We start from the raw sequence: 115343 nt of genomic DNA on the forward strand, positions 1-115343 counted from the left end.
AAAGGCGGTACAACGCACATCGCTTTCGTGAAAGACCCTGATGGCTACATGATTGAGTTGATTCAAAACAAACAAGCGTCAGCAGGACTAGAAGGCTAACAAGCTCTTTTATTGAAACACGCTATATTGAAACACGCGATGTTTTTGCAGGCAGGTCTGAGACCTGCCTTTCTTTTATCAACAAATTACTTTACTTGATAATAATTATCGTTTAGATTTGTCCGCAACATCGATATGTGGGACACGATAATGATCAGTGAATGGGAAAAACACACACTTCTAGCCGATACTGCACTTCAACTAGATGACCCTGTTCGCAGCATTCTTCATTACCAGCAAGCCCTTAGCCTGAGTGAAGATATTAGCGAATGCGTGGAAATAGAAGCCGACGAGAGATTATTGATTTCGGTGATTTCATGCCATAACCTCGCCCAATTCTGGCGTTGGGCTGGTGATACCGAATATGAGCTCAAATATCTTCAACTGGCTTCGGAGAAAGTACTCACTCTGATTCCTCAATGCCCAAACAAAGATTGTGCAAGCTTTATTGATTCCATTGGCTGTTGCACAAAAGCACTGATTGATTTCATGAAGCGCCATCCCAACCCAGCAATCGCAAAACAAGTCGAGAAAATCGATACCGCGACCAATTGTGAAATCATTGCTAAGTTCCGCCTAAACTAAAACACATAACACATAGCACAAAGCTAAGCGGCAACGAATAAAATAAACAACGTCAAACGGATACAAAAACGCCAGAGTCAAACTCTGGCGTTTTTATTGGTTAACTTCAGTTAGACCTGAGTACGTCCCAGCGAAATTACTACGCGACGGTTTTTATCTTTACCAATTGGTGAGCCATTGTCTGCAATTGGACGACGCTTGCCGTAACCTTGCACTTGAATGCGATCTCCAGATAGCCCTAGCGACTCAAAGTAAGTACGTAATGATTCAGCACGTCGCTCCGATAAGCTTTGACTTGCGCTCTTACCATCCGTTGAATCGGTATAAGTCGCCACCAGCACCAAATCGATATCTTGATTATGACGAACATAATCAGCAATTTGCGACAAACGCTTCTTCGAGGCTTTAGTTAACTGATCGCCTTGGCGTTCATAGTGAAGAATCGTGAAGGCGATATCTTCGAAACTGTACTTCAGCAAGTTAGCAATACAGTTACTAAAAGCGTTGTATTTGCTTTGGAACAATACCGAGGACAACGCGACTTCAATACGCTGATCACGGCTCTGCCAATCTTGGTAACTAAACGTTGGGTAGCGCCCTTTTTCTAGCTCAGACAGAATGCCCCAAGCGGTTTGCCCGCCAACATAACCATCAAACTGCTTGAAGAACCTCAGGTTAGTAATACGATCGGCATTCTCACCCGGACGCCAAGGTGGTGGCATAGAAATCAAACTAACGTTACGCGTTTCCCCCATAGGGCGACGCATCTTTAGCTCAAAATCCAAGTTAATCTTTTTACTCGCACGAGACGAAAATACCGCGTCACCAAACCCAGGGATAGGATGCACAAGCTGGCATTCCAATGGCGTGTTCATCACCATTTCCCATTGTGATTGCTGCGGTGTAGCAACATAACGCTTCCCCATCGACGCAAAACTGTTCGCGCTAAGCAAAGACATCAAGATACCACTGGTTACTAGCCATTTATTCATCTAAGTACTTCTCTCAAACGGCAGTCTATTGCCGCTTACATGAATCAATTGAAAACATGCAGAACAATGCAAAAATCCCGCCAACATGGAATTTGCAAGGGGTTATAAGGAGTTACCCCCCACTTTGGCAAGTGCATAAAATGGTAAATAACATCACGAGAATAACAGGTGACCGACTACCTTGTTTTTGGTTATAACCCTTACTGGTTAACGGAGGAATAGAATTCTACATTTCTCCGAAATTGCGGTTTTTCTCATCGGTAGAATCTGCAATAATGCAGCCTTCGTCACACAAATATAAGCCAACATGACAATAGAAAATGAAGCTCTGACCCTGAAAAAACGTTTTCGTGGTTATTTTCCAGTGGTAGTTGATGTTGAGACCGCAGGTTTCAATGCTCAAACTGATGCACTTTTAGAAATCTGCGCCGTTACCCTTAGCATGGATGAAAATGGCGATTTGCATCCTGCCTCGACCATTCATTTTCATATCGAACCTTTCGAAGGCGCGAACTTAGAAAAAGAAGCCCTTGAATTCAATGGTATTCGTGACCCATTCAGCCCTTTACGTGGAGCAGTTTCAGAACAAGAAGCACTCAAAGAAATCTACAAGCTGATCCGTAAAGAACAAAAAGCGGCCGATTGTTCACGGGCCATCATGGTGGCACACAACGCTGCTTTCGACTTAAGTTTTGTTAATGCAGCTAACGAGCGCTGCAAACTAAAAAGAGTCCCTTTCCATCCATTTGCCACTTTTGATACCGCAACATTAAGTGGGCTTGCTTATGGTCAAACTGTTCTCGCTAAAGCATGTAAAGCTGCAGGGATGGAATTCGACAATCGTGAGGCACATTCTGCCCTATACGATACACAACAAACTGCAGAGTTATTCTGTGGCATCGTCAACAAATGGAAGGCCCTAGGCGGTTGGCCGCTTGTCGACGAAGAATAATAAATAAACACAACATATTAGGAAAAGTATGAATCCTGTCGTTATATCTGTGTGCGTCATGCTCGTGTTAGCATTGATGCGCGTAAACGTGGTGGTTGCCCTCACGTTTAGTGCCATCGTTGGTGGCCTTGTTGCAGGCATGAGCCTTGGGGATACGGTTGCTGCATTTGAAAGCGGTCTAGGTGGCGGTGCGACTATCGCGCTAAGCTACGCAATGCTGGGTACTTTCGCTGTTGCGATTTCTCGTTCTGGCATCACTGACCTTCTGGCAAAAAGCGTTATCAAGCGCCTAAATGGTAAAGAGAGCTCTGCGTCGACTACGGGTCTAAAATACGCAGTATTGGTTGCTCTTGTACTTGTTACCATGTCATCTCAAAACGTGATTCCGGTACATATCGCCTTCATTCCAATTTTGATTCCACCTCTTTTGGGCGTATTCGCTAAGCTGAAGCTGGACCGTCGTTTGGTTGCTTGTGTGCTTACCTTTGGTTTGATCACGCCATACATGGTTCTACCAATCGGTTTTGGTGGCATCTTCCTAAACAACATCCTATTGAAGAACTTGCATGACAATGGTCTAACAGACGTTGTGGCAAGCCAAGTACCGACAGCAATGCTGTTGCCGGGTGCAGGTATGTTGTTTGGTCTTCTAACTGCGATCTTCTTTAGCTACCGTAAACCTCGTGAATACAAAGAGACTGAGCTGACCGTTGTTCAAGAATCTGAAGAGAAGCTAAACAAAAAGCATATCGTGGTTGCAGGCTTAGGTATTCTTGCTGCGCTAAGCGTACAGCTATACACGGGCTCAATGATCATCGGTGCACTAGCAGGCTTCATGGTGTTCACTTTCGGTGGTGTTATCGCATGGAAAGAAACGCACGACGTGTTCACTAAAGGTGTACACATGATGGCAATGATTGGCTTCATCATGATTGCGGCGGCAGGTTTCGCTGCAGTAATGAAGCAAACTGGCGGTGTTGAGACGCTTGTACAATCGCTATCAACCAGCATCGGTGACAACAAGCCTCTTGCAGCACTACTAATGCTTATCGTTGGTCTGTTGGTAACAATGGGTATCGGCTCATCGTTCTCTACGATTCCAATCCTTGCAACTATCTATGTGCCGCTTTCGCTAGCATTTGGTTTCTCACCGATGGCGACAATCGCACTAGTAGGTACAGCAGCAGCTCTAGGTGACGCGGGTTCTCCTGCTTCTGACTCAACGTTAGGTCCAACATCGGGTCTAAACGCCGATGGTCAGCACGAGCACATTTGGGAAACCGTAGTACCGACATTTATCCACTACAACATCCCTCTGATCATCTTCGGTTGGATTGCTGCAATGGTGCTGTAATTGCGTCATTGAATGGATACAACTCGTTACGAAAAAGCCGCTCATTGAGGAGCGGCTTTTTGTTGTTCAGGTTTTGAAAACCGTTTCGGATTATTGCGCTGGCATGTTGTCGATAATGCGCTCGCGAATCAGCTTCAACGTGTTTTCTGTCGACACATAATCCACTTCAATCGGGAAGTAAGCGTCGTTAATTTGCAGTACCAAACTCGGGTAAGAATTTACACCAAGACTCTTAGCAAGGCTTAACTGGTCTTGGAAAACACCTTCCAGCAAAGTGCCATCCATATCGTTCTTGAACTGCTGAACGTTTAAACCAATCTCTCTAGCAAGTTGCAGATGAGTTGCTTCTTCATGAGGCGGCATCGCACGTAAGTAGTAAGCGTGTTGAATCGCCTCTAGCATCTGCTCATAAGAATCTTGGAAGCCTGCAGCGATAACGGCACGGCAAGATTGGTAAGTGCTACGTACTGGTGTGCACAACGTCCAGAAATCGTAGTTAAACTTGGTACCAAGCTGACCTTCGATTTGCTTCCAAATTTGCTCAATTTTCTGCTGCATTTCCGGTGGCATAGGCAGATTAGTATCTGGCGCGAGCCCACCCACAACATACTCAAACTGAATCACACCCGGCAGTTGCTGCTTCAATTTTTCGATGGTTGGTTTGTAGCCCCAACACCAGCTGCACATAGGATCATGTACGTAGTAAAGCTTTATATCCACTTTAATTTTTAAACCTATAAAATCAATCAGTTAAATCAAACAATTTTAAATAGTGGCGATGATGTGGCGACATATTTTTTGAAGTTCCCTAAAGTCTGGCGCTATCCAGTAAATGTTTACCATTGGAAACGGCCACGCAAGTTACGCCTCATGCTCCCCCAGAAAATGAAGGGGTTGCTGTGTTTGTTTTAAGTGTGTTGCAATCTTTAAGCTCAATTATACGTCCTAAAAAGTTTAAAAACTGTTTTATCTTAAAAAACCTTACGACAAAGATGTATGCATACATTTATCTACAAGTACGCTCTCTGAAACACCACCACTTAGCTTGAATTAAATTCATCGCGATAAACGTCAGAATAGTAACAAGATTCGATGTACCACTGATAGGACACAAAGCGCCCTCCCTCTATCCCTCACATAATCATACTTCCGACAATAGCCGACTAGTAACGACCACAGAAAAAGATTCAAAATTAAACTAAAATACAAACACTTAAAGAAATTTCGTTAGTTTTAATAGAATATAAAAACTGTGAACTACGGTACACAAAATTGGAGTCCCTAACTTTGACACCAACTCAAAAACATATGTATAAATATACATATAAATTTCGCTCTTTGTTAATTCGTGCCTAGGCAGATAAAACGCCGCAACAGAACGTTGGAAACGTGCTCCACTGCATCAGTTTTATCGACGGGGAAGCCCCACTAAAAACTAGTGGAGAGAAATATTTCCCAAACACACCCGACGTCTCGCAAACGGGCTGGGTTCGGTTTTGCTCTGAGCCGATGAAAGTGAAAGAGCATTCTCGTAAGGAGAAACAATTATGACTGATAAACTCAAACAGTTTCGTTCTTATCGCTACCTGAGAACTCAATCAAAGGTCGATAAAGCAACAAAAGAACGAACGCCACATGACATTGAACTAGAGCGAACACGTAATCACTTCAGACGGTTTCATGCTCGTGAGTTCTTAGCACTGAGGTAAATGAAATGCCGCAAAACACAGAGAACGACACAACTGGAATTTGGTTCAAGATGGACTCTGAAACCAACCGAAAGCTAGAAGAATCTGCAAAGTTCAACAAGCGAACAAAACGGCAAGAAGCAAGTTTCCGTTTAAGTGACCATCTGACTAAATTCGACCGACACATGACCCCCCGAGCTAAACCTTAGCGTTTTTTTAATCCAAAACATCCAATCTTGGGACGAAAGGAGTCTCACATGGATAACAAAGAGCTCATAGAGGGTAAGCTCACCCTCGACCAACAAACATACGATCTTCTCAACCAAGCCTCTCAACGCTCTTTTCGCTCCTTAAAAAAGGAAGCTTCCCTTCGCTTAATTGACCACGTACAACGATTTCATCACAGCCCACAAAACAAGCTTGATGAGATAGTGTTTAAAACGTCTATTAAGATCCCTATCAGGGTAAGAAAAAGCGTTGTACCTTGCCTGTATCGAGGTAAGTACAAAGTAAAAACCTTGGTTGACGAATACTCGATACGTTTAAAAGACCACTTAAAACGATACCCAACCATATCAGCAGTTGGTGTCGTACAGGAGGAAGAACATGCTCCTTGAGTTGAGCGCGTTAATCCCTCTACTCAATACCTGCCAAAGCCAAGTTGACGCAAGCATCCTCAAACGCCTCATCGATAATGAAAGCTCTCGTAATCCCTATGCTATCGCTGTAGTCGGAGCCAAACCTGTTAATCAACCCAAGACCAAACTTGAAGCCATCAAAATTGCAACCGATTTGGAAAAGCAAGGCTTTAAGTACAGCTTGGGATTGATGCAAATCTACAAAGAGAACTTTCCCGCCTATGGCATGACTATCGAAACCGCATTTGACGCTTGTAAAAGCATTGAGGTCGGAGCGGATATTTACGCTAAGTGTTACCACCGCGCAAAAGCGCAAACACCAAACAAGGCACACCAACAACTACTTGATGATGCCGCCTCTTGTTATTACTCCAATAACTTCACACGAGGCTATCAAGGTGAAGGAGAAAAAGGACTGAGCTACGTTGAGAAATTCAACCGAGCAAAGAAGCTTCCCTCCAACACCATTTCTGAATCTTACGACTCAACCATTGAGTCTTCTCAACCGTCAAAACCAACACCACCAAAGCAAGCCCATTCATGGGATGTCTTTGGTGACTTCTCTTATTAATAAGGAAATATTCAATGAACACCCTTAATTCAAACGCTCAAACATACATCAACCTTAAAGCGGCATTCATCGCCATGATGCTGATTATTGTTTGTCATCCAGCGATCGCTGCAGGAGGCTTAGATGAGGCAACGAACTGGGTAGATGAAATCGCGGATTGGGCATACAAACTCTTAGGCTCAGCCGTCTTTGTTTACAGTATCGTCATGGTCATCATGGCCTTGTTAGAGAAAAAAACATGGGGGGATGTGGGCATCAGCATCGCTAAAGCGGCAGCTGCTGGCGGTATCGTTGCAGCAGTCACTTACGCTTGGTCTATTTGGGGAAGCTAATCATGCAAGACGAAGAACGAGATCACTACGCCAGTTATAACTCACTGGCTCGCAAACCACTCATGTTTGGCATGCCTATCATCCCTCTCATTACAGGGATGTTGTTGATGCTACTGACTGGTTGGCTTGGGCTGAGTTTCTTCGGAGTAAAAGGGCTGGTTTTTCCAGCCTTTATTGCTTTAGGGCTACTGTATATCCGCATTCGTAGCGAGGAAGACAGCCGAGCCATCGATGACATGAAATGGGAAGCAAAAGGCTTCTTAACTCGCCTTCGCTGCCAGTCCAACACCATTTCATTCACTTCTATCGATAATCACCCATTCAGGAGAAAGCAACATGTCAGCGAATGGTTTAAAAACAATACCCCTGACTGACCTTCCTGCTTATGGCTACCCAATCAATCGAACCATGCTCTCTTTGGATGATTCCAAAGTCATGGCAACCATAAGCCTAAACGGAATACCTTTCGAGTCAGAATCTTACAACACGCTCAAACCTTCCTTTGAGCTCGTGAAAAACATCCTTAGCACCCTCGCCAGAAAGTACGGCAGTCAACTTGCCATTTGGACACACATCGTTAAACGTAAAGAACGCTTTGAAGCCCACTATCGCTTCGAGAGCGACTTCATGCAGCGCTTTTCTGATCGTTACTTGCAAGACTTTTCCGGTGAGGACTTTTTCAGTGTCCGGTACTACATCACCTTTGTACTCAACTACAAAGGCACACTCACCGAAGGAGAAGATGAGCTTGGTGATATTCTCAAGACGGTATCAGCCGCGTTAAAGCGTTTTGATAGCAAAACGCTTGACGTCGGTGACGATCATCGCTGTGAACACGTTGAGTTTCTTTCTTACCTACTCAACTACAACGACCAACCTAAGCCACTTACGTCAGAAAAAGTGCGCAATTATATCGGCCATAGTGATTGGCATTTCGGGCATGACTTGCTCGAAGTTCGCAACGCGAACAACGAGGCCACCAAGTTCGCCACCTTCTTCGAGCTTGATGCGCTACCAATCGCAACAGAAATGGGAATGTGGGATTTCATTTTGAGTCAACCAACTGAGTTTATTCTGACTCAGTCCATGATCTTCATGCAGCCCCTTAAAGCTCAAAAGATGATTGATAGGCAAACCAACTTCATTGAGTCCAGTGACAACGCGGAACATGAATTAGAAGAGTTGCAAGCGGCGAGAGACTATGTTGCCTCCGGCGCGGTCAGCTTTGGAGACTATCATGCATCACTGGCCGTCATTGGCGATTCGCCGGACAAAGTGATCATAGATAGCGCTGATTTAAATGGTCAGTTCCTAGCCAAAGGCACGGTCTTAAAGCGTTCGAACCTCAAGTCTCAGTTCTCATTTTTAAGCGCCCTTCCCGCGTCAAAGATGCGTATCAAACCCTCACCACGAACCATCGCTAACCTTGCCTCGACATGGTCACTGCACAACTACTCAACAGGCAAAGCAACAGGCAATCCGGTTGGTGATGGCAGCGCTATCATCCCTTTAAAAACGCTGTCTAACTCCCTATTCCACTTTAACTGCCACGCCTCGGCAATAGGCAAAAACAATACGGGAGAAAAGAGCGCAGGACACACCATGATACTCGGTGCATCTGGCTCAGGTAAAACGACACTAGAGGCCACACTTACCGGCTTTTTTACTCGCTTTGATCAGCAAATCTTTTGTATCGATTACAAACGATCTACCGAGCTGTTTATTCGAGCGTTTGGTGGTGAATACTTTTCGATTAAGGAAGGCGAAGATACAGGCATCAACCCTTTCCAATTGGAGCATTCGCCAAAACTCGTTAGCTTCTTGAACCGTCTTGTTTGCCGCTTGGCGCAAGACTCACAAGGCCACATCAGCGCTCACGATGAGCAGGAAATCAAAGATGCGATAGATAACGTGATGAACTTTGACGCACCGATGCGCGGCCTCAGTGTGATGCTGCAATCCATTCAAAATCCGGATTTGCGCATGAGGCTCAGCAAATGGTGTCGCAGTGAAAACGGCAAGCTCGCTTGGTGTTTGGACTCACCTCATAACCAGTTCAACCCGCAAGCAATGGATCGTATTGGCTTTGATTCAACTCTGCTACTAGAGAAGGATTCGAGCGGTCATGTTCATCCTGCTAGCGAGCCCGTTCTTGCCTGTTTGTTCTTCTTAAAAGAGCTCATGCAAGAGTCCGGTAAGCTACTGCAAACCATTGTGGAAGAGTTCTGGATGCCAGCGAACTTCCCTCTCACCCAAGCGGTGATGAAACGGGCGTTAAAAACCGGACGTTTAATGAATGAGTTTATGGTGCTGTCATCACAGTCACCAGAAGATGCGATTCATTGTGAAATCTTCCCTGCCATCGTCCAACAAACAGCAACCAAAGTGTACTTGCCTAACCCTGATGCAGAGTATGACGCTTACCAGCAATGCAACCTGACCCAAGGCGAGTTCGACAAACTCAAGGCGCTCGATAAACAAAGCCGAACCATGCTCATTAAGCAATCGAACACCAGTTGTTTTGCAAAGCTGGATTTAGGTGGCTTTGATGAGTTCCTACCGATTATCTCAGGCTCTACCGATGACATTGTGCTGTGTGAAACCATTCGCGCAGAGGTGGGCAATGATCCTGATTTGTGGATACCTGAACTACTGAAAAGGAGATAACCATGCTTAAACGAACCACGCTTGCCCTATGCATTGCATTGGCATTGAACGCCTCAACACAAGCATCGGGTATCCCCGTTGTTGACGTTGCGGGTATCACTCAAATGGTGGTTGATAGTGCACAGCGAGCTCAAGAGTTTACGCAGTCGATAAGCGAAGCTCGTAACCGCCTTAATCAACTCAAAAGCCAAGCGGAGCATTATAAATCGATGGTTGAAGGTCATTATGGGTTCGAAGAAATACTCAGTGACCCAAACCTAAATGATGTGATCGATCTCAGTGCATACAGTGATTTGTATGACGCGGTGGATGATATATCCGACTTACGTTCTGAATTTGACCTTTATTCCGACGACCCCGTGATACAGAGGCGCTACGATATGCAACTGAAGCAACTTCGTTTTCAGGAAATGCTTTATGAGCGCAGTACTGAACGCAATGAACGAATGAGTCATCTACTTAGTCAATTTGGCAGCGCAACAACGCCAGCGGCCAAAGAGGACTTAGCGAACAGCATCAACTTTGAAACCATGCAGATGCAAAACGAGCAACGCATGATGGATTCAATGTCAGACATGCTAGAACGTAGGAAGCAACTTGAAAACGAGCAACAACTTAACAAGCAGTACAATGCCTTTACGAATGGTGATGGCATTGCATTTTAATAAGGAATTACTGATGAAACAGCTATTACCCCTTCTATTCGTATCTGCAATTCTTACTGGTTGTGGGAATGAAACAAAAACTACCGAATATTACTCCCAACACTTAGAAGAAGCTAAAACTGTTCATAGTGAGTGTGAGAAAAGCTCGGCTACACCAACCGAGAACTGTAAAAACGCTCGAAAAGCGCTGCTTGAAAATAGTTTTGACCAATTTACAAATGGGGACGGCATTTCCTATTAAGGGGGCTCTATGTTTGACCTACTTTTCGACTTCGTTCATCAAATAACACAGCAAAATATCGCCAGCTTCGTTGGTGTATTTGCAGCCACTATCACGCCCCTAGTTGGGGCGTGCGTTGTTTTATATGCTATCTACCTTGCATTTCAGGCGCTCTATGATGCTGAGAACATGATGATAATGGAGTCGTTAAAATTCATGGCTTCATTAGCATTCTGTACTACTGTAGCGTTTAACACCTCGTGGTACTTAAACAGCATAGTTCCTATGGTGTACTACTCGGGAGATGATATTTCTAGCTCGCTACTTGGGAGTACAGGAAGCGGGAGTTTGCAGACTATGTTTGAGACCATGTTGAAGCAATTCAATGCTGTATGGGAACAAGCAAATTTTGGATTAACTGACTCGTGGTCTCGCTCTATACTTTTTCTCTTCTCAGCTTGCTTAATCTTACTAGGGTATATGCCCTTTTTACTTGTAGCTACGGCATACCTATTAATTGCCAAGGTCATGGTCAGCTTTTTACTTATACTTGGTCCACTGTTTATCATGTTCGCTTTCTTTCCCTCAACGCGAGACATGTTTAAAACATGGACTGGTCAATGCTTGAATTATGTACTTTTAACCATCGTTTACCCCTTAGCGTTCAGCATTTTCACCCAAACCATCGATTACATAGTATTTAGTGGTGAGGACAAAATGACCCTAAGTAGTATCTTCGTAATGTTTATCTTATTTGGTTGTTGCATCTTAATCTCAGTCCAAATACCTGTGTTCTGTTCATCCCTTTCAGGCGGCGTTGGTATTAACGGCTTAGTCAGCAATATGGGAATGGGAATGCGAAGCCTCAGTAACGCCGCTAAAGGTGGCGCAGGAGCAGCCAAACGCGCAGGGCAAAGCACATACAATGGTGCTAAGTCATTAGGCGATAAGTTCAAAAACCGAATTAGACCAGGCTAACACCTTCCACACACTCTCACCCTAGACACCGCGCCGCTTTACGCGGTTTTTTTGTATCTAAAAAAGGACATTTTTATGAAGACGTTCACCCTATTATTGGTGGCGTGTTTGACTGTGGGCTGCTCTAGCACTCCACCGCCGCCACCGGAGCCAAAAGGCGATATCACTCCGGTTAACCCCTCCAAAGTTAACCTTGCTGATTTGTACACCCAAGGAGACATGCAATGAGCACAACCATCGATTCTGCCTTGGAACACAATCATACCAAGGCCGAGAAAAAAACCACCGCCAAACATCAAAAGCAAGCTGATGCGTACCTCGAACAGATTAAGCAGTTCGAACAAGACCGTGTCGAAATCGCCAAGAAAAACGCGAAAACCGCATGGAAAGTCGCAACGGGCTCTGGCGTTCTCGCTTTAGTTCTCGGCATTGCGATTGTTGTGATGATGCCACTAAAAACCGTGGACTATCGATTGCTCTACATCGATCCACAAACAGGCATGACTCAAATCATTCAACCACTCGCTGACGCAAGAGAAATCACCTACGGCGAAGCGTTAGATAAGCATTGGTTAAATCGTTATGTCATTACTCGTGGCTCTTACCAATGGCAAACCGTTCAAGACGCCTTTGACTACATCAAACTCACCAGTCGTCACGATGTATTCAGCGCTTACAGCACGCAGCTACGAGCTAAGAACTCCCCTGTCGAAGTGCTCAAAGACTATAAGAAAATCCGCTTAGAAGACGTTTCCATTTCGTTCTTGCCAACCCGCCAAGACCAAATGCTCGCGCAAGTGTCCTTCACCAAAGTGGTGCTCAATAGCGACGACACACCAGACACTTCTTACCTACCGACCAAATGGAGCGCCACCGTTACCTTTGATTACCTCAAGGAAATCAAAACGGAGTCGGAGCGCCAACTCAATCCACTTGGTTTCCGAGTCACCAGTTATCAAGAAAACAGGGTGATCCAATGATGAAACAACTGATTGTCTCTTTGGCGTGTTTGATGGCGTTCTCCACTCACGCCTTAACCCTGCCAAAGCATCAAGGCAAAGACCGTCGCATCGTGTATGCAGAGTACGACCCAAGCGATGTGATTGCGATACGCACCAAAGTGGGCGTCGCCACCCTCATTCAGCTCGACAAGAATGAAACCATTGTTGGCGAGCATTCTGGCTTAGGGATGGGTGATGCCGCCGCATGGGGGTTTAACGTGCGTGGTAACAACGTGTTCTTTAAACCTCAAGCCAAGCAGCCCAATACCAACTTAACCATCGTGAGCGATTTGGGGCGCACTTACTCATTTGAACTGTTCACCAATAAACAGCCGTTCTATGTGGTGAAAATGCGTTACCCCAAACCGAAGAAAGCCAGCACAACCTCTCTCAAAGCCCCTTGTACTGATGGAAAATACAACTTCCGTTACGTGAAGTGGGGTGATGAAGAATTAGCCCCCGCTTACGCGTGGGATGATGGCCGATTCACCTGCATGAAGTTTTCTAAAAATGCCGAGCTGCCCGTAATTTACCAAATCAACGCCGACGGCAAAGAGTCGTTAGTGAACTATCACATTGAGCAAGACACCATCGTGATCCATTCGATTGCCAACGAATACCGTTTGCGCCTTGGTGAGCGTGTTTTAGGGGTGCTTTCTCACTTTGTCGAATTCGCTGGCCACAACCAAAAAGCGAGCTCGATTAAAGCCACTCGCGTCATTAAGGAGGACGAACATGAGTGATGACAACACCATCCCAAGCGCTTATGAAAGTGCCAACCTCGACCGTGGCGAGCTCACGGTGAGCGGTCGTAAAAAGAAAAACAAAGCGGTCATTGTGATCGCTTTGGTGATCCTCGCTTTGGCCGTCGTCGCAGTGGGTGTTCTGTTCGCGATTAATCAATTTCGTGAAGCGGAAGTGGAAACAAAGCCCCTACAGCCAGAAACCACTGCCGAGGTGGTTGGCGTTGAAAAAGGCACGGTCGGTAACGACAGTGCTTGGTTTGAGAAAGCCAAACGTGACCATGAAAAAGACAAGGCACAGCAAGAGCGCGCCGCACAGTGGAAGCGAGAACAAGAGCTCAAGCATGCCAAAGCGCAAGCAACGCAGCAGCAACCTGTCACCGTACCTAAAACGGGCGTTCCAGAGCCGAATATCGCAAAGCAACCTTCCACCACATCGAAGCGAGACAAGAACGCGCCACCAACTCCACAAGAGCGTCGCTTGATGGCTGGTCTTATGGTCAACGTTGAAAGTGGCAATGCCAATAGTCAAAGCACATCTGAACCCGCCTCTTATGACAACAGTTATGACGCACCAATCTTCGCGATGGGTCACGCCTCCAAGCGCAAGCAAGGAGGGTTAGACTTTTTGCTGAAACATGGCTCTATCATTCCTTGCGCACTCTACAGTCAGGTCATTTCTGACTATCAGGGCATTGTGATGTGTCGTGTTACGCAAGATGTGTACAGCGCCAATGGTAAAGCCTTATTGGTTGAGCGCGGTTCGCTGCTCACGGGCTCGCAAAATGTCCAGTTAGAAGCAGGAAAAAACCGCGTATTCACAACGTGGGCTGATATCGAGACGCCGAACGGGATTTCCATTCGTATCGATTCACTGGGTGCGGGTCGCCTCGGCGCAAGCGGTAACGAGGCTTGGGTAGACAATCACTTTAAAGAGCGTTTTGGCGGCGCAATTTTACTGTCCTTCCTCGACGATGCTTTTGGCGCACTCGCCGAAAAGGCCGCTTCATCGGATGGGGATATTACCTTTGATAGCTCAACCGAGAACGCCAGCAACATGGCAGAGAAGGCACTTGAGAGCAGCATCAATATTTCACCAACGGGTTACACCCAAATCGGTCAACGCATCAACATCATTGTTGCTCGCGACATTGATATGTCGAGCGTGTACGCCTTCGAGTAACCGCTAAATCTGGTTGGTCTGCGGGATTACATGAATGATCTATGTAAAATTTTAGACCCGACAGGCCAACCACCTTCTCACTTTCACTTCAATACAAGGCTCGCTTTTGGCTGCAATAACGGGCGTAGCGCTTGTTGAGACAAAAGGAGTAACACGCCACGCGTGGATAAAGACTTTGGAGATTGTCCATGGAAACCCCATCTGAATTTGATATCGCGCTCGCGCAGCGCCTTAACATCATCACCCCCAACGTCCTGGCTCATGCCTCACCGCAGTTCGTCAATTATTGGCTTGAGGTGCAAAAGGAAATCGAGCAACGAAGCACGTTCCATACTGCAGAGGATAGTCATGAACACCATCGATAAGGCCGCCACGGTCAATCAATTACTCAGCATGACCGGACTGCGGCACTACTTAGACTTAGAAGGGCTCACCGAGATTGCCATCAACCGACCTAACGAGGTGTGGTTTGACCGTGGTAACGGTTGGGAGCGGGACGCGCTGCCAAACTTGTCATTAAACATGTGCAGCAACCTCGCGAAAGCGTTAGCCACTTTCGCAGGGCTGACCATTCCTCTCGGTGAAGCCAACCCTGTCGCCTCGGTCATTTTCCCCGATGGCGAGCGCGGCCAAATTGCTATCCCACCCGCCACTGAAAACGGCATTGTCAGCATGACCATCCGAAAGCCTTCCCTCACTCGGTTTGCGCTGTCGAGCTACCAAGAAAGCGGTCGCTTCTCTGGCTTTAGAGAAATGGATGTAAGCCGTGTTGAATTAACACCGGTTCAAGAGCAGCTGCTCACGCTCAAACAAAATGGCAACATGGCGCAATTCTTTAGCATGGCAGTAAAGAGCAAGCTCAACATCTTGCTCGTCGGTGGTACCGGTTCGGGCAAAACCACCGTCATGAAAGCGATGGTGGACGAATACCCCATCGATAAGCGCCTCTTCACCATTGAAGATGTGCATGAGCTCGACTTACCCAACCATCCCAATCACCTTCATCTGTTTTACAAACAAGGCGGCTTAACCCCGAAACAAATCATCGAGTCATGTATGCGAATGAAGCCCGACCATGTGTTGTTGGCCGAGCTGCGCGGGGATGAGGCATGGACGTACCTTGAAATGCTCAACACCGGACACGAAGGCTCAATCACCACCATTCACGCCAACGACTGTTATTCCACACCCGCACGACTGGCGGGATTGGTGAAGCAATCCGAAGTCGGCCAAACACTCGATTATCACCACATCATGCGAACCATTCGAACCAGCATTGATGTGATTGCCTTTTTCAAACACACTCACCTCGTCGAACTCTTTTACGACCCCGTCGAGAAGAACCGACTGTTAAGCGAGGGCTAAATCATGGCGCTATCGAAAAAGAAAAAAGGAATATTGTTCGCCATGTTCCTTTTTTTTACCCTGCTGTGCTTCATTGGTGGCTTGTACGGTGGCGGCGCTGCCTATTACAAACTCACCCATATTTCGTTAGAGCACCTGACGTATTACAGCCTCTTTGACCAGTGGCAAGCCTACCACCACAACCCTGACATCAAGAAGTTCTTGGTGATTGGGGTAGCCGTAAGTATCACTATTACTTTATTTCCGACGTTGATGGCTATCGTGATAGCCATTGCCAGCCAAGAAAAAGAAGAAATCCACGGCAGTGCGAAGTTCGCGACCGATATGGACTTGGCGAACTCAGGTCTTTTCCCTGACCCGAAAGCCAAGAACAAAAAACCAAGCATCTTATTAGGCAAGATGCCAACAGGTCGCTTTAAAGGCCGTTTTATCGAGCTAGAGAGCTCGCAGTTTGTTGAAGTCCCAGCCCCAACGCGAAGCGGTAAAGGGGTTGGCATCGTTATCCCCAACTGCGTGACCTATCCTGACTCGTTAGTTTGTGTCGATATTAAGTTCGAGAACTTGGTCAAAAGCGGCGGGTTTCGTCAGCAATGCGGCCAAGACGTTTTCTTGTTTGCGCCGGATGGATATGCCATCGATGAGCAAGCGCGAGAGCGCGAAGAGCTTCGCACCCATCAATGGAATCCTTACGACTACGTTCGCAGAAGCCCCGTATTTCGAGTGAGCGATGTGCTCAATATTGCTAACAGCTTATACCCAATTTCTGGGGATAAGGGCGATATTTGGAACGAGTTGGCGGGTAAGCTATTTAAGGGGCTCAGTTGTTGGATGCTCGATACCGAGTCTATTACAGGCATCACGCCCTCTTTGCCCTACGTACTGAAACTTGGCGGCATCGAGGGCGGCCTAAGAGCGTGGATGCGCCGAGAAATCAAAAACGAATACGTCTCAGACGATGCGCGTTTTGAGTTCAATAACTGCTTATCGATGGCCGAAGACACCTATTCGAGCGTCGAAAGTAACTTACTCAGTCCATTGGCGATATTCAGCGACCGCGTCACCGCAGCTGCCGTCAGTGGCTCGGATTTTGATTTTCGCGAGCTGCGCAAAAAGCGCATGACCATCTACGTCGGTTGCCAGCCCGCCAACCTCAAAAACTTCGGAAAGCTGTTCAACTTGTTCTTCGAGCAGCTGATTTCTGAAAACACCCGCACCCTTCCTGAACATGACGACACCCTGAAATATCAGTGTTTGGGTTTGCTCGATGAGTTCACTGCCCTTGGCAGAGTCAAGCAAATCGAAAAAGCAATCAGCTACACCGCTGGTTACAACCTGCGATTTTTGACCATCTATCAAGACGAAGGCCAACTCGAAGAAGTGTATGGCCGTGAGAACGCAAAAAACATTCGTAAGAACCATGGCGTCAAGGTGGTGTACCCACCGAAAGAAGTGGACGACAACGTTCGCCGCCTCTCTGACACCTTGGGTACCAAAACGGTGAAAAAGCGCAAAGTCAGTCGCAGTACGGGCAAAGGCTCAAGCCGAACAACCAGTGAAGATGAGCTGAAACGCCCGTTGATGATGCCGCATGAAATTGTGGAGCTTGGCTTTGAAAAGCACCCTGTTGCCAAAGAGCTCGGTATCAAAACCCTGATTTTGAAAGAGAACCAACGCCCCTTCATTGCAGAGAAAATCATCTACTTTGAAGAGCCTGTGTTCGCTGAGCGAGTGAAATACTCCGAGGCGAATATCCCTGAAATCCCACGCCTTAAACTCCATTGAGGAACATCCCATGAAACACAAACTGTTTATGGCCGCTATCACAGCGGCTTTTTTATTGCCGATTCAACCCGCTTTCGCTGCAAGCGACGATGAATGCGCCATTTGGCTTTGTCTTCCGACAGGCTTTCCAAGTGGTTGCAGTGGCGCCAAGAAAGCGTTCGTAAAGCGCATTAAGAAGTTCAAGCCTCCCCTCCCAAGCTTTACGTCTTGTTTGTTTTCCGGCGATGTCCCTATTGGCACACCGTCGAATGATACCGACATGTTTGCTCGCGATGGCCGCGCCGCCTACATCCCACCACGCGTTGAATGCGTGAAGTGGGAAACAGGCAAAGACTGGAGCCGATGCAGTAAAACAGAGGTTCGACCGAGCCAAATCATTAAAGACCAGAGCTGCCATGTAAACCACAAACAAGGGACTTCAAGCCCAAAATATTGCTCACATACCATCAGCTACGTTGAGACGTTCCAAGATGGTGAGCAGTACGGGGAAACCTATTACTTCGATAACGCAGGAAACACGTACATCGAAGGCTCAACCGAACACTAGGAGGCACTATGATCGTTTATATCGCGGAGAAACCCTCCCTTGCCAAAGCCATCTTCGAAGGGTTAGGTGGCAACCCGCAAACGCAGCGAGGGGATGGGTTTTATCAACACAAAGAGCATGTCGTGACGTACTGTGTTGGACACCTTTTAGAGACTTATGATCCTGACGACTACGATGAGAAGTATGCGAAGTGGACGTTTGATGATTTGCCTATCTCGACAGTCTACCCGCCGACCCTCAAACCCATCCCAGACACTAAAAGCCAACTTCAAACCGTGCTTAACTTCATCAAGAAAGCCGACACGATTGTTCACGCTGGCGACCCTGACGACGAAGGGCAATTGTTGGTTGATGAGGTGCTTAACTACGCAGGAAACACCAAACCCGTTCAGCGCCTATTGGTCGCTGACTTGAACCTTGCTCCGGTTCAAAAAGCACTGGCGAACATGGAGCCAAACGAGAAGTACGTTCCCCTTGGTATGAGCGCTCTAGCGCGTTCTATTAGCGATAAGAGCTTTGGGTATAACCTAACGCGGGGTTGTACCTTAAAAGGTCGTGAGAAAGGCTTTCAAGGCGTGCTCAACGTAGGCCGCGTTAAAAGTGCGGTCATGGGTTTGGTGAATGAAAGAACGCTGGCAAACCAAAACCACCAAAAGAGTTTCTATTACGATATTTATGCGCAGTTTGAGTGTGGCGAAAATCGCATAAAAGCGAAGTACAACACCAAAGAGAGCGATCAGGTTGATGATAAAAAGCGTTTAATTTCAGCATCTAACGCGAGCTTCATTCAAGACTCTGTGACCAATAGACAAGGACTGGTGACATTGGTCGTCACTAAACCCGAAAAGAAGCACGCACCACAGCCATTAAACCTTTCTACGCTGCAACAGCTTTGCGCGAAAAGTTACGGCTACAGTGCTGAAAAAACGCTGAGTATTGCCCAAAGCTTGTATGAGACGCACAAGCTCTTAACCTACCCTCGAACGGACAATCGCTTTCTTTCCGACGAACACTACTATCAAAGCAGTGATATCCTCGTCGCCATCGGCGCAACCTACCCTAGCCTCACCGACTCGATTACCAATACCAATGTTGATATGACGCGCAAGCACAAGGCATTCAACACCGATAAAATCGAGGCGCACCACGCCATCATTCCGACCACAAAACACGGAAACCAAGCCAGCCTAAACAAAGAAGAGCGACAGGTTTATGAGTTGGTTTCTCGTTACTTCATCGGTTTGTTTTACCCAGAGTCCATTCGAGATAAAACCAAAGCCATGTTTGAAGTCGAAGGCTACCAGTTCAGCGCAACGCAAAGCGTACTCGTTGAACAGGGATGGGAAGTGCTGCACAGCGAAGAGAAGGAAACCCAAAGTGACCATGATGGGTTTGACTTAGCCACGCTTAAATCAAACACAGCAACCACCTGTGTCGAAAGTGAGGTTGAACAAAAGGAAACCAAGCCACCGAAATTGTTTACGGAATCAACACTGTTGGCCGCAATGACCCGCGCCGCCAGTTTCATTGATGATCCAGACCTTCGCGCCAAGCTGGAAGCTAAGGACAAAGACAGCAATGACCGAGGCAGTATCGGAACGGAGGCAACCCGCGCCAGCATCTTGAGCCAGCTTGCTGCAAACACCGAACTCATCTCGATTGGCGAAGAAAAAGGTTACAAGGAGAAGGTTTGGAGAACCACCAAGCAAGGCCAAGAGCTTTGTGCCGCGCTTCCTAACGAAATCATCAAACCCGATATCTCTGCGATATGGGCAGAGAAACAAGCCTTCGTTAAGGCGGGTGAAATGTCAGTCGAGGATTTCATTGCCGATGTAGACAGCTACATTACAGAGCGCACCAATGACCTAGACAAGAACGGCATTAACATCACTTCGAACACCGTCCCTTGCCCTAGTTGCGGTAAGCCCTTGTACAGACGCAACGGACGAAATGGTTGGTTTTGGTCATGTTCTGGTTATCCAGAATGCGATAAGGCTTACCCTGACCTACAAGGCAAACCTGACTTTAGGCCAAGGATTAAACCTGTTGTCAGTGATCACAAATGCCCGACTTGCAGCAAAGGTCTAATACGCCGCAAATCACCGAAAGGAAAAGGCAAATACTTTTGGGCGTGCTCTGGCTATCCAGACTGCACCACCACGCTCTTTGATCGCAAAGGCCGCCCTAACTATGAAAGCGCTAAAAGCAGCTAAAAGAAAGCCCCGTTGTCTATTGGCGACGGGGTTTTTTAGGGTCACACTTGATTAATATCAGCATTCTGTGGACTCGTATTGGAGTTATAAGCCAACCTGTCACATACTTACATAGTCTCATAGCGCATGTTTGCTTACTTTCTGCTTTCCATTAGCTGGGCAATTGATTTACAGGATTGTAGAAGAGTAGGTAATACGAAGGTGGCGAGACTGATTGCGAATTAACTTGTACAAGGCGTTATACCAAGAAGAAAGCTAGCCGAAGGAAATAAACATGGAAGTTCAACAACTTGCTGACATATTACTTCAATGGGGACCTGCTGGAGCAGCGGCAGTGTTAATTCTAATCGCAGAGAAAAAACTACGCAGTCGTTGGGATACTGCGAAAGGAAAAGACAGGACAATTAGTTCTTGGTTGTATGCAGGGAACTGGGTATTTATAGCTCTATTGCTAACTATTTTGTCTACGGTATGGGTTATAGATAGAAATAAAGCCACCATTACGATGTCAGGCATAGTTCAGGATTTAAGGCCTAGTTATAGAGTAAATGATCCGACTAAAGAGCTTTTTACTAAAATACAGTTAAAAAATAATTGGTTACAAGATGTTCACTGGCATTATTCTAAGACAAGACTTCCGAGTAACATAGAAATTCGCCTTGAGAATAAAAATGATTTTAATGACTATAGCATCCCTTTAGACATGGTCGATGATATTTTAGATATCCATATTATATTTAAGCGAGAAAAACTTTGGCTGAAGACTAAATCCGGTTTATACGAGTTAGAATCCGTTCACTCAGCATCAAGTGAGTTAAAGCCAACTGCATTTATAAATAAAAATAGGATACTCTTCCCTTTAATTAGCGTTGCAAATGCTAATGAATTAGTAGATATCAATTTAGTCTTTGATGCACTAGAATCCGAAGACTCTTATCTACGACAACACGCTAGCCAATATTTAGTTGAAAATATCAACTCATCGATACTAATAATCGAAAAAAAACTGTTGTCGAGCGAATCTTCAGAGGCCATGCTAATTGGCTTGGTAAGTGCTTTGGCAAGAGCATCTTCGCAAGAGTTAGTCTCAGAAAGGAAATGGGAACTCTCCGATAAAGCAGAAAGAAAAGTTTTCTCATTAATCTTTTCAGAAAATCATATTCTTGCGACACAGTCTAGACGCTACCTAATAAGAAATATAGACGAAAAATATCTAGAATTGTTAGATTACAAATGTGACTATGCTAACAACGCAATGCAACGTGATAAAGAGTACTGTTCGCACGTTGCACTCAACTTGATATACAACCTTGCTATTAAAAAATGGGGAGAATCAAGGGGGAACTCGCCTGAATCTGCAATAGAAAAAATAGAAGATGGGTTGAACATTTTAGATAATGGTTTAAACCTTGGTCAACATGCATCAAAAGAACAATCAATTCAGTTTGGTAAAATATTTTATGGTAAAGCCTTTCTAAGTCACGAGCTATCTAAAGTGCAAGACGAAAGTGATTCTAGCGATTCGATTAATAATGCCATAACTTACTTTCAGATGCTTCTCACATACATAGATGATGAACATTCTGGAGAATATGAATATCCGCATCATATACGGCAGGCAAAATGTTATATCGAAATGAGCACACAGAAATGTTTCGATGACTTTCCTCCTGAATAGCAGCATCATGAAAAATAATAAACATAGAGTGAGAAAGGTACACAATATTTTCCACAAAAATTTTAATCTTGGATTTAGGAAAAGTGGGTTAAATATATTATTTCTAGTTTCAAAAAATATGCAACTGAGGGGGGAGTATGGCTAAAGTTATTCTTTCATTAGATGGTGGTGGTATTCGCGGAGCGGCAACAACACAGTTTCTATCTCATATAGATGATAAATTGAGATCTGAAGCCAATTTATCTATTCGTGATTGTGTTGATTTTTACGCTGGTACTAGTACAGGCAGCATTATTGCACTAGCACTGTCAACTACGAACTTGTCTATGCGTGATATTAACAATCTGTATAGCTTACAAAACGCAAAAAAGATATTTACTGAGAATAAGGGGATTTTAGAGTTTGACGGACTGAACTCTCCAAAATATGAAGCGAGTGGAAAATCACAAGTTTTAAAACAGAACTTTGGTATTGCAAAGATTTCTGATGTCCCTAAAGACAAACATATCTTAGTTGTAACATATGAAGTTTCCACACGAAAGCCTGTCGTTATTAAATCTACCTCAAAAGAATTCCTTAGCCTGAAATCATATGAAGTAGCCGACGCCTCAAGCGCAGCTCCAACGTACTTCCCAACAAAAGAACTTAAAGATCTATGGCTTGTGGACGGAGGGGTAACTGCAAACAACCCGACAATGTGTGCAATCGCTGAAGCCAAACGAGTATGGGCCGATACTTCAATTAGCGATCTACGAGTTTTGTCCGTCGGAACAGGTTATCGAACAAGAAAAATCAATGGTCGAAGCTCTCAAAAATGGGGGGCAATTGGTTGGTTCTCGAAGGGTAATATACTTGATGTGTTATCAGATGAGAAGGTCGTAGCTTACCAAGCAAGAACATTGCTTGATGAAGGAAAATACATTCGCGTAAATGCTGATATGAGGAAGCAACCTGGTTTGAACAGTCCACCCGATGATGCCATGGATGACATATCTAAAGGTAACATTTCTAAGCTTCGGAAAATGGGGGATTGGTGGTTCAAACTTTATGGCGAGAATGTTGTTCAGTTTTTATTAGGACAGTACACTGGTCCATCTCTAGATCGCGTCAACCCAGAAACTGGCAAGCCAATTTAAGAGCCTTTCCTCTACCTATTACTCGCTTGCTTAAAGTAGTTAATAGATTGTTATGTTGGCAAAGCAATTTCCAAGGTTTACCCGAACTTTGGGGCGCCCCAAATAGCCCCCCATTTACTCAACGAGTTATTTTATCTTAATCATCTGTTTATCGACAGAGTCGCGATTTTGCAAGCTCGGCGGAATACATTCTATTATAACACTCTATTTCAGGCTGCGGCTTTGCCATTTAATAAGCTGCTCGACCTCATTTGCTTGCGCATCGTAATTTTTAGGTAGAGGTAGAACCCCTTCCGCTTTCTTTTGGTCTATCAAACCAAACTGCACCTCTTTAACGGTGTAGTGTTTCAAGAAAGCATCTTTCTTCACAATTTGCTCAACCGTGGATTGTTCAAAACGGTTTGGCGACTTCCCGTTTATCGTTACTTGCAGCTTACCACTGAGCTTATCCCACTGATATTCGACTTCAAACTTAGCAGGTTTAAGTACCTCTTCTTTAAGCTGCGTATTCGCAGCTTCATGAGGTATGTGCTCTTTCTGAGCTGTTGCCGCTTCACTTTTCGAGCGAGCGTTATCCATCGTTTCAACAATGACGTCACGCTTCAACTCTTCCTTGCGACGAACAAAATCCGCTTCCATCTTCTTGTCTGCAAACACAATGTTTAAGTCCTTGCTCACAGCTACGTCGATAACTTGCTCTTTAAACTCCTTCGTACCATTGATTTTCACCACCCCAAACTTTTCGGCGGCAAGCGTTAGAGCGGCTGCGGTATGGTTAATGTCAGCTTGTTTGCTGTGCATGACGATCTTTTCACCGTCATCACGAAACACCTTATCGCCCGTGTTCTTGTCAGAGAAGTCCACATAACGTTTTGTGTCATTCTTACTAGCAACTAGGTCGTTCATGGTCAACGTGATCTGCGCAGCAATCTCTCTAGCCTTCATGATGCGCTTAGCGCTCTCGACGGCGCTAAAGCTTTCGTTAGCTGAAACGATAGCATTGTCTTTTGTTTCTGGTGCACGGTGGCGCTCTAGTTCATGTAGTGCCATAGGTAACTCTCCAATGTACTCTTTACGCTGCAAGTGTTTGAGCAATCGGATGGACTCATCGAGCGGATTCTTTTTACCCCAACCTTGAGTAACGCTATTGCTGACAAACACGATGGAATTGACGGCTTGCTGCTCTTGGCGAACTCGTTGCTGTTGCGCGAGTTGCTGCCTCTGCTTGCCGTAAGTCGTCTTTAAGATTTCTTTGGTTTCATCCCAACTCAGCCCCATGTATTTCGTGCAAAAGTCACTGACGTTATAAGCTCGTGTTTCAGCTTTTATCCGCACAGAGCCATCTTTGGCCTTAAAGTGGCTGTACTGGTCTTTGACTAAACCATGAGAGTCGGAAAGGTGAGAAAGTAGGCTCTCAGCCTTTAGGTTTTGCCTGATAGTGCGAAAGCGACCGAGTTCGCATTGCTCTTGCTTATTTTCTTGGAAGGTGTCGAACAATTGCGTCACGTAGCTCTCGCTATGTTGCGCCTTGGCTTTGATGCGCCTAATGGTTGCCAGTGTCGCGTTCGGTGAAGGCTTTCGGTAAACCGAGAGTCGAACTACTCGTCGTCGAGGTTCATAACCAGTCCGTCGCAATTGAGGACTTCGACTGGTTTGCTTGACTGCCAAATGATCCGATGCATTATCATGCAATAGTTCTGTAGGACGATTTCCCCGTTTTCGTCCTGCTGTAGCCACATTGAGTTCGGACATACTTGGCAAGCCGTGGGGGATGTCGGTAAATCCTCTTGGGATGCCTCGTTCAACACCAAGCTTTCGATCACGCGCCCGTCTGCTCGTTGGAATATTCCGCTGGCTTGCTCCGGCGCCTCGTTCTGAAAGTCCGGTTCCAGTGCTTCGTTCAGAAAGTCGGGCTCCGGTGCTAAGGTTGTACTGTCGGTAATATCGTTCTCGTTGCTCATTTAAAAACTCCCCTTTTAGTTGGGTTGGCAGTGCCTTGTATTGCTCGCGCAATTTTGGGGCTGCATGGTGAATGTACTTGACCTCATGTGACTTGCTGTTGACCCACTCATTAACCAAGCGGTTCACCTGCTTTTCGCTCGGCTTTTCTCGTTTAAGTGTTCGATGCTCGATAAACTCAGGGCGAAAACAACTGTCCGTTAAGCGAACATTGCGCGATGAGCCGTGAGGTTTAATTTTGAGGTATTCGTCCGGCTTTCCGGCCTTACCTATCGATACCTCACCATGTTTCGCCAGCTCTTCTTTGAAAGCGGCCATAGTGCTGATGCTTTTGTCTTGGATAGCGTCAAACAGCTCAGACTTGAGTTTGGCGTTCGCACCTTTGAAGTTGTCGCCTTTGTAACGCGCTAACAGCTTTCCATTGTCGATATTGAATAATCTTTGATTATCTCTAGGTGATACCAAGTCATGCTTATAATTAATTTTTTCTTGGATAGCTTGAATATAACTCTCATGCGATTTGTAGAAGCCAAATGGATTTAAATTCTTATCATCGAGCAAGTTCTTTTTAGGTATGATAACGTGAACATGAGGAAAACGCTCTACTACTTCCCCTGTGCTCTTATCTTCGTAGGACTTAATTTTTGGAACATGAACTTCAGCATAAATATTAAATTCCTCGCTGACATACGCCGCCATTAACTCTGTTTTAAATTGCTTGTAAACATCTCTTATCACTTGCTCGCCAATATCTTTCTCAGCAAAACTCAAAGTGACATGAAAATAATTTTCAGGTTTGTCTGTTTTCGCCATAATTTTAATAATGGTATCGGTAATAGATAAATCCCCATCAATACAAATACGCTTATCTAATTGGTCGCGGTGCATTTCGCGATCGGACTTCATTCCATCGCGCAAATACTCTGCAATGCCATCCTTACCACCACGAACTCGAACTAACATTTATCCATGCCTTTTTCAAAAGCCGAGCGAACGCCAATCAAATCATTCATAATCTTGAGGTAGTTTCGCTCACTAACCACTTCACCACGGTAAGCTTGGTTTAGCTTCTTGGCGATTTGGTTAATGTTATTCGAGGTTTTATTGGCTAGAAAAAGCATGCGTTTTTGAGCATCAGTTTCCTCAACTGAACTGCTCACTTTCACCATGTTTTTCTCGTTTGATAAAATAACTTTTCGGAAAAGCTCAGCCTTTTTTATATCAAAGTTCTCTATAACACTTTTAAACGGCTTATATTCAGAAGGTGTTATCCTTGTTTGAATATGAATAGTGGCACTTTCTTTTTCCATAATTAAACTCGTAGAGTTTCAGGGGTTCAAGGGGATATTATCCCCTTAGCACGCGAATGTATACATTCGGCAACGTGCCTATGGAAATAAAAAAGACTCGAAATGGGTCTTTTATTTTCACACATTCACTAGTATTTTTTCACATATTAAGTTAGAACTATCACAAGGCGAGCATTTAATCATCATAGTCTAATCATACTTATATCACTGTTTTATCACAGAGAGGACTTATGTACTCAGAAGAAACGCTTAATAAGCTTATACAGGATATTAAAAATGACTTGGATAGCAAACTAATGACTACACAAGGTGTATTCTACAAGTACATTTCCAAATTGATTGCGTTTAAACGAAACGGGTTTAGTTATTCAAGAATATATGAACACGGTCAGTTCAGCATTGGTAAATCACATTTCTACAACTTACTTCATAAAGCCACGATGCAGATAATCGAAAGCAATGAAGTTCAACAACAACCATGTACGGCGAGCGAAGACATTAAGCGAAGCACGCTGAAGTCAAAACCACGAACTAACTTTTCTGATTCGGACTGGAAAGCAATTGGTATTCACAATGAATATTTAATCAGCGTCTTGCAAGAAACCGACCTCACACCAGAAGAAGTAAAAAGTTGGAACTGCCCTAACCAAATTCAACTGAGTACGCGAATCAATGAATATCGTATGCGTAAAATGAAGAGGAAATAAACATGTACTTAAATATTGCTGTCGTTAACAACTCAGGCAACGTAGGTAAATCTACCATCTGTGACATCCTGTTAAAACCAAGGCTACAAGGGGCACAGGTTGTCAAAGTCGAAACCATTAATTCAGATGGTACGAACGACGAAAAAATCTCAGCAGAGCAGTTCGAAGACGTACTTAATAAAATGGATGAACATGATTGCTCAATCATTGACGTTGGCTCTTCCAATATCGAAAACTTTCTATTGAAAATGCAGGAGTTCAAAAGCAGTCATGAAGATATTGATTACTTTTTAGTCCCTGTTACCCCATCCAACAAACAGCAAGTGGACTCTGCTACTACTATTCAAAATCTAATGACTCTTGGTATAGAGCCTGAGCGCGTTAAAGTTGTGTTCAATATGGCAAATAAAAAACTGGCCGTTACCAAAGAGTACGCAGAATTTTTAAGTGGTATACCTTCTGGCATTTCACTATCAGAATATCCTGTCGTATTCGAATCTACAGTGTTTGATTTGCTCGCAAAAATAGATCGCCCATTTTTGGACGTATTAAATGACAAAAGAGATTACCGCACATTAATTCGTCAAAGTGAATCAAAAGAAGAACGCAGCATTCTCTCTTTTGAACGTTCTGCGCATCGCCTCGTCAACGGGTTTAACGATGAATTAGACCAAGCATTTTCTGCGTTAAAGCTAATCTAAGGGAGGCAACATGAACAACCTTGCCCAAATAACTAAAGAGCTCACCCTTGATGAGCTCCACGAACTCCGAGAAGCGATCCTTGCGTTAAGTGAGGCGTTGAAGCTCGTTCCGAGCGAGTTTGACACCTCGTTTCAGAAAAAAATAAATCGCCTGCTCGATATCACCAGTGAAGTTGAACACCACAGCAGGCAATTAAGAACTGATATCGAGCATTCTCAGCAATCATTTCACAACTCATTCAAAGAAGATTTGAGAAATGAGTACGATCAACAATTGGTAGCCATCAACAAACTAATCTCGGGCAAGTTGAGTGGCTACATTCCGGTGAATAAAGGTTTCTTCTTCACTGCCTTACTCGTCAATGCTGTGTTTGTTGGCAGTCTTTTAGGAGGCGTGTTCTACCTATTAGCGTTCAAGTTGTGAGTGAACTATATGCTTAACACATATCCACAATCGGCAGGAGATATTTCCTCGCGGTCTCCTGTCCTCCTCATATGGATATGTGTTAAGCATTACCATCAGTAACCAATAAACGTCTTTTAGATAACCAATAGCATTTGAATAAATGACGATACCCGCACGATTTTAAAACCACATGAATAGAGATTTAGAAAGGGAAAGCTTTAGAATAGTCTCGGGTGCTCTTGGCTTACTGCCATTAGCTTTTCTCTAAGTAGTATTTGCAAGTGGTAGAAAGTACAAAGCCCCGAATGAACTATAAATTCAAACGAGGCCGTGTATGTATCTGACAGTACAAATACTAGCCTCTTTGCCACAAGGAGGCAACGAAAAATGCCAAAAAGTAAAACCGCCTTAGCGGGATTAACGGTAATTTGTATCACCGTATTGGTAGGACTATGGATAGTTCGAGATTCACTATGTGAAGTGCAATACAAGGATGGGAATACCAACTTTCTGGCCCGCTTCGTTGTCTACGAAACGGTGAAGTAAGCTGGACAGAGAGAGGGGTTACAGGAGCCCTTCTCTCTGATTCAGTGCTGTCTAGATGTAAGTTAAAGGGCACCCATATTTTTAAGCACACTCCCAAATGATCTCCTCGCCTCGTTCCTTTTCGTATTGCAAGTCCTCTTCATTCAAGTATCCCGTTTGCGTATCGTCCCAACGGCAAAAATACGCACCTTCTCGCTCACACCACCATTTCACTTCAATCATGCTCTATCAGGGCATCGTTACCAATGCCCTGCTCCATAGATTAGTATTCGCTTGGCAACAAGAATGTTGTCACGCTACGATCGCCTTCGGTGATGATCCAAATACGCTCACCTGCGAAGTTATAAGCTGACAGAATACGCAAACCGTGGCGCGTAGCTTCGTCGTTAGCAACCTTATCTTCGATACACAGTTCACCCCAATCGCCGTTTGTATGGCGAATTAAGCAAGGTAGTAGCAACTCATACGGCAACTCATCAAGCAGTTGACGTATGCCTTGAGTGAAAGCAATCTCACCGAGTTTAAATGCTACAGCCGTACTGGTGTGGATTTGGCGCTTATTTTCGTTTACATTATTCATATGAACCTCATTGGTTTGTGTATGAATGCCTTAGCTTTTCCGTCGCAAGTGGAGCTAAGGCGTTTTTATATCTGCCGCTAGTACGGCAGACGCTCAAACCGAAAGACCTTTTCACAAGCGGTCGATTCGTCTGTCACAACAAAGTCGCTTAGACGTTTCGCCACCTCTTCAGGATCAGCCGGAGAGAATCGGAAAATCTTCATCGCTAACCCAGCGTTGGCAAGCTCACTAGGGCGCACATCACTTCCCATCGCCACCTTAAAAGCCTCATCTTTTGAGGCAGCCTTCGACTCCAAGTTCGAGAACTTGGTCGGTTCTGATTGCTTAGTGATGGTTTCGCGGATTACGTTTGAGTCAGTCATGGCTAGGTTTCCTTATGGAGTGAATTTTCATCTTCGTCGTTGCCTGACTGTCCAACCCTCAAACATGGTTCTTCTCTGCAGGGGCGCGCAGCGTTCATATACCCTTGCAGATAAGGTTCTGGGTGAGGATGGTTACAGGAAGTTGCAAGGCGATAGGGAAAATCACTAGGAAACCAATGACTGACGAGAAGGGAGGACGCGATTTACCAGCCACTTAGCAAACATAATCGAAATGACTTTGTGACTATGGTATTGCCATAGGAATGCTTTTGCGTTGGGTGATTGTTCACAGGAACTAAGCCGAACAGAAAGAGGGATGGCACCAAGTGAGGAACGAACCTGGTGCAATTACCATTTCGTTTTGAGGCTAGTTATCGTGGGAGGAACATAGTGACGGAGTGCCGCCCAACGGAATGAACCGAGCGACAGCGGTGTGCCGCCTAGCGAGAACGCCCAATGTTTTGTGTAAATAGACTTTGTCTGTAAGAATTCAGATTAGAGAAACGAGAAACGAGAAATGAAAAAGAGATGAGTAAGACTTCAGAAAAACGCCACTACCATGAAGTAAACGGCATAGAACGAGTAGAATATCCCTGTAAATGTGGTCAAGGTTTCTATCGATATGATCCAGACGGAGAACGCTCAACTCATAACCAATTGCCACATCGATGCACCAAATGTTATGAACAAGTATTCTTTAGTATCCCCTACCCTGCACTAAGGTATAAGGGACGCATATTTGTAGATTGGGAAACAGTGAGAAAACCTAGCGATTGAAGAGTAATCGAGCATTACACTGTGATGAAGATTAAGAACGGTTCACATGGGAGGTTCTTGCTTTGTTTCATTCCAATAGACCTCCGCTAAGCTCATCTCATGCAAGTTTCGATTCTTCCTGATATTGTCTGAAATTAACTTAGGCATATAAGGAAGCGTTAGTAATGAGACCAGCTTCTCTACACTTTCACCTTCTTTTGTTAGCGCTAATTTTAAAGCCCTATACTCAATCGCAAAGGCCGAACCTTTCTTGATCGCAAAATCACAGTATTCATTTAGTTCTTTTACCCTGCTTTCCAAACGATTGCATTCACTGCTCTTCATTTCAATTGCGCGCTCATAGTTCTTCGCACGCTGAACGCTAGGCTCTAACTGTTTTAGCTCTGATTTCGCTTCAAATATTTCGCTTTTAATACCTGACAGCAATTTTTCTGCTTCTATTTTTTCTCTTACTATAGCTTCATTAACCAATTGGCTGACATCTAACAGTTCACTATCTTTTTGTTTTACTTGCTCTGTTATATTGTTCAACTGAATAGTTTTCTGCTGAATTTCTTGCACAACTTTCAGCATTCGACTCTGTTCGTCATTCCTCATCATAGTCAATTCAGACTCTAACGCTGTAACTCTTCTGGCTCGTTCTCGATTCCAGTCATCAACTAATTCCGCTTTGTAAGCGCTTAACTTTGCGGTCATTTCAGACTCAAGTGCCGCCCGAGCTTTAACGAGAGCTTCACTTTTCATGACTGCGGCAGATCTAACCTGCGATTCCAATAAAGCCTTGGTTTTTTCCAGTTCCTCGACGCTCTCTTGGAGCTCCACTAGATACTTTTCTTCATTGGTTTTAGTTACATTAATCCTTTGAATTTCTTGCTCAAACTTGGATACGGTACTGTCATGTGCTCGCTTAACCTGTTGCTCTTTTGTAGATAGCCGCTCTTCTTTCTTTTGAACAGCGGACTCCAAACGTCGCACAGCTATCAACCGCTCTTTAGTTTTCTTTTCTCTTTCTGAGGCTTCTAGCAATACAGCGCTATGGGAGTCATTAAAGTGGTGAAGTGATTGGATCTTAACTTTACACCCTTCAAGGCTGTTAAAAGTAGATGCATCCATTAAGTCAGAAACATCAATTTCTATCAGGTTTCTATGTGACTCTCTAATATCTTGAAGCTTTTCAGAGTCACAAAAATGTTTGTTTGCGATTTCTACCCAATATTTTTCTTGTCCAATATCAACGATCAGGTCAGGTCGCTTACCATCCTCCGTTTGCTCAAGCCTTACATTCTCTATACTGACAAGTGCGCAATCTTCCGCACGCACCCAAGCCCTGTCGATTGGATGTGGTAATTTCAGTGATTTAGCAAAGAATTCTTTTGCTGTGAGGTGCAATTGCGTTTCATACGCCGCAGAACAAGAATCATCAGATTTATGTGAGAAATGGTGAGCTTTGACATTCCCTTTATTAGCTATCAATGGCCTAGAGCAAGCGGCACAGATTACGTTTTCCTGTAAGCCACTGTGAACCTCTTCGATTGATACAATTTCAGTAGGTGAGTCTTTATAAACAGCTTTCGTTATATGAAAATCTAACAACTCTAAACTCCCATTTAGGCTTAAGCTAAAGAGCTTATGGTGCAGCAGACCAACTAAGCCCTAAAATCGGCTCTCATTCTAATGTTTCATTGTTTCTGACAGGTCTGATCGCAACTTAACCTTTTGATATGCAACTAAAATATACAACTATCTTCTAGATTAAAACTCAATGCTTCAAAAAAGGTAGCGAAGCTATAGAGCTCATCCCATGACACACTATCAACAATAACAAACGTCTTGTTATCAAGGTTGAACGCTATCCTAGTCGTTGATTCTTCACTATACGCGAAGTACTTCCTTAACGACTCTTCTTCCCAAAATTCCAAATTCGCATCGATAATGCCATCCAAAAAATATGGTTCATTTTTTTGTTCACTCCCATATAAGTTAAAGCCATTACATGAGAAGCCGTTTGTTTCCTTTAGGATCGAAAGGTAATCACTATCTAGCTTCAGATTGAACAGCTTTTCAACTTTTCTTTTGCATTGTTCAACATCTGCGTCATTTGCAGAAGGAACGAAAAAACCAACACCGAACATCTGATGTTCTTTTTCATTTTGGAGCTTTAGCATCTCCAACATATCTCTATCTGACATTTTCATCCCTACTTCTTGGGGTAAATAGTGCCATCAGGCACAGGCCACTGAACTTCTGCAACATTACCAACTGTGAGGTTTTTTGTCGTTTGTTTTTGATAGGTCGTTAGTGCCGCATGTTCTGGAGCTTTCCTAATCAAAACCAAGTTTGAAAAATCATTTGTACCACTATCATCTAACGGCAGTTTGTGGTGCACTTCAAAAGATGCAGGAACTCGACCAAATGAGAGTTTGTTTATTTCCTCTTGAGGTACATTTAATGCTTTTAGCTTCTTTGTCACTTCGCTGTCTTTGGAGAGTTCTATTAGGTAGTTTTTCCTAACCCCGTTGTTGAACTCTTTTCTCAGCTTGTTGAGCTCTTCTCTGCTTCTTTTTAGGTAGGAAATGTCGAGCATTTTCATATCATCAAGAGTGATATCCTTACCTTTGTATTTACCAACAAAGCTCGTTAGATCATCTGCAAATTTTCCCGGAATGGCAATTGCAGCCATTGATGCTGCACCGAGCAGTGTAGGGTTTTGGATGAAGTTTTTCCCCTCCTCTGTTAATGATTCAATATCATCAGCGAGCATTGAAGCAGGGTCTAGCTTAACCGGCTTAATCGCATCCAGTTCAGGGTTCGCCAATACCTCATCAAGATCGAAACTAGGCACTTCAACTTTTTCTTGGCGGCCAATCACTCTTTGCCGATTTGCGGCCCAACGAGCTTCATCTTCTTTTGAATAGGTCAGTTCTTCTTTACGTGCCAAACGCTGCCGTTCAGCAAGTTGTTTGAGAGTTTCTCCAAGCGTCTGTGTTTTAGGGCTTACCTCCCCCTTAACGAGTGGAGTGTAACCTCCACCGCTACTAGTCGCTATGTGCTTCTTTTCAATATCATCGTCATCCATAGATAAATACATCTCCCATAAGGCCAAGTGCCTATCATATAACCGTATTTTTATACTGGTTATACATTGAAACGCAAACCGTCACTTTCACTATAAAAAAGAACGTATTAACGAGAATCACAAACAAAAAGACGCCCCCAAAAGGACGCCTTTCTAACAAGCTTAAGTATTTCACCTAGCCGATGGTGACATTCGCTCACAGTCATCCTCAATAAACAATTTGCTACCAATCATCTGCCTCATTTCTGCCCCAAAACCTTTCTAGCACAAGAATCAGGACTCATTTCTTTTGTCATAAATCGGCCTATTTTAGGTAATGCTAAAAGTGGCTACGATACTGGTGGCTATTCAGATTGCTCTATGACAAGGACTACCTACCCAATTAATGAGTTTTTTGTCAGATAAGAAAAGGGGTTCAGAGTTATAAGTCACTAAATTATAATGCCTTATTGATAATATGCATTTTACATAGACAAATTAGTCTAACTTATTGACAGTCATTATTTGACGCTCTATATTAACCTTGTTCTAGACAAAAACGTCTTAAAGTCTGCAAGCAATAACGCTTTGCTGATTAACAGGTACAGAGTATGAGCAACGAAAACATCAACAAACAGCTTATAGAATTCCTCATTGGTTCTAGAACTGAAGCAGGTCTTTCTCAGGAAGATGTTGCAGCACGTTCTGATATCTATGGTATGGGAAGAACTCTTGATCAAAGGGCCGTTTCCCGAATTGAAAAGCAACCACTGAAAGCAGATGCGATAAAAATGGCTGGTTACCTGAACGCAATAGGTATGGAACCAAGTCGCTTCTATGAGTTCCTAAACCAAATAACTTACAAAAAGGAAGATATTTCCATGTCTATTATCACTACAACTGAAGTTGCAACAAAAGTAGCACAGGCCATAGATAAGATTACCGATACAAAATCCGCTATTGCTAAAATCGCTAAAGAGAGAAGCTACATTGATTCGATTGAACTTGGAGACAAGTTTGAAAAGTTCGAAGAGCTTCTAAAATCTCTAAATGGAAAGCCTATCATTGGTGGTTTTGGACACTATGACTCAGGCAAAACCACAATGTTCAACACGTTAACGGATGGGAAGGTACTAAAAGAAAAGTTCACTCCAGCTACCTGCGTGGTAAACCTGTTGATGCACACGGATGATCAACCATCCATAATCAATGGCCAAGTGGCAATCTTCCGTAAAGGTTTTAAGCCATACATGATTCACTCTCAAGAACTGGTCAATAAGTACCTGATAGAGCAAGGCGGTACCGATATTCTAGACCGTTTAGGCGTACACAATTATGATGAATCATTTGAGAACGAAGCGTACATCGCAATCGTGTTCATGGATGCGCCTATCCTCAAAAAAGTGTGGTTGATGGATACTCCAGGGGATCTAAACAGTGAAGATGACAGCGACACAGAAAAAGCGCTTGGTGGTGTAGAGCTAGCTGATGGTGTTGTATTCTTGTCTATGCACGCTGGTTTCTTTAAGGAAAGTGATTTGGGCTTTGCAGCAAATATCATCCGTCAGCGCCCACCAGTCGATAAAAATAATCCTCTGAAGCATCTATTATTCGTCCAATCGCACTGTCATAGCGATCTAAATGCTGATGATGTTTCTATGGTTGGTAAAGTGACGTTTAAACGCGTGAAGAAGCAGCTAGATAAGCTAATTTTCACTCATTGGATAGAAGATGGTTATATCGATGAAGCACCAGAACCTCATGAACTGACTGCTCGTACACAACCGTTCTGGCGAGAGAATGAGCTATATCGTACATCGCTTATCCGTCAAGTCGATGAGATGGCAGATTACCTGAATGAGAATCATGCTGCTATCGTAGAGCAAAATATCAAGAATATTTACTCTCAAGCAGATAAGGTTCTAGCGGTTGCTATTGAATCATTGAAAGACAAAGAGCAATCAAGTGTTGACCGTGTAAATGAGGTCAATGAACAAGATGCGCGATTTCGTAAACAGGCTTCTAAAATAAAGGCCGATTTCGAGGAACTTATTGCATCTTGTGCTGACCGTAAGAAAAAAGATCTTTCTGATATGAAGACGTTCTATCAGTACAATTCATCTGCGGAAGGTTTGGAAACGCTGATTACCGAAACTTATGATGACAAGAAAGAAGCTCAAACAGAAATTGGCAATTATTTCAGCCAGCTGATCACCTCTAAACTTGAGAGTAACCTAAAATCTAGCGGTAAAGTTGTCTCAAATGAGGTGGACGCCCTTCTGGTGCGATGGCAAAAAGCAGCTCCTAAAATGACAAAGGCTTCTATTGACTCAGAAATTGGTGGGCTTGATATCGATGTTTCTGAATTTAACTCCCGCGCAGCATTTGTTGGTGGTATGGCCGGACTAGGAAGTCTAGGTGCAATGGCACTATATGTATCTACGATTGCAAGCAACTTAGGGGCTTACATCCTAGTTGGTAAAGCTGCGGGTGTGCTTGTTTCGTTAGGACTTGCCAGTAGCGTAACCTCAGTTACATCGTTCGTGGCGGCTCTTGGTGGCCCGATCACTATCGGTATTGCCATTGCAGCTGCGATTGGATATATGGTTTATCGTTTAATGGGTAGTTCATGGCAGAAAAGCCTCGCTAAAAAGGTTGCTGAAGCAATCAAAAAGGAAAACGTTTGGGACCAAATTGAAGATTGCATTGCTAAGTTCTGGAACAATACTGAGACTGCAATTCAGGCTGGTCTAGATGAACTGGTAGAACAAACTGAAGAGTACATCAATAAGCTGAAGGAAGATGCAGCTACAGAATATGACATTGATGAATTAAAGCGTTCTGTTGAAGCTCTAGTTGAGATTCGTGACTTACTAACTGGAAAGTTTGAATCTAAGACGGCTTAATCATTACAAGAGGGGTCTGCGTTCATTGCAGGACCCTCTTTCAAGTTTAAAGGGTGCAAAACAATGGCTTTATGGTTAGCGGTTATACCATTAGCGTATGGCGCAAAAAAATTATATGACGCATATAAGGAAGATGATGCACCATCAACATCTAACTCCAGCAAATCTTATGACTCTAATGCGAAGCTGAAATCGGCAAAGAGACGCAGAACTATAGAGAGAAAAAAGGCGTTAGAGAGTTTGATTAACGCGCACCGGGAAAAGCAGTTAAGCGATTTGCAGTCTGTTGCAAGCGACATTGCAGCTGTTGTGGAAAATAGTACACCAAACTCATATATAGTGAAGCACCAAGACATTGGGGTTCAGATTCGAGAGCTCACCAAAGCTAGACGATATTTTACAGTTAAGGAAATAGGTCGGCCAAGAGTTGCAAAGACAAAAGTCAGTCTACATTCTAAAGATTCGATCATTCAAAAAGCCCTTAAACAGGCAGAAAAGGAGTATGGATTACTTGCAGGAATAGATCACTTAAAGAGCTATGATGCTAAGGAAGACCCGTACCTAAAACACCTAAAGAAGAACAAGCGTTCTATCTTAGGTTTTTAATAACGTGAAAATAAAATAAACGGCTAGTTTGAGTTATTCTCGCTAGCCGTTTTTATTTTGAGTGGAGCGTTACCTCTCCATACGTGAGCTAATCCGTTATGTTCTAATTTAGTAATGTAACTGACAAGGTTTTGTCCAAGAACTTCACAGGTTGAATTTTTACCCGTGGCACTTTCTAACTCGAAAGTGCCCCAAAACTGTTTAGCTCAAGGTTCCTGACCACTTACTCATGTCAGTTCTTGACCTACATATACTAATAACAAATTATGAGCCTAGTTGATCATTTGTGATTATACAGACATGTTTTGCAATTTATGAGTGGAAGGAAGAATAAGACTCATAAAACAGTATGTTGCTGCTATGGCGTCTGTATTTTCTGAAAATACTATAAAGCCAATGTTTGCTGAAAAGAAACTGTTAGCGGATGTTCTGTTTACCTCACTTACTAGTACAAAGAACAGTTAAGTTTATTTAGAGTGCTACAGCTAAAGAGCTAGGTGTAGGTATTGCTCCAGTTAAGCGACATTGGAATAAAGTCTTTGTAGGTGACTAAACTAAAGCGCCCATTAAGCTCGGGCGCTTTAAAGTACTAGCTGAAATTATCTACATGATATCTAAGCTAAGGATTTCGCCTGTATCATTTTCTTCATCCCAGATACATGTAACTGAAGTCTCAGAGTTGCAATCTTGACATGTGAATTCACCTGATCCTGAATATTGCGTTGTATGATTTCCTGAAGGTTCTTCCCCCTCAATATTTAGTTGTGATAGGTCAAATGGGATATTGGCTCCACAATCTTCATTAACACAAGTGATGCTTGGCATAAATTCGATTCCTGTTATGTGATTTGTTCGCAAATTGCCTTTCAGTTCTTAGTTAGCTGAAATTGAAAAATCTATATAAGTCCGAGGCGTGTCATTTCATTTGGATCGGATTTTATCGCCGAAAGATCCATATCACACCTATGAAAGTGAGCTGTGTGTTTAAAACAGTTTCCATTAGGTTTGTTAGGAGATGAGTGTGCTGCGTGGACTATTCTTACATCCTGAGGCTCGTTAAATGTTGGTTCTATCCATTCAACGTATGCATCGTCATGGCTAGTAATTGGTTGTCTACACTCATCGCAAATAATAGGTAGTCCAGTGCTTTTTAGTGACATTATTCATCTCCTTTGTATACATAGAAATCAACCGAGATACCGGCTTCTTGAAACATTTCTAGGGCGACCTGGCCACTTCTATCCCATTTTGAATCAGAATCCCCGGGCTTCAGTGCCACAACACGCTTAACCCCTGCTTGAATAATTGGTCCGGCGCATCTGGAACATATTGGCTTACCCCATACAAAAAGGGTGGCTCCTCGAGCTCTGCTACCAGCTGCAATCAGTGCATTGACTTCAGCGTGTACCACAAGATCTAGTTTTGTCTCTTTATCTTGAAGTCGCTTTACACTATCCTCGACGCCAAATGGGAAACCATTGTATCCAATAGTTATATCTCCCCCTTTTTTAGAGAAAAGAACGGCTCCAACCTTTGCATTGGGATCTTTTGACCACTCTGAGACATGCTTTGCTAATTTACAGAAGCGTATATCCCATTTAGACATGGGCATATCTGCCCAAGACCATTTGGATGGTTTACCAGTTTTGCTCAAGGATCACCTCTCCATTAGAGTCTGTATGCTTAACATATTGGCGATTGACACCTTGACGAGTTACTTCGTCTACGTGCAGAACTTTACCCACGCAATTCCCATCTGAATCTAAGACGTCATATTCATATAAGTCTTTCTCAGCCATAGAACCTTTGGTTCTATAACTAGTTCTTTTGAGCGATTGAGTAGGAGACAGCTTAAGGACATTTTTTAGTTCCATATTGCTTCCTATTATTGAATTGTTAGGTGTTTGTATGTGTGCAGTATCTATGATACTTGTTCCATTTGTTCGTGAGGAATATTAATTAAAAAGAAAGAAGTGGATAGAGGGAGTTGTGTGTTTTGTGAGCTATAACAATATGTTGTCATATCCCCATATAACGTATTGATGTCGCAATGTAGTGGATAAGTGAAATTGGTCACTACACTAGAGGTTTTGCAATACCTGAGGTAATCCTCTAAATGTTAATTTAGCAAAATCACTGACTCATTTATGTCCAAATTCGAGCTAACGATACCTCCATTTACTCATAAACTTTAATCCTTAGTCTTAAGAACGTCATAGACTTTTCGAATAGTATTAACAGCACGGCCAGTTTCCGCGCTCGCTTTCCGAAGTGATAGTCCGCTCTTATAAGCCCTCACTACATCGGGGTAATCTTCCAGTAAAGTATCTGCTTTTTTGCTTGGCCGACCCAAGCTCCGCTTATTGAGCAATTGAGAACGGCGCTGGCCGCCTCGAACCTTTCTTTGGTGATGGCGGTACGTAACAGAGCATTCGTGGCCGTTCACCTTGCGCTTACCAAGGTTTCGAATATCTTCGTTAAGTAAGTGTGGAGAAATACTTAATAGGTCACTGTATTCAGTAAGAGAACCTAGTTTATGTTGTTGTGGTTGTATCAACTTCAACAAACGCTTTTCTAGGCTTCCGAAGTGATGAAAGAACCCAAGCACCTTAATATTTTGTATGCGACCAAACTTCTCTAAATCACGGCAGATCTCCGACGTTCGTTCTTCTATGCTTCGAGTTGTCATTCCGACTTTGAGCAGCGGATAACAAACCTCATCTTGCTCCAAGCTGACCCGCAATACATACAGGTGTTGTTGCAGAACAGTCGCTAGACGAAGTCGGAAAAATTTGGTGGTTTGAGTGTCATGAGCTACATCATGTGCGATCAACTGCTTTTCCTTCGCTACAAATAACGCCTCTTGGAGCTCGGCATAATCTGGTATAGACAAGTATCGCCCAGCACGGGAATTGAGAGTGAGCAACTGTTTAGCACTCTTTGAGAGTCTTGGTCTGTCATCTCCTTCTTGAAACCCAACGAGTCCAGAAACGACCAGTTCATCGAACACAGCTCTTTGCTTCGTCGATAACCAAGTTCGACTAAAAGAACGCCATCGAGATAGCTTTTCAAGCAAAGTAATCTCTGTCTTGGAAAGGCCCATATCCACATCAAACAAAGGTAAGGCGGTCATCTGCAATATTGCTTTAGCATCAGCGCAAGTCTGGCCGTCATGAGCAAAATGATGTTCCTTTTGTGACCCTTTCTTGGCCAACAAGCCTTGCCCACAGAACGGACAACTTAAAGGGACGCGGCCAGCACTCACTTCGTGAATACTCACTAACTCGCCTTGTTTATTTACACCGTGGCTTAAAAACATAGTTCACCTGTATCACGAAAGTATCTTCAATCTAGATTAATGCTAACACTCAGAATTTCCAACATACTTTCTTGATACAGTTCTAAAATGTCGATTTCGTTCCGTCACCTTACAAAGAATGATAGCGCCAGCCTACTAAAGCAGCTTATTTGAAGATACGTAGATTTTGGGAAATATCGTGAAGTTTATAGAAATAAAAAGGCAGCCGAAGCCGCCTTTTTAAACCCAACCTCGCTCAGCAAACGAAACCGTATCCTCAAAAGACACAACAAAGTGATCGAGAACTCGCACATCAATCAATGCTAGAGCATCAATCAAGCGACGCGTAATGCGTCGATCTGCTTGGCTAGGCTCAACAACACCTGATGGGTGATTGTGGTAAAAAATGACTGCGCTTGCGTTTTCGGCTAGAGCTTTTTTGACAACTTCGCGAGGGTACACTGAAGCGGCATTAACGGTGCCAGTAAAAAGCTCCTCAGAAGAACGTACGCGATGCTGGTTATCTAGAAAAATAACCCCAAACACTTCATTCTCACGCGCAGCTAAGGAATAGCGACAAAAATTCTTCACCATCTCAGGCGAACTAAGAGCTGGCTGCTCACTAATACATAACTTTGACTTAAGAATTGCCGCAGCTTCATCTAAAGCCGCTTGTTCGTGTGCTGTGAACAAACCAGAATCCGAATAAGCGACAGAAGCCAAGCTTTGAGCTCCTTCTACAGTTTCAGTTTTGTTCTCTTGCGCTTCCAAAGAAAATGTCATCACGACATCATTTGAGAAGTGGTAAATACAGTCACAAAACCTAACACTCTGAAGCACGCCCTCTTTAATAGTCAGATAGATAACCATGCTTGAGTATTCCTTGTTATACCACGCAAAGAAATCCTCTTTTGCCATTGCAATAGGCTCATTATGGCGGAAACAATCATCCATCCCCATAGACTGAGTTTTAAGCATAACGGTATCCGCGTACGCAAGTAACCGAGCGATTTTCTTTTTGGCATTCTTGCGCAGCTTATGACCAGTAAAAGATTTTAAAAACTCATCTTTAGAGGCAGCCTTCGACTCCAAGTTCGAGAACTTGGTCGGTTCTGGTTGTTTAGTGATGGTTGAGCGGATTACGTATGAGTCAGTCATGGCTAGGTTTCCTTATGGAGTGAATTTCATCTTCGTCGTTGCCTGACTGTCCAACCCTCAAACATGGTTCTTCTCTGCAGGGGCGCGCAGCGTTTATATACCCTTGCAGATAAGTTCTGGTTGAGGATGGTTACAGGAAGCTGCAAGGCGATAGGGAAAATCACTAGGAAACCAATGACTGGTGAGAAGGGAGGACGCGATTTACCAGCCACTTAGCAAACATAATCGAAATATCGTTGTTACTATGGCACTGCCATAGGAATGCTTTTGCGTTGGGTGATTGTTCACAGGAACTAAGCCGAACAGAAAGAGGGATGGCACCAAATGAGGAACGAACCTGGTGCAAAGACCATTTTCGTCTTGAGGTTAGTTATCGTGGGAGGAGTGAAACGACGGAATGAACCGAGCGAAGCGGTGTGCCGCCCAGCGAGAACGCCCAACTTTATGAGCTAAAGAGAAAACGGGGCGAAAATCAAAAAAACTTCTTATATACAGAGCCCTATGAGCTGAACCGACAATTAAACCCGAGTATTAGCTCAGGACACCATTAATGGGTTCAAGAAAGGCGCAGTCTTGAGTCTAATCGTCTCCGCTGTGATCAACACTAATGAACTGGTGTTTAATGATGATTACGATCTGGTTGATTGGTGTGGAAGCATGGGAAGCGACCTGTTTAAGTCAATGACTGTGTTAGCAGTAAGCACTCTCGCAGTCTCGTTGACAATAGCAATGGGGATCTCGATGCCAATTGTGGCTGGTGTTTTAGTATGGGTTGGAATTGAGATGCTTATTGGTTCAATATGGGATGAATTTGAGGTTGAAGACGCTATCGTGAACGGGTTAAAAAATGCAACCAATTAAGAACAAATACCTACTACTTTTCGGCGCATTGGCCGTATCCTCACTGTACTTCATTTGGCTTTATGTCGTGATGAAAAACCTCTTCGACATAATCTACCTAAGAGCAGCACAACTAGAAGTTAGCTATAACTTTGCGACCATACCAGTGCAGCTATGGATCTTCTCCATATTCATCTTCGGTGGTTTGTTCGTTGCGAGCAACGGGAAGCTAAAGCTACCGAATAGGATTAAACACATCTACATGACTGTTATCCCAGTCGCCAGCCTCGCGATCTCTATCGGCTTGGGAGTAGTGCTGAAGCCAATGCTGATCAAACACTTGACTAACAACGACTATCAGCTAACCGAAACTATTCAAGCATCTAAACCTTGGTATTTCGATAAAGAGGTTTACGAACTAAACATTACCAATATAAGTTCCGCTCATTAAGCCTTTCTGGCTTTGAAGTTTGCAAAAACTTTTCGGGAGGGGATAGGAAGCTCTGATAGTTGCCCCTACCCGTTGTGACTTACTTCTCAGTGACAACAGGTAGGTCTGGTTTGGATGATTAGCTAGGCAACCAGCTCAATCGAGTCCGAACTAATATTTAGCTCAAGATACTCTTGTTCGTTAACAATTGCGGCTTCAATCCATACCGAAGGAATGGATTGGCAAAAATCATCGCCGCCAACTAACTCACGTGAACGTTGTAACCAGAGCTCATCTTCATTCGGATTGCACCCTTCGGCATAAACACGGCTTGCCTCTCGATTAGATAAATCATGCTTACAATCAGCCATACAATATAGGCCTTGATTGTGAACAATAAAGATTTCAGCATCAGGGTTAGAACCACGTGAATGGCGAGGTTGTAGTTTGTACTCAGAGAAAACCTTATCGCAAAGGTTTCTTACGGAAAATCGGGCGATACCCATAACTCTAACTCACAATGAATAGTAACGAATTGATAATATCACAAATGCATATTACCGGAGGTTTATGTCTTAAAAAAATGCAACAACCGTGCACAACCTCGTCAGAATCACTTAACCGCCTATCGTGCCTCCTAGGCAAGCTTAGACAAAACATGTCTAGGTCTCAGTCTAAAAGGAAACTTTCTCAAGTGACCCTATTAATATTCGGGTTGATGTCAAACCAATGATTAGAATATTTGTGCTCCTGAAGGAAAAAATAGCCATTACAAGTTATTCCATAACACCATGAGGAAAGATCCAACCGCTGCTATCCATAGTATTGGATGAGCCTTCATATGCTTTACAAAAAACATTTGATAAGCAAGCCCAACAACCAGTAAAGCCTCAAGCAAGGCCTGACCAGGAAAAATGACAAGCGCGTAAAGTATGCCATAGCCAGGAGCCTGACCGTGGACTCGGCTGTCAGCACTCATCATCATAGATTCTATATACAGCCCAAAGCATATAAACACGATGTGATTCAATATTAATAGCGCTAACAGTACTTTCATTTATCTCTCTGTTAATTGTTCCAAATGACGCCCTACTTAGTAGGGCGTTTAACACTACTCTTCAATTTTCTCAAAAGCGTACTTGTCTTTTATGTTCCGGTTAAAGTATGAGCCGTGAGATGTTGACCAATAGAATGAATCCCAAACTTGAGCGGGAACATTCTGGTAACGGTATCCACCACCATGCTTAAACCTAATATCTAACAACTCGCTAATTTCCGAATAGCCTATATGAGATATCGCCGAAGAACTAGACGGGTTCTGTTCGAAAAGAGGCATAGGATATAAGTTAGTTGTAATTGAGCTTACTCGATTAGCAATAACCGATGCCTGGCCATGTGAATGTAGGTAAGACGCAGCAAGACCGTGACCAGTTGAATCCAATAGATTTTCAACAGCATCATAGTTTGAAGGAACAGCACCGAGAAAATCTCGGACAGCAGCCATTACAATGTCGTTATTGTTAGTAAGCACACCCACTAAGTCAGGGTTATCGTGTCCGAAGTCACCGCCCACTGAACTTGCTGGGCTGGCAATTCCCATCATACCAAGCATTGGGTAATCGGAAAGCTTGATTCCATTTGGATAGGTATACGTATTCACAATCTCATTAACCAAAGCATTTGCGTAGAAGTTACCCTGTGAATGACCAATGAGCACAGTACGAGCACAGTCGCTTAACAGTGACTTCAATCTAATACTCGCGTTTTGAAAATCAACTTCCGATTCAATGGCATGTTCGGGAAGATAACTTAATATCTCAATAAGAACTGGCGTAATAATAGACACTTCTTCCGTTGATAGTTCAGTAATGAAACCACCGAGGATAGATGTTAAAACGATATATTCTGGGCCAGATTTATCAAGATCTTGGTATTTCTGCCTTGCGACCTCATAAAGTTGAGCGATGTGTCCTTCATAACGGTTATAAGAACCTTCAACCGCTCCATTTTTTCTAAACTGAGTGAGATAGCTGTCTTGAAAATCATCTAAATCTTTAACGTTTGAGGCAAATCCACTTGGAGTGGTATACATACCATTCACGTAAAAAAGCTGAAGCTTATCTACGTTACTTTCACACCAGTTACTAGCCTGTGCATTAGGTATAAGCCATAATAAAGGCAATATTGATAGTAGCTTTTTCATCTTTATTCCACCAATGTTAAATTTACACAAGGAGTATCTGACGATTTTATTCCTGAGAGGTCATTAGAAAGCGCATCAAATAGTTTATTTTCTGCATTTCTTTTCTCTAACGCTCGTTCTAAAGTATTAAAATACAACTTTGTTGGTGAATTAAAGCTGGGATCATTTTTCTTTATTTCAATAAAGCACCTATTAAGAGAAATTAAGTTTGAAAATGAATCGCTGGCATACTCTTTTGTTATAACAATATCTTCTTTCAGACTGACTTGTAGCAATGCCTTCCATTCATGGCTTGCAGATATTGCTACATTAACCATTTCTTCATCAGTGTATGATTTTCTAACGGCAAGTTCATAGTCGTCACGGACCCCATTGTCATCTGCGTCACTTCCTTCAATAGTAGAGTTACCATCTTCTGGTTTTGGTGGTTCTTTATCACCAAAATTTATATCTTTTAAATGACGCCAAGCTGATGATGTTTCTGGGTACTCATTCTTATTCCACCAACTAGCTAGATAATAGCTATCATTAATTTCAACTATCTCGCCACCAGTATAAATTACATCACTATTCCAGTCGGTTAAACTTTCCTCATCAATAAAAATCCAACCGTCCCAATTAATATTATTTTCAATCGGCTCTACACCTTTTGTCCAATGAGATGATATATATAAATTTTCATTCCATTCTACGATATCACCTGAACTGTATACTTGATTTTCATTCCACATATCATAAGCGAATATGTTTGGTGAAAGTGATATTGCAAATAACGCTGACGCAAAAATCCCTTGCATTTTCTTCATGAGCTAATCTCTTTAAAAACATTTGTATTTCTTCATCGATGGATGCATAAGTCACATCATCTATAACAAACTAATACTTATTAAGTATTCTTGTAATATCTCCACTATTGTTTAAACTGCATTCTTATTCCACTCATCTTCTGAGCAAGCAAAGGCAGGTATAAAAACAATCAAAATAAACGATACAATTACTATAAGGCCCTTTATCATAAGCTCCCTTTAAAAGTATATTTCAACGTTTTCTTTTGAAGATGAATAACTTACTTCATCAATTTTGACCTCATACTTATTAAGTATTCGAACGGTATCCCCTGAATTGTTTAAAGTTACTCCTGAATTGATTTTATGTAAGAAGGTCTGGTTGGCTTCGAGCGTCATGTGAACTACCTCATTTTTCTTAGAGGCGTCTTGAATAATAATTTTTCCATCAAAACGTTGACCCATATTTTTGATCTTGATTGTTTCATTACCTGAATCCTTACCAATGGGGTTGGGTAGCAACGATTCAATTCTCAAGTCAGGGGTATCACAAGTAGGACAATCAAAGTCTACATAGACTGGGAGATGATCTGAGGCTCGTGTATCGTCATTGCCATCAATACCGACAATATCATCAAACACTCTTGCTTCGGCAGATTGATATAACAGTGATTTTAACTCTGGAGTAACGAGGATCTGGTCATAAAGTGCTTTTTTAACGGGAGTGTCACTTGAATAGTTATCTAGGTTTTCGAGCCTAGAGCCAACGATGGCAGGGTTTACCAACTTAACGATAGAGTCCGTCTTATCAAGGCTCTTTAACCCATACGAGACGTGATCTTTTGACGCTAGCGGTTCAGTTAAGTTAACCAGAAATCCCCCTTTTTCGTTCTCAATACTCATTGGAGTATCGATACCGCTCTCCAATGTATTTAAAGAACGGTCGTCAGGAGTATCATTAAAATCACCCAACAGAGCGACATACAAAGTTGGGGCTTGATAGATAAAATCGACAAGATCTAAAGCGGCACTAGTTCTAGTGGAGTCAGTAATTGCTCGGCCATTGTATCGAGACTTGGCATGGTGGTTTAGAAGGAGAACTTCTTTCCCTTTGTATGTTACGTAGAGCTTTAATACACGCCTTTCATCTACAAAATTGGTATTTGACTTTGGAAAAGCAAAATCTAAGTCTTTATCGGCGTTCTTTGTTTGTCCTGACTCTAACCTATAAATAAGACCTTTTCTTACAGCAAAAGCTAAATTCATATCATCAGTACTGTCATCATCAATGATCACATCCCATTTATCAGCAGGAAAGAATCGTTCTAAGGCATATCTATCTCGAACCTCTTGCAAAGCGACAATATCCGCATTTAGACGTTCTACAACCATTTGATAGTTGATGACACGAGTTTTATTCATGCAAGCCGAAAGGAATTTTGAGTTATATGTCGCAATTCTTAAATTTTCGGTAGCGAGAGAAAGTGGGGAAAAAAACAAAAAGAAAAAAAATAAATATCGCATAATTACTAAGTTGTTTGATTACTTGGATAAAAATTATATGATTTCGATTATTTTGATGAAGGAAACAACAGATAAAAATAGATTGACATCTCATAATATAAACCTAGATAAATATAGTTTATTGTATTTTTTTTGAGGTGATACGCATCTATAAACAACTTATCTTCATAAATATATAATTGAGATAATTATAGATTGTGAATGATACTATTTGTGAGAAATAGGAAAGTTGTTGGTTTGATTTTTTCGTTGCAATATTTCTCTGACGCCTATATCAATCATATTACCATATGATGGAGTCCTATTTAGACGGTGGAGAAAAATGGGGATACCCAATAAATTATAGAAAGTAACTAAGGGTGAAGACACCCTTATTCTTAGAGCCTTTGAGGAGGCAAGACCTAACGTTCGGCCATTTCAATGATACTTAGAACTGCCTTGCGTGTATCTTGCTCAAGCATGCCTTTTGTATCGGCGATAATTAAGCCAGCTATATATACACCCGCAGTTCGCATTTCTTCATTAGCCTCGCTGCTAGACACACCGTCAATAACGATATCTAGAGCAGATAAAACGATGTCTTTTTCTTTATGATTTAGCATATCAACACCCTCGTGAGTCAACTGATCATGAATCACACCTTCTCTACTACCGCTTTATCACGCAGCAATGATTCAAAGGTGTTGAGTGTCTTGTTCGTCAAATCATCCTTTATCTGGACATGTAGCAAACCTAACAATAGAGCTTGCCACTTCAATAGCATCTTGCAACTAAATCAGACCCAAATGCTCCTTTCTTCCTTGTACTAATCTATTGTTGGAATGACCCGACTAGCTCTTCTGTAAATCTGACACCTCCAATCATTCATCGCCACAGTGCAAGTTTTAATGTCGTGCATCAAGATTGAGAACGAAGTTAGCTTTGAACTCCCCCTTAACTAACCATCAACAATATTCAGATAAGCCGCCCACTTCTGAGGGGAGCGAGTGAAGCCAATGACATTTCCCTTCCCACCAGTGGCAACACAAAGATCTTTCTCAGGAGCAGTTATCTGATGTACAGCATAAGGACCACTTTGCCTCAAACCTAAAAGCGATGAAACCGGAAGGATCCGAACATCTTCAGTAAGCTCAATCAATGATTGAATTTCATAGAAATAACGGCGCACAGTTTTTCGACAGAGACGAGCTGTTTTCGCAACGAGCGTGATACTAAGCGATTCCCCCTTATTTAATAGGTATCGACTGGCTTTTAGAACGCGCTTTTTAGTTTTATCACGCCTTACTTGATGTGTTCTCGCCGCAGCTAAGCTTTGCCTTTGCTTAATGTCTAGGTCACTCGGCAGATCCATCACTCCCCGCTTAACATGCGAACAAGCGTAATACTTATCCCAAGTCCATCGAGTAACACTTTTAACCACGGACTCAACTTCGCTATGCCTCAAAGGCGTCTGAGTATCAAACGAATGGTTTTTGTATGCAGCAAAGTAACTGACACGACGTTTGAAATTCTCATAGCTCCCTTCCCTACGCTCAGCTTTTACAATCGAATAGGCGTAGTGGCGAGCATACTCAAATAAAGTGCAATTACGGGAGTGAGACAGGTCATCTAAATTTGTGGGTTCACGCCAATACAAAGCCGCTTCAACTTCTACAGAGTCAGCTAACTCACCAAGCTCATAAACTTGGGAATGAAGCTCTGTTGTTTGCCACCATGGATGAAAAGGCGTCTTAGCCACTGGCCCTGAATACGCAAGATCAGCCTTGAGGCGCAAAGCCATTGCTTGATAAACAGCTTTAAGATATTGGATAGGTTTACTTCTCGCGTTGTCGCTAGTACAAACTGGAACAATCGCATAGTAAAGGTGGGCTTTGTTACTGTGCCGATTTCGGACAATGAGATTAGGAGCTGGTAACCCTTCATCTTGCCAAATGTAAGGATTGGGGATTGCTTGGTCATCATGGTCAATATCAAATACTAACCAAGAGAGCATATCTTTACGATTCACCTGCATATAAGGCCAGCGGACAGCATAATGTCTTGGTCGAACAAGCATTGCGGTTTTATTATCGCTGCATCTAGGCAGATACGGGGCTTCATCGAGCAAACGCTGAAACGAATTGCTCTTTGTTTTCAGAGGGAGCATGGCAACCTGCCTAAAGTTATTTAGTCATGGTTAGGAAGCAATTGATAACCTTCACAGGCATACACTAGCCAACACTATCAATAATCCCGACGCACACAGAGGTAACCTTCGATATTGGAATCAACTGTAGAAACAGGGGTATTATTAATGTTGAAGGGCTCAAGACTTAGAGGGGCTCTTCGCGTGAGGGCACCCTCTAATTTCTATGAGCAAGGAGACATGTCATCCTTTCGTCTCGCTTGCAAATGTCTTAAGAGCTATACCAGCTTGGTTGTGTATATCACGCCAGATCCGAATCAAGTTACTTTGACAGGCCTCCTGCCCTTCCACTTGGTTATCTCGATACTTAGCGATATTTAACGATGCTACGTTCTGAAGGTGGAGTGCTTCATCAACGTTGGAGATTGGTATCTGAACCGTTAGATAACTCATGCCCTGCCCCCCATAGCTTCTAAGCAATATTGTTCAAACTGGAACAACGCTTCATCATCGAAATGACCAAGATCTCTAAGCGCTAGCATTTCCACAAACAAGCTACGATTACTGAAATCCAAATAAGACCAATGATGAAGTTGCGGTGCGCACTTAACATTTCCTGAGCGATACCAACTGACAAATGAATGAGAGAAGAATATACGAGCGCGCTCTCCATCCATCGCGTCACGTATTTCAGCCAAAATGTCTGGTTGAGGACGATGTACCTCGGGAGGAGACAGTTTCTTTGCAATAGCCTCAAGGTATTGCAGTATTGTTTGCTGCTCTTCCATACTGCTTTGCCTAAAGCGTTTTTGTATCTGCTCTATTGACTGATTCAATAAAAATAGTTCTAAACTTTCCATACTAACCTCCAAGTCATAGCCACTAAGTGCGTATGTGAAAAACATCCAATTGAATAACTCAACCTAAAGCAGTAATAGCTTCACGAGCCGCCATTTCATGCATGGCAACCATGTTGATCAGAGGCTTATCACGAGGTTTGTCTTTAGGTTTGATGATGACGCGACCTTCGGTCACGAACTGGCGGATAGTTCCCATCGGCAGTCCAGTGATGCGAGAGTATTCTTCGTAAGTCACATAAGGACTTAGGGGTGGTATCTTGTAAGTTAACATGGTGATATCCTTATATTTATGTCTATCTTCATCGGTTGTCTCTAGCTTTGGTCGGCATGACAATCGAAACACACAAGAATTATTGATCGTCATTTGCGAACTTTCAACAAAAAATGACAGTTTAATTCGAAAATGAGAACTTAAAAGTCATGAGCATTCGTAAAATAGAACCTTTTGATTATTTAAAAGGCACTGATTTCACAGAAAATTTGAAGCGTCTTACACGATGTAAAAACTTTCAAGAAATGGCGTTCGTATATGACGTACCAAAAAGTACATTCAGTACTTGGAATACTCATAATCGAACATCTCATGAACTCATGGTCAGAGCCCATCTAGCTTTGGGGATTCCTATGGAAGAGTTGGCATTAAAACCAGAAGACCGATTAAGAGCCCGTTCTATGACAAAAAGTACTGTCGATGAAATAGAGACTACTACTTCACCTCAACACAACTCAGTACAGATCAAAAGCTATTGCTTAACCAATGGAGAGCTTTTAGATGCTGGTGAACTACCCTACGCTATCCGCAGACTTAACAGCTTTAATCTCAATAGTGACGCAACAATTGAAATTGAAACTAACGAAGCCCTGTATCTCATCGACAAAGACTCTACGAACCCTACCTCAGGCAAATATTTGATAGACATTGATGGAACTTTATCGATCAACCATATCCAGCGCTTGCCGGGCAAAAAACTAGCGGTCGTGTTTGGTGATTCGACGGTTGAAGTCTCAGAAAAAAATATAAAAGTAATTGGTCGTGTAGCGGTGGCGTTGGAGAAGAAGTAATTGGCACAAGGAAATTGGTCTGAGAAAGAGTTATCCGAAACAATTGATGCCTATCTAAAAATGCTTAATAACGATCAAGCTGGCATTCCTTATATAAAGAACAAGTACTACCAAAATCTTGCAGATAAATTTGGGCGCACACCTAAAGCTTTCGGCAGAAGAATGTCAAACATCACCCACATTATGATGTTGATGGACCTGCCCGTCCTTGCGGGCTTGGCCCCCTTAACAAATGTAGGTCCACAACAGGCCCCCATTATCGAACGCTTAATTTCCGAAAAACTCAAGCGACCGTATATCGGTGTCGGTTTAGCAGATGCGGAGATGCAATCCATAGTTAAAGCCAGAAGAATACCTAAGAAACCCACTGGTGATGAAAACCCAAACTTTGTTGAGACCACAACAAAAACATACAAACGCTCTGGTAAAGTTAAAGGTTGGGTTATTCGGCGCGCTGACGGCAACTGCGAACTATGTGGTGATGATGCGCCTTTTAAAAAAGAGGATGGCACTCCATTCTTAGAGGTGCATCATTTAACTCGCTTAAAAGATGGTGGTCCTGATATAGTGGAAAACTGTGCAGCACTCTGCCCTAACTGCCACAGAAAATTACATTATAGCTCAGGGCGACATGTCTTAACTGAAAAGCTTAGAGATAAGATCGCAGAAAAACAAAGCGGCTATTAACCGCTTATTATAGATGCTTGCCAAGATGCATTAATGCTATATATTTAGTTTCGTTGATGAGTGGAAGCCCAAAATATGCTCGATTATAAAAACCGCTCTGCAACTTCCTACCATTATTATCAAAGTTTACTTTAAGGTGATACTCGCAGTTTAAGTTTTTATGTACAGAAACATTTCCATCTAAGGTCTCTATACTAAAATCTTTCTTCAATGCCGACTTATTACTCCCTTGAACGGTACAGTCCATAGTACGACCCGAAATACCAGTTTCAGTCTTAATAATATTTAAGTCTGGCCCATAGTGTCCTTGAGAAGTTAACTTTGGAAAAGCATTATGTAGCGCTTCTAAAGTCCTTGCAAACTCGACAGAGTATAATTTGAAATTCCCCGATTTAACAGTTGCTAGAGTTGAATGAAAGTCTTTATGATAAGATATATTGCTATACATCAATTTAGCCCGTTCAGAAAAGGAGCGCTCGTTAATTGGATAGTCGCCTAGATTTTTATAATTCAACGAATATAAGGTCGACGGACAATCCACAACTAAGTCTGCATGCACGCCAGGGATCAACTTACCCTGCCCATAATAGCTAATAAACTCACCATTCCAAGCTATTCCATACCCAGAAGAGCTTATTACCACATCAGTACACGCCCCTTTCTTTTTACCCCGAGTTAACTCGTTCAACTCTTTTATCATTTCAGTATAAAGAGGGTTATTATAATTAGAAACTTCGTAAATTATATCATCAAAACTTTCCCCACCAAGATCGTACGTTAGGAAATCCTGACAGAACTCTAATTTATTGTACTTAGGAATAGCATCTATAAATGAGCCTAAGTCATCAAGTGCGGAAAGGTATTCTTTATAGGAGTTAGAACCACTAAGGTTAAAAGAATATCCCGTCACGAAAACATTATTGACGTTCACGACTGTCCCCTTCACTACTTCTTTTCTTCCTCCTCGGCATCTCCGTAATGTTCTCCCCAAGCATTATAGATCTAACGTCTAATGCTTGCTGATCGAAAAAGCCTACAGGCCAATGTGGCAACTCACCATCTTCTGATACCGATAACTCCTCGACTTTACTTTCACCATCCCCAGCAGTCACAAAAAATATTCTTGCTAGCTCGTCAGGAAACCTTTCATCTAGCCGAGTCGCGACACGAATACCATTAATAATGTGGTCACTGTGCGTTTCTAGAATTACTTGTACACCAGCTAGAGCAGTAAGCGCAATTAACCGCCCCAAATAACTTTGTCCTCTAGGATGTAAATGAGCTTCTGGATTTTCAATAATCACCAGGCCGCCAGGTCGAGCCATTACTAAAGAAAGAACTACGGGAAGAGCATAACTCAAACCAAACCCAACATTTGTTGCCCTATAAGTATGATTATCAAATACAAATTGATTCGTTGAGATATTAGCATGTGTTATGGAGTCAGATTTTACAAAAGTCCCAGGAGATATCTCTCCCATCCACGCTGTAAAGTTATCAATGACTAATCTTGATGTGATTTTATCATGTATTCTCGGGTCACCTTCGTCCAGAGATTTTGATGACTCCAACAAGTTAGTTAAGACTTGAGCTGTGTATTCACCATGGATACCCAACCAACTTTTTGAACGACGTTGATTTGAATATGGGTAATTATCGCGCGGTCCCCAACGTTCAGCACATAAAAAGTTAAAGTTGTTCTTATATTTCTCTTTAACTTCATTTGCTATTGAACTGGCTAATTCTAAATCCATTGATTCAGAAAAAGATAGTAAGTTTACACTTTTCTCACCCTCTGATAATGGGTCTCGCTCATACCCCCAAGATAAACAGTTACCATCTATTATAGCTCTAACTAGTAAGGAATCTGTATCAGCATCAATATTATGTACTTCTTTATACCCGACCAATTTAATAAAGTCGCCATCAAGTCTCAATGAGGAAGAAAAATCATTTTGTATCAGCAATAGTATTGACTGTATAACAGTACTCTTCCCAACTGAGTTATTCCCACAAAAAACCGACAAATTACTCATATTGAATGAAGCATCTTTATAACATTTAAAGTTTGTCAATTTGATATGCTCAATCATATTATTTACCAATTAATTTTTGTTAAAATTTTCCAATATAGGTTCTGGTTTAAATTGCATACCTGGGATATCGTTTATCATTTCAACGACACTTCTAAACCTATATAAAACTGTAATTCTTTTACTTGTTGAGTTAGTTATTGAATATTCTAACCCTCGGTCATTCCAGTTACGATTGTTTGATTCCCATAGAGAGGTTTTTTCATTGTTTTTAATCGCTTCAAACAAACGTTTTTTAAAGAGGCGAGCGTTATCTACATTAACCATAGTTTCTCTTTCTGCATCGGTCATCATTGCGAAAAGAGAAACTAACGTTTCGAATAACACCTTATTGATTCTACCACCAGGCTCTTTTTTATACGCGTCATCACCAAATATTAACGATAATGAATCTAGCGATGAGACTAACCTAACCATCAAAACAGAATAAATCGGATCCGCACTTTCAATTCTTGAATTTATAGGATATTTATACTTATTCAAAGTTTTCATTGCATGGCTTAAAAAGTCATCATTTGTACTATAAGTATACTTTTCGTATCCAAAAATAAGAAATGCAACAGCCCTCAATACATATTCAAGATCAAGCATCCTATTGGAACTAATACTAGCTGGAATTGCATTGAGGAATTCATCTGAATCCGCAACATATTTTAAAAATCGGTTAGTTGGCCCCTGATAAAGAGCTGACCGAATCTCCTGTGGACTCAACGTCTTCCCATAGGTATTTATCCTATGGAATATTTCTCTTATCATTGCATCACTATCATTAGACATCGGTATTAAATGCCCAAATAGTTGATACTCTCTAATTTTTCGTTGTTCTTTTCTAGGTAACTCATTAAACTTTAGTTCATTATAGTCTTTAAGACGCTTTAACCCTTTTAGTTCGTACTCCCCTCTCATATAACCGATCAATGCCGTTGTTCGCTGTAAACCATCAATAACAACCCATATATAATCTGCATCAACATCTGGATCTGTATTTTCTTTTTCAGCAAAATAAAGCACTGGTATTGGTAATCCCAAAAGTACTGACTCAATTAGACGTGATTTATCAGGAACAGGCCATACTCTATCCCCTCTCTGAAACTCTGGTTGTAAATCAATTTCATTGTACTTTACCCGATCAAACAACAAAGATACGGTTGGACTCACTTGATTGATTCTAGACATTTCAAAGTGCGTAAGAACTGAGTCATCATCAGTGCTATCATCATCATCACCAGTGTTATTGTCTTCATCTCCAGTATCGTTCTCTTGATCAGCATTATTATAGCCTTGCTCATTATTCCCATGACTATGGTTTTCGAAAGATTGGCTTTCTGATATATTTGACAAGTCCAATGTCACAATTGATTCAGATAATTTAACTTCTAGCTCTTGCAATTCACTCAATATATCTGAAATAGTTTCTACATCACCTTCACCTGGGTATTTAGTGAAGATGTTAGATAGTTTATCTTTTAATAGAACAATCTGTTTATTATGTAGAGAGTAGAATTGAGATATGTCAAAATCTCTATACCTATCAATTCTTCTCTTTAATTCTCTCGTTTCAGAGTTTGATAACTCTTTTAAGCTTCCAATATTATGAGTATTAGATTCTCTTAAATAGAGATGTTTCTTTTTCTCGTATTTAAAGTGTTCAACACATGGAAAATTGGCAAAAATTGTTTCAGGTTGATGACGACTCGAACCGGCTCCATTTAGCGCTTGCTCTACGCTAGCATAACCTTTTTGATTTAATACATTTAGAATTTTTCTTAGTTCAGAGAAAGGACGAGTACGCTTGCGTGTACTAGTAGTTTTATCGACAGTATAACGACTATTCTCACGGTCAACTTCAAGGATAACTAATGATTCATTCGAATCATTTATTGGTTGTAGATTCAAACCAATCATCTGTTCTAGATAATCTAAAACGTCTTCAAACTTCATACAAACTCGCCAACTATCAAAGTATTGATTATGTAGGCTATATTAGCATGGCTCGCCAGTAAATGTAGAGTAACATGGTTAGACGTTGTGAAACGTATAAAAAAAGGAGCTATTGAGCCCCTTTCATTTAAAGCGTTTTGAGATAAGTTCGAATAGTTTTCGCCAAAGATTCTGAAGCCAAATAAGGAACACCATTACCAATAGTTTTGAACATATCCGACAAAGTCATTGTCGGGGGCAACTGAAAGTCTTTCGGCAAGGACTGGATAGCCAAAGCTTCTGCTGCACTCAACCTTCTTGATTTATAAGGGTGTAAATGAACCTCGTTGTTACCATAGGCTGCCGTTGGTGAATACCTAAACCGATGCAATCGTTTGAAAGACTTTTTACTATCATCACCTTCTTGGATCGTTTTGAACTTGTCTGAATAAGGTTTGAAATGATGTTTACTATTCGGATGCTTACTTACTTCATTTTTCTTAAACCAATGCTCAACTGTCAGCTCACCAAACTGTGTAAGATGTTCGGGCATCTTGCGCCTAGAGTTCTCTTTGTATTCGGATACTTGAGGCCAAACTGATTTATCGAGAACTGTTGCTTTAGCGAACTTAACTTCACGCTCCCAGTGAAAGTCCTCCTCTAGTTGCTCATCAGACAACTTTGGATCAACATGCTTTCGGTGTATCCCAAACATCAAAATACGGTCTCGGTCTTGAGGAACACCAAACTCAATACAGTTAGTCAATCTATCCGTAAGAACATAATCAGCTTCTTGAAGCTTCACCTTCATCTCTTCGTAAAACGCCCTGTGTTTGACCGTTCTCCAAAGACCCTTTACGTTTTCAAACAAAAAGAAATCTGGTTGATTCTTAATGATTGAATCAATGTAAACACGGGTTAGCACACCGTTGTCGCCATCAGAGCCTTTGTTTTTACCTGCAACAGAGAAATCAGGACATGGCGGTCCACCAATGAAACCTGTCAGTGCTTCTTTTTTTGCTTTTGCTACCAGTACAGTTAAATGATCGGCCTCTTCACCTGTTACGAGATCATCTATTGAGCCATGGTAGTAACCATATTTTGGCTCAGGAATGCCCATTTGTTCTCTAGAGTACTTATATGCATCCAGAAAGGGCTTATGGAATTCGTTGATAAAGCGGACGTCAAAGCCGGAGCGTTCGAAACCCAAATCTAAAAATCCACTTCCAGAAAAAAATGAGAAAATTATTGGTCGTTGTTGAGATGACAAAAGAGAGCCTTTCTAATTGTTAGTTCTATCGGTAGGTACTACCCAACGCGCCATAATACAACATCACGGCAGGAGCTAAAATAGGATTCTACTTCAGATAGACGGTATCGCGACTTTTTCAAAGTTGCTAGATAAAATGTTGAACTATAGCTTAGCACACTTATACTGTTTTTATATACAGCATAAATACTAACAAGCTATGTCCATTAGAAATTTAAAAGACGGCAACAAAAAACCTTGGCTTTGTGAATGCTATCCACAAGGCCGAAGCGGTAAACGTATCAGAAAACGATTTGCTACCAAAGGTGAAGCCAATGCTTTCGAGCTCCACATCATGAAAGAGGTGGATGATAAACCTTGGCTTGGAGCAAAGCCAGATCACCGCCGTCTTTCTGACTTAGTTACACTTTGGTTTATGTTGCATGGCAAGAATCTAAAATCCGGTGACCATTCTCGCTTGCGTTTAGAAATCATGGTTGCCGATCTCGATAATCCAATCGCTGCTCATCTGAATTCACAACAACTGGCATTATACAGAGCCAACCGTTCGAACAAAGGGAGAGGCAAACAACACAAGGAATTGTCGATCGCATCGAGTAATACTGATTTTGGCTTGTTGAAATCGGTGTTCAACAAGTTGATAAAGCTTGGTGAGTGGAAACTACCTAATCCGGTGAACGGTATTGATGCCATCAAAAAGCCACAAACTGAATTGGCGTTCTTGTCCGATAAGGAAATTCAGCATTTATTCAAAGTAGCAAGGCAAAGCCCAGTTGGTGACGAGATAATTAAGATATACAAGATTTGTTTATCAACCGGTGCGCGTGTCAGGGAAGCGATATTTCTAAAAGGCTCCAACTTAACAAAGTACCGAATCACGTATAGCAACACCAAAGGAAAACGCAACCGAACGGTACCCATTTCGGAAGACTTATATAACCAAATTTATCAGCCAACCAATGACCGCCTTTTCACTTGCAGTTACAGAGTTGTATATAAATGGCTTAGGGTAGCATTGCCACACTTACCGGAAGGTCAAGCAACTCACGTTCTACGCCATACCTTTGCAAGTCACTTTATGTCAAATGGCGGCAACATACTTGTTCTAAAGGAAATCCTCGGTCACAAGATGATTGACCACACTATGATTTACGCCCATTTCTCACCAAGCCATTTGAGTGATGCGGTGCGCTTCAACCCTCTCGTAAACCTCAATATCTAGCCGCCACAAATGGCGACAAGATGGCGACAGTCGTCATTAAACATCGGTATTTATCGGCATTCATCAGAACGGGATATTTTTCAAACACTTGAAATAGCAAGGGATTACTAGGTTTTGCGAGGGTTATAGAAAGAATAGAACATAATAAAGCTTCAAGTTCATTCCACTAACCTAAAAAAGAAAAAGGAGCCAATGCGGCTCCTTTGTATTCTATCGCCAAATGTGAGTATTTACGAATTACTCAGCGTCACCTTCAACGCGTGCTGCCGCTTCTTTGATAAGAGGCTGAAGCTCACCTTTCTGGAACATTTCCAAAATGATGTCACAACCACCGATCAGTTCGCCTTCAACCCATAGTTGTGGGAATGTAGGCCATTGAGCGTATTTAGGTAGTTCAGCACGAATGTCTGGGTTTTGTAGGATGTCTACGTAAGCGAACTTCTCGCCACATGCCATTAGCGCTTGTGCTGCTTGAGAAGAGAAACCACAGCTAGGCAGTTTCGGTGATCCTTTCATGTACAGCAAGATTGTGTTTTCAGAGATCTGCTGTTTGATTTTATCGATAGTTTCCATCGCTTCCTCATTCATGGATGTGAACTTTAATTATTGCCACATTTTACTCAATAAACACAGAATAAAAACCATATAATTAGTAAGTCTTTATTGGTTTTATCTTAAAATATTTTCATATCGGGGTTTTAATAAAGTAAAAACTTGCTAAAATACTTTTCAAGTCAGTCGTAAAGACTACATATAAATAAAAACACTGGAAGCAATCGAAAGGTAACCCTTTCATATCTATGGAGAATTGAGCAATGGCATTTGAACTACCAGCTCTACCTTACGCGAAAGACGCACTAGAACCACACATCTCTGCAGAGACTCTAGATTTCCACCACGGTAAGCACCACAACACTTACGTTGTTAAGCTAAACGGTCTTATCCCTGGTACTGAGTTTGAAGGCAAAACACTAGAAGAGATCATCAAGACTTCAACTGGTGGCGTATTCAACAACGCAGCACAGATCTGGAACCACACGTTCTACTGGCACTGTCTAGCGCCAAACGCAGGCGGCGAACCAACAGGTGCAGTTGCTGACGCGATCAACGCAGCGTTCGGTTCTTTCGAAGAATTCAAAGCAAAATTCACTGATTCAGCAATCAACAACTTCGGTTCTTCATGGACTTGGCTAGTTAAGAAAGCTGACGGTTCTCTAGAGATCGTTAATACGTCTAACGCAGCGACTCCTCTAACAGAAGAAGGTACTACTCCACTTCTAACTGTTGACCTATGGGAACACGCTTACTACATCGATTACCGCAACGTACGTCCTGATTACATGAACGGCTTCTGGGCTCTTGTAAACTGGGACTTCGTAGCAGAGAACCTAGCGAAGTAATTTACTTCCCCCTAAGTTCAATTTAGTCATATTTAAAAGCTCGCACTATTGCGGGCTTTTTTATTGCCCCTAAAACCAGTTTATTCAATTAATCCCCCTCTTTTTCCTAAAGTTCTTTCCGTTGTTGCCGTTAAAAGTGCATCAAGCGAGGAACATCATGCAAATCCATACTTTAGACAAAGCAGCAATCATCAACGAACTTCAGTTCGGCAATGGTATTAACCATGCCGTACACGAAGGTCGTCGCGCTGATTTCTCGCTGATTCTGTCTATGTTCTCGAATGATGTTCGCGATGTGGTTCCGGTTGAAGAAGTCCAAGAAGTACTCACGAGTGATGACATTCTTCGCCAACAGTTCGGTTTATCTCAACCTCAAGCGCTTCGTTCTGATAGCAGCAGCTACGAACTTGCAGCTGAGCAAGCAAAACAGTTCCATGATGCAGGACTGCCCTCCGCAAAACTGAGCCACTACTTAAAACCAGATGCACTGACCTACCTTCCTGAAGATACTTTCAATCTACCAGAAGAGGTTTATCACAACCTATCTGGTCATGAGCGCCGTAGTTTGGGCGAACGCAACAAGCAATTGATCCCTGAAGCTGGGTTGTATAATCAACTCGTGACAGCTCAACGTCAGTACCAAATTCAAACGCAAGCTTAGAGATCAGCTTTTTCTCCAACGGCTTACATTCTCGACACGTCAGAAATGTGACGCCTTACAAATTCCAAAACAATTGTTGTTGCTCGAAAGCGTTAGTTTGAAGCTTTTCACACTGAGCTCAAATAAATTCGTCCATGCTATTAGCACAAACCACTGATGTATTCTTTAACACAAGAAATTACAGTGAAGGTGCTATGGATATCAAAGAATCAATAATTCTCGTCACGTCTGCAGGCTCTGTCTTAGGCAGGACTTGCTCTAACCACTTCGCCCATCTTGGTGCGACGTTGGTACTCTGTGACCAGAACCCTAGTGCCTTAAAGGCAAGCTACGAACAAATCAGTGCCTTCTCCGACAAGGTCTATGCGATGAATGTGTGCAGTGACAACACCACATCCATTAATCTGTTGTTTGACCAAATCGAATCACAATTAGGGGCGACTCCAGACGTTATCGTAAATTGCTGGACGAGCTCACCAATGCCGAGCTTAATGGCGCCAGAGCCAATGAGCACCTATATCGACCACCTTTCCTCGGCGGCACGATTCCTCTATACCTATGGCCAAGTGAGTGCAGAGCGCTTCCGCTCAAGAGAAAAGAAAGGCGTTATCGTCAACGTTATCTCACACGATAATCATGAAGATCTGACGGGCGTAGAAAGCATGGCAGCTTTGGTATCCGGTTTTACTCATAGCTGGGCAAAAGAACTGACACCATTCAATATTCGCGTTGGCGGTGTGATTCCTTCAGTTAATCACACCAGTGAAGATCTAGACGAAAGGCACTGGGCACAGATCCAAGATGAGTTAGTTAGAAACACAGCCTACATTGTGGCTAATGAATACTTTAGCGGCCGCGTCGTCACTACTGAAGTCTAATCCTGCCTCGACCTAAGACCACCTTTCGCCCGTAAAGCGGAATAAATTAAGAAACAAAAAAAGCCCCAGTCTCTCGACTGGGGCTTTGCTTTTTCCCGATTGTAGGTTTCGTGCTAGCGAAAACCTATCTCATAACTAACGTGTTACTTATGCGTTAGCTTTTTCTTTCTTTGCTTTCGCTGCTGGCTTAGCTACTTGGTCTGCTTTCTTCTTGATTACAGTAGTACCTTCGAAAGTTTCACCTTCAACGAATGCTTTACCGTAGTAAGAAGCCATTAGCACTTCTTTCAGCTCAGTGATTAGAGGGTAACGTGGGTTAGCACCTGTACACTGGTCATCGAACGCTTCAACAGCTAGCTCGTCTAGTTTCGCTACGAAGTCAGCTTCAGAAACACCTGCAGCTTGGATAGACATTGGGATGTCTAGGTCGCCTTTCAGCTCGTCCAACCATGCTAGTAGACGTTCAATCTTCTGAGCAGTACGGTCACCTTCTTGGCTTAGGCCTAGGTGGTCAGCAACTTCAGCGTAACGACGACGTGCTTGTGGACGGTCGTATTGAGAGAACGCAGTTTGTTTAGTTGGGTTGTCGTTCGCGTTGTAACGTACAACGTTCGAGATTAGTAGTGCGTTCGCTAGACCGTGAGGTAGGTGGAACTCAGCACCAATCTTGTGCGCCATAGAGTGACAAACACCTAGGAATGCGTTCGCAAACGCGATACCAGCGATAGTTGCCGCGTTGTGTACTTTCTCACGAGCGATTGGGTCGTTTGCACCGTTCGCGTAGCTTGAAGGTAGGTACTCTTTAAGCATCTTAAGTGCTTGTAGAGCTTGACCGTCTGAGTACTCGTTCGCAAGAACAGATACGTAAGCTTCTAGAGCGTGAGTTACTGCATCGTAACCACCGAATGCTGTTAGAGACTTAGGCATGTTCATTACTAGGTTAGCATCAACGATAGCCATGTTTGGCGTGATTTCGTAGTCAGCTAGTGGGTACTTAGCACCAGTCTTGTCGTCTGTAACAACGGCGAATGGAGTAACTTCTGAACCAGTACCTGAAGTTGTAGTGATACATACAAGCTCAGCTTTCTTACCCATTTTAGGGAACTTGTAGATACGTTTACGGATGTCCATAAAGCGCATTGCTAGTTCAGCGAAGTGAGTTTCTGGGTGCTCGTACATTACCCACATGATCTTCGCAGCATCCATTGGTGAACCACCACCTAGAGCTAGGATTACGTCAGGTTGGAAGCTCTTCATTGCTTCTGCACCTTTCTCAACAACAGATAGTGTTGGATCCGCTTCTACGTCGAAGAATGTTTGAACTTCGATGCCTTGCTCTTTAAGCAGTTTAACTACTTCGTCAGCGTAACCGTTGTTGAATAGGAAACGGTCAGTTACTAGGAATGCGCGTTTCTTACCTTCTAGGTCGCTCATTGCGATTGGAAGGCTACCACGACGGAAGTAGATAGACTTAGGTAGTTTGTGCCACAACATGTTTTCAGCTCGCTTAGCTACAGTTTTCTTGTTGATAAGGTGCTTAGGACCTACGTTCTCAGAGATAGAGTTACCACCCCAAGAACCACAACCTAGAGTTAGAGAAGGTGCTACGTTGAAGTTGTAAAGGTCACCGATACCACCGTGAGTAGTCGGGATGTTTACAAGGATACGTGCAGTCTTCATCTTGTCACCGAAGTAACGGATGCGGTCTGCGTTAACGTCTTGGTTAGTGTATAGGCCAGATGTGTGACCGATACCACCGATTTCAACCATTGTTACCGCTTGAGCAACTGCGTCTTCGAAGTCGTCAGCACGGAATAGACCTAGAGTTGGAGATAGTTTCTCGTGAGCGAACTCATCATCGTAAGAAACTTTACCTAGACCTTCACCTACAAGTACTTTTGTATCAGCAGGAACTTTAACGCCAGCCATTTCAGCGATTGCTGGAGCAGGTTGACCTACGATTTTCGCGTTTAGTGCGCCGTCGATAAGAAGTACTTTACGTACTTTATCAGCGTCAGCTTTAGATAGAACGTGAGCTTTGTGAGAAGCGAAACGCTCTTTCACTTCGTCGTATACTTCACCAACTACGATTGCAGCTTGCTCAGAAGCACATACTACGCCGTTATCGAAAGTCTTAGACATAAGGATAGAAGCAACAGCACGTTTGATGTCAGCTGTTTCATCGATAACTACAGGAACGTTACCTGCACCTACACCGATTGCTGGCTTACCAGAAGAGTAAGCTGCTTTAACCATGCCTGGACCACCAGTTGCTAGGATAAGAGCGATACCGTCGTGCTTCATAAGAGCGTTAGAAAGCTCTACAGATGGTTGGTCGATCCAACCGATGATGTCTTTTGGAGCACCCGCTGCTACTGCTGCGTCTAGAACTAGTTTAGCTGCATCGTTAGTAGAGTTCTTCGCACGTGGGTGTGGCGAGAAGATGATGCCGTTACGAGTTTTTAGAGAAATTAGAGATTTGAAGATTGCAGTAGAAGTTGGGTTAGTCGTTGGAACGATACCACAGATGATACCTACAGGCTCTGCGATAGTCATCGTGCCTAGGTTGTCATCTTCTTCCAAGATGCCACATGTTTTTTCGTCTTTGTATTTGTTGTAGATGAATTCTGAAGCGAAGTGGTTTTTGATTACCTTATCTTCAACAATACCCATTCCAGATTCAGCAACTGCTTGTTGTGCTAGTGGAATACGAGCATGGTTAGCTGCAAGAGAAGCTGCGCGGAAGATTGCATCTACTTTCTCTTGAGAAAATGTTGCGAACTCTTCTTGTGCTGCTTTAACGCGTGCTACTAGAGCATCTAGTTCAGCTAAGTTAGTTACAGGCATGGTGGATCTCCTAAAATAATAAATATTAAAAACTTTTTAGTAAGGCTATTGTCTTTCGTTTCTACTGTTTATCAGCGACTTAACTAACAACCATCTTAGTAAATTGCTTTCAGGGCTGAGTATAATATTTCAGAGTGTGAAAAAAATTGACTTGGATCAGTTCTCACAACTGAAATACCCCCAAAGTAGTGGTTTACCACAACAAAACGACTTAAATCATTGATAAACAAATAAATTAAACTTCATTTTTAATTGAGCAAAAAAGAAGCAAACGAACTAAAAACTAAAAGAAACAACAATAATCTGTAAAAAAGTTTCATTTTTAGCCAACAAAATTACATGTGGACCCTAATTTTTGTGCTACTGAGAGTATATCGAATGCGTCATATCTCTCTACAAACCACCTTTCTTTTTGTGAAAAATGTGCGAATGTTAACGTTTGTGTAAAACAGTTCAGGTTGCCACCAATCTTCTACGTAACAATTCGTTTCCAGATTGCATACATTTTCTTCAATAATTAGTTTTTCTCACAAATACTAGGCCAAATACGTTAGTTTTTTTCATTTCTTCCGACCGCACTTTTGCCTTACATTACCGCCTAAAATTACCCCCTCTCTTTTTCACTATTGTGAACGTTTACGAGTAAGCAACATGCAGACTTTAGAGTTAGCTATTTTCCTACAGTTTTTCTTAGGTTTGGTCGCAGCAGTGAACCCTGTTGGTATCATGCCTGTGTTCGTATCACTGACTGGTCATATGACACCAGAAGAGAAAAGCAAAACCGCCACGACAGCCAATGTCGCGGTTGCGGTCATTTTGATCATTTCTCTTTTGGCTGGTCAGTTGTTGCTAGATATGTTCAGCATTTCTCTGGATTCGTTCCGTGTTGCTGGCGGTTTGCTACTTCTTAGTATCGCGTTCTCGATGATGAGCGGTAAGTTGGGTGAAGATAAGCAGAACAAACAAGAGAAATCAGAATACGTTAGCCGTGAACAAATCGGCGTAGTACCGCTGGCGATGCCATTAATGGCAGGCCCAGGTGCCATCAGTTCAACCATTGTTTATGGTGCACGTTACCCAAGCGCACTTGATACCGTTGGTATTAGTGTCACCATCATGCTGTTCTGTTTCTGCTCTTGGTTGCTATTCCGTTCTGCTCCTCTGATCGTACGCTTCCTTGGCCAGACAGGTATCAACGTGATCACGCGTATTATGGGCCTGATCCTTGGCGCATTAGGTATTGAGTTCATTGCTAACGGCCTAAGAAACCTATTCCCTGGTTTAGCCTAACTTTCCCAACTTCTGGTATGATGTTGCAATCCGTTTCATTTTAACGCTGACAGTGCAACATCATGCCTCGCAAGTCTCTTAAGCATCATTTATACGTCATCATTTTCGGCACGCACACTCGTGCTGGGCGCATTTTCGATATCGCGCTGATTATTGCGATCATCACTTCTCTTGTGGTTCTCATCTTAGAGTCCTTACCATCTGTGATGACAGAATGGTCACGAGAACTGCGTTATATTGAATACACTTTTACTGCCCTATTCACAGTTGAGTACTTATTAAGGCTTTACTGTTCTCCCAAGCCTAAGTCTTACGCCACCAGCTTTTATGGTGTAGTCGATTTGTTGGCTATTTTGCCAACGTATCTGGCGATCTTCTTCCCTGGCGCATCGTTTATGGGTGTCGTGCGATTGCTGCGTGTCATGCGCATCTTCCGAATCCTAAAACTTGTACGCTACCTGCAAGATTCCAACATCTTGTTGCGATCTCTGTTAATGGCGCGTCGTAAGATTCTTATCTTCTTCAGTACTGTGGGTATTCTGGTCACCATTTTTGGAGCGCTGATCTTCGTTATTGAAGGCCCACACAATGGTTTTACGAGTATTCCGAAAAGCATCTACTGGGCGATTGTGACGATCACTACCGTGGGCTACGGTGACATGGTGCCGCAAACGCATCTCGGGAAAGCGATCGCGTCATTAACCATGTTGCTTGGTTATTCGATACTGGCGGTTCCCACTGGCATTATTACCGCAGAATTGAGTAATGAGATGAATGCACATAAAGAACTAGTAAAATGCCCGAACTGTAACCGCTCCGGCCATGATTCTGATGCGATGCATTGTAAGCATTGTGGTAGTGAGTTAGCGGATCCTGATAATCGCGTCGTGAGTGCAGACGAAGAGGATTAAAATCGGGAATCGGGAATCGGGAATCGGGAATCGGGAATCGGGAATCGGGAATCGGCGATATTTTGTCTTTCTGGGGATAGATTCTGCAACACGTTTTAGAATGTAGTTTCTTTCACTTACCTTCTAACGTAACGCTTCCGGTTATTGGAGCGCTGCATTCTGAACGCCCTTGTATTCTAACTCCACGATCAAAAAAGCCGATGACTTCACATCGGCTTCTACATAACTTTTGGCCCTCAAGAAACAAACATTTCCTATGGGTAAGGCCTATTCTCGACTTAACAACCGTCAGTGAACACTTCCACCTTGTATTCATCACCCGGCTCCATTGCCGCGGTGTACTTCACGTAGCATTGCGTATCTTCAATCGCTTTGTTGTACGCGCTTTCGTCATCAGGATCAGCGTCAATATATTCAGATCGAGTCACTATCCAAGTATCAGGATTGCTTACTGATCCATGGTTATGCGCCCCCCATACCCACTCTTTTGTAAGATCGTGATATCCAGACTCGATATCTAGGAAGTTTTCCATCCCTTCCCTTTGAACAGCCGGATAACCATATTGGACAGAGCCGTAACCTTCAACACTGTAAGACTCTTCATGTTCCATTCCTTCTACAGCAGTTTTGCCAAAAGCCATCTCCGCAGCATTATGAACGGAGCCACCTAGTCCCTTAATGACAGCTTCTCTAGCATCATGTTGAAGATTTAAAAACTTAGGTGCGGCAACAACGGCTAGAATGCCGAGAATTACGATGACAACCACTAACTCTATGAGAGTAAAACCTTTTGTATTCTGTTTCATTACCGCACTCCAATTGATTAAATTCGCGGCAACGTTATGCAACAAAAGTCAGCTTACTGTCATTGAAATATCAAAAAAGCGCCCAGTTGGGCGCTTTCAAAATAGACATCTCAGAGTTGAGACAAATTAAGCCTTTTCAGCAAGAATGATGCGTAGAGTACGACGTAGTGGCTCTGCGGCGCCCCATAGAAGTTGATCACCGACTGTGAACGCGTTTAGGAAGTCATCGCCCATCGCCATCTTACGTAGACGGCCTACTGGAATAGAAAGCGTTCCTGTTACTTTCGCTGGAGTGAGTTCTTGAGCCGTGATGTCACGGTCGTTTGGAATCACTTTAACCCAATCGTTATGCGTTGCGATGATTTCTTCAATCTCATCCATTGGTACATTTTGCTTCAGCTTGATAGTCAATGCTTGAGAGTGACAACGCATCGCACCGATACGCACACATGTGCCATCGATTGGCACTGGCGCATCTTGGAAACCAAGGATCTTGTTCGCTTCTACACCCGCTTTCCACTCTTCCTTACTCTGACCATTGTCGCGTTTAATGTCGATCCAAGGAATCAAAGAGCCAGCTAGTGGCACACCAAACTTATCTGTTGGGAATGAAGAGCTGCGCATTGTGTCGGCAACTTTCTTATCAATGTCTAGAATAGAGCTTGCTGGATTAGCCAATTCAGAGCTTACAGAATCGTTGATCACACCCATCTGAGAAATCAGCTCACGCATGTTTTGTGCACCTGCGCCAGACGCTGCTTGGTACGTCATTGCACTTGTCCACTCAACCAAACCTTTCTCGAACAGGCCACCAAGACCCATGAGCATCAAGCTAACGGTACAGTTACCACCAACAAAGGTGTTAGTGCCGCCGTGAATGCCTTGTTGAATTTGCGCTAGGTTTACAGGATCTAGAGTAATGATGGAGTCTTCTGCCATACGAAGTGTCGAAGCCGCATCGATCCAGTAACCTTTCCAACCAGCTTGACGAAGTGCTGGGTAAACTTTCTCTGTGTAACCGCCACCTTGACACGTAATCACTGCGTCAAGTTGTTTTAAACTGTCAATATCGAACGCATCTTGAAGTAGACCAGCTTCTTTACCTAGGTTTGGAGCTGGGATACCTATTTGAGACGTGCTGTAGAAAACTGGCTCGATCAGATCGAAGTCTTTCTCTTCGACCATGCGCTGCATCAGAACTGAACCGACCATGCCGCGCCAACCAACTAAACCTACTCTCATCGCATTAACTCTCCATGTATATTTTTGAAACTTTCTCCATAGTTCAATTTTCGCCACAAAATCTCAAGCCCTAATTTGCAAATAAACACAACTTTTTTAACGTTTGCCGCGAATTTTTATAATCCCAGTTATTTTCTTCTCTTTTCTTATTGATTAACCATCTAATTCCGCCCAGAAAACTGTGAACGTCACGCGATAAGGTCTTACCACTCAGTGAGAAAACAACAAGTGCAGCACATATTTTTTACATCACAAAACATTTCAAACTATTAAACTTAAAGTTTTTTAGTTATTAATTTCACAAGCAAACGTTTATGCGGACGAAAGTCAAGATAAAGCACCAAATGTTCGAAATATAATTTTTGTTAATGTATGTTAGGCGCGATTAAAACAGGGAGCGGCCTTCCTCTATTGCTCCATGAACGACAGAGGCACATATGAAGCAAGTTACAACACGTCTTCCTAGTCTGATACAGGTATTTATCTCACTAGGTTTGTTTCTTCTTTTGGCATTTTCATTTACTGCCAAACTAGACCTTCCAATTCAGCTCGCGCTGTACATTGGTTGGTTCATTATCATCCTATTGGGGTTAAGACTCGGCCATCAATACAAAGACCTAGAAAAAGCAGCATTAAACGGTATTTCTAATGGTTTGGGCGCAGTACTTATTCTTCTTGCGGTAGGTGCCTTAGTGGGTACTTGGATCTCTGGTGGTATCGTACCAACCATTATCTACTACGGTCTGAAAGCCATTCACCCTTCTATCTTCTTACTGGCGACCATGATCATTTGTTCTCTGACTGCATTGGCAACAGGTACATCTTGGGGTGCGGCGGGTACAGCAGGCATTGCTATGATGGGTATCGGTCAAGGTCTTGGTGTTCCAGCACCAATCACTGCGGGTGCGGTTCTATCGGGTTGTTACTTTGGTGACAAGATGTCTCCACTTTCAGATTCAGTGATCCTTGCGTCTTCTATGTCGAATGTAGAAGTGGTTGAGCACATCAAGGGCATGCTGCCTATCGCGCTGATCAGCTACATCATCACAGGTATCATGTTTACCGCATTTGGCTTCCACTTCGCAGGTAAAGTGGATATGAGCCAAGTGGATTCTGTTATTCAGGCAATGGAACAACAATTTTTCATCACGCCTTATTCCTTTGTCCCAGTGATCATCGTATTGGCTCTATTGGCGATGCGCATGCCTTCTTTCCCTGTGATCAGCTTCGGTTCACTACTAGGTATTATCTGGGCAGTGATGATTCAGGATGTAGACTTCCTAACGGCATTTAATACCGCTTGGGCACCATTTGCGATTTCTTCAGGCGTGGATTTCATTGACTCGATTCTAAACCGTGGTGGCATGTCTTCTATGCTGGGCTCTGTTGCTGTGATCGTATTTGGCCTAGGTTTTGGCGGCCTACTAGATAAGGTTGGCGTACTAGAAACGATTGCAAAACTGTTCGAACGACGCGTTCAAAGCGCAGGTTCACTGGCAACCAGCACAATTGGTACGGCCTTCATGGGTAACGTATTCGGTTCTGCGATGTACGTATCACTGATTCTTACTCCTAAGATCTGTGCGAAGAACTACGACCGCCTTGGCTACAAACGCAAGAACCTTTCTCGTAACGCAGAGTTTGGTGGCACGCTGACATCCGGTATGGTGCCGTGGAGTGATAACGGTATCTACATGGCGAGCATCTTGGGTGTGGCAACATTGTCGTATGCGCCGTTCATGTGGCTGAGCTTCGTGTGTATCATCGTGACCATCTTTACTTCTTACATGGGCTGGTTTGTTGATAAATGCGAACCAACGGCTCCAGCAACAGAAGAACAAACAGAAGCTGAACTAAAGCAACAAACAGCTTAAGGCTTCAGCTTTCTATAGCTAGAAACCTTCCATGAACAAAAAAGGACCGATGATTCGGTCCTTTTTTGTGTCTGCTATTTCGTGTTGTGACTTCTAAATAATTACGCCGATTTAGTGCTGGCTCTTACCGCAGAGCGCTTACCCAAGGCATAACCAAGTACGAGAGGAGCAAAGAAGATCACTAGGATAAACAGAATAAAGTAGATGATGGTGCTCTTCACAAGCTCAATCAATTTGTCCATCGCTAGATTCACCACTTCTTGTGAAACATGGTCTAGGTCCTGAGCAAACTTCTCGCGTTCGTTTGTGATGATTTGAGCAATCTCTTGGCGCTCTCTCGCCACCATCAATTCCAAAGCCTGACGCTCATCACTCAACTGAGACAAACGCTCTTCCGTTTTTTGATCAATGTCTTCCACTAGAGGCTGTAATTGAACGGCCATCTGCTCTGCCAAGTTACGCATGTATTCAGGATTGTTGTCGATAAAGTCCTTCAACGACTCAGAAGTCACCTTCAAGCTGTTTAGCGCTGCGTTGACTTGTTCAATACTTGCTGAGCTATTGAGTGCCAGCAACTGCGCTTTCCAAGTCATGATCTTAGGTGTTTGTTCTGAGACCAAACTTAAACGGTCGGATACATCACCGATTGCTTCAGGCATTGTACCAAGCGTGGTAACGGCTTCTTCCTCGCTGATTTGGTTGGCTTGCAACCATGCTCGGTAAGCCGGCGTTCTGATCATGCTTAAGTCAGCAAAAGGATACTTCTCGACAAAGTCTGCCACGAATACCTGGGTCTTTTCGTACACGTCTTTCTTCAATAGCGATTTCGCTAGTTTATCGACTTCTTTTGCCAAATGTTCAGACACTTTTTTTGCTTCGCCAGTCGCAAATAGGTCTTTGCCCGCACCTTCACTGTAGAACTGGTTCATCTGGTGAGTGAACACCCACGTATCAATCAGCGCAGCCATTGGTGAAACTTGGTAAGCAGCAGCTTGAAGCCCTTCTTCCGCATTGATTTTCCAGAGCAGAATATAGGATTGGTTTACTTTATCGCTCGGCTCATAGTTTTCTTGGAGCACATCAGCGGCTTGCTCGACTTGAGCAAAGAATTGCTGAGCATATTCACGCGTCATAATACGCATGTTCAGCTCTTGTTTGGTGAGCGGTACAGTTTGGCTGTCGATTTTCACCTCTAACAGAGAACACCCTGAAAGACTTAAAACCAAACAAGCCACCATCAATGAGGACAGTCGACGGATGGACATGAAATTACCTATGGTCAAAATGTGTAGAACAGGAACAGTGACGAACCAAGGCATCAGGTTCGCGAGCGTCCCTTAAATACCTTAATCTTTTCTATTTTAAGTCAGAGGAATATCAATCCGTTAGCACTTCTCGAATGTTTTCACTATTGAGAACTCTTTCGGCAAAAAGTGTCGTTTTCTGTAACGTATCTTCTAACTGATCCAATTTATCGTCTGAGACTTGCTCGCCTTGTTTGATTAAAGATTCGATATCCCCAGAGATATAGTGTAGCGGCATTGCACCTATACTGCCCGATACCCCTTTCAAACTGTGCGCAACACGTTGAACATGCTCCTTATCCTTCCCTTCAGCAATAAGACCTTTGAGCTTTTCGCTGTCTTCAGCATGATCTTGGATGAACACTTCCAATAACATGCGCACTGACTCTTCATCACCAGACAGCGAGTCGAGCATTTTCTCTATATCAATATAAGGCTCTTTGATGTCTAAATCTTCGCTCTCAGTCGCCATGTTTTGAGTCGGAGGCGTTGCACCATCATCCTCTTTAGGACGAGGAGGTTCTGTTTGAACCACAGATTCAGACAGAACTACCTCGTGTTTCGTTTCTGCCACATGCGCTTTTTCCAAAACAGGAGTAGATGGAAAGGCTGGCGTCTCTTCATTCTTATTTGGCGCTAACGACTCTTTCGTCACAAGCGCTGTTTTAGAGAATAGCGCCCAAGAGATTAGCGCAAGTAAGGAACCACTTACTAACGCAAGAAAAGTGATGTAAAACGTCAGTTTTTGCTCAAGGGTACTAATCACGGAAGCGAGTTGATTTGGGAACTCGGGGTTGAGCAGTTGATTAGAGAGGTGGCTACCCTGCGCATGCGCGGCTAATACGCTTGAAGTTTGGGCTAATCGACGCTGAAATGAGGCTTGTTCTTTGGATTCAAGGTTTTGTGACTCAGTAAACAGAGAATCCAACTCTTGGTATGTGTCAGCACTTGTTGCTGCGTCGCTGAACATGGCTTCCAGCACCAAAGCGCCTAGACGGTAATACATGGTGCGAAGTTGCTCTGAATTGCTGGCAGACTCGCGACTGTTGTGTAACTGATCTGCGAGAGCAACTAGCTCACTGTCGCTCCCAATAAAGGTTCTAGCGCCTTCAAGAAAACGGTCTGTGGAATAAAGCAGCTGAGTTAAATCCGGAGAACCCCACCCGGCAGAATGTTCGCTTTCAAGTTGTAAGCGAACAGCGTAAACAAGTTGGAGCTTAAGAGAGACTTGATCGACGTGTTGTGCACGATAAGGCAATTCGAAGTGGAAGATATTGCGCACCTCGTCCACTTTGCTGCTGAGTTCATCAATGGTCGAGATCGTGCGGATAGTTTGTTGCGCTTGCAGCCAAATACCCACGGCAAATGCACACCACACAGCAAACAAAAGCCAGACAGCTTTTCTAATTCCATCTTTGAATTGCAGCAATGCTTTTCCCTCGACTATTTCTTATTAATAACAAGCATATACCATGAAACACGCGCTGACTGTGCGCACTTCACATAAAAAAAGAGAGCATAATGCTCTCTTATTATCAATTAGTTACGGCTTAACTGATCTTTTAGGTTTGGTGGCGTGCCTTTGATCGTTAGCGTGTCTGTCTCTGGATCGTAGAAAATACGCTCGCCAAGTAACAAGCTATCAAAGCTGATATTCAAACCGCCACCAGCGCCAACGTACTTAGTTAGCTTGCGTACGGTAGAACGGTCACCAGGGAAAGACTCTTCCAACTCGTAGCCTTGCTCTTTGGTAAAGTCCATAAAGCTTGTGCCATCTTGGCTTGGTGGCAACTCACCAGACAGTTCAGAAATTTGTACTTCGTCGCCTGATTTGATTTGCTCGTTACAGTAGTTGTAAACCTGCTTTTTGTACTCGTTCGCTTCTTGCTTCTCAAGCTTAGAATCCGCACAAAAGTCTTCTACCGCTTGCATTAGCACTTGGTTTTGCTGCTTAGTATCTAGACCAACATCCGCTTGTAGGAAATCGAGGAAAAAGTCTGCTACTTTGCGACCAACACGGCCTTTGATGTAAGAAAGGTAACGGTTTGACTCACGGTCTGTGTCGTAACTTGAAAGATCAATGCGCGCAGCAATGTCCATCTTAGTGATGTCTAGGTAATCCGTCGCATCAATATCCAAGCCTTCAGTCACTTTTAGACTTTGGTTCATTGGCAAGATACCAATAAACAAATAGTCAGTTGCTAAGCTTTGGTACTCAGCAAAGACTAAGATACCCTCATCAGCAAATGGGTACTTAATCAGCTCTTCTTTCAAGCGATTTGCACTAATTTGTGAGAAATCATAGAAATCTCTCTCCCCTTTGCGCATTTCTTGAAGCCAAAATTGAAATTCGCTGTCTGATTGGAAAGAGCCGAAACCTTTGCCTGCTTTCGAGTGGAATACGCGATGCAGTTCCGCGACAAGGTTTTCAGTAGAGGTATCGTTTTCTAACGACGCCGGGCGAAGTTTAACAACCAGTTCGTCCTGATCGTTTTTGCACAATTGATGCAGAATAACGTTTGAAAGATGAAGGCTCATAGTGATTTTATCTTGCTACAAGGTTTAAGTTGTTGGGCATTGTAGGTTATCATAAGCCGCTTTTACTATCATTATTAGAGTCTTTATGCCGATTACATCTAAATATACTGACGAACAAGTAGAGAAAATTCTTGCTGAAGTGGGTGCTGTACTTGATAAACACGCTGCCTCTCCTGAGTTGACGCTAATGATTGCGGGAAATATCGCAACCAATGTCTTAAATCAACAAGTTGCTGCTTCACAACGCAAAGTTATTGCTGAAAAATTTGCTCAGGCACTGATGTCTTCTCTTGAAGCGCCGAAAACACATTAATAACGGATAATAGAACAAGTACATGGTAGACAGCGGAAACTCATACGGCGAACGCGTATCTCGACTAGTAGGTTGGGGTCACTGGTTTGCATTCTTCAACATCGTTGCATCGATGTTGATAGGTACACGCTATATCGTTCAATCGCCTTGGCCAGAAACCCTGATGGGGCAATTTTATCTGGCTGCATCTTGGGTTGGTCATTTTGGCTTCCTTGTTTTCGCCCTGTACTTATTAGTTCTATTCCCGCTGACGTTTGTCCTGCCATCAAGGAAACTTTTCCGCTTGGTGGCAGTGATATTCGCAACGGTTGGTCAAACCGTTTTATTGATTGATACTCAAGCGTATCAATCCATTAATTTGCACCTGAACCCTGTGGTTTGGGAGCTGTTGTTTAGCGAAGATAAAAGCGCGATCAGTTCCGATCTCCAACACCTTTTTGTGGTGATGCCGCTTATTTTCCTGGTGCAGCTTGCTCTTTCTGAGTGGGTTTGGCGCAAACAACGCAAACTTTCCCATAAACACGTTGGCCGTCCTTTAGCTGCCGTGTTCTTCTTAAGCTTTATGACCAGCCATTTGGTTTACATTTGGGCTGATGCTTACTTCTACAATCCGATTACTAGCCAACGCTCTAACTTCCCATTGTCATACCCGATGACAGCGAAAAGCTTTATGGAAAAACATGGCCTTCTTGACCGTGAAGAGTACCTAAAACGCTTAGCAGAGAACCAAGGCAACATCGATTTAGTCAGCTACCCATTAGAGAAGCTTGAATTCAATCGTCGTGGTAACAAGTTAAACGTGCTGATGATCAGCGTGAATAACCTTCGTGCGGATGCACTTAACCAGAACGAAATGCCGAACTTGTACAAGTTTGCGCAAGACAATCAAAACTTTACGAATCATTACAGCTCAAGCAATGACACTTACGGTGCATTTGGCTTGTTCTATGGCTTACCAAGCAGTTACGCGAGCAGCATCAAAGCGCAAGGCAGTGCGCCAGTATTACTAGACGTACTAAAAGATCAGGATTACAGCTTTGGTCTATTCAGCGGTAATGGTTTTGAAGATGACCTGTATTCAGAAGTTATCTTCCGAGGCTTGAATCTGGCTAATGAACTAGATGGCACACAAGCCCATACCGACAAACAGTCGATTGCAGCATGGAATACATGGCTAACTGAACAAGCGAAAAAGCCTTGGTTTAGCTACATCGAAGTTACCACTGTCGACAACTTTGAATCTGAGCCGATGGCTGCTAACGAAGAAATTCCAGCCAGCGAACGATTTAAGAAAGCTTACGAGCAGTCAGTGAAATCCGCAGATAAAACCGTTGCAGAAATTATTGCTGCTTTAGAAGCAAATGAGTTACTGGCGAACACCATCGTGGTTATTACCTCGAATCACGGCAGTGAGTTTAACGAAACCAATACCAACAGCTGGGGAGCAAACAGCAACTACAGCCGTTACCAACTCCAAGTACCTATGGTGATTCACTGGCCGGGCATGCTACCAGCTGAGTTTACGCACAGTACAAGCCACTTAGATTTGTCTGTAACGCTTTTACAAGACATGTTGGGTGTCTCTTCAAACCCTTACGATTACAGCAGTGGCCGTAACTTATTTGATGAGAGCCGTCGCCGCTGGATTCTAGCTGGTGACACGCGTGAAATCGCACTTATCACTAGCTCACAAACAACCGTTATAGACAAATTCGGTAACTATAAGCTCTATGACGACAATTATAAGCGTTTGAGAGAATCTACACCGAAGCTCCCAGTGCTAATGCAAGGGCTGACAGAACTTCAGCGCTTCTATTCAAAAAGCAATTAATTGAACAAAAGCTCTCCACTCGGGGAGCTTTTTCGTTTCTTTTCTCCACAAACAACACAAAATCGTGCAGTAAACATCCAAACGGTTCATTTTGGGGTTTACAAGATTTTCAAAGCCTTATATTATTCGCGTCAACAACGGAGAGATGGCTGAGTGGTTGAAAGCACCGGTCTTGAAAACCGGCATACGTTAATAGCGTATCTAGGGTTCAAATCCCTATCTCTCCGCCACATTTAGAAAGCTCGTTGAGAAATCAACGAGCTTTCGTCGTTTTAGCACTTGGAAAATTTCGGGATGTCTAAATCACTCCTAGTTGAGCGCAACCCCGAACTAGGCGTCCCCACACTCAGCCAAGTTCAGAAAAAGTCCGTCAAATCCTCTAGGCACTTTCCAATACGCAAGAAAAAAGCCCACTAATATTTAGTGAGCTCTCATCGTTAAGTATTGGTATGAAAGAGTTAGTTTCCTTTCGCTGCCTCAATCCTTTTATCGAGGTCTGGATGAGTACTCAACCACTCAGGCAACTCTTCATAACCTTGGTTACGGAACAACTCAAACATTTCAGCCATCGGCTTTGCGTCGCCATAAACCTTGAGCATCGCCTCTCTTGCAAATGCATCGGCTTGTATTTCGGCTTCTCTGGAGTAACCACTGGACAACACAAACACACTTGCGCCGGCAAGATTGTCCACGATGCCAGAGCTTTCACCAGTTAACAGGGCGACACCAACAGAAAGGACACTCGAATACACCAACCTCTTTAGCATGTGGCGATGATGAATATGACCAAGCTCGTGAAGAATAATACTGTCCAACTGTTGCTGATTTTTAGACAACGCAACTAATTCATCGAGCAGCACAATCTTTCCACCAGGTAAGGCAAACGCATTCGCTCCTAGCTCAGAAGATCGGAAAACAATCTCTACTTGGTAAGGCAACGCCTCTAACTGTGTTAAGTGCTGCTCTACCCTGCTTCGAATGGCTTCTTGTTCGGCTTTACTCAGCTCGCTCGGTTCCCAACGGGAATCCAAACTTTCGAGTACCTTTTCGCCAAGTACAACTGAGACACTGTCAGGAATCGCGTATGCGACTTTGTCGCTCACCCAAGGTAACGCGTAATAATATCCCCCGAGCACAACGGCAATACATGCCATCGCAGACACGACCCAAGCAAGCCAGTTCGATTCAATTTTATCAACAAAGCTCGACCTTTTATTTGCCTCCAACCACCGAGACACTTCTTCAGTATGCTCGGTAACGAAAACCCAACCATTGGGCAGCTTAAATCTGACGGGTAAATTGCCTACTGGAGCAGTAATGTCCGCATGTTGCTGATCACAGCTAAAAATATTGTCAGCAACAACCAAACTCAGCGAGTTAGCTTGAGCGACATCCAATCTGGCTTGGTGTCGCTCAGAGCTTTTTGGTGGAAACGCGGTTCCTTCAAACTGCATTAACCGATTCCAACACCGAGATCGAAGGCTTGTGCAACTTCATCAGAAATCGCTGATTTCACTTTTGAATCTTGGTCTGCTGCTTTCAGTTCGCTCATGTCTCCAACGACGACCGTCTTGTCAGCAACATAGCGAGAAGTACGAACCATTACCCATGGTCTCGCAATACTCAAGGTCACAACTTGTAATAGGAAGTTTGAGATAATCAGCCACATGTAGCCATCAACTGTATAGGTAGACTTAAAGGTAAAGTTGTTTTCTTCTTGCCCTTCTTTTTCTAGCTTCATTTTAGAGAACAAGTAGTTACGAGTTCTTGTTGCTGTGTATGCCGTCAAGCCGATGGTTAAGCCAATCATACCAAGGTACATAACTACCATTGTAATGACAGGGCTAGATTCATTCAGTGAAGCCAAGTCGCCCGTTGCTGCTTCCATTAGCCCTGAGCTCCCAACCATCACAATGACCGCTACAATCGCAAGCGCGACAGCTGTGCTAAGACCGATTGCTACGGCTTTCAGGTAGGTTTTTACAAAGAAACTGGTTTCAAGTTCGCCACTAAACTGCCAATCACCATAACGGTAGCCATTAACAAAGTAGCGTTGAACGCCAACCACAACCCAACCATAAAGTGCAGCCATAACGACGACTGAGCAAAGCCCTAAAATAACCGACGCAGCTTGTGAAACGCTTGCAACCGCCACACAGATACCAATGAAAACCATGACCGCCAGCGCAGCACCAAAGCCTCGGCCAAGTATGGTGATGTATGCATCTTTCAGTGACGAATTAAAAGAGAAGTGAACATTGCGGTAACTCGTCATTGCAGAATCAAATCGTGCGTTGCTCCATAACAACCATGGCAGGGCGACATAAAACAGAAGTAAGAGCACAAGCGCCAGTTGGGGAATGAATGAGTTTGCGATACCCCATACCAATACAATCGCCAGCGCGACTAAACGCCCCTTTAAGATTTGCATTGGCTCGGCATGATACTCAAAGTTATCACCGTCGATGTACGTGTTACCGTAGAAGTAGCGTTTTGTTCTTACTTTGGCCCAAGCAGAGTAAATTCCGAGCGTAACGATAGAAAGTAGAACATTGACAATCCAGATGCCAAAAAACTCTCCTCCTCGCCCTTTAAAAGAGATGGTATTGGAAATGCGTTGATGGTTCATATACAGTCCGAATAGTTTATTTAATTTTATGAATTTAAAGGCGTTATCCTATCTCATTCATAAATTGATAAACTTGACTGCCATAAGCAAACTAAACATTAATTATTTATAAAATACATATTAATTATGAATTCAAATTCACCGAAAAAATAGTTTAATGGTCATTTCCGCGCAAATGAAAGCACCTAAAGTGATAGAAACCACCCACTCAGTGAATTTAATCGACAATAGCTCATTATCACTAAAAAACTCAAAAACTTGAGACGTCACCTTACCAATCAAAAGGTTAGTTGCTGATTACATTTTTTATCAGGCGAATTGTAAGGTGTTTATAACTATCTAAATACCGCGAAGCCCCCTAGTATTCGCCTCGGCATAAGGCAGGAGCATCTTCTTTCTGCATTAGCTAAATCCATCCATTTGTTGTTTTAGACAACGTCAAAGGCTAGGAAAATAAAATTGGGAAAGGATTCCCAGCCCTAAATGTTCATTCGAGAACTGAGTCCATTACCTTGATTTTCAACATTCTAGATTCAGTCTTTAAAAACGAATTTAGCGGCATTTAATAACTGCATATGAATAGGCACCAAATCCGCGTGTTCACTTCGATAACCACCACCAACGACAGCCGCGACAGGAATACCTTTGTCTTTCATCAACTGCATTAAGAAACGGTCTCGCTCAAATATGCCCTCCGTCGACACGTTGAAGTAACCCAGTTCGTCGTCGACATGAATATCCACACCAGCGTCATATATCACCATGTCTGGACGATGCAAGTTAATCGCCATCTCGACGACCTCTTTAAACGTCATCAAATACGTTTCATCATTGGTATCACGACTCAAAGGGACGTCAAGATCAGAGTCTGGCTTTCTCGCCGGGAAGTTTTTATCGCAATGGAAAGACAAGGTGACAATGTCGGGTTCACTTTCACAAATCGTTGCCGTGCCATCGCCATGGTGGACATCACTATCGATGATCATCACTTTATCGACGTGTTCATGATCAAGCATGTGCTTAGCAGCAATCGCCAGATCGTTGAACAGACAAAAACCACTGCCAAAGTTTTTGTGCGCATGATGATAGCCACCGCTTAGGTGAATCGCGACGCCATGTTCTAATGCCTTTTCTGCGGTCAGTACCGTTCCGGCGGTGGATGTCAGTGTCCGTGTTATCAACGCCTCACTCCAAGGAAACCCAATTCGACGCATTTTGGCCGCAGGCATAGCTCCCGTCACCAACAAGTCGACATACTCCTCATCATGCACGCGTTTAATATCATCCGTACTTAGAGGGCTTGGTTGGAAGCATTCAATTTGCCCTCCCCAATCTTCACTCGCGAGTTTCTCCATCACAGCTTGATAAAGATAGCGATATTTCATGATCGGGTAACGGTGACCATTTGGTAGATCGAGTTGCGAGTAAATAGGGTGATAAATCAGTGGCAGCATGAGACATTCTTTTCATAAAACGTTGTGAAATAGTACCAACTCCCAGAGTTGATTAAAAAGAAATTTAATTGATAATGATTTTCAATATCAATTAAATTTCTACCTGTTATGAATAAAACCTTATATACGATACTCGGCGCTTTCTTTGGTTCTTTCTGCGCGATGTCTCTGTTCATGTCGATGATGTTAGGTGCATGGTGGTTAGTTGATTTTATCGCCCTTAGCTAACACAATGGTTCTGTTTCCACTTAACCCCATTGAATCAGACAGATAGGTGTACTCATGAGTCAGACAGTCTTTATTACTGGTGCAAATCGCGGTATCGGTTTGAGTTTAACCGAGCTCTATTTGCAACAAGGCGCTCAAGTTCACGCGACAAGCCGTAACCTAACAGAAAGTAAAGAACTACACGCATTAGCATCGCGTTATAGTACCTTGGTGCTACATGAATTGGACGTGACGGATTACCAACGAGTCGCCCAACTCGCAAGCGAACTCCCAGCAATCGAGCTGCTGATCAACAATGCTGGTTACTACGGACCTAAAGGCTATGGTTTTGGTAACACCGACATCGAAGAATGGCGACAAGTCTTCGAGATAAATACCATCGCTCCTTTGAAGCTAGTGGAAAGTTTTTATCCGCTGCTACAACAAGGCAAAGCGAAAAAAATTGCGTGTATCTCCTCTAAAGTTGGCAGCATGACGGAAAACACCTCTGGTGGTGGTTACATCTATCGCTCTTCCAAAGCAGCGCTCAACTCTGTTGTTAAAAGTTTGAGTAATGACCTAACCGATGAGGGATTCACTGTTTTGGCACTTCATCCGGGATGGGTACGTACTGAAATGGGTGGGCCAAATGCGCTTATTGACACCCAAACGTCAGCTGATGGTTTAGCAAAGGTGATTGAGCAAAGCACGCAAGAAAATTCGGGGCAGTTTATTAACTATGATGGCACCGAACTTCCTTGGTAATAGTCAACTATCAATAAGTTAACGTAAGGCGACGAAAGGTTCTTATTTTCGTCGCCCATTCTCCACTTCTCCAATCTCAATACTTAACTTGAATTTCACCATTTCCTATCCAGACTTAGTGAGGTATTAACCCCGCTAAGGAGAGTAACCATGGCAGCAGATAAAGATCTGGTGAATTTCAGTGAAGATCATGAGCTCAATTACTGCTTAAGAAGTGCAGGTAAACGTCAAACTCAAGCGAATCGCGATACGCTGATCGACTTAGGACGACAAGTAAAACAGGATTTGGGCAAACGAGTGTTAACTCAAGATGATGTCAGAGGCGCAATCGACAAGAACGATAACTTGTTCGACTAGCCATGACCTTAATATAAGAAAGCGGCACTGGATGGTGCCGCTTGATTGGAAGTAAACATGAGTTACTTAGAGGATTTACGTTTGGTGGCCGTCGTTTTTGATGCACCAGATTTGTTGTAACTGCGCTTCTTACGCTTGAATGCTGGTCGCTCTACTTTAGGAAGATGACGCAGAGATTCCGGAATCGGACCTGACTTTACCTCCCCCATCAGCCCGTCTATGCGTTGTTCTAACGCTTGCATGAAAGGTTGATATGCTTGGTTTCTTTCTGCCATTCCTTGTAATTGGTGTTCCCAATGCGCAGTCATATCCGGGTACGTCGAGTCCATTGGCAAAGCGTGGATCAAGCCACGTCCTGCTGGTGAGCTCAAAATCGATTTCCCCTGACGAGTCAGCAATTGGCGTTTGAACAAGGTATCAAGAATGCCAGCTCTCGTCGCTTCTGTGCCCAAGCCATCAGTTTCACGCAATATCTTCTTTAGCTCTTTATCTGCCACATAACGAGCGATTCCCGTCATGGCTTGAAGCAGTGTCGCTTCAGTAAAGTGCTTTGGCGGCTCTGTTTTACGATCTTTGATTTCACCTTCACGACAAGTCAGCACGGTGCCCTCAGCAAGTGGCGGCACAGCATCGATACCATCGTCTTCTTTGTCCGTTTTCCCCATCAACGCTTTCCAGCCCGGAGAAACAAGCTGGCGACCTTTAGCGATAAACGTACCACCAGCAATATCAAAGACGAGCTTCGCTTCCGCGTAAACTGCAGCTGGATAGAATTGCATTAAATATTGACGTGCAATGAGCTGATACACCTTCATCTCATTACCAGACAACGCATTCACATTCGCTTGTTTTGGTGTTGGAATGATTGCGTGGTGAGCATCGACTTTTTTGTCGTTCCACGCTTTAGACTTAATCGATAAGTCCGCACCTTGCACCGCGCTTTGTAGCTCTTTGGCATTGTTGGCAATAGCGGAAGTGACAGAACCCGCTTGTGAATAATGCTCCATCGGTAAGTAACGACAATCAGAACGTGGGTACGTGATCAGTTTGTGCTTCTCATACAACGCCTGACAAGTATCCAAAACCTGTTGGGCACTCATGCCATAGCGTTTGGCAGCATCAATCTGCAAGGCTGATAATGAATAAGGAAGTGGCGCAGACTGTTTAGTTTGCTTTTGCTCGGATTCCGTGACTTTCGCAGGCTGGTTAGCAATGCGATTCGCCACATTCTCGACGAGCTTTCGGTTAAGAACTCGACCTTCTTCATCTTGCCAAGGTTTGCATGCCTCGCTTGGCTTCCAACGAGCGCGAATATCAAACGAACCATTTTGATCTTGATAAGGGATCAATGCATGCAGAGTGAAATAGTCTTTAGGTACAAAGTTTTCGATTTCTTCGTCGCGACGTACCACCAAACCAAGTACAGGAGTTTGGACTCGCCCGACCGATAATACGCCTTGGTAGCCTGCTTTTTGGCCCAGCAAAGTATAGGCGCGAGACATGTTCATTCCGTAAAGCCAATCAGCGCGAGAACGCGCCAAAGCTGAAACAGAAAGAGGAATAAAATCGCGATTGCTGCGCATCGAGCTTAATGCACGCTTGACCGCGGGTAAGTTCAAGTCTGAAATTAGAAGTCGTTGTGTCGCTTCTTTCTTGGTTTTGGAAAGCTTACAGTAATCCAACACCTCATCCACCAACAATTGCCCCTCTCGATCCGGGTCGCCTGCATGGATAACTTCTGTCGCATCTTTAAGGAGTTTACGTATTACCGTGAGCTGTTTACTGGCACTTTTTCTCGGTCTTAGCTGCCATTGCTGAGGAATAATCGGCAAGTCAGCTATATTCCATTTTTTATAGCGTTCATCGTAGGCATCAGGCTCAACTTGCTCTAACAAGTGACCAATACACCAAGTCACGACATCACCATTACCACAACGGATAAAGCCTTGATCTTTCTTTTGAGGGTTTGGTAGTGCAGCCGCAATCGCGCGACCTAGGCTTGGTTTTTCAGCAATAAACAGACGAGACATAAGGTTTTGGAAATCATAATAATTAGGGCCACATTATCTAATGTAGCCCTAACAAATCAAGGAAAACTGTACAGATGAACAGTTATAGCGTCACTTTCTAGCTTACTGAAACTCAACAAACTGAGACAGGTCACGCTCTGGCACTTTCATTGGAGTGCAGCCTGGTGTGCCAAGATATAAGAATCCTACAATTTGATCTTCGCCTTCAAGGCCAAAAGCTTGATGTACTTCAGGATGGAACATCCACTTACCCGAGCGCCAGAAACCTTGGAAACCTTGTGCTACCGCTGCCATTTGCATCGCTTGTGCCGCGCAGCCTGCTGACAGGTATTGCTCGAATGCAGGGACTTTCTCATGTTCTGTCACCTTCGCAATCACCGTGATGACCATTGGCGCACGAAACGGGGCATTTTTTACTTTTTCAACGACCGCTTCTTCACTGTTTTCCGCTTCAGCGGCTTTAACAAGAATGTCTGACAGTTTCTTTAAGCCATCGCCTTGAGCAATCACAAAACGCCAAGGGGTTAAACCCGCGTGATCAGGCGCGCGCAGACCTGCACGAATAATATTCTCCAACGCTTTACCTTCTGGCGCAGGCTCAGACAACTTGGCAATAGAACGACGGTTGAGCAAAAGATCGAGAGCTTCCATGAGCAAGTCCTTATTTGATTGAATTATTATTTTTTACGCAGCTCACTTTAGCATAATCCAAACTTTCGAATAACAACCTGTTTTCTAGGGATTTAGAACAAAAAAAAGCTGCGCACTTGGCGCAGCGATAAAAGGTTAAGAACGAATGAAAAAACTATTTTTGAGGTTACGTTTTAGAGTTTCACAGCAAGTTTGACACCTTGACGAATGGCACGAACCGCATCAAGTTCACCCGCATGATCTGCGCCACCAATAATGTGTAGCTTCTCTCCCAGCTCATGCCACTTGTCTTCAAACGGACGAACCGATTCTTGCCCTGCACAAATCACCACTTTATCCGCTTCTAGCAGTTCTTCTTTGCCATTTACATGAATGTGTAAGCCAGCATCATCAATCTTGTCGTACGACACCCCACCGTATAGGTGCACACCACGTTTCTCTAGCGTACGTTTATGAATCCAACCTGTGGTTTTGCCCGGCCCTTTACCAACACGCCCTTTACGACGTTGAAGCACCCATACTTCTTTATCGCTAACTGCATCAGGGTAAGGATACAAACCGCCCGGTTGAGACATCTCTTTATCAATGCCCCACTCATGCAGCCAATCATCTAATGTTTGACCTACTGGCTCGGTGATCATGGTCGCCACGTCAACACCGATACCACCAGCCCCAACAATCGCAACTTTCTCACCAACAGGCGTTTTATCTCGAATCAGTGTTTGGTAGTCGATCACTTTTTCTGGGTTATCAATACCATCAATTTTTACCTTGCGAGGTTCAACACCCGATGCCATGACGACTTCATCGTATTCGGTCAGCAAGTCGTAATTGGCTTCTGTCTCTAGGTGAAGATTCACACCCGTCTCTTCAATGCGGTTCGCAAAGTAACGGATGGTTTCGCGGAACTCTTCTTTGCCCGGGATCTGCATCGCTAAACGGAACTGGCCACCAATGCGATCGTTCTTCTCAAACAGATCCACTTTGTGCCCACGTTCTGCCAGCGTCGTCGCACAAGCCAAACCAGCAGGACCGGCTCCTACTACCGCAATGTTCTTCTTCTTGAATGCCTCTTCAACAACAATCTCCGTCTCGTAACACGCTAGCGGGTTAACTAAACAACTCGCTCTTTTGCCTTTGAATACATTGTCCAAGCATGCTTGGTTACAGCCAATACACGTGTTGATCAGTTGAGATTTTTCCTGCTCTGCTTTGGCAACAAAGTAAGGGTCAGCGAGGAATGGACGCGCCATCGAAACCATATCGGCATGGCCAGAAGAAAGAATTCGCTCGGCTTCATCTGGGGTATTGATACGGTTACAAGTAATGATTGGCACTGAGACGTGAGGTTTAACTTTTTCTGTCACCCAAGTAAATGCGCCACGAGGAACCTGAGTTGCAATGGTCGGAATACGCGCTTCGTGCCAGCCGATACCAGTATTGATGATGGTGACACCGGACTCCTCTAGCGCTTTTGCCAGCTCAATCACATCTTCAAACGTACTGCCCTGCTCGACCAGATCGAGCATGGAAAGACGGAAGATAATAATGAATTTTTCACCGACCGCCTTACGCACCGCTTTAACAATCTCAACCGGGAAGCGCATACGTTTTTTATAACTGCCACCCCAGTCGTCGTAACGCATGTTGGTACGTTTACATAAAAATTGGTTAATCAAATAACCTTCAGAGCCCATCAGCTCGACACCATCATAGCCCGCTAGCTGAGCCAGCTCGGCACTATTAGCGAAAGCTTCGATGGTCTTTTTGATTTGGCGCTCGCTCATTTCGCTTGGTGCAAATTTGGCGATAGGCGCTTTCATTCCCGAAGCGCTCTGCGCGAATGGGTGCATCGCGTAGCGTCCGGCATGGAGAATTTGTAGGGCTATTTTGCCGCCGTGTTTGTGCACCGCTTCAGTCACAACCTTATGTGCTTTGGCATGTTTTGGCTTACTGAATTCTGCACTCAAAGGATGTAATCGGCCACGTAGGTTTGGAGAGAAACCGCCCGTCACGATTAGACCTACACCGCCTTTGGCACGTTCTTCATAAAACGCCGCAAGCTTTTGTAGTCCTTCTTTGTGCTCTTCTAGACCAGTGTGCATTGATCCCATCAGGACGCGGTTTCGTAGCTGTGTAAAACCTAAGTCCAATGGCTTTAACAAATTTGGGTACATGGCAGACATCACTAAACATCCATTTTTATTGTTGTGGTCTGACCACAGTACGCCGCAAAAACCAAAAAATCAAACAGGCGTTTACATTTTTGCAACACAAGTCAATCTCACGTTAAAGTATGCCAATTGTTGAATTGCCGTGATAAGCTAAAAAAATTGTTATCTTTTGAGATCTTAGAGATAAGAACCCATACTTTGTAAGATTAGGGAATGACTATCTCGTTATGGAGACAAGATGAAAAAACTCTTCAAATTTATTGGTCTGATATTCAAGGGGATATGGAAAACCATCACCTTTGTCAGACTCGCGCTGATGAATCTGATCTTCTTAGTGATGATTGCCGTCTTCTACTTTGCCTTTACATACACTGGTGAAGGTCAGCCTACCGTCGATAAAGAATCGGCACTTGTGATGAACCTATCTGGTCCTATCGTAGAACAGCGACGTTATGTCAATCCTATGGATTCGGTAGCTGGCTCTATTCTGGGTAACGAAATCCCGAAAGAGAACGTGCTGTTCGACATCGTAGATACTATCCGTTATGCGAAAGATGACCCGAAAGTGTCGGGGTTGGTTCTAGCGCTTCGCGATATGCCAGAAACTAACCTGACGAAACTTCGTTACATTGCAAAAGCACTGAATGAGTTCAAAACTTCAGGCAAGCCTGTGTACGCAGTCGGTGATTTCTACAACCAAAGCCAGTACTACCTTGCAAGTTACGCAGATAAAGTCTTCCTAGCTCCAGACGGTGGCGTATTGATTAAGGGCTACAGCTCTTACTCTATGTATTACAAAACCTTGTTAGAGAAGTTAGACGTATCGACTCACGTGTTCCGCGTGGGTACTTACAAGTCAGCAATTGAACCATTCATCCGTGACGATATGTCGGATGCAGCAAAAGAGTCAGCAACGCGCTGGATCACTCAACTTTGGAGTGCGTTCGTTGATGACGTCGCAACCAACCGCAAGATCGACGCCAAAGTACTCAATCCGACTATGGATGAATTGCTTGCAGAGATGAAATCGGTAGATGGTGACCTAGCACAACTGGCCGTAAAAATGGGCTTAGTCGACGAACTGGCTACTCGCCAAGATGTACGTAAGCTGTTTGCGAAAGAGTTTGGTAGCGATGGTAAAGACAGCTACAACGCGATTGGTTACTACGACTACCTAGCGACCATGCGCCCTAATCTCGCGCCGTCAGAAAACGACATTGCAGTGGTCGTCGCAAGCGGCACAATCATGGATGGTCAACAACCACGCGGCACTGTTGGCGGCGATACAGTTGCAAGCCTACTTCGTCAAGCACGCAATGACGACAAAGTGAAAGCTGTTGTACTTCGCGTTGATAGCCCTGGTGGTAGCGCGTTTGCCTCTGAAGTCATTCGCAATGAAGTAGAAGCGCTGAAAGAAGCAGGTAAACCTGTGGTGGTTTCAATGTCGAGCCTTGCAGCATCTGGTGGTTACTGGATCTCGATGAGTGCAGATAAGATCGTTGCTCAACCAACGACTCTGACAGGTTCAATTGGTATCTTCAGCGTAATCACGACTTTCGAGAAAGGTTTCAACAAACTTGGCATCAGCACTGACGGTGTTGGCACATCTCCATTCTCTGGTGACGGCATCACGACGGGCCTCTCTACTGGCGCTTCTGAGGCGTTCCAATTGGGTATTGAGCACGGCTACAAACGCTTTATTTCTCTGGTTGGTTCAAACCGAGATATGTCATTAGACGAAGTCGATAAAGTGGCACAAGGTCGCGTTTGGACAGGCCAAGATGCACTGTCTTTCGGTCTAGTAGACCAAATGGGTGACTTCGATGATGCTGTGAAACTGGCAGCGAAACTTGCTGAAGTTGAAAACTACGAAATCTACTGGGTTGAAGAGCCTCTTTCACCAACTGAGCAATTCATTCAAGAATTCATGAATCAGGTGAAAGTCTCTTTGGGCATCGATGCTACGAGCTTTCTTCCAAAGAGCCTTCAGCCAGTCGCGCAACAGTTTGAACAAGACGCGAGCATGATGCAAAGCTTCAACGATCCAAAAGGTCAGTACGCCTTCTGTTTGAACTGCGAAGTGCAATAGCTTTCCCAGCTTAGCCAAAAAGGGGCATCTCTGTGCGAGATGCCCCTTTTTATTAGATGTCATTTCGCTATAATCCCCGCCACTGTTCCCCCTACATGAAATAAAGTAGAACGATGACTAGAAAACACATCTACATCGCTTACACCGGTGGCACCATCGGTATGCAAAAATCGGATCACGGCTACGTGCCTGTGGCTGGCTTTATGGAAAAACAACTAGCCAGTATGCCCGAGTTCCACCGACCAGAAATGCCGGAATACACCATTCATGAGTACGAGCCTCTGATCGACTCATCTGATATGACACCGGCAGACTGGCAGCAAATCGCAGACGACATCCGTGATAACTACGATAAATACGATGGCTTTGTGATTCTGCATGGTACTGACACCATGGCATACACAGCTTCTGCTTTGTCTTTCATGTTGGAAAACCTAGGTAAGCCAGTAATCGTAACAGGCTCACAAATTCCTCTAGCTGAACTGCGCTCAGACGGCCAAGCAAACCTGCTGAATGCACTGCATATTGCGGCAAACTACCCTATCAACGAAGTGACGTTGTTCTTCAACAATCAGTTGATGCGCGGTAACCGCAGCACTAAGTCTCATGCAGACGGTTTTAATGCCTTTACTTCACCAAACCTTCCACCACTATTGGAAGCGGGTATCAACATCCAAATCAGCAACAACATTGCTGTAGGTGAGCAACCAGAAGGTGAGTTCAAAGTACATAACATCACACCTCAACCTATCGGCGTGATCACCATGTATCCGGGCATTTCGCACGAAGTCATTCGCAATACACTTCGTCAGCCAGTTAACGCAATGATTCTACTGACATTTGGTGTGGGTAATGCCCCTCAAAATCCAGAATTACTTGGTCATTTAAAAGAAGCGTCTGAGCGTGGCGTTATCGTCGTGAACCTAACTCAGTGTTTGGCTGGTAAAGTTAACATGGGTGGTTACGCAACAGGCTGTGCTTTGGCAGATTCCGGCGTAATCAGCGGTTTTGATATGACACCAGAAGCGGCATTGGCAAAACTTCACTACCTTTTGAGCCAAGATTTGTCGTACGAAGAAATCAAGCAAAAGATGCAAGAAGTGTTGCGTGGCGAAATGAGCCTGTAAACGGTTATCTTCAACATCCGAAATACGAAAAAGCCCAATTTACAAAATTGGGCTTTTTACTTTGAAAGAGGCGTGTTGTTTAGTTCAAGTTTGGGTTCACTCGAACGATGTCTTGCTCTTCTCCACTGAATTGCTTCTTCAATTCTTGCTTAGATTTAAAGCTGATTTCGCCACCAGCAGCGACCGTCATGTGCTGCGCCTCGGTGTTATGTTTTGATTGATACAACATCACAGCTTGCATACATGAGTCTCGCTGCTCTTGGGAAAGTGGTGTACCCTCAGGCCATCTTCCTGTCTCTACTGCGTAAACCAATCGCTCATAGACTTCTGGAGTTATCGCATTTAATAATTGTTCTGCGTCCATAATGTACCTTCTTATTACATTCTATTTACAGAACATAACGGTATAGAAAGCAGAGTCAAGAGCTCGAAAATGAATTGGTGTAACGGATCACAAGCAAAACCATGAAACGAACATACTGGTTACTCGCAGGCCTTGCCAGCCTGACACTAACAGGTTGCTTCGAAGGCAACGTCACCACTGAAGAATTGTGCCAAAAGAACCCACAGCTTCGTTGTGAAAACTTGAATATGGACGATGGTCAATGTCGCATACCTCGTACCAATTTGGTTTGGCATCGCTTTGAGCTACTCAAAGATCCATCAGAAGCCAATCAAGTCATCGAATACGGGTTAGTTGCTGAGTATCGCAAATGTTTAGAACTCGCGTCACAGATCACTCCGATTGATCAAAGCGCGCTAAAACGTAAAAGATTTGATGCCTTGGTGCACAGCATTGATGAGCTGGATCGTATCGTCAATAACTTAAAAGGCTCTAATGACCCAGCAACACTTTACTTCTTGTGGTCTCAAACGGGTGACGACCAAGCACGTCGTCAGTTTTTACAAATGGAAGGCAAACCAGAGCTCAATACCGCAGAAATGCAGTACGCACTCGCCACCTTCTATACCAACCGCGATCCACAAAAGACATTAACATTACTTCATAATTCGCTATCGATGTCGAACGAAGACAACTTGAAACCAGAAATTTTGAAGTCATTGGCCAGCATTAACCAAGGTCTAGGTAACAAAGAACAGGCTTACTTATGGGCCATGGTTGCAAAGCGCTATGATGTCCCGCTTGCTGACGAGCAACAATTGCAACGCATGTTTAACTTTGCCGACCCAGAGAAATATGAGCAATTAGATGATCTGGCTAAATCTATATCTAAGGCAATAGATAAAGGGAATTATTCACCAAGGATGATCCCTAGCGATTTATAAAATAAAAAACTCCCGTTCATGTCGGAAGTTTTTTATTTCTACAGTAACGGTTCAGTATTTTATTAATTGAAAGGATGAAACATTCTTTCTACCAAAACTGGCGTTATTGATCGGATTTGTTGAAAATTAACGACACCGAGTTGACACAAAAACGCTCACCCGTTGTTTGCGGTCCATCTTCAAAAACGTGACCTAAATGGCTGTCACAAGTGGCACATCGAATCTCAGTTCGGACCATTCCGTGACTCAAATCCTTGAGATAACGCACCGCAGAGTCGTTAATCGGGGCATCGAAACTCGGCCAACCACAGCCAGAGTCATACTTGTTATCGGAGATAAATAGAGGGGTGTTGCAACAGGTACAGGCATACACACCTGTCTCTTTATTATGAAGCAGTTTACCGGAGAACGGAGGCTCTGTGCCTTGCTCGCGACAGACGCGAAACTCTTCCTCAGAGAGCTGCTCGCGCCACTGTTCATCGGACTTCGTTACTTTTCTTCCGCTTTGTTCTACCAATTTCTGTTCCTTATTTCTTATTTTTGGCAATGACTTTTTTAGCAAAAAACTTGCTTCTCGTAACAGTTGTAGCACATACTTTCTCACCAGGACACCATGTGTAATTAATTTGATACGAGTTCTTATCTCGAAAGTTATATTACGCCAACTGGAATGTAGAATAACCAGTTAAAAGTTTAAAAAACGAGCATTTGCGAAGAATTGTTAAAAAAAGCGTCGCTTTTTTTTGACTTTAAACAAGTTAAGTCCGATTATCTGTTGCAGATGTTTACTGGATTTTGTAATTTTACTACCAGTTATCTTTAATCAGAAATTAAGTTGTGGAGCAACTATAATGACTATCAAAGTAGGTATTAACGGTTTTGGCCGTATCGGTCGTTTCGTATTCCGTGCAGCGCAAGAGCGCAACGACATCGAAGTTGTAGGTATTAACGACCTTATCGACGTAGATTACATGGCATACATGCTTAAGTACGACTCAACTCACGGCCGTTTCAACGGTACTGTTGAAGTTGAAGGCGGTAACCTAATCGTTAACGGTAAAACTGTACGTGTAACTGCAGAGCGCAACCCAGAAGACCTAAAATGGGACGCAATCGGTGTTGACGTAGTAGCTGAAGCAACTGGTCTTTTCCTAACTGACGAGACTGCACGTAAGCACATCACTGCTGGTGCGAAGAAAGTTGTTCTAACTGGTCCTTCAAAAGACGCTACTCCAATGTTCGTAATGGGCGTTAACCACGCTACTTACGCTGGTCAAGACATCGTTTCTAACGCTTCTTGTACTACTAACTGTCTAGCGCCTATCGCTAAAGTTCTTAACGACAAGTTCGGTATCGAATCTGGTCTTATGACTACAGTTCACGCTACTACAGCAACTCAAAAAACTGTAGACGGTCCTTCTGCTAAAGACTGGCGCGGTGGTCGTGGTGCTTCTCAAAACATCATCCCATCATCAACTGGTGCTGCTAAAGCTGTAGGCGTTGTTCTTCCTGAACTAAACGGCAAACTAACTGGTATGGCTTTCCGCGTACCAACAGCTAACGTTTCTGTAGTTGACCTAACAGTTAACCTAAAAGAAGGCGCATCTTACGAAGCTATCTGTGCAGCAATGAAAGAAGCTTCTGAAGGCGAACTAGCTGGCGTACTAGGCTACACTGAAGACCAAGTTGTTTCTCAAGACTTCATCGGTGAAGTTCAAACTTCAGTATTCGATGCTAAAGCTGGTATCGCTCTAACTGATAACTTCGTTAAAGTTGTATCTTGGTACGACAACGAAATCGGTTACTCAAACAAAGTTCTAGACCTAATCGCTCACATCTCTAAGTAATTAGACAGTTAGCAATTAGCGAATAACTTCGTTAAAGAAAAGGCGGCTCTAGAGTCGCCTTTTTTGTATCTGGAATTTGAGAGAATATAAAATCGATATAACATCTGTTCTGCAAGTATCGACAACGCTCTCCCCCAGCTATAGGAAATAACACATGGATTTAAAAACTCTCCCAGCACTCACTGTGTTATCTGACAATGTCACTATCGTTGAAGTTGATCAGGTTAAAGTCGTTCGCGTTATTCATGAGAAAGCAACGGCAGGTATCGCGCTACACGGTGGTCATGTCGTGTCGTTCACACCAGCAGGCCAAGAAGACCTAATCTGGATGAGCGAAAAAGCAATCTTTGATGGCAAAGCGGCACTTCGTGGTGGTATTCCTGTTTGTTGGCCTTGGTTTGGCCGCATCGCAGCGCCAGCTCATGGTTTTGCGCGCACAGCAGAATGGGAATTGGTTGAACATCGTGAGAACGACAACGGCGTGATCGTCGAACTTGCTCTCTTCCCAACCGAAGAAACTCACGACATCTGGCCACATATGTTTGATGCTCGTCTTGTTGTTGAAATCAGCGACGAGCTAAAGGTGACATTGAAAGTCACCAACATTGATGATGCAGAGTGGACATTCTCAGGTGCACTACACACATATCTAAACGTTGGTGATATCAAACAAGCACAAATAACAGGTATGGGACCTGAGTACATTGACAGCTTAAAAGAAGGTGAAATCTGCCAAGGCGGTGATGTCCTTCAACTAACTGATACCATCGACCGTGTTTACACTCAGCCAGAAGCGCAAATCTTGGTGAAAGACCCAGTGTTAGATCGCACGTTGAGCGTTGAAAACCAAGGCCATAACTCAGCAGTGTTGTGGAACCCTTGGGCACAAGGCGCACAAGGCATGGGGGACATGGCAGACAACGGCTACGAAACCATGATGTGTGTTGAATCGACAGTGCATGCGCCAAGTATCGAGCAAGGCAAGACGTTACAGCCAGGTGAGACACATGAACTTATCACTGTGATTTCAGCGCAATAATCCAGTTTAAAGGCCGGTTCACCCGGCCTTTTTTACATTTCCAAAGCACAACACAAGAATCACTCATGCCATACTAAGGCCAACCACAACGAGTCGAGATAATGGTGTAACGATGAAATACCGCATTTATTCAATATCGCTTCTTACGAGCTTATTGTTTGGCTGTGCCAACACTGAGGTCTCGTTACAAGCCGAAAAGAACGTCGCCGAATACAAGCAATTGTCTCCAACACGATATCAAGTCTATTGCCCCACCGGAATCTGCCGCTTCCAAGTTTCTGCGAACCAGAAAACAGCAATAAGCATTGAGATGTTCTATGCCGAAAATAAACCGTTCAAGAAGATTGAGGGGCTGACCTACGACAATCAAAATCAATATCCGACGTCGAATGTTTTTACTCTTCCCGTAAAATCAGACAACGAGAGAATATCTGTGCAAGTCATCGACTATTACAGATAACCCCACTCCGTTATCGCTTTGAATAACGAATAATCGATTCTCGATAAAGTGAAAGCAGTGTATCGCTTTTCACACCGATCCCAACGTTTTGCGCGGAGAAAGCGCTCCACTCATCGTGCATGTATTTGCGTTGATCCGTTTTCTGAATCGTCATCCCTTCGGCAGGTCCATCAGTCACTACTCGGACGGCACCACTGCGCAAAGTAAACATCTCAGGATCAATGACATACGCAATCGCAGAAGGATCATGGACATGGCAACCATCCATTCCAACCTTCTCGGAGTAAAACTTCAAATAGTAGCGGCTCACATCCCAAATGAACTGCCCTACTTCTCCTGCATCCTCTCGCAGTTGGTCTAGGTATTGCCCCGTAAAGAAGCTCTCTTCCGTAACATCCAAACCGATGATGACGACTGGCCACGAAGCCGTGAATACCTTATCGGCGGCATGAGGGTCGTCATGAATGTTTGCTTCCGCAAATGGCGTAACATTGCCTCGATGATCGTTCTCACCAAAAGCGCCGCCCATTACAACCACTTCCTTAACCAAGTTAACGATTTCTGGGTCTGCTTCCAAAGCGAGCGCAAGGTTAGTTAAAGGGCCCACGGCCACCAAGGTGATTTCTCCCGGTTCTGCTCTAACGCTGTCGATGATGAACTGATAGGCAGGCGTATCAATGGCACTTACATCCAGTGCGCTCGGCGCTTTCACATCACCAAAGCCCGCTTCACCGTGCACGACAACCGTTGCTCCAACCGGCGCTTTTACTAAAGGCTTCTCCGCACCTTTCGCAACCAAGGCTTTCATACCAAACTTCTGTTTTAGGTAAAGGGCGTTTTGCGTCGCGTTGTCTATCGTTGCATTACCATAAACGGTTGTAATGGCCATAAGGTCGATATCAGGATGGGCTTCAGCAAAAAGAATGGCCATCGCATCATCGATGCCAGGATCTGTGTCTAGGATGATTTTCTTTGTCATATCAGCTTCTATTAAACGCTTGGAAAGTCCCAACAATACCTATAAAAAACAAGGATAAACGTGACCAAAGCCGAAGGTATGAGCTTTCTTTTAGTCGCTGCTCCTCACCACTGCTTTAACCAAACAAATGAAACTTTCACCCATTAGCATCCAATTCATTGGTGGCTCAACTTACTCAACCTTATTTGGTCATTTCATTTCTGCAATAAAATCACCCAGTCAGCGGTCATTTGTTATCTAAGCTATTGGTTGCTCTTATTTTTTGACAATTAACTTAATAAATATCAAAAAAACTCGTCATATAAATCGCTAGCATGCCGATACAACATTTATAACATCTATCAATAATCAGGAAAGACACTACATGCTAGACAAATATCGGAATCAAAGTGTCGGTTTCCAGCTCAAACTGGTCATCACACTGTGTCTGCTTATTGCATTTTCAAGCATTGCTGCGCTTGTTTATCAAAACGCTTCAAACGTACTTTTAGAAAACACGCTGAAAGAACATCAATCTAAAGTGGAATCGATGGCAAAAACCATTGCAGGCCAGTTCAATGCTTATCTGCACACGGCAGAAGTTTTGGAATCAACCTTCCGTAATGGTTATTTGGCGGGTGTCTATGTCGAGAGTTACAACGTCGACTTTCAAGGTCACCAAGTACCAAACATCACCCAATACAGCGAAAGCTTGATTGGTGACACTAAGTTAGTTGACAGCTTCACTCGTGACACTGGCGCTGTTGCGACCCTGTTTGCTCCAATGGGCAACGACTTCATTCGCGTCGCTACTTCACTAAAAGATCCTCAAGGTAAAAGAGCACTTGGCACTACATTGGGGCTTAACCACCCGGGTTACCAAAAGCTTAAAAACGGCCAACCTTACTATGCGCAAATCAAACTTTATGGTGAGCGCTACATCACCTACTACGCACCTTTAAAAGACGCGAATGGTAAGGTCAACGGTATCTCATTCATTGGTTTACCTGTTGAGCGCGCGACCCAAGATCTATTCAGCTCGCTACAAAGCGTAAAATGGGGTGACACTGGTTACACCATCATTCTGGATAACGAAAAAGACAACCAAGGTCATTACCTTCTTCACCCAAAACACGAAGAGAGCGATCCACCGATTCAAGAAGTGTCTGACTACAACGGCAACAAGCCTTTCTACCAACTTTTCGAACAAGAAAGTGGCTTAATTCGCTACCCATTTGAGTACCAAGGTACCGTGGGTGAAAAGTACCTGGTTTACACTCAAGTACCAGGTTGGAACTGGAAACTCTTAGGTGGCACTTTCATCAATGAAGTCACCAAAGGTAGCCAAGCTTTACTTCAACTGATTGCGACGATTTCTCTCATTGTGGCAGCGGCCACTTTTGTGGTGCTTACTCTTGTTCTTAATCGAACGCTAAATCCACTCACTGTTTTGAATGGCTACATGAACCGTTTGGCAAAAGGTGAAGTGAGTATTGATATTCCTGCGTCAGGTAAAGCATCGAAAAACGAAATCATTAACTTGAACAACGGCGTTGCCAATATGGCGGGACAGTTGAACGAGTTGGTTGGTCAAATTCGCTCGACTAGCGACCAAGTTGAAAGTAACTCGACCAGCGTTGTGGATGATGCAAACCGTAACTTAATGCAATCCGATCTTCAGCAAGAGCAGGTAGAGCAAGTGGTAACTGCAATTGAAGAGATGGCTTCGTCTGCTCAATCTGTCGCTCAACAAGTTGAACAAATTGCCGAAAATGTTCGCTCTGCAAACACTGACAGCCAATCTGGGTTAGAAGTCGTTGAAGGCGTTTGTATTGATGTTGCACAGTTAAATGATCAACTAGACCAATCTGCGGCAGCCATCGAACAAGTGAACCGTGACAGCGAAAGCATCCAAACCGTGACGAAAATGATTGATGAGATCGCAGAGCAAACCAACCTACTGGCGCTTAACGCGGCTATTGAGGCTGCACGTGCAGGTGAACAAGGCCGCGGCTTTGCTGTAGTGGCAGACGAAGTGCGAACCCTTGCTCATCGTACTCAGACCTCAGTGAAAGATGTCGTGGAGATCATCGAGAAACTTAAAGGCTCCACCAGCAATGCCGTAAGCATGATGACGGAAAGCCAGCAAAACGCGAATAAGGTATTGGATAAAGCACAAGAAGCAGGCACCGCACTGGAAGCTATTGCTGGACAAGTTCAGTCGATTGCGTCCCAAGCTGATGCTATTGCTGCAACCTCAGAGGAACAAGCACAAGTTTCTCAAGAGATTGCCGCAAACGCACACTCTATTAGCGAATTGAACCGCGAAAGCCGCGATACCAGCGCTAAAACATCGCAAAGCGCAACCGAGCTACAGCAGCAAGCGCAAAACTTGAAACAGCAAGTGGATTTCTTCCACTAACCCTCCAATAAAACCAATGAAAGAGCCGATAATTCGGCTCTTTTTTGTTTCGCTTGCCGCATCCCTTTTTGATAGAATTTGCCGCCCTACTTCCTGTCCAGAGATCGTCATGAACTATCAATGTCCTCTATGTCACCAACCTCTTGAGCTAACAGCAAAGACGTTTAAGTGTGAAAACAACCATCAGTTTGATTTAGCAAAAGAAGGCTACGTCAACTTGATGCCAGCGCACCACAAACGCTCAAAAGATCCAGGTGATAACAAAGAGATGATGCAAGCACGTCGTCGCTTTTTAGAAGGCAATCATTACGATCCGATGCGCCAAGAAGTAGCAAGCCTATGTGCCAAATACACCGAAGGCACAAGCCATCAATTGTTGGATATTGGTTGCGGCGAAGGCTACTACACAGACCAAGTTCAGCAGTCTCTGCACTCACAAAATGAAGAAGCGACGGTGTATGGCCTAGATATTTCTAAAGTCGCCATTCGTTTCGCGTCTAAGCGCTACCCAAATTGTGATTTCAGCGTGGCATCAAGCCATCGCTTGCCGTTTGCAGAGCAATCTCTAGACGCGATTTTACGTATCTACGCTCCGTGTAAAGCAGAAGAGCTACAACGTGTGATTAAAGACAACGGTGTTGTTATCACAGTCACGCCGGCAGGCCGTCACTTGTACCAGTTCCGTGAACGTATCTACCAAGAGATACGTTTGCACAGCGAAGAGCCAGAGAACATTGAAGGGTTTGAACTGGAGCATCAACAAAAGCTCAACTACACCATGGACTTAAAAGACGGCGTCGCATTCGACCTACTGCAAATGACACCATTTGCATGGAAAGCCAGCGACGAGCTTCGCGAAGAGCTAAAGTCATCTACACTTTTCCAATGTGAGGCTGACTTTATGTTGCGCGTTTACCGTAAGAAATCGAATCAATCTGAGAATGAAGCATAAAATGTAACGCTAATTATTCTCATTAACATTGATTCATTTATCAGCCTCCATTAATATCATTCGGACATTTTTGGAGGCTTTTTAATGCGCTTTTCTACACTAAGTCTGATTTTTGCAGGCTTGCTTACTGGCTGTGCTTCAAATGCACCGACCGCTCCCAACGCCGCAACTGACGACGTAACAAGTTTCTACGACTACCAGCTTCATGCCCCTTCCGGTGAAGCCATCTCAGTCAACCAGCTAACCCCAGCCCTACAACAAGCCGACATAATTTTGATTGGTGAATGGCACACACACGCTGGTATCCACCGCTTTCAAACCGACATGCTAAAGCAGTTGTCTTCTGCTAGTCGCCCTCTTGCGCTTTCAATGGAGCAGGTCACACGCGACAAGCAAGCCATCTTAGATTCATACCTAAACGGCGAAATTGGTGAGCAATACTTTATGAAGCAAAGTAATGCTTGGCCAAACTACGAAAGTGATTACCGCCCGCTGGTTGAGTTTGCCAAGCAAGCTGATATTCCCGTGATTGCCGCAAATGCGCCGAAAAATATTGTGCGTTGCATTGGCCGCCAAGGCATCGATTACCTAGATAAGCTCGACAGCGATGAGCGCGTTTTTGTCGCAGACGAAGTCAACACAGCAAACAGCCCATACAAAGAGAAGTTCATGGCATCCATGCACCACGGCAAGCCAGAGCAGACCGAGAAGCAATACGCAGCTCAGGTTACATGGGATGAGACCATGGCAGAATCCATCGTTAAATACCTAGAGAAACATCCGGGTACTCAAGTCGTTCACGTCGCGGGCAAATTCCATACTGAAGGCGGTTTAGGGACAGCGGCTTCTATCTTGAATCGTAACCCAGATTTAAACGTTGTCGTCATTACCCCTACTGCAGACATCACCTCAGACGGTTCGGATTACCAACTAGAAGTCCTTGCGCCACCGGTGCGTTACGTACAAGACGCAAACCGCATGGCCGCGTACAAGCACCTTGCTAAGCGCAATAGCGATCTTCAATGTAAGTAATCAGAAAAATCCGACCACGCCTTTAGATAAATAGGTCTGCTTTTTGCTTTAGTTTCCGAATAGTGACAGGAAGCGGCAAAAACAGACCTATTTTTGTTCTGATTGATTCAAGAAATAACGTTTGCCGTCGATATAGATATAACTGCTTTTTACCTGCACTCATGAAGGAGTGTCGTTGTTCGAAGGGGTAACAGATGAATCCAGTAGGAAGCAATTCAGTTAATACATACGCTGCTCAACAAAACAAAGTTGAGCAAGCAAAAAAGGCAGAGCAAACTACCGACGCAGCGCCACTAAAGGTTGAACAAAACAAAGTGACGCTTTCTTCTGAAGGAAAAGCGCTGCTTGCCGCTCTACAGCAAATCGACCATGAGAGTAAAAAGGTCGAAGCGGAAAACAAAACCGTTGGCGATAAGGTTGAATCTTTTGCACATGGCGCTCTCGGTATGGACCATCCAGATACTATCGAAGAAGAGGAAGACGGCTCATACTCGGCAGGCCAATATCTTTCAGCTGCACTGACCGTTGGCGGCATTATTCTGGCTCTTGTTTAACCTCACCCGCGTTAAGCAAGAGTTTCTTTCGTTACGATAACCATCCTCATTTGAACGCGTTTTTTGCTCCAGTCCATAATGGTCGACGATTCATTATTGGACGATGGACTATGAAAAAGGCTTTTCAATCTCGCCCTTCTTCAACTCAATTTCTCCATTTTCCCATTAAGTACGGCCGATAAGTTCGCGCCCGACGAATCCCAAATTTCACAGAATTATCTCGATTATGCTGCTGCGTAAGGCGAGTTCTGTTTGCTGTTCATCATTTGTCTTTAGAAGGGCAAGAGGAGTTGCCACTCTATTCAGACAACATGGTGAGAGCAAAACTGGCCAAACTTGGTTTTGAAAAGGCTTCCATGCCCTCTTCAATCGAGTTTGCTCATCGTGACCCAAAGCCCTGCTTACGCGGTGTAGCTTTAGCTCATGACTTTCGACTCCTAAACTTAACTCAAAGCCCACTTCTGTGGGCTTTTCTTATTTCAAGGCCTGTTAACCTTTCGAGCTTATTTTGCAGCAGTTTGTAGGTTGTTTATACAAGGCGGACGTTAAGAATAGTTGGGTGTCCCATCGAACAAAATTCAACCACGAAGGAGCAACAGCCCCTAGACTTAGTGAATAGAAGTGACTTCCACATGAACCTTTTATGACGGTAGCATTTCTGCAATAAATCCTTGTTTTAATTCGAGCGCTTTTATAAATAAGGAATATACAATGAAGCACTTAGTGACCCCAATCGTAACCGCAGTAGCGGCATCCACACTTTCTTTCAGTGCGCTCTCTGCAGAAATCAAAAACGTCATCTTGATGATTGGCGATGGCATGGGCCCTCAACAAGTTGGCTTGTTAGAGACCTACGCCAATCATGCACCAAACTCTATCTACAAAGGCGAAACCACCGCACTATACAAACTGGCACAAGAAGGAGTAATCGGCTCCTCTTTGACAAACCCAGAAGACGCCATCGTTGTGGATTCTGCTTGTTCAGCAACCATGCTTGCGACTGGCATTCCGACCGCTTCTGAAGTGATTGGAATCGATAGCCAAGGCAACCACGTTGAAACAATTTTGGAAAAAGCGAAAGCAAAAGGGAAAGCAACTGGCTTGGTTTCAGACACCCGCATGACGCACGCGACACCTGCCGCTTTTGCCTCTCACCAACCTCACCGCTCGTTGGAAAACAGTATCGCCGTAGACATGCTAGAGACCGGAGTAGATGTGATGCTTTCTGGCGGCCTTCGTCATTGGATTCCTAAATCGACCAACGATAAAGGCGACACTTACAAGCAACTTGAGCACCTGACTCAAGGTGACGTCTACCTAAAATCAAAACGTAAAGATGAGCGAAACCTTCTGACAGAAGCGCAGCAACAAGGTTACAGCCTCGCGTTTAACCGCAACATGCTTGAACAAGCAAAGGGCGAAAAAGTACTGGGACTCTTTGCTTATTCCGGCATGAATGATGGCATAGCGTACAGCCACAGCAAAGACGATCCGAAACGTACCCAACCATCGTTAAAAGAAATGACCGAGAAAGCGTTGGATGTCCTCTCAAAGGATAAAGATGGCTTCTTCTTGATGGTGGAAGGCGGTCAAATTGACTGGGCAGGACACAGTAACGATGCAGGCACCATGCTGCATGAATTGATCAAGTTTGATGAAGCGGTAAATACAGTTTATGAATGGGCAAAAGGTCGCGAAGACACTCTTGTTATCGTCACTGCCGATCATGAAACTGGTTCTTTTGGATTCAGTTACTCATCAGCAGATTTACCAAAACCAGAAAAGCGCAGTGGCGAAGCATTTGCGAACCGCGATTACGCACCCAACTTCAACTTTGGCCAGTTTGATATTCTCGATGGCCTCTACAATCAAAAGCAAAGCTACTACGGCATGATCAGTGAGTTCCAGAAACTCGATGAAGCTGCACAGACGCCTGAAAAGTTGGCTGAAATTGTCAATGCGAGCAGCGACTTCTCCATCACACCAGAGCAAGCAGCGCGCGTATTAGCAAGCAAACCTAACCCTTACCGCCTCGCAAGCCACAAGTATTTGAGTGAAGAGAATGTCCCAGCGGTCAATGACTTTGACGCCTTCTTCCCATACAACGACCGTGGCAACTTGTTAGCTCGTGAGCAAGCAACCAAACAAAACACAGTCTGGGGAACAGGTACACACACGCATACTCCGGTAAACGTTTTTGCATGGGGGCCAGCTGGTACCATTCTTCCAGTTTCGAAAATCATGCATCACTCACAGCTGGGTGAATACCTGATTCAACAAATCAAATAATCCGTAATGTGCACTTACTTTCATCTTTTGGTGAAACCTTCACGCCCTCACTAGAGGGCGTTTTTTTACATAGAAACGGTTGACGCCCCGCACTCAACGTTCCAATATCTGCGGGTTATTTATAAATACGATCAATACCATGTGCGAAATATTTGCTAAGCAACCTCAGGAAAACTACCAATTTATCACCCGCTCTATCCGTATCGATGGCCATGCTACGAGCGTGAAACTAGAGTCCAGCTTTTGGCTGATCTTAGAAGAGATCGCTTCTGCACAAGAGATGACGGTGCCGAAGTTCATCAGTACAGTTTACCAAGAAGCGTTGGAGCATAATGGTGAAGTAAACAACTTTGCCTCCTTGTTGCGTTGCGCTTGTCTAACGTATGCACGCCAGCCTCAAGAGACCATGGCACAAGCGTTGAACGAACTGCATTAAACAAAACACTCACACCTCCCCCGACGTTCATTGTCGTACCTGAGTACTACCTATTGCGCGCGAAAACTGACTACTCTAAGCGCACAATTAAGGAGTACTCATGACAAAAATGATTCATACCATGATCCGCGTAAGCGATCTGGAGCGTTCTCTTAAGTTTTATCAAGGCGCACTTGAGCTAGAAATCAAAGACCAATACGTATTCGACGGCTTTTCTCTTACCTACCTAGCGAACCCAGAAACAGGGTTTGAGCTGGAACTGACGCACAATCACGACCAAAGTGAACCTTACACACACGGCACAGGTTACGGCCACCTTGCTGTAAGTGTGGAGGATATTGCGGCGACACATCGACGCCTTAACTCATTGGATATTGAAACCAGTGACATCAAAGTCTTTGACCATCAGGAAAAGCACTTAGCAACCTTCTTCTTCATTACCGACCCAGACGGCTACAAAATTGAGTTCTTGCAGCGTCAAGGTCGCTATCTCTGATAGTAACTTCTGTCCCAACAGGAACGGCCACTATCCCCTTTAATAACAACAAAGAAGCAAACACAACTATGATTCATTTAACTGCTGCATTTCACGCAAAACCTGACTGCGTATCTCAACTAAAACAAGCATTAGAAATGATGCTAGAGCCAACTCGAAATGAGACTGGCTGTGTGCGTTATCACTTGTTCCAAGACAAAAATGACCCAAGCCAATTCTTATTCCAAGAGCAGTTTGCAGACCAAGCCGCGTTTGACGAACACTGCAAAACAACGCATTTCCAGACTCTGCTGAGTGAGATTGATGGTTTACTTGCCAGTGAGCCAAAAATCACGTTCTTGGATGAGCTGTAATCTTTACTGCTAAACCGATAAAAAAGGCGCTCAAATTGAGCGCCTTTTTGTTGATTTTGGATTCAAGTAAAAGAAATTTATGCTTCTTTCTTTTCCACCATGTGCAAGTGCACATCTTGTTGTGGGAATGGAATCGAAATGCCTTCACGGTCGAAGCGCAGTTTCACTTCTCGGGTCACATCCCAGTAAACATCCCAGTAGTCATCCGTTTTAACCCAAGGACGAACAATGAAGTCAACTGAAGAAGTGTTCAGCGTATGAAGCTTGATCATTGGCTCTGGAGAACGAAGTACTGAAGGGTGAGAAGTCACGATATCTGCCAATACTTCTTCTGCTTTTAGCACGTCATCTGAGTAACCAATACCAAAAACCATATCGACACGGCGAATGCGCTCATGTGTCACGTTCTTAATCACGTCACCCCAAATCTTGCTGTTTGGCACGATGATGATTTGGTTATCGAAAGTACGGATTGTAGTGTTCACCAAGCTCATATGGCTTACCTTACCGTCTACACCACCTGCATAAACAAAGTCACCGACATCAAACGGACGGTAGATCAGTAGCATCATACCCGCAGCGAAGTTTGAGAGCGTATCTTGTAATGCGAAACCGATGATCACACCAGCAATACCGAAACCAGTCAGGATTGGAGCAAGGTTAAGGCCGATTTGAGATAGGCCAACCATGATACCGATGATCCACACGGCTTTGCCTGACATCGAGATAAAGAAGTCTTGCATCAAGTGTGACAGCTTCAAGTTCTTCGATGCCACCGTCTTGCTAACCACTTTACGCGTTAGCTTCGCCAGTGCGCGGGCAATCAGCAGGATCAGAGCAAACACAAACAACTGGAAGATGTGCTGTGGTGCGTTTTCAGCAAACCAATCCACCATTGAGTTCGACCAATGGCTCAAGATAGACAGAATTACTTTAGTGTTCAGCAAATCATGCGTGATGCTACCTGTCACCTCAAAGATCTGACGCTTGTATTCCGATGTTTCTAGGCCAACTTTATCGCCAATAGTAATCAGATTGCGTAAGCTCTCTGTCGCGATATTTAGTCGTTGTTTTAGAATCAGTTGGCTTAGCTGCAGAGACGCTTTTTCTGACTCTGGGCTAGAAGAAATTTGTGAGCCGATGATTTCACTTTGCTGATTCAAGTACTCAATCGACGCAGACAGCAAGCGCATGCGCTTATCAACGTTGTCTTTGAATGCAGCTTCCGCATCTTCATCTTGCACACCGAGTGTTTTCAGCCAGTTCAGGTTTTGCCAGCTTGATTCGTAGCTTACGTCCAAGTACTGCTGCAATTCACGATAGCTGTTGACTAAAGACAGTTTGTCTTCGTCTTTTGCAGTATTGATTTCTTCATTGAGCGTTTTGACTTTGTCATCTAGGTAAACGACCGCGCCTTCTGAATACTTCTCTTGAGTTTGAACAAGCTCAATCAGCTTCTCATGAGGAATCGACTTGTTGCTGATTGCTGTCGCAAGGCGACTGCGCAGCTCTTCATTTTTTTGGAACAGCTGCAGTTGCAAGGCATCACGCTCATCGCCACTGGCTTGTTTTAAGCTTTCAGACAAATCGATGATGTCTTGGTTGATGTTATCGATCGCTTTTTCAGCGGCAGAAACCTTTGGTACTTCTACGACCGTTTCTGTGCTTTCTGTTGCTCGAACCACAAAGGAACTCATGGTCAAAGCAAACGCCATAAATAACACCACAAATGGTGTAAAACGCACTTTTAGGGGGGATAGTAACGTCATTTTTACCTCGTAAGAGACAATCTTGATCGGGGTGACCAAGCGCCGGAATGTAAATCCTTGAAATTAGATGCTCTAAGTTTACAACACGAATCCGCAAACCGAGCAGCATTTAGTAAATTATGCGTCAAAGTTCCTACAGCGGATCCAAATTTTCTAAATCTAAATATGGAATAGCAGTTGCCACTTCTTCTGTATTCTTCGCTTAACTCAGCACAAAGTCTGTGCGACAGCCCAAACAACGAGTCACAAAATCAACGACTATAAAAATCTCTGCTACGTTTAATTGGCAGTCAAAACTGTCTTATGAACACCAATCACTACTGATAACAAGCGCAATTGTTTCAATAAGATAAGGGATTTCACATGCCTCTTCATAAAAAATCGACCGTCCGTGGCTCTATTCTCGATGACGTGTACTCATCGAAAGATCTTTCCGTTGTTATGCCCAAGTATCGTATTCCAGATGAAGAACACTCGCCGGAACATGCTTACCAAGTGGTACACGATGAGCTGATGCTCGACGGCAACTCTCGCCAGAACCTCGCTACATTTTGCCAAACTTGGGTAGAAGAAGAAGTACACAAGTTGATGGATGAGTGCATCGACAAAAACATGATCGACAAAGATGAGTACCCCCAAACGGCTGAAATCGAATCTCGTTGTGTTCACATGTTGGCAGACCTTTGGCATGCACCAGACGCTGAAAATCCGATGGGATGTTCTACGACGGGTTCCAGTGAGGCAGCCATGCTCGGCGGTATGGCTCTGAAATGGGCATGGCGTGAAAAAATGAAGAAGCAAGGCAAGCCGACTGACCGCCCTAACCTCATTTGCGGCCCCGTTCAGGTGTGCTGGCACAAGTTCGCTCGTTATTGGGATATCGAACTGCGTGAAATTCCGATGCAAGGCGATCGCCTAATCATGACGCCAGAAGAAGTGATTAAACGCTGTGATGAAAACACCATTGGTGTCGTTCCAACTCTTGGGGTGACTTTTACATGTCAGTATGAACCTGTAAAAGCCGTGCATGAGGCTTTAGATCGACTCCAAGCGGAAACGGGGTTAGACATCCCAATCCATGTCGATGGTGCAAGTGGTGCGTTCCTCGCTCCTTTCTGCGATCCAGATTTAGAATGGGATTTCCGTCTACCACGAGTGAAATCGATCAACGCTTCTGGACATAAGTTTGGTCTATCGCCGCTAGGCGTTGGGTGGGTGGTTTGGCGAGATGCGGATGCGTTGCATGAAGATCTGATCTTCAACGTTAACTATCTCGGTGGGAACATGCCAACTTTTGCCCTCAACTTCTCCCGTCCTGGTGGTCAAATCGTTGCTCAGTACTACAACTTCCTTCGTCTCGGTAAAGAGGGATACCGAAAGATCCACCAAGCCTGTTACGACACCGCTCGATATCTAGCAGAAGAGGTCGAGAAGATGGGTATGTTCAAGATTATCTACGACGGGCACGGCGGGATACCTGCACTGAGTTGGTCACTCAAAGAAGACGCGAATCCGGGCTTCAACCTCTATGATCTCTCAGATCGCATTCGATCAAGAGGTTGGCAGATCGCCGCTTACGCCATGCCAGCAGAACGCGAAGATCTGGTGATCATGCGCATTTTGGTTCGCCACGGATTTAGCCGCGACATGGCCGATCTTTTGATTGCCGATTTACAACACTGCGTCGACTTCTTTGCCAAACATCCAATTGTTAACGGCAGTGATGCAGACGAATCGAGCAACTTCAATCACGGTTAACGCTCTCACCTTACACGCAAGAGCGAGGAATATGGGTTGTACCTCGCTCTGCCACTCACTAGGTAACAGGTGACACTATGTCTTTTCTCTTTAGTTACTTGTCAGAAAACCCATTCGTTTTTCTCTTTTTATCTCTAGCCATTGGTTATCCACTTGGCCGATTGACCTTTAAAGGTGTTAGCTTAGGTACAACCGCCGGCACGTTAGTCGTTGGTGTAGCTCTAGCGTTAACTTCCTTTTCTGTTTACGGACTAAAAATTGAAGAACCGGGCTTGGTGTCAGACATCTTTTTGATGATGTTCATGTACGCCATCGGGATGAAAGTCGGACCGCAATTCTTCTCTGGGTTAGCACGGGGCGGCATCGACTTTGTGGTTATTGGACTCATTGTGGTCTTTAGCAACTTCGCGATTGTGGTGATCGGCGCAAAATTAATGGGGCTAGAACCGGGCTATGCGGCTGGCATCATTTCCGGGAGTTATACTGTGACCGCCGTAATGGGCGTTGCACAATCTGCAATAAGCTCGGGAGCCTTTACTCCTCCAGAAGGCATGAGTATTGATCATGTCAGTGCCAACATCGCCGCCGGATACGCAATCAGTTATGTGCTCTCAACCGTCTTAATCATCCTATTTATTAAGTACCTTCCTTCCCTATTTGGTATCGATCCCGTTAAAGCGGGCAAAGACGCTGAAGCAGAATACTCCACTGGAGACGACAACGAAAAATTGCCAAGTACTTTTGGCTTTTCCGATGTCGGCGTACTCCCGATTGATGTGAGAGCCTACAAAGTTTCGCACCAAGAGCTCGTCGGACGTTCAGTTCAAGAGTTGTATCAGAAGTTCCCGGATGCTGCGGTACTGAAAGTAGTTCGAGGAGACCAAGTCATTGATGCTTCTGACAATCCAACACTTGAGTTAAATGATGTGATTGGCATTCGAGGGGAATATCATGTGCTGATTGCCGAAGGCGAGGCAGACATCGGTAACGAAGTCGACGAACCAAGAGCAAGAAACGTAGATATCGAAGTGGCTGATATCCACGTAGGCAAATCCGAACATGCTGGGAAAACGGTCGCACAATTGCATGCTGAAGTGGGCTTTGGCGTTTATTTCAAAGCAATATTTCGACAAGGCCACCAGCAACCTTTATTGCCGCAAACTAAGGTCGAAGTCGGCGATGTTGTACGAATTGCAGGCTCCCAATGGTGTGTCGAGCAAACCGCCTCTAAACTCAATAGCGTTCCGATTGTAGAGAGCACGGTCACTGAAACCTTCTACCTTGCCCTCTCCCTTCTTATTGGCTATGTCTTTGGCCATTTGAGTGTCACCGTTGCTGGCATTCCATTTGCGTTAGGTACGTCAGCAGGCTGCATGTTAACGGGAATCGTCTTTTCCTTTTTGCGAACCCGTAACCCAAGCTTTGGCGGCCCGATGAGCGAAGGCGCGAGAAGCTTTTTGCAAGACATCGGTCTAAACCTATTCGTTGCGGTATTGGCGGCAACTGTAGGGCCGAAAATCTTAGCGTCATTCCAAGGCATCATCGTCATTAAGATTGCACTCTTGGGTGTGACCGCCGCACTCGTACCACCTCTGTTAGCTTGGTTATACGGCTTGTATTTCCGCAAGATGAATCCTGCGATTTTAGCCGGAGCCTGCGCTGGTGGTCGCAATAGCACGCCGGCAATGAAAGGGGCTCAAGATTCCAGCCACAGTGACATGCCCGCCATTGGCTACCCTGTACCTTATGCGCTGACCTCTGTCTTGGTGCTGATATTAGGTTACATCGCTATGGTCATCAGCTAACCCATCATGCGTTAATCCGTGACGAGTGAACAAAGAGCAGTTTTAGCGGGATGAACTATGATTGAATCGTAACAGTTCAAAACGGATAGCAGATAGCTAACACAATAATGAGTAAGGAGAAATTATGGGCTTTCTATCTTGGATTATTCTAGGTTTGATTGCAGGTGCACTGGCTAAGTGGTTGATGCCCGGTAACGACGGAGGCGGCTGGATTGCCACTATGGTGCTCGGTATCGTAGGTGCTTTTGTTGGTGGTTTCTTAGGAAGCTTTGTGGGCCTTGGCGGTGCAGACGGCGTAAACATCGGCAGTATCGTCACCGCTACTTTAGGTGCTTTCGTTATATTGTTTGTCTATAACCGTTTCTTAAAAGGTTGAGCACTTTTACTTCATCCAATAACAAACAAGCCTTTCATATTGAAAGGCTTGTTTACGTTCGGCTATGGGCGATTTGGGTGATTCAAAATGTGGTCTTCCCAGTCCACCACATCGATTTCATACACCACTTTGTTTCGTACACTTTCCCCTGCTGCGTGCATGGCAGACTTAGAGCCAGTGATTAATGGGTGCCACTCTGGTAGTGGTTGGTTTTCTGCCAACAAACGGTATGCACAAGTGTGTGGCAGCCACGTAAAATCATCAATATCTTCACGCGTCAGCTTGGTGCACTCTTCGCCTGAAGTGAAACGATTCGGGTAGTCTTTGCATGAACATGTTTTGCTGTTCAGCCAACTACACGCCACGTTGGTGTAGTAGATTTCGTCCGTATCTTCATCCATTAGCTTGTGCAAACAACATTTGCCACACCCATCACAGAGAGATTCCCATTCTTCTTCTGTCATGTTCTCTAACGATTTACTTTGCCAAAATGGAGTGCTCATACGCTTACTACTTATTTCTCGAATGGGAATGAATTGGGTGCGTTTTATACCCCTCTGACAACAAAAGTTCAAGTTTTGCCGAATTCCACCCCGTAATACGAACTATTATCAATGTTTGTTCTGTTTCATCAGCGAGGGCGATCAACATTGATATTTTTACTAATAGTGATTCCTATCCTATGGTTTTAGCTCATAGTGTGAATAAAGGAATCAATATTATGAAACTCGCAATGATCACCATTATCTCTCTTGTTTCGTTCGGAGCTGCGGCGAGTACCGATGCAGAACTTTGTCAGCAATACGGCAAGGATATCGCCTCTAATGTTCAAGAAGGTCAAGCAACGTTTCTAACAGAAATGGCCGCTCGTACCGAGGCTGGAACGTGGGGTTTAAGCATGCAAGAGTGCAACCGTTATATCCAACAGGCTAAACGCGATCAGAATTTTGAAGTCGCCGATTTACTTAATGATGAGTAAAAAGGGCTAAGTTTGTTGGTGTGAATTCACGCACGCCTCTTCCAATCTGGCGAGAAATGTCCATAATGCCCCCTTCATTTTTACGAGGGCTTTTAGATGGATTGTCGATTAGGTTGTGGGGCGTGCTGTATTGCACCGAGTATCTCTTCCCCTATTCCGGGCATGCCAAACGGCAAACCAGCAGGTGAACGTTGCATTCAACTGAATGAAGATAACCTGTGCAAGCTGTTCGGAAAACCAGAACGCCCAAAAGTTTGCCACGATTTCAAACCGTGTCCGATCGTATGTGGCAAAACTAATCAGGAAGCTTTGAGCAACATTACCGAACTAGAACAGCTCACTTAATCGTTACCCAATTCCCTTAGGTAAAGGTAAATCGTATCGCGCGAGATACCTAGGTGGTTTGCCACCATCAATACCGCATCCTTGTATTTAAAAATCCCCAAACCTTGTAAGCGTGTTACCAACTCTCGGTTGCGTTTGGAAGGTGTGATTGCCTCATTCGTCCATACTTCTGACTGAACGGTTTCGATCGTACTAATGATGGTTTCGTCGATGTTGCGTGCAAACGTTTCTGGCGAGCTCGCTCCTGTGCAACAAGGGTTCTGCTGCTGCGGCAAGATTGAGCGCAAAAAGTCCTGCATCGGCACATCCATATCCACATTGATACAAAGTAGACCGATAGGCTTGTTTTTTGGGTTACGAACGATGGTGGTAATCGAGTGCAAGGTCTTTCCGCTCGCGGTTTTAGTCAGATACGAGTCTGACACGTCCTTGCCCTCAAGTAGCTTCATTCTTGCTAAGTTGGTAATTGGAGCGCCTTCTCCACGTTCAGTAACATGGCCATTGGCAATTTTGATGATTTCTGGTGCTTCTGCATCAAGACTGTGAAGAACGACTTCAGTATGTTCACCGTACATACGAGCAATGCCATCGACGACGTTCTTCATCGAATTCAAAATATCTAAATCACTTTTGGTGAGTTTCTTAAGCTGCAATTTACTTCCCTTAGCAAAAACTTTGAGGCTAGGCCGACATGATATCGATAATAGATTTGTCAGTATACGGCATACCAAGTCTAACCATAGAGCCTACGTTTCTTATAGTTTGTTCGACTTCATCGCCTACTATACCTTGATTCTTCACACTGTGGTTACCCATCGCCATCAAATATGAGCGCACCGCCGTAGTTGAAGAAGTGCAGACTTTCATCGCACATGAGGATTTTGCGCCATCACACACCATGCCCGAACTATCACTGATAACGTTTTGAATCGCATAACATGATTGCTCAAATGCGCCACCCGCAAGGTACACCAATGCCATTGATGCAGCCGCACTGGTTACCGTGTTACCGCAGAAAGCTGACAGAGGTGGGTAGTAAGACTTGATGTATATCGCGCCTAAGTGACTCATGATCAGAGCTCGTGCTAATTGTTCTTCACTGCTTTGGAAAGCTTCCGCTGCGATAACCACAGGCACGGTAGCCGCAATGCCTTGGTTACCACTGCCAAAATTACTCATAGCTGGTAAGGTTGCTCCGCCCATGCGCGCATCTGATGCAGCAGACGTCATCATTTGGATTCTGCTCATCAGATCATTGCCAAGCAAGCCCTGCTCGATATTGCCTTTTAATGTGCGGCCGATTTCTAAACCGTAACCTCGGTCGATACCCTCTTGCGCCAAGGAGGAGTTGAGTTCCGCCGCTTGCAGAATGAACTTGATGTCATCAAATGGCGCTTGAAGGGCAAAGTCATAAATCTGCTTAATGGAGATATCAACCCCTTCGCATACTGATCCTGTCGCGACTCGCTGCTGCAAAGGGGCATCGAACGTCACCGCTCCATTGCGAGTGATCTGGATAATATTAGTGTGTCCACCACTGATGGTCACCGAGACGGTGTCTTCTCCAGCGCTCATGGTTACACTGCAAAAGATAAATTCTTGTGTATCAATGCGAGCAACACTGACTCGCTCTTCATCAATAAGTTGCTGGGCAGCAGTCACATCGTCTTGATTAATTTTAGCGAGAACTTCCAGTTCTGCGTTTGGGTCTCCCGCTAATGCGCCAACTGACGCCGCGATCTTAAGGCCAATTTTCCCAGTGCCGGGAACGTAAACCCCCATTGAGTTTTTAAATAAGTTATCTGAGACACGTACTTCAATCATGTCCGGGGTTTGGCATCCAAGCTCACGCTTTGCAACTGCTGCCGCATATGCAGCAGCAATGGGTTCTGTACATCCGAGGGCAGGTTTTACAACTTGCTTAATGATTTGGATATATTGGTTCCATTGCTGATTCATGCTTCTTCTCCGTATTACTTTTTACTAGCAATCGCTTCAACTTCAATCAAAACACCTAGCGGAAGATCTTTCACCGCAAAGCAGCTTCGTGCTGGGCAATCTTTTTGGAAAAATTCTGCATACACTTTGTTGAATTCCGCAAAGTCGCCAATGTTTGCCAAGTAACACGTCGTTTTTAGAACTGTATCTAAACTGCCGTTACCCGCTTCAAGCACATGTTTTAAGTTCGTTAGAGATTGATGACTTTGAGCAGTAATCCCTCCCTCTACTACTTTACCTGTCGCGCTATCAACTGGGAGCTGGCCAGAAGTAAAAATCAAATCCCCGTAAGTGGTTCCGTGTGAATATGGGCCAATTGCGGCAGGAGCGTGCTCTGAAGCGATCAATTCTTTCATGTTAATCCTCACATAGTTTTTAGTTTTAGTCGTAAAACTCAGCTTTCGCTTTCGTTTCAAAGCTATTCTTTCAACTATATGTGAGCAAAACAACCACCATAGATCACACAAATCGATCTAAATTCAGATTTTATTGAGTAATTTTGCCGAGATCTCAAATTTATCTGAATTTTCCACAAAAAAATTGTTGTTAATCTTTTTCTCAAATAGATTTGAGAAAAATTCATACTAACAAAGAGAAAACGACAATGAGCGTTACTGTACCTACACAAACTCTTCCAATAACTAAAGAACCACCTCACGTTAAAGCCGGAATGACAGCCACAGAATGGAAAGCGGCGACTAAGTTTGATAGCACTGACTGGGGCTGGGTTATCATGAGTATCGGCATGGCAATCGGTGCTGGTATTGTTTTTCTTCCAGTAAAAGTGGGCGTACTTGGTATATGGGTATTTCTTGCCTCTGCGGTAATTGGTTATCCAGCGATGTACTTGTTCCAACGCCTATTTATTAACACGCTTTCCACTTCTCCGAAGTGTCAAGACTATGCGGGCGTTATCTCCGGCTACCTTGGCAATAAATGGGGCGCCTTGTTAGGCGTGCTCTACTTCATCATGTTGGTGATTTGGGTATTCGTATACTCGACGGCAATCAATAATGACTCAGCCTCTTTCCTACACAGCTTTGGTATCACTGAGGGGCTGTTGTCGGAAAACCCGTTGTATGGTCTAGCATTGGTTTGCGCTTTGGTGGCGATCGCATCTCGTGGGGAAAAGATCTTATTTAAAGTCAGTACGGGCTTAGTGCTAATTAAGCTCTGTACCGTTGCCCTGTTGGGTTTCATGATGGTAGAAAAGTGGGATTTAGCTAATGTCGGTACGGTACCAACGGCTGGTGCTGGCCTAAAAGATGCGATTGAACTGCTGCCATTCACCCTTACCTCTATCTTGTTTATTCAAAGCTTGAGTCCGATGGTGATCTCTTACCGTTCGAAAGAGAAGTCTATTGAAGTTGCCCGTTTTAAAGCGATGCGCGCCATGAATATCGCTTTTGGCATTTTATTTGTGACTGTGTTTTTCTACGCGATTTCTTTCACATTGGCGATGTCTCATGAACAAGCAGTCCGTGCAGCAAACGAGAACATCTCTGCGCTAGCGATGGTAGCACAAGGCATGGACGGCACGACGCTTAAACTGCTTAGCCTGATGTTGAACATCTTTTCTGTAATGACAGCATTCTTTGGTGTTTACCTAGGCTTCCGTGATTCTTGCCAAGGCCTTGCGATGTTGGCATTGAAAAAAGTGATGCCTGAAGAGCAAATCAACAAAGATCTCGTGACGAAAGGCATCATTCTGTTCGCTATTTTGATGGCATGGGGCGCTATCGTACTCAACCTACCAGTTTTGAGCTTCACTTCGGTTTGTAGCCCTATCTTTGGTTTGATTGGCTGTTTGATTCCTGCTTACTTGGTGTATCAAGTGCCTTCTCTACATAAATACAAAGGTGCTTCACTATACCTAATCATCGCGACGGGCATCTTGTTGTGTATCTCACCATTTATTGCTTTTAGCTAACGCTTCCTCTCGCCTCGGTTATCAAAATCTATAGCGATAGCCGAGGTTTTCCTTTCAACTCATCCACCTACCCTCTCCTTACTCATTTCGTTTCATGTA

General features: G+C 43.9%; 114 protein-coding genes and 1 tRNA gene (1 of these 115 running past the window's edge). 67 read left to right on the plus strand and 48 right to left on the minus strand.

The window, feature by feature from the left end; all coding sequences use genetic code 11:
* Positions 1-99, plus strand: partial view of a lactoylglutathione lyase gene (gloA, locus tag KIT90_RS09015; RefSeq protein ID WP_020196364.1) — the 3' portion only. The gene continues 318 nt to the left of window position 1, outside the view; the window shows 99 of its 417 coding nt (coding positions 319-417); the start codon falls outside the window, past its left edge; its stop codon occupies positions 97-99.
* 150 nt (positions 100-249) lie between these two features.
* Positions 250-684, plus strand: coding sequence for a DUF2753 domain-containing protein (locus tag KIT90_RS09020; RefSeq protein ID WP_005439686.1), 435 nt, complete (start codon positions 250-252; stop codon positions 682-684).
* Positions 685-794: 110 nt separating this feature from the next.
* On the opposite strand, the gene KIT90_RS09025 is transcribed toward KIT90_RS09020, so the two are convergent.
* A complete protein-coding gene (locus KIT90_RS09025) occupies positions 795-1676 on the minus strand; it encodes an OmpA family protein (protein WP_171370640.1) in 882 nt (293 codons plus the stop codon).
* Between the two features lie 307 nt (positions 1677-1983).
* Between KIT90_RS09025 and rnt the strand changes: the two genes are divergently transcribed.
* Together rnt and KIT90_RS09035 are read left to right on the plus strand one after the other, a co-directional pair.
* Positions 1984-2628 (plus strand): ribonuclease T, encoded by a 645-nt coding sequence (gene rnt / locus KIT90_RS09030; protein ID WP_005439693.1) that lies wholly within the window; start codon positions 1984-1986, stop codon positions 2626-2628.
* Between the two features lie 28 nt (positions 2629-2656).
* Positions 2657-3982: a Na+/H+ antiporter family protein gene (locus KIT90_RS09035; RefSeq protein ID WP_005444668.1), complete on the plus strand. Its 1326-nt coding sequence runs from the start codon at positions 2657-2659 to the stop codon at positions 3980-3982.
* Positions 3983-4072: 90 nt separating this feature from the next.
* Here the strand turns inward: KIT90_RS09035 and KIT90_RS09040 are convergent, their stop codons facing one another.
* Positions 4073-4702 carry a DsbA family protein gene (locus KIT90_RS09040; protein ID WP_054824057.1) on the minus strand — a complete coding sequence of 210 codons (630 nt, stop codon included), beginning with the start codon at positions 4700-4702 and terminating at the stop codon, positions 4073-4075.
* 827 nt (positions 4703-5529) lie between these two features.
* Here KIT90_RS09040 and KIT90_RS09045 point away from each other — a divergent pair.
* From KIT90_RS09045 to KIT90_RS09145, 21 genes are all read left to right on the plus strand, one after another.
* Positions 5530-5691, plus strand: a complete 162-nt coding sequence (locus tag KIT90_RS09045) for a hypothetical protein (protein WP_005430811.1) — start codon at positions 5530-5532, stop codon at positions 5689-5691.
* Positions 5692-5741: 50 nt separating this feature from the next.
* The gene (locus KIT90_RS09050; RefSeq protein WP_230677206.1) at positions 5742-5879 is read left to right on the plus strand and encodes a TraY domain-containing protein; all 138 of its coding nucleotides are present in this window, start codon (positions 5742-5744) and stop codon (positions 5877-5879) included.
* A gap of 48 nt (positions 5880-5927) precedes the next feature.
* Positions 5928-6287 (plus strand): TraY domain-containing protein, encoded by a 360-nt coding sequence (locus KIT90_RS09055; RefSeq protein ID WP_005430748.1) that lies wholly within the window; start codon positions 5928-5930, stop codon positions 6285-6287.
* Positions 6277-6879: a lytic transglycosylase domain-containing protein gene (locus KIT90_RS09060; RefSeq protein WP_285376342.1), complete on the plus strand. Its 603-nt coding sequence runs from the start codon at positions 6277-6279 to the stop codon at positions 6877-6879. The genes KIT90_RS09055 and KIT90_RS09060 overlap by 11 nt, the downstream gene beginning before the upstream one ends.
* 14 nt (positions 6880-6893) lie before the next feature.
* Entirely contained in the window at positions 6894-7211 is a 318-nt protein-coding gene (locus tag KIT90_RS09065; RefSeq protein ID WP_285376343.1) for a conjugal transfer protein, read from the plus strand.
* 2 nt (positions 7212-7213) lie between these two features.
* Positions 7214-7585 carry a conjugal transfer protein TraD gene (locus KIT90_RS09070; RefSeq protein WP_285376345.1) on the plus strand — a complete coding sequence of 124 codons (372 nt, stop codon included), beginning with the start codon at positions 7214-7216 and terminating at the stop codon, positions 7583-7585.
* Positions 7548-9878: a conjugal transfer protein TraE gene (locus tag KIT90_RS09075; RefSeq protein WP_285376348.1), complete on the plus strand. Its 2331-nt coding sequence runs from the start codon at positions 7548-7550 to the stop codon at positions 9876-9878. Before KIT90_RS09070 ends, KIT90_RS09075 begins: the two co-directional genes overlap by 38 nt.
* Before the next feature lie 2 nt (positions 9879-9880).
* Complete coding sequence (locus KIT90_RS09080; protein WP_285376350.1) at positions 9881-10543, plus strand: type IV secretion system protein; 663 nt, start codon at positions 9881-9883, stop codon at positions 10541-10543.
* Between the two features lie 13 nt (positions 10544-10556).
* Entirely contained in the window at positions 10557-10784 is a 228-nt protein-coding gene (locus KIT90_RS09085) for an EexN family lipoprotein (protein ID WP_042605785.1), read from the plus strand.
* Between the two features lie 9 nt (positions 10785-10793).
* Positions 10794-11741, plus strand: a complete 948-nt coding sequence (locus tag KIT90_RS09090; RefSeq protein ID WP_285376353.1) for a type IV secretion system protein — start codon at positions 10794-10796, stop codon at positions 11739-11741.
* A 75-nt stretch (positions 11742-11816) separates the two neighbouring features.
* On the plus strand, positions 11817-11969 hold the full coding sequence (locus KIT90_RS09095) for a hypothetical protein (RefSeq protein ID WP_021018376.1): 153 nt from the start codon (positions 11817-11819) through the stop codon (positions 11967-11969).
* The gene (locus KIT90_RS09100; RefSeq protein WP_285376356.1) at positions 11966-12721 is read left to right on the plus strand and encodes a virB8 family protein; all 756 of its coding nucleotides are present in this window, start codon (positions 11966-11968) and stop codon (positions 12719-12721) included. The genes KIT90_RS09095 and KIT90_RS09100 overlap by 4 nt, the downstream gene beginning before the upstream one ends.
* On the plus strand, positions 12718-13485 hold the full coding sequence (locus KIT90_RS09105) for a TrbG/VirB9 family P-type conjugative transfer protein (RefSeq protein WP_285376358.1): 768 nt from the start codon (positions 12718-12720) through the stop codon (positions 13483-13485). Before KIT90_RS09100 ends, KIT90_RS09105 begins: the two co-directional genes overlap by 4 nt.
* Positions 13478-14668: a type IV secretion system protein VirB10 gene (gene virB10 / locus KIT90_RS09110; protein ID WP_285376361.1), complete on the plus strand. Its 1191-nt coding sequence runs from the start codon at positions 13478-13480 to the stop codon at positions 14666-14668. Before KIT90_RS09105 ends, virB10 begins: the two co-directional genes overlap by 8 nt.
* Positions 14669-14856: 188 nt before the next feature.
* Positions 14857-15033 (plus strand): hypothetical protein, encoded by a 177-nt coding sequence (locus KIT90_RS09115; protein ID WP_285376363.1) that lies wholly within the window; start codon positions 14857-14859, stop codon positions 15031-15033.
* Positions 15017-16033, plus strand: coding sequence for a P-type DNA transfer ATPase VirB11 (virB11, locus tag KIT90_RS09120; RefSeq protein ID WP_285376365.1), 1017 nt, complete (start codon positions 15017-15019; stop codon positions 16031-16033). The genes KIT90_RS09115 and virB11 overlap by 17 nt, the downstream gene beginning before the upstream one ends.
* A 42-nt stretch (positions 16034-16075) precedes the next feature.
* Entirely contained in the window at positions 16076-17815 is a 1740-nt protein-coding gene (locus KIT90_RS09125; protein WP_285376366.1) for a type IV secretory system conjugative DNA transfer family protein, read from the plus strand.
* Positions 17816-17825: 10 nt separating this feature from the next.
* The gene (locus KIT90_RS09130; RefSeq protein ID WP_285376367.1) at positions 17826-18362 is read left to right on the plus strand and encodes a conjugal transfer protein TraL; all 537 of its coding nucleotides are present in this window, start codon (positions 17826-17828) and stop codon (positions 18360-18362) included.
* Between the two features lie 8 nt (positions 18363-18370).
* A complete protein-coding gene (gene topB, locus KIT90_RS09135) occupies positions 18371-20575 on the plus strand; it encodes a DNA topoisomerase III (RefSeq protein ID WP_285376368.1) in 2205 nt (734 codons plus the stop codon).
* Between the two features lie 274 nt (positions 20576-20849).
* The gene (locus KIT90_RS09140; protein WP_285376370.1) at positions 20850-22253 is read left to right on the plus strand and encodes a hypothetical protein; all 1404 of its coding nucleotides are present in this window, start codon (positions 20850-20852) and stop codon (positions 22251-22253) included.
* 137 nt (positions 22254-22390) lie between these two features.
* Positions 22391-23389, plus strand: coding sequence for a patatin-like phospholipase family protein (locus KIT90_RS09145; RefSeq protein ID WP_285376371.1), 999 nt, complete (start codon positions 22391-22393; stop codon positions 23387-23389).
* 204 nt (positions 23390-23593) lie between these two features.
* Here the strand turns inward: KIT90_RS09145 and KIT90_RS09150 are convergent, their stop codons facing one another.
* Positions 23594-26311, minus strand: a complete 2718-nt coding sequence (locus KIT90_RS09150; protein WP_285376373.1) for an LPD7 domain-containing protein — start codon at positions 26309-26311, stop codon at positions 23594-23596.
* Complete coding sequence (locus tag KIT90_RS09155; RefSeq protein WP_285376375.1) at positions 26305-26658, minus strand: relaxosome NikA; 354 nt, start codon at positions 26656-26658, stop codon at positions 26305-26307. Before KIT90_RS09155 ends, KIT90_RS09150 begins: the two co-directional genes overlap by 7 nt.
* Before the next feature lie 230 nt (positions 26659-26888).
* Here KIT90_RS09155 and KIT90_RS09160 point away from each other — a divergent pair, with 230 nt between their 5' ends.
* The 4 genes from KIT90_RS09160 (at position 26889) to KIT90_RS09175 (ending at position 29018) form a co-directional block, all read left to right on the plus strand.
* Positions 26889-27365, plus strand: coding sequence for a hypothetical protein (locus KIT90_RS09160; RefSeq protein ID WP_285376378.1), 477 nt, complete (start codon positions 26889-26891; stop codon positions 27363-27365).
* 2 nt (positions 27366-27367) lie between these two features.
* Complete coding sequence (gene stbB, locus KIT90_RS09165; protein ID WP_285376380.1) at positions 27368-28066, plus strand: StbB family protein; 699 nt, start codon at positions 27368-27370, stop codon at positions 28064-28066.
* Between the two features lie 10 nt (positions 28067-28076).
* Positions 28077-28490, plus strand: coding sequence for a hypothetical protein (locus tag KIT90_RS09170; protein WP_285376382.1), 414 nt, complete (start codon positions 28077-28079; stop codon positions 28488-28490).
* Between the two features lie 369 nt (positions 28491-28859).
* Positions 28860-29018: a Hok/Gef family protein gene (locus tag KIT90_RS09175; RefSeq protein WP_038888482.1), complete on the plus strand. Its 159-nt coding sequence runs from the start codon at positions 28860-28862 to the stop codon at positions 29016-29018.
* A gap of 262 nt (positions 29019-29280) precedes the next feature.
* Here KIT90_RS09175 and KIT90_RS09180 read toward each other — a convergent pair whose 3' ends face one another.
* The 5 genes from KIT90_RS09180 to KIT90_RS09200 all read right to left on the minus strand — a co-directional run bounded on the left by KIT90_RS09180 (position 29281) and on the right by KIT90_RS09200 (position 33813).
* Positions 29281-29598, minus strand: coding sequence for a type I restriction endonuclease subunit M (locus KIT90_RS09180; protein ID WP_285376384.1), 318 nt, complete (start codon positions 29596-29598; stop codon positions 29281-29283).
* A 77-nt stretch (positions 29599-29675) separates the two neighbouring features.
* Complete coding sequence (locus KIT90_RS09185; protein ID WP_285376386.1) at positions 29676-29960, minus strand: hypothetical protein; 285 nt, start codon at positions 29958-29960, stop codon at positions 29676-29678.
* Between the two features lie 819 nt (positions 29961-30779).
* Entirely contained in the window at positions 30780-32330 is a 1551-nt protein-coding gene (locus tag KIT90_RS09190) for a competence protein CoiA family protein (protein ID WP_285376388.1), read from the minus strand.
* 134 nt (positions 32331-32464) lie between these two features.
* Complete coding sequence (locus KIT90_RS09195) at positions 32465-32932, minus strand: YrhA family protein (protein WP_193291654.1); 468 nt, start codon at positions 32930-32932, stop codon at positions 32465-32467.
* A 2-nt stretch (positions 32933-32934) separates the two neighbouring features.
* Positions 32935-33813, minus strand: a complete 879-nt coding sequence (locus KIT90_RS09200; protein WP_285376390.1) for an HNH endonuclease — start codon at positions 33811-33813, stop codon at positions 32935-32937.
* A gap of 590 nt (positions 33814-34403) precedes the next feature.
* Here KIT90_RS09200 and KIT90_RS09205 point away from each other — a divergent pair.
* Positions 34404-36698: a hypothetical protein gene (locus tag KIT90_RS09205; protein WP_285376391.1), complete on the plus strand. Its 2295-nt coding sequence runs from the start codon at positions 34404-34406 to the stop codon at positions 36696-36698.
* 63 nt (positions 36699-36761) lie between these two features.
* Positions 36762-37304, plus strand: coding sequence for a hypothetical protein (locus tag KIT90_RS09210; protein ID WP_285376393.1), 543 nt, complete (start codon positions 36762-36764; stop codon positions 37302-37304).
* Between the two features lie 603 nt (positions 37305-37907).
* On the opposite strand, the gene KIT90_RS09215 is transcribed toward KIT90_RS09210, so the two are convergent.
* The 5 genes from KIT90_RS09215 to radC all read right to left on the minus strand — a co-directional run bounded on the left by KIT90_RS09215 (position 37908) and on the right by radC (position 41760).
* Positions 37908-38129, minus strand: a complete 222-nt coding sequence (locus tag KIT90_RS09215) for a hypothetical protein (RefSeq protein WP_074051656.1) — start codon at positions 38127-38129, stop codon at positions 37908-37910.
* Positions 38130-38463: 334 nt separating this feature from the next.
* Entirely contained in the window at positions 38464-38910 is a 447-nt protein-coding gene (locus KIT90_RS09220; protein WP_074052000.1) for a deaminase, read from the minus strand.
* Positions 38911-38941: 31 nt separating this feature from the next.
* Positions 38942-39178: a hypothetical protein gene (locus tag KIT90_RS09225; RefSeq protein WP_074051654.1), complete on the minus strand. Its 237-nt coding sequence runs from the start codon at positions 39176-39178 to the stop codon at positions 38942-38944.
* Between the two features lie 317 nt (positions 39179-39495).
* Positions 39496-40623: a hypothetical protein gene (locus tag KIT90_RS09230; RefSeq protein WP_285376397.1), complete on the minus strand. Its 1128-nt coding sequence runs from the start codon at positions 40621-40623 to the stop codon at positions 39496-39498.
* 219 nt (positions 40624-40842) lie between these two features.
* The gene (radC, locus tag KIT90_RS27815; protein WP_306310021.1) at positions 40843-41760 is read right to left on the minus strand and encodes a DNA repair protein RadC; all 918 of its coding nucleotides are present in this window, start codon (positions 41758-41760) and stop codon (positions 40843-40845) included.
* Between the two features lie 573 nt (positions 41761-42333).
* On the opposite strand from radC, the gene KIT90_RS09240 reads away from it, so the two are divergent.
* Both KIT90_RS09240 and KIT90_RS09245 read left to right on the plus strand, forming a co-directional pair.
* Positions 42334-42621 carry a hypothetical protein gene (locus KIT90_RS09240; protein ID WP_052437581.1) on the plus strand — a complete coding sequence of 96 codons (288 nt, stop codon included), beginning with the start codon at positions 42334-42336 and terminating at the stop codon, positions 42619-42621.
* Positions 42608-43051, plus strand: a complete 444-nt coding sequence (locus tag KIT90_RS09245; RefSeq protein ID WP_285376399.1) for a hypothetical protein — start codon at positions 42608-42610, stop codon at positions 43049-43051. The genes KIT90_RS09240 and KIT90_RS09245 overlap by 14 nt, the downstream gene beginning before the upstream one ends.
* Positions 43052-43173: 122 nt before the next feature.
* Here KIT90_RS09245 and KIT90_RS09250 read toward each other — a convergent pair whose 3' ends face one another.
* The 9 genes from KIT90_RS09250 to KIT90_RS09295 form a co-directional block, all read right to left on the minus strand.
* Positions 43174-43536 carry a DUF3085 domain-containing protein gene (locus tag KIT90_RS09250; protein ID WP_054824035.1) on the minus strand — a complete coding sequence of 121 codons (363 nt, stop codon included), beginning with the start codon at positions 43534-43536 and terminating at the stop codon, positions 43174-43176.
* 263 nt (positions 43537-43799) lie between these two features.
* Positions 43800-44087 (minus strand): hypothetical protein, encoded by a 288-nt coding sequence (locus KIT90_RS09255; RefSeq protein WP_285376402.1) that lies wholly within the window; start codon positions 44085-44087, stop codon positions 43800-43802.
* A 54-nt stretch (positions 44088-44141) separates the two neighbouring features.
* Positions 44142-45233, minus strand: a complete 1092-nt coding sequence (locus KIT90_RS09260; protein WP_285376404.1) for a KTSC domain-containing protein — start codon at positions 45231-45233, stop codon at positions 44142-44144.
* Positions 45234-45235: 2 nt separating this feature from the next.
* Entirely contained in the window at positions 45236-46039 is an 804-nt protein-coding gene (locus tag KIT90_RS09265) for a hypothetical protein (protein WP_285376406.1), read from the minus strand.
* A gap of 219 nt (positions 46040-46258) precedes the next feature.
* Positions 46259-47440 (minus strand): endonuclease/exonuclease/phosphatase family protein, encoded by a 1182-nt coding sequence (locus tag KIT90_RS09270; protein ID WP_285376407.1) that lies wholly within the window; start codon positions 47438-47440, stop codon positions 46259-46261.
* 503 nt (positions 47441-47943) lie between these two features.
* A complete protein-coding gene (locus KIT90_RS09275) occupies positions 47944-48144 on the minus strand; it encodes a hypothetical protein (RefSeq protein ID WP_038890153.1) in 201 nt (66 codons plus the stop codon).
* Positions 48145-48479: 335 nt separating this feature from the next.
* Positions 48480-49688, minus strand: coding sequence for a replication initiation protein (locus KIT90_RS09280; protein ID WP_285376408.1), 1209 nt, complete (start codon positions 49686-49688; stop codon positions 48480-48482).
* 428 nt (positions 49689-50116) lie between these two features.
* Positions 50117-50527: a hypothetical protein gene (locus KIT90_RS09290; protein WP_285376412.1), complete on the minus strand. Its 411-nt coding sequence runs from the start codon at positions 50525-50527 to the stop codon at positions 50117-50119.
* Positions 50528-50585: 58 nt separating this feature from the next.
* Complete coding sequence (locus KIT90_RS09295) at positions 50586-50798, minus strand: hypothetical protein (RefSeq protein ID WP_005430833.1); 213 nt, start codon at positions 50796-50798, stop codon at positions 50586-50588.
* A gap of 149 nt (positions 50799-50947) precedes the next feature.
* Between KIT90_RS09295 and KIT90_RS09300 the strand changes: the two genes are divergently transcribed.
* Both KIT90_RS09300 and KIT90_RS09305 read left to right on the plus strand, forming a co-directional pair.
* Positions 50948-51589 (plus strand): phage repressor protein CI, encoded by a 642-nt coding sequence (locus tag KIT90_RS09300; protein WP_285376414.1) that lies wholly within the window; start codon positions 50948-50950, stop codon positions 51587-51589.
* Positions 51590-52276, plus strand: coding sequence for an HNH endonuclease signature motif containing protein (locus KIT90_RS09305; protein WP_285376415.1), 687 nt, complete (start codon positions 51590-51592; stop codon positions 52274-52276).
* A gap of 7 nt (positions 52277-52283) precedes the next feature.
* On the opposite strand, the gene KIT90_RS09310 is transcribed toward KIT90_RS09305, so the two are convergent.
* The 4 genes from KIT90_RS09310 to KIT90_RS09325 form a co-directional block, all read right to left on the minus strand.
* Complete coding sequence (locus tag KIT90_RS09310; protein WP_285376416.1) at positions 52284-53207, minus strand: hypothetical protein; 924 nt, start codon at positions 53205-53207, stop codon at positions 52284-52286.
* Positions 53194-54369 (minus strand): DUF3696 domain-containing protein, encoded by a 1176-nt coding sequence (locus KIT90_RS09315; RefSeq protein WP_285376418.1) that lies wholly within the window; start codon positions 54367-54369, stop codon positions 53194-53196. Before KIT90_RS09315 ends, KIT90_RS09310 begins: the two co-directional genes overlap by 14 nt.
* A gap of 12 nt (positions 54370-54381) precedes the next feature.
* Entirely contained in the window at positions 54382-56310 is a 1929-nt protein-coding gene (locus KIT90_RS09320; RefSeq protein ID WP_285376419.1) for a DUF262 domain-containing protein, read from the minus strand.
* Positions 56311-56437: 127 nt separating this feature from the next.
* Positions 56438-57559, minus strand: coding sequence for a DNA cytosine methyltransferase (locus KIT90_RS09325; RefSeq protein ID WP_285376421.1), 1122 nt, complete (start codon positions 57557-57559; stop codon positions 56438-56440).
* A 199-nt stretch (positions 57560-57758) separates the two neighbouring features.
* On the opposite strand from KIT90_RS09325, the gene KIT90_RS09330 reads away from it, so the two are divergent.
* Positions 57759-58781 carry a tyrosine-type recombinase/integrase gene (locus KIT90_RS09330; RefSeq protein ID WP_285376423.1) on the plus strand — a complete coding sequence of 341 codons (1023 nt, stop codon included), beginning with the start codon at positions 57759-57761 and terminating at the stop codon, positions 58779-58781.
* 237 nt (positions 58782-59018) lie between these two features.
* On the opposite strand, the gene KIT90_RS09335 is transcribed toward KIT90_RS09330, so the two are convergent.
* Positions 59019-59354, minus strand: a complete 336-nt coding sequence (locus tag KIT90_RS09335) for a Grx4 family monothiol glutaredoxin (protein ID WP_009707292.1) — start codon at positions 59352-59354, stop codon at positions 59019-59021.
* 242 nt (positions 59355-59596) lie between these two features.
* Here KIT90_RS09335 and sodB point away from each other — a divergent pair, with 242 nt between their 5' ends.
* The 3 genes from sodB to KIT90_RS09350 all read left to right on the plus strand — a co-directional run bounded on the left by sodB (position 59597) and on the right by KIT90_RS09350 (position 61720).
* A complete protein-coding gene (sodB, locus tag KIT90_RS09340) occupies positions 59597-60181 on the plus strand; it encodes a superoxide dismutase [Fe] (RefSeq protein WP_005439697.1) in 585 nt (194 codons plus the stop codon).
* Between the two features lie 157 nt (positions 60182-60338).
* On the plus strand, positions 60339-60842 hold the full coding sequence (locus KIT90_RS09345; protein ID WP_005439698.1) for a VC2046/SO_2500 family protein: 504 nt from the start codon (positions 60339-60341) through the stop codon (positions 60840-60842).
* Positions 60843-60976: 134 nt separating this feature from the next.
* Positions 60977-61720, plus strand: a complete 744-nt coding sequence (locus KIT90_RS09350; protein ID WP_020196362.1) for an SDR family oxidoreductase — start codon at positions 60977-60979, stop codon at positions 61718-61720.
* Between the two features lie 147 nt (positions 61721-61867).
* Here KIT90_RS09350 and adhE read toward each other — a convergent pair whose 3' ends face one another.
* Positions 61868-64567 (minus strand): bifunctional acetaldehyde-CoA/alcohol dehydrogenase, encoded by a 2700-nt coding sequence (adhE, locus tag KIT90_RS09355; protein WP_020196361.1) that lies wholly within the window; start codon positions 64565-64567, stop codon positions 61868-61870.
* A 651-nt stretch (positions 64568-65218) separates the two neighbouring features.
* Here adhE and KIT90_RS09360 point away from each other — a divergent pair.
* Together KIT90_RS09360 and KIT90_RS09365 are read left to right on the plus strand one after the other, a co-directional pair.
* On the plus strand, positions 65219-65857 hold the full coding sequence (locus KIT90_RS09360; protein WP_285376427.1) for a YchE family NAAT transporter: 639 nt from the start codon (positions 65219-65221) through the stop codon (positions 65855-65857).
* 62 nt (positions 65858-65919) lie between these two features.
* On the plus strand, positions 65920-66768 hold the full coding sequence (locus tag KIT90_RS09365) for an ion transporter (RefSeq protein WP_005439706.1): 849 nt from the start codon (positions 65920-65922) through the stop codon (positions 66766-66768).
* 278 nt (positions 66769-67046) lie between these two features.
* Here KIT90_RS09365 and KIT90_RS09370 read toward each other — a convergent pair whose 3' ends face one another.
* Positions 67047-67574, minus strand: coding sequence for a type II secretion system protein (locus KIT90_RS09370; protein WP_054824460.1), 528 nt, complete (start codon positions 67572-67574; stop codon positions 67047-67049).
* A 126-nt stretch (positions 67575-67700) separates the two neighbouring features.
* Positions 67701-68816, minus strand: a complete 1116-nt coding sequence (asd, locus tag KIT90_RS09375) for an aspartate-semialdehyde dehydrogenase (RefSeq protein ID WP_285376431.1) — start codon at positions 68814-68816, stop codon at positions 67701-67703.
* Between the two features lie 437 nt (positions 68817-69253).
* On the opposite strand from asd, the gene nhaC reads away from it, so the two are divergent.
* Complete coding sequence (nhaC, locus tag KIT90_RS09380) at positions 69254-70690, plus strand: Na+/H+ antiporter NhaC (protein ID WP_199454925.1); 1437 nt, start codon at positions 69254-69256, stop codon at positions 70688-70690.
* A gap of 101 nt (positions 70691-70791) precedes the next feature.
* Here the strand turns inward: nhaC and KIT90_RS09385 are convergent, their stop codons facing one another.
* The 3 genes from KIT90_RS09385 to yejK all read right to left on the minus strand — a co-directional run bounded on the left by KIT90_RS09385 (position 70792) and on the right by yejK (position 74532).
* Positions 70792-71955: a hypothetical protein gene (locus tag KIT90_RS09385; protein WP_009707297.1), complete on the minus strand. Its 1164-nt coding sequence runs from the start codon at positions 71953-71955 to the stop codon at positions 70792-70794.
* A 112-nt stretch (positions 71956-72067) separates the two neighbouring features.
* Entirely contained in the window at positions 72068-73423 is a 1356-nt protein-coding gene (locus KIT90_RS09390) for an Hpt domain-containing protein (RefSeq protein WP_285376434.1), read from the minus strand.
* A 110-nt stretch (positions 73424-73533) separates the two neighbouring features.
* The gene (gene yejK / locus KIT90_RS09395; RefSeq protein WP_005432897.1) at positions 73534-74532 is read right to left on the minus strand and encodes a nucleoid-associated protein YejK; all 999 of its coding nucleotides are present in this window, start codon (positions 74530-74532) and stop codon (positions 73534-73536) included.
* An 85-nt stretch (positions 74533-74617) separates the two neighbouring features.
* Here yejK and KIT90_RS09400 point away from each other — a divergent pair, with 85 nt between their 5' ends.
* From KIT90_RS09400 to KIT90_RS09410, 3 genes are all read left to right on the plus strand, one after another.
* Positions 74618-74845, plus strand: a complete 228-nt coding sequence (locus tag KIT90_RS09400; protein WP_009707299.1) for a YejL family protein — start codon at positions 74618-74620, stop codon at positions 74843-74845.
* 22 nt (positions 74846-74867) lie between these two features.
* Positions 74868-76676 (plus strand): DUF3413 domain-containing protein, encoded by a 1809-nt coding sequence (locus KIT90_RS09405; RefSeq protein ID WP_285376436.1) that lies wholly within the window; start codon positions 74868-74870, stop codon positions 76674-76676.
* Positions 76677-76815: 139 nt separating this feature from the next.
* Positions 76816-76906 (plus strand) — tRNA-Ser (locus tag KIT90_RS09410).
* A gap of 228 nt (positions 76907-77134) precedes the next feature.
* Here KIT90_RS09410 and KIT90_RS09415 read toward each other — a convergent pair.
* From KIT90_RS09415 to KIT90_RS09425, 3 genes are all read right to left on the minus strand, one after another.
* Positions 77135-78130, minus strand: a complete 996-nt coding sequence (locus KIT90_RS09415) for a M48 family metallopeptidase (protein ID WP_285376438.1) — start codon at positions 78128-78130, stop codon at positions 77135-77137.
* The gene (locus KIT90_RS09420) at positions 78130-79305 is read right to left on the minus strand and encodes a YjgN family protein (RefSeq protein ID WP_285376440.1); all 1176 of its coding nucleotides are present in this window, start codon (positions 79303-79305) and stop codon (positions 78130-78132) included. Before KIT90_RS09420 ends, KIT90_RS09415 begins: the two co-directional genes overlap by 1 nt.
* A gap of 533 nt (positions 79306-79838) precedes the next feature.
* Complete coding sequence (locus KIT90_RS09425) at positions 79839-80759, minus strand: histone deacetylase (protein WP_285376441.1); 921 nt, start codon at positions 80757-80759, stop codon at positions 79839-79841.
* 282 nt (positions 80760-81041) lie between these two features.
* Here KIT90_RS09425 and KIT90_RS09430 point away from each other — a divergent pair, with 282 nt between their 5' ends.
* Entirely contained in the window at positions 81042-81731 is a 690-nt protein-coding gene (locus tag KIT90_RS09430) for an SDR family oxidoreductase (RefSeq protein WP_285376442.1), read from the plus strand.
* Between the two features lie 150 nt (positions 81732-81881).
* Positions 81882-82088, plus strand: a complete 207-nt coding sequence (locus KIT90_RS09435) for a hypothetical protein (protein ID WP_009707305.1) — start codon at positions 81882-81884, stop codon at positions 82086-82088.
* Between the two features lie 62 nt (positions 82089-82150).
* Here the strand turns inward: KIT90_RS09435 and KIT90_RS09440 are convergent, their stop codons facing one another.
* The 3 genes from KIT90_RS09440 to KIT90_RS09450 all read right to left on the minus strand — a co-directional run bounded on the left by KIT90_RS09440 (position 82151) and on the right by KIT90_RS09450 (position 86955).
* A complete protein-coding gene (locus tag KIT90_RS09440) occupies positions 82151-84118 on the minus strand; it encodes a DNA topoisomerase III (protein WP_285376444.1) in 1968 nt (655 codons plus the stop codon).
* 102 nt (positions 84119-84220) lie between these two features.
* Positions 84221-84769, minus strand: a complete 549-nt coding sequence (locus KIT90_RS09445) for an NAD(P)H nitroreductase (protein WP_009707307.1) — start codon at positions 84767-84769, stop codon at positions 84221-84223.
* A gap of 173 nt (positions 84770-84942) precedes the next feature.
* On the minus strand, positions 84943-86955 hold the full coding sequence (locus KIT90_RS09450; RefSeq protein ID WP_045480694.1) for an NADPH-dependent 2,4-dienoyl-CoA reductase: 2013 nt from the start codon (positions 86953-86955) through the stop codon (positions 84943-84945).
* 226 nt (positions 86956-87181) lie between these two features.
* Here KIT90_RS09450 and sppA point away from each other — a divergent pair, with 226 nt between their 5' ends.
* Together sppA and ansA are read left to right on the plus strand one after the other, a co-directional pair.
* The gene (gene sppA / locus KIT90_RS09455) at positions 87182-89032 is read left to right on the plus strand and encodes a signal peptide peptidase SppA (RefSeq protein ID WP_285376447.1); all 1851 of its coding nucleotides are present in this window, start codon (positions 87182-87184) and stop codon (positions 89030-89032) included.
* Between the two features lie 113 nt (positions 89033-89145).
* Positions 89146-90159 (plus strand): asparaginase, encoded by a 1014-nt coding sequence (gene ansA / locus KIT90_RS09460; protein ID WP_199454943.1) that lies wholly within the window; start codon positions 89146-89148, stop codon positions 90157-90159.
* Positions 90160-90238: 79 nt separating this feature from the next.
* Here ansA and KIT90_RS09465 read toward each other — a convergent pair whose 3' ends face one another.
* Positions 90239-90523 (minus strand): YeaC family protein, encoded by a 285-nt coding sequence (locus tag KIT90_RS09465; protein WP_009707311.1) that lies wholly within the window; start codon positions 90521-90523, stop codon positions 90239-90241.
* 101 nt (positions 90524-90624) lie between these two features.
* Between KIT90_RS09465 and KIT90_RS09470 the strand changes: the two genes are divergently transcribed.
* Positions 90625-91446 carry a DUF2989 domain-containing protein gene (locus tag KIT90_RS09470; protein ID WP_020195691.1) on the plus strand — a complete coding sequence of 274 codons (822 nt, stop codon included), beginning with the start codon at positions 90625-90627 and terminating at the stop codon, positions 91444-91446.
* A 103-nt stretch (positions 91447-91549) separates the two neighbouring features.
* On the opposite strand, the gene msrB is transcribed toward KIT90_RS09470, so the two are convergent.
* On the minus strand, positions 91550-91963 hold the full coding sequence (msrB, locus tag KIT90_RS09475) for a peptide-methionine (R)-S-oxide reductase MsrB (protein WP_005439736.1): 414 nt from the start codon (positions 91961-91963) through the stop codon (positions 91550-91552).
* 334 nt (positions 91964-92297) lie between these two features.
* Between msrB and gap the strand changes: the two genes are divergently transcribed.
* The 3 genes from gap to KIT90_RS09490 all read left to right on the plus strand — a co-directional run bounded on the left by gap (position 92298) and on the right by KIT90_RS09490 (position 94792).
* A complete protein-coding gene (gene gap / locus KIT90_RS09480) occupies positions 92298-93293 on the plus strand; it encodes a type I glyceraldehyde-3-phosphate dehydrogenase (RefSeq protein ID WP_005452046.1) in 996 nt (331 codons plus the stop codon).
* A 154-nt stretch (positions 93294-93447) separates the two neighbouring features.
* Positions 93448-94332: a D-hexose-6-phosphate mutarotase gene (locus KIT90_RS09485; RefSeq protein ID WP_285376449.1), complete on the plus strand. Its 885-nt coding sequence runs from the start codon at positions 93448-93450 to the stop codon at positions 94330-94332.
* A gap of 112 nt (positions 94333-94444) precedes the next feature.
* Positions 94445-94792 carry a hypothetical protein gene (locus KIT90_RS09490; protein WP_039986861.1) on the plus strand — a complete coding sequence of 116 codons (348 nt, stop codon included), beginning with the start codon at positions 94445-94447 and terminating at the stop codon, positions 94790-94792.
* A gap of 10 nt (positions 94793-94802) precedes the next feature.
* On the opposite strand, the gene KIT90_RS09495 is transcribed toward KIT90_RS09490, so the two are convergent.
* The gene (locus tag KIT90_RS09495) at positions 94803-95771 is read right to left on the minus strand and encodes a nucleoside hydrolase (RefSeq protein WP_285376450.1); all 969 of its coding nucleotides are present in this window, start codon (positions 95769-95771) and stop codon (positions 94803-94805) included.
* A gap of 364 nt (positions 95772-96135) precedes the next feature.
* Between KIT90_RS09495 and KIT90_RS09500 the strand changes: the two genes are divergently transcribed.
* The 8 genes from KIT90_RS09500 to KIT90_RS09535 all read left to right on the plus strand — a co-directional run bounded on the left by KIT90_RS09500 (position 96136) and on the right by KIT90_RS09535 (position 104284).
* Positions 96136-98172, plus strand: a complete 2037-nt coding sequence (locus KIT90_RS09500; RefSeq protein ID WP_009707317.1) for a methyl-accepting chemotaxis protein — start codon at positions 96136-96138, stop codon at positions 98170-98172.
* A gap of 109 nt (positions 98173-98281) precedes the next feature.
* Positions 98282-99124, plus strand: coding sequence for a 23S rRNA (guanine(745)-N(1))-methyltransferase (rlmA, locus tag KIT90_RS09505; RefSeq protein WP_285376451.1), 843 nt, complete (start codon positions 98282-98284; stop codon positions 99122-99124).
* Positions 99125-99208: 84 nt separating this feature from the next.
* Positions 99209-100156 carry a ChaN family lipoprotein gene (locus KIT90_RS09510; protein ID WP_285376452.1) on the plus strand — a complete coding sequence of 316 codons (948 nt, stop codon included), beginning with the start codon at positions 99209-99211 and terminating at the stop codon, positions 100154-100156.
* A 194-nt stretch (positions 100157-100350) separates the two neighbouring features.
* Positions 100351-100710 carry a hypothetical protein gene (locus KIT90_RS09515; protein WP_038896095.1) on the plus strand — a complete coding sequence of 120 codons (360 nt, stop codon included), beginning with the start codon at positions 100351-100353 and terminating at the stop codon, positions 100708-100710.
* 711 nt (positions 100711-101421) lie between these two features.
* A complete protein-coding gene (locus KIT90_RS09520) occupies positions 101422-102999 on the plus strand; it encodes an alkaline phosphatase (protein WP_285376453.1) in 1578 nt (525 codons plus the stop codon).
* Positions 103000-103138: 139 nt separating this feature from the next.
* Positions 103139-103435, plus strand: a complete 297-nt coding sequence (locus KIT90_RS09525; protein ID WP_005439764.1) for a ribbon-helix-helix domain-containing protein — start codon at positions 103139-103141, stop codon at positions 103433-103435.
* 100 nt (positions 103436-103535) lie between these two features.
* The gene (locus KIT90_RS09530) at positions 103536-103931 is read left to right on the plus strand and encodes a VOC family protein (protein WP_285376454.1); all 396 of its coding nucleotides are present in this window, start codon (positions 103536-103538) and stop codon (positions 103929-103931) included.
* A 68-nt stretch (positions 103932-103999) separates the two neighbouring features.
* The gene (locus KIT90_RS09535; protein ID WP_285376455.1) at positions 104000-104284 is read left to right on the plus strand and encodes a putative quinol monooxygenase; all 285 of its coding nucleotides are present in this window, start codon (positions 104000-104002) and stop codon (positions 104282-104284) included.
* A gap of 77 nt (positions 104285-104361) precedes the next feature.
* On the opposite strand, the gene KIT90_RS09540 is transcribed toward KIT90_RS09535, so the two are convergent.
* Positions 104362-106053 carry a mechanosensitive ion channel domain-containing protein gene (locus KIT90_RS09540; protein WP_039842444.1) on the minus strand — a complete coding sequence of 564 codons (1692 nt, stop codon included), beginning with the start codon at positions 106051-106053 and terminating at the stop codon, positions 104362-104364.
* Positions 106054-106416: 363 nt separating this feature from the next.
* Between KIT90_RS09540 and KIT90_RS09545 the strand changes: the two genes are divergently transcribed.
* From KIT90_RS09545 to KIT90_RS09555, 3 genes are all read left to right on the plus strand, one after another.
* Positions 106417-107811, plus strand: a complete 1395-nt coding sequence (locus tag KIT90_RS09545; RefSeq protein ID WP_009707323.1) for a glutamate decarboxylase — start codon at positions 106417-106419, stop codon at positions 107809-107811.
* Between the two features lie 77 nt (positions 107812-107888).
* Positions 107889-109616: an aspartate:alanine exchanger family transporter gene (locus KIT90_RS09550; RefSeq protein WP_285376456.1), complete on the plus strand. Its 1728-nt coding sequence runs from the start codon at positions 107889-107891 to the stop codon at positions 109614-109616.
* Positions 109617-109740: 124 nt separating this feature from the next.
* Complete coding sequence (locus KIT90_RS09555) at positions 109741-109992, plus strand: GlsB/YeaQ/YmgE family stress response membrane protein (RefSeq protein ID WP_005439775.1); 252 nt, start codon at positions 109741-109743, stop codon at positions 109990-109992.
* A 62-nt stretch (positions 109993-110054) separates the two neighbouring features.
* Here the strand turns inward: KIT90_RS09555 and KIT90_RS09560 are convergent, their stop codons facing one another.
* Positions 110055-110495 carry a YcgN family cysteine cluster protein gene (locus tag KIT90_RS09560; RefSeq protein WP_009707325.1) on the minus strand — a complete coding sequence of 147 codons (441 nt, stop codon included), beginning with the start codon at positions 110493-110495 and terminating at the stop codon, positions 110055-110057.
* 218 nt (positions 110496-110713) lie between these two features.
* On the opposite strand from KIT90_RS09560, the gene KIT90_RS09565 reads away from it, so the two are divergent.
* A complete protein-coding gene (locus tag KIT90_RS09565) occupies positions 110714-110971 on the plus strand; it encodes a hypothetical protein (RefSeq protein ID WP_045413591.1) in 258 nt (85 codons plus the stop codon).
* Between the two features lie 96 nt (positions 110972-111067).
* Positions 111068-111316: a YkgJ family cysteine cluster protein gene (locus KIT90_RS09570; protein WP_033006060.1), complete on the plus strand. Its 249-nt coding sequence runs from the start codon at positions 111068-111070 to the stop codon at positions 111314-111316.
* Here the strand turns inward: KIT90_RS09570 and KIT90_RS09575 are convergent.
* The 3 genes from KIT90_RS09575 to KIT90_RS09585 are packed head-to-tail and all read right to left on the minus strand — an operon-like array spanning position 111313 to position 113670.
* Positions 111313-111969, minus strand: a complete 657-nt coding sequence (locus KIT90_RS09575) for a transcriptional regulator (protein ID WP_009707329.1) — start codon at positions 111967-111969, stop codon at positions 111313-111315. The two genes, KIT90_RS09570 and KIT90_RS09575, sit on opposite strands and share 4 nt — an antisense overlap.
* 28 nt (positions 111970-111997) lie before the next feature.
* Positions 111998-113275, minus strand: coding sequence for a serine dehydratase subunit alpha family protein (locus tag KIT90_RS09580; RefSeq protein ID WP_285376457.1), 1278 nt, complete (start codon positions 113273-113275; stop codon positions 111998-112000).
* Positions 113276-113289: 14 nt separating this feature from the next.
* A complete protein-coding gene (locus tag KIT90_RS09585; RefSeq protein ID WP_010643983.1) occupies positions 113290-113670 on the minus strand; it encodes a RidA family protein in 381 nt (126 codons plus the stop codon).
* Between the two features lie 314 nt (positions 113671-113984).
* On the opposite strand from KIT90_RS09585, the gene KIT90_RS09590 reads away from it, so the two are divergent.
* Entirely contained in the window at positions 113985-115244 is a 1260-nt protein-coding gene (locus KIT90_RS09590; RefSeq protein WP_033006068.1) for an amino acid permease, read from the plus strand.
* The last annotated feature ends 99 nt before the right edge of the window (positions 115245-115343 follow it).

Source organism: Vibrio sp. B172a, from assembly GCF_030248355.1.
Classification (GTDB): Bacteria; Pseudomonadota; Gammaproteobacteria; order Enterobacterales; family Vibrionaceae; genus Vibrio; species Vibrio owensii.

Excerpts from the sequence above, each read along its gene's own strand:
- KIT90_RS09020 (WP_005439686.1), top strand. The coding sequence starts at position 250 with ATGATCAGTGAATGGGAAAAACACACACTTCTAGCCGATACTGCACTT.
- KIT90_RS09025 (WP_171370640.1), bottom strand. The coding sequence starts at position 1,676 with ATGAATAAATGGCTAGTAACCAGTGGTATCTTGATGTCTTTGCTTAGC.
- rnt (WP_005439693.1), top strand. The coding sequence starts at position 1,984 with ATGACAATAGAAAATGAAGCTCTGACCCTGAAAAAACGTTTTCGTGGT.
- KIT90_RS09035 (WP_005444668.1), top strand. The coding sequence starts at position 2,657 with ATGAATCCTGTCGTTATATCTGTGTGCGTCATGCTCGTGTTAGCATTG.
- KIT90_RS09045 (WP_005430811.1), top strand. The coding sequence starts at position 5,530 with ATGACTGATAAACTCAAACAGTTTCGTTCTTATCGCTACCTGAGAACT.
- KIT90_RS09050 (WP_230677206.1), top strand. The coding sequence starts at position 5,742 with ATGGACTCTGAAACCAACCGAAAGCTAGAAGAATCTGCAAAGTTCAAC.
- KIT90_RS09055 (WP_005430748.1), top strand. The coding sequence starts at position 5,928 with ATGGATAACAAAGAGCTCATAGAGGGTAAGCTCACCCTCGACCAACAA.
- KIT90_RS09060 (WP_285376342.1), top strand. The coding sequence starts at position 6,277 with ATGCTCCTTGAGTTGAGCGCGTTAATCCCTCTACTCAATACCTGCCAA.
- KIT90_RS09065 (WP_285376343.1), top strand. The coding sequence starts at position 6,894 with ATGAACACCCTTAATTCAAACGCTCAAACATACATCAACCTTAAAGCG.
- KIT90_RS09070 (WP_285376345.1), top strand. The coding sequence starts at position 7,214 with ATGCAAGACGAAGAACGAGATCACTACGCCAGTTATAACTCACTGGCT.
- KIT90_RS09075 (WP_285376348.1), top strand. The coding sequence starts at position 7,548 with ATGTCAGCGAATGGTTTAAAAACAATACCCCTGACTGACCTTCCTGCT.
- KIT90_RS09080 (WP_285376350.1), top strand. The coding sequence starts at position 9,881 with ATGCTTAAACGAACCACGCTTGCCCTATGCATTGCATTGGCATTGAAC.
- KIT90_RS09085 (WP_042605785.1), top strand. The coding sequence starts at position 10,557 with ATGAAACAGCTATTACCCCTTCTATTCGTATCTGCAATTCTTACTGGT.
- KIT90_RS09090 (WP_285376353.1), top strand. The coding sequence starts at position 10,794 with ATGTTTGACCTACTTTTCGACTTCGTTCATCAAATAACACAGCAAAAT.
- KIT90_RS09095 (WP_021018376.1), top strand. The coding sequence starts at position 11,817 with ATGAAGACGTTCACCCTATTATTGGTGGCGTGTTTGACTGTGGGCTGC.
- KIT90_RS09100 (WP_285376356.1), top strand. The coding sequence starts at position 11,966 with ATGAGCACAACCATCGATTCTGCCTTGGAACACAATCATACCAAGGCC.
- KIT90_RS09105 (WP_285376358.1), top strand. The coding sequence starts at position 12,718 with ATGATGAAACAACTGATTGTCTCTTTGGCGTGTTTGATGGCGTTCTCC.
- virB10 (WP_285376361.1), top strand. The coding sequence starts at position 13,478 with ATGAGTGATGACAACACCATCCCAAGCGCTTATGAAAGTGCCAACCTC.
- KIT90_RS09115 (WP_285376363.1), top strand. The coding sequence starts at position 14,857 with ATGGAAACCCCATCTGAATTTGATATCGCGCTCGCGCAGCGCCTTAAC.
- virB11 (WP_285376365.1), top strand. The coding sequence starts at position 15,017 with ATGAACACCATCGATAAGGCCGCCACGGTCAATCAATTACTCAGCATG.
- KIT90_RS09125 (WP_285376366.1), top strand. The coding sequence starts at position 16,076 with ATGTTCCTTTTTTTTACCCTGCTGTGCTTCATTGGTGGCTTGTACGGT.
- KIT90_RS09130 (WP_285376367.1), top strand. The coding sequence starts at position 17,826 with ATGAAACACAAACTGTTTATGGCCGCTATCACAGCGGCTTTTTTATTG.
- topB (WP_285376368.1), top strand. The coding sequence starts at position 18,371 with ATGATCGTTTATATCGCGGAGAAACCCTCCCTTGCCAAAGCCATCTTC.
- KIT90_RS09140 (WP_285376370.1), top strand. The coding sequence starts at position 20,850 with ATGGAAGTTCAACAACTTGCTGACATATTACTTCAATGGGGACCTGCT.
- KIT90_RS09145 (WP_285376371.1), top strand. The coding sequence starts at position 22,391 with ATGGCTAAAGTTATTCTTTCATTAGATGGTGGTGGTATTCGCGGAGCG.
- KIT90_RS09150 (WP_285376373.1), bottom strand. The coding sequence starts at position 26,311 with ATGTTAGTTCGAGTTCGTGGTGGTAAGGATGGCATTGCAGAGTATTTG.
- KIT90_RS09155 (WP_285376375.1), bottom strand. The coding sequence starts at position 26,658 with ATGGAAAAAGAAAGTGCCACTATTCATATTCAAACAAGGATAACACCT.
- KIT90_RS09160 (WP_285376378.1), top strand. The coding sequence starts at position 26,889 with ATGTACTCAGAAGAAACGCTTAATAAGCTTATACAGGATATTAAAAAT.
- stbB (WP_285376380.1), top strand. The coding sequence starts at position 27,368 with ATGTACTTAAATATTGCTGTCGTTAACAACTCAGGCAACGTAGGTAAA.
- KIT90_RS09170 (WP_285376382.1), top strand. The coding sequence starts at position 28,077 with ATGAACAACCTTGCCCAAATAACTAAAGAGCTCACCCTTGATGAGCTC.
- KIT90_RS09175 (WP_038888482.1), top strand. The coding sequence starts at position 28,860 with ATGCCAAAAAGTAAAACCGCCTTAGCGGGATTAACGGTAATTTGTATC.
- KIT90_RS09180 (WP_285376384.1), bottom strand. The coding sequence starts at position 29,598 with ATGAATAATGTAAACGAAAATAAGCGCCAAATCCACACCAGTACGGCT.
- KIT90_RS09185 (WP_285376386.1), bottom strand. The coding sequence starts at position 29,960 with ATGACTGACTCAAACGTAATCCGCGAAACCATCACTAAGCAATCAGAA.
- KIT90_RS09195 (WP_193291654.1), bottom strand. The coding sequence starts at position 32,932 with ATGAAAATGTCAGATAGAGATATGTTGGAGATGCTAAAGCTCCAAAAT.
- KIT90_RS09200 (WP_285376390.1), bottom strand. The coding sequence starts at position 33,813 with ATGGATGACGATGATATTGAAAAGAAGCACATAGCGACTAGTAGCGGT.
- KIT90_RS09205 (WP_285376391.1), top strand. The coding sequence starts at position 34,404 with ATGAGCAACGAAAACATCAACAAACAGCTTATAGAATTCCTCATTGGT.
- KIT90_RS09210 (WP_285376393.1), top strand. The coding sequence starts at position 36,762 with ATGGCTTTATGGTTAGCGGTTATACCATTAGCGTATGGCGCAAAAAAA.
- KIT90_RS09215 (WP_074051656.1), bottom strand. The coding sequence starts at position 38,129 with ATGCCAAGCATCACTTGTGTTAATGAAGATTGTGGAGCCAATATCCCA.
- KIT90_RS09220 (WP_074052000.1), bottom strand. The coding sequence starts at position 38,910 with ATGTCTAAATGGGATATACGCTTCTGTAAATTAGCAAAGCATGTCTCA.
- KIT90_RS09225 (WP_074051654.1), bottom strand. The coding sequence starts at position 39,178 with ATGGAACTAAAAAATGTCCTTAAGCTGTCTCCTACTCAATCGCTCAAA.
- KIT90_RS09230 (WP_285376397.1), bottom strand. The coding sequence starts at position 40,623 with ATGTTTTTAAGCCACGGTGTAAATAAACAAGGCGAGTTAGTGAGTATT.
- radC (WP_306310021.1), bottom strand. The coding sequence starts at position 41,760 with ATGACTGACTCATACGTAATCCGCTCAACCATCACTAAACAACCAGAA.
- KIT90_RS09245 (WP_285376399.1), top strand. The coding sequence starts at position 42,608 with ATGCAACCAATTAAGAACAAATACCTACTACTTTTCGGCGCATTGGCC.
- KIT90_RS09250 (WP_054824035.1), bottom strand. The coding sequence starts at position 43,536 with ATGGGTATCGCCCGATTTTCCGTAAGAAACCTTTGCGATAAGGTTTTC.
- KIT90_RS09255 (WP_285376402.1), bottom strand. The coding sequence starts at position 44,087 with ATGAAAGTACTGTTAGCGCTATTAATATTGAATCACATCGTGTTTATA.
- KIT90_RS09260 (WP_285376404.1), bottom strand. The coding sequence starts at position 45,233 with ATGAAAAAGCTACTATCAATATTGCCTTTATTATGGCTTATACCTAAT.
- KIT90_RS09265 (WP_285376406.1), bottom strand. The coding sequence starts at position 46,039 with ATGAAGAAAATGCAAGGGATTTTTGCGTCAGCGTTATTTGCAATATCA.
- KIT90_RS09270 (WP_285376407.1), bottom strand. The coding sequence starts at position 47,440 with ATGAATAAAACTCGTGTCATCAACTATCAAATGGTTGTAGAACGTCTA.
- KIT90_RS09275 (WP_038890153.1), bottom strand. The coding sequence starts at position 48,144 with ATGCTAAATCATAAAGAAAAAGACATCGTTTTATCTGCTCTAGATATC.
- KIT90_RS09280 (WP_285376408.1), bottom strand. The coding sequence starts at position 49,688 with ATGCTCCCTCTGAAAACAAAGAGCAATTCGTTTCAGCGTTTGCTCGAT.
- KIT90_RS09290 (WP_285376412.1), bottom strand. The coding sequence starts at position 50,527 with ATGGAAAGTTTAGAACTATTTTTATTGAATCAGTCAATAGAGCAGATA.
- KIT90_RS09295 (WP_005430833.1), bottom strand. The coding sequence starts at position 50,798 with ATGTTAACTTACAAGATACCACCCCTAAGTCCTTATGTGACTTACGAA.
- KIT90_RS09300 (WP_285376414.1), top strand. The coding sequence starts at position 50,948 with ATGAGCATTCGTAAAATAGAACCTTTTGATTATTTAAAAGGCACTGAT.
- KIT90_RS09315 (WP_285376418.1), bottom strand. The coding sequence starts at position 54,369 with ATGATTGAGCATATCAAATTGACAAACTTTAAATGTTATAAAGATGCT.
- KIT90_RS09320 (WP_285376419.1), bottom strand. The coding sequence starts at position 56,310 with ATGAAGTTTGAAGACGTTTTAGATTATCTAGAACAGATGATTGGTTTG.
- KIT90_RS09330 (WP_285376423.1), top strand. The coding sequence starts at position 57,759 with ATGTCCATTAGAAATTTAAAAGACGGCAACAAAAAACCTTGGCTTTGT.
- KIT90_RS09335 (WP_009707292.1), bottom strand. The coding sequence starts at position 59,354 with ATGGAAACTATCGATAAAATCAAACAGCAGATCTCTGAAAACACAATC.
- sodB (WP_005439697.1), top strand. The coding sequence starts at position 59,597 with ATGGCATTTGAACTACCAGCTCTACCTTACGCGAAAGACGCACTAGAA.
- KIT90_RS09345 (WP_005439698.1), top strand. The coding sequence starts at position 60,339 with ATGCAAATCCATACTTTAGACAAAGCAGCAATCATCAACGAACTTCAG.
- KIT90_RS09350 (WP_020196362.1), top strand. The coding sequence starts at position 60,977 with ATGCTATTAGCACAAACCACTGATGTATTCTTTAACACAAGAAATTAC.
- adhE (WP_020196361.1), bottom strand. The coding sequence starts at position 64,567 with ATGCCTGTAACTAACTTAGCTGAACTAGATGCTCTAGTAGCACGCGTT.
- KIT90_RS09360 (WP_285376427.1), top strand. The coding sequence starts at position 65,219 with ATGCAGACTTTAGAGTTAGCTATTTTCCTACAGTTTTTCTTAGGTTTG.
- KIT90_RS09365 (WP_005439706.1), top strand. The coding sequence starts at position 65,920 with ATGCCTCGCAAGTCTCTTAAGCATCATTTATACGTCATCATTTTCGGC.
- KIT90_RS09370 (WP_054824460.1), bottom strand. The coding sequence starts at position 67,574 with ATGAAACAGAATACAAAAGGTTTTACTCTCATAGAGTTAGTGGTTGTC.
- asd (WP_285376431.1), bottom strand. The coding sequence starts at position 68,816 with ATGAGAGTAGGTTTAGTTGGTTGGCGCGGCATGGTCGGTTCAGTTCTG.
- nhaC (WP_199454925.1), top strand. The coding sequence starts at position 69,254 with ATGAAGCAAGTTACAACACGTCTTCCTAGTCTGATACAGGTATTTATC.
- KIT90_RS09385 (WP_009707297.1), bottom strand. The coding sequence starts at position 71,955 with ATGTCCATCCGTCGACTGTCCTCATTGATGGTGGCTTGTTTGGTTTTA.
- yejK (WP_005432897.1), bottom strand. The coding sequence starts at position 74,532 with ATGAGCCTTCATCTTTCAAACGTTATTCTGCATCAATTGTGCAAAAAC.
- KIT90_RS09400 (WP_009707299.1), top strand. The coding sequence starts at position 74,618 with ATGCCGATTACATCTAAATATACTGACGAACAAGTAGAGAAAATTCTT.
- KIT90_RS09405 (WP_285376436.1), top strand. The coding sequence starts at position 74,868 with ATGGTAGACAGCGGAAACTCATACGGCGAACGCGTATCTCGACTAGTA.
- KIT90_RS09415 (WP_285376438.1), bottom strand. The coding sequence starts at position 78,130 with ATGCAGTTTGAAGGAACCGCGTTTCCACCAAAAAGCTCTGAGCGACAC.
- KIT90_RS09420 (WP_285376440.1), bottom strand. The coding sequence starts at position 79,305 with ATGAACCATCAACGCATTTCCAATACCATCTCTTTTAAAGGGCGAGGA.
- KIT90_RS09425 (WP_285376441.1), bottom strand. The coding sequence starts at position 80,759 with ATGCTGCCACTGATTTATCACCCTATTTACTCGCAACTCGATCTACCA.
- KIT90_RS09430 (WP_285376442.1), top strand. The coding sequence starts at position 81,042 with ATGAGTCAGACAGTCTTTATTACTGGTGCAAATCGCGGTATCGGTTTG.
- KIT90_RS09435 (WP_009707305.1), top strand. The coding sequence starts at position 81,882 with ATGGCAGCAGATAAAGATCTGGTGAATTTCAGTGAAGATCATGAGCTC.
- KIT90_RS09440 (WP_285376444.1), bottom strand. The coding sequence starts at position 84,118 with ATGTCTCGTCTGTTTATTGCTGAAAAACCAAGCCTAGGTCGCGCGATT.
- KIT90_RS09445 (WP_009707307.1), bottom strand. The coding sequence starts at position 84,769 with ATGGAAGCTCTCGATCTTTTGCTCAACCGTCGTTCTATTGCCAAGTTG.
- KIT90_RS09450 (WP_045480694.1), bottom strand. The coding sequence starts at position 86,955 with ATGTCTGCCATGTACCCAAATTTGTTAAAGCCATTGGACTTAGGTTTT.
- sppA (WP_285376447.1), top strand. The coding sequence starts at position 87,182 with ATGAAAAAACTCTTCAAATTTATTGGTCTGATATTCAAGGGGATATGG.
- ansA (WP_199454943.1), top strand. The coding sequence starts at position 89,146 with ATGACTAGAAAACACATCTACATCGCTTACACCGGTGGCACCATCGGT.
- KIT90_RS09465 (WP_009707311.1), bottom strand. The coding sequence starts at position 90,523 with ATGGACGCAGAACAATTATTAAATGCGATAACTCCAGAAGTCTATGAG.
- KIT90_RS09470 (WP_020195691.1), top strand. The coding sequence starts at position 90,625 with ATGAAACGAACATACTGGTTACTCGCAGGCCTTGCCAGCCTGACACTA.
- gap (WP_005452046.1), top strand. The coding sequence starts at position 92,298 with ATGACTATCAAAGTAGGTATTAACGGTTTTGGCCGTATCGGTCGTTTC.
- KIT90_RS09485 (WP_285376449.1), top strand. The coding sequence starts at position 93,448 with ATGGATTTAAAAACTCTCCCAGCACTCACTGTGTTATCTGACAATGTC.
- KIT90_RS09490 (WP_039986861.1), top strand. The coding sequence starts at position 94,445 with ATGAAATACCGCATTTATTCAATATCGCTTCTTACGAGCTTATTGTTT.
- KIT90_RS09495 (WP_285376450.1), bottom strand. The coding sequence starts at position 95,771 with ATGACAAAGAAAATCATCCTAGACACAGATCCTGGCATCGATGATGCG.
- KIT90_RS09500 (WP_009707317.1), top strand. The coding sequence starts at position 96,136 with ATGCTAGACAAATATCGGAATCAAAGTGTCGGTTTCCAGCTCAAACTG.
- rlmA (WP_285376451.1), top strand. The coding sequence starts at position 98,282 with ATGAACTATCAATGTCCTCTATGTCACCAACCTCTTGAGCTAACAGCA.
- KIT90_RS09510 (WP_285376452.1), top strand. The coding sequence starts at position 99,209 with ATGCGCTTTTCTACACTAAGTCTGATTTTTGCAGGCTTGCTTACTGGC.
- KIT90_RS09515 (WP_038896095.1), top strand. The coding sequence starts at position 100,351 with ATGAATCCAGTAGGAAGCAATTCAGTTAATACATACGCTGCTCAACAA.
- KIT90_RS09520 (WP_285376453.1), top strand. The coding sequence starts at position 101,422 with ATGAAGCACTTAGTGACCCCAATCGTAACCGCAGTAGCGGCATCCACA.
- KIT90_RS09525 (WP_005439764.1), top strand. The coding sequence starts at position 103,139 with ATGTGCGAAATATTTGCTAAGCAACCTCAGGAAAACTACCAATTTATC.
- KIT90_RS09530 (WP_285376454.1), top strand. The coding sequence starts at position 103,536 with ATGACAAAAATGATTCATACCATGATCCGCGTAAGCGATCTGGAGCGT.
- KIT90_RS09535 (WP_285376455.1), top strand. The coding sequence starts at position 104,000 with ATGATTCATTTAACTGCTGCATTTCACGCAAAACCTGACTGCGTATCT.
- KIT90_RS09540 (WP_039842444.1), bottom strand. The coding sequence starts at position 106,053 with ATGACGTTACTATCCCCCCTAAAAGTGCGTTTTACACCATTTGTGGTG.
- KIT90_RS09545 (WP_009707323.1), top strand. The coding sequence starts at position 106,417 with ATGCCTCTTCATAAAAAATCGACCGTCCGTGGCTCTATTCTCGATGAC.
- KIT90_RS09550 (WP_285376456.1), top strand. The coding sequence starts at position 107,889 with ATGTCTTTTCTCTTTAGTTACTTGTCAGAAAACCCATTCGTTTTTCTC.
- KIT90_RS09555 (WP_005439775.1), top strand. The coding sequence starts at position 109,741 with ATGGGCTTTCTATCTTGGATTATTCTAGGTTTGATTGCAGGTGCACTG.
- KIT90_RS09560 (WP_009707325.1), bottom strand. The coding sequence starts at position 110,495 with ATGAGCACTCCATTTTGGCAAAGTAAATCGTTAGAGAACATGACAGAA.
- KIT90_RS09565 (WP_045413591.1), top strand. The coding sequence starts at position 110,714 with ATGAAACTCGCAATGATCACCATTATCTCTCTTGTTTCGTTCGGAGCT.
- KIT90_RS09570 (WP_033006060.1), top strand. The coding sequence starts at position 111,068 with ATGGATTGTCGATTAGGTTGTGGGGCGTGCTGTATTGCACCGAGTATC.
- KIT90_RS09580 (WP_285376457.1), bottom strand. The coding sequence starts at position 113,275 with ATGAATCAGCAATGGAACCAATATATCCAAATCATTAAGCAAGTTGTA.
- KIT90_RS09585 (WP_010643983.1), bottom strand. The coding sequence starts at position 113,670 with ATGAAAGAATTGATCGCTTCAGAGCACGCTCCTGCCGCAATTGGCCCA.
- KIT90_RS09590 (WP_033006068.1), top strand. The coding sequence starts at position 113,985 with ATGACAGCCACAGAATGGAAAGCGGCGACTAAGTTTGATAGCACTGAC.